This window comes from Bordetella tumulicola (assembly GCF_054779135.1).
On record NZ_BAAGYU010000008.1, the window covers coordinates 1 to 113,369 of the forward strand.

Annotated in this window: 109 protein-coding genes and 1 tRNA gene (1 of these 110 running past the window's edge); 59 read left to right on the forward strand and 51 right to left on the reverse strand. The window is 59.0% G+C overall.

Annotated features, from left to right (window positions below):
* Positions 1-175 precede the first annotated feature (175 nt).
* On the forward strand, positions 176-2,446 hold the full coding sequence (locus ACYVDM_RS15225) for an ankyrin repeat domain-containing protein (RefSeq protein ID WP_415792496.1): 2,271 nt from the start codon (positions 176-178) through the stop codon (positions 2,444-2,446).
* Positions 2,447-2,646: 200 nt separating this feature from the next.
* Here the strand turns inward: ACYVDM_RS15225 and ACYVDM_RS15230 are convergent, their stop codons facing one another.
* The 4 genes from ACYVDM_RS15230 to ACYVDM_RS15245 are packed head-to-tail and all read right to left on the reverse strand — an operon-like array spanning position 2,647 to position 7,658.
* Positions 2,647-3,606, reverse strand: a complete 960-nt coding sequence (locus tag ACYVDM_RS15230) for a Bug family tripartite tricarboxylate transporter substrate binding protein (protein ID WP_415792495.1) — start codon at positions 3,604-3,606, stop codon at positions 2,647-2,649.
* Positions 3,607-3,642: 36 nt separating this feature from the next.
* The gene (locus ACYVDM_RS15235; RefSeq protein ID WP_415792494.1) at positions 3,643-4,866 is read right to left on the reverse strand and encodes a CaiB/BaiF CoA transferase family protein; all 1,224 of its coding nucleotides are present in this window, start codon (positions 4,864-4,866) and stop codon (positions 3,643-3,645) included.
* 58 nt (positions 4,867-4,924) lie between these two features.
* Positions 4,925-6,070 (reverse strand): FAS1-like dehydratase domain-containing protein, encoded by a 1,146-nt coding sequence (locus ACYVDM_RS15240; protein WP_415792493.1) that lies wholly within the window; start codon positions 6,068-6,070, stop codon positions 4,925-4,927.
* Between the two features lie 19 nt (positions 6,071-6,089).
* Complete coding sequence (locus ACYVDM_RS15245; protein WP_415792492.1) at positions 6,090-7,658, reverse strand: acyl-CoA synthetase; 1,569 nt, start codon at positions 7,656-7,658, stop codon at positions 6,090-6,092.
* Positions 7,659-7,821: 163 nt separating this feature from the next.
* Here ACYVDM_RS15245 and ACYVDM_RS15250 point away from each other — a divergent pair, with 163 nt between their 5' ends.
* Complete coding sequence (locus ACYVDM_RS15250) at positions 7,822-8,619, forward strand: IclR family transcriptional regulator (protein ID WP_415792491.1); 798 nt, start codon at positions 7,822-7,824, stop codon at positions 8,617-8,619.
* A gap of 2 nt (positions 8,620-8,621) precedes the next feature.
* Positions 8,622-9,041 carry a PaaI family thioesterase gene (locus tag ACYVDM_RS15255; protein WP_415792490.1) on the forward strand — a complete coding sequence of 140 codons (420 nt, stop codon included), beginning with the start codon at positions 8,622-8,624 and terminating at the stop codon, positions 9,039-9,041.
* 2 nt (positions 9,042-9,043) lie between these two features.
* Here the strand turns inward: ACYVDM_RS15255 and ACYVDM_RS15260 are convergent, their stop codons facing one another.
* From ACYVDM_RS15260 to dctP, 5 genes are all read right to left on the reverse strand, one after another.
* Positions 9,044-10,876 (reverse strand): ABC transporter ATP-binding protein, encoded by a 1,833-nt coding sequence (locus ACYVDM_RS15260; RefSeq protein ID WP_415792489.1) that lies wholly within the window; start codon positions 10,874-10,876, stop codon positions 9,044-9,046.
* Between the two features lie 249 nt (positions 10,877-11,125).
* On the reverse strand, positions 11,126-12,016 hold the full coding sequence (locus ACYVDM_RS15265; RefSeq protein WP_415792488.1) for a phytanoyl-CoA dioxygenase family protein: 891 nt from the start codon (positions 12,014-12,016) through the stop codon (positions 11,126-11,128).
* A gap of 128 nt (positions 12,017-12,144) precedes the next feature.
* Entirely contained in the window at positions 12,145-13,446 is a 1,302-nt protein-coding gene (locus tag ACYVDM_RS15270) for a TRAP transporter large permease (RefSeq protein ID WP_415792487.1), read from the reverse strand.
* Entirely contained in the window at positions 13,439-13,969 is a 531-nt protein-coding gene (locus tag ACYVDM_RS15275; protein WP_415792486.1) for a TRAP transporter small permease, read from the reverse strand. Before ACYVDM_RS15275 ends, ACYVDM_RS15270 begins: the two co-directional genes overlap by 8 nt.
* A gap of 12 nt (positions 13,970-13,981) precedes the next feature.
* Positions 13,982-14,962 carry a TRAP transporter substrate-binding protein DctP gene (gene dctP, locus ACYVDM_RS15280; protein ID WP_415792485.1) on the reverse strand — a complete coding sequence of 327 codons (981 nt, stop codon included), beginning with the start codon at positions 14,960-14,962 and terminating at the stop codon, positions 13,982-13,984.
* 259 nt (positions 14,963-15,221) lie between these two features.
* Between dctP and ACYVDM_RS15285 the strand changes: the two genes are divergently transcribed.
* The gene (locus ACYVDM_RS15285) at positions 15,222-15,404 is read left to right on the forward strand and encodes a hypothetical protein (protein WP_415792483.1); all 183 of its coding nucleotides are present in this window, start codon (positions 15,222-15,224) and stop codon (positions 15,402-15,404) included.
* Positions 15,405-15,419: 15 nt separating this feature from the next.
* On the opposite strand, the gene ACYVDM_RS15290 is transcribed toward ACYVDM_RS15285, so the two are convergent.
* Genes ACYVDM_RS15290 through ACYVDM_RS15310 form a run of 5 tightly spaced genes read right to left on the reverse strand, consistent with a single transcriptional unit; the run spans position 15,420 to position 20,718 of the window.
* The gene (locus tag ACYVDM_RS15290; protein WP_415792482.1) at positions 15,420-16,223 is read right to left on the reverse strand and encodes a crotonase/enoyl-CoA hydratase family protein; all 804 of its coding nucleotides are present in this window, start codon (positions 16,221-16,223) and stop codon (positions 15,420-15,422) included.
* Between the two features lie 15 nt (positions 16,224-16,238).
* Positions 16,239-17,333: an acyl-CoA dehydrogenase family protein gene (locus ACYVDM_RS15295; RefSeq protein WP_415792481.1), complete on the reverse strand. Its 1,095-nt coding sequence runs from the start codon at positions 17,331-17,333 to the stop codon at positions 16,239-16,241.
* 2 nt (positions 17,334-17,335) lie between these two features.
* The gene (locus tag ACYVDM_RS15300) at positions 17,336-18,484 is read right to left on the reverse strand and encodes an acyl-CoA dehydrogenase family protein (protein WP_415792480.1); all 1,149 of its coding nucleotides are present in this window, start codon (positions 18,482-18,484) and stop codon (positions 17,336-17,338) included.
* 1 nt (position 18,485) lies between these two features.
* On the reverse strand, positions 18,486-19,709 hold the full coding sequence (locus ACYVDM_RS15305; RefSeq protein ID WP_415792478.1) for a CaiB/BaiF CoA transferase family protein: 1,224 nt from the start codon (positions 19,707-19,709) through the stop codon (positions 18,486-18,488).
* A 43-nt stretch (positions 19,710-19,752) separates the two neighbouring features.
* The gene (locus ACYVDM_RS15310) at positions 19,753-20,718 is read right to left on the reverse strand and encodes a tripartite tricarboxylate transporter substrate binding protein (protein ID WP_415792477.1); all 966 of its coding nucleotides are present in this window, start codon (positions 20,716-20,718) and stop codon (positions 19,753-19,755) included.
* Between the two features lie 275 nt (positions 20,719-20,993).
* On the opposite strand from ACYVDM_RS15310, the gene ACYVDM_RS15315 reads away from it, so the two are divergent.
* Complete coding sequence (locus ACYVDM_RS15315) at positions 20,994-21,902, forward strand: LysR family transcriptional regulator (protein WP_415792476.1); 909 nt, start codon at positions 20,994-20,996, stop codon at positions 21,900-21,902.
* A 96-nt stretch (positions 21,903-21,998) separates the two neighbouring features.
* Here the strand turns inward: ACYVDM_RS15315 and ACYVDM_RS15320 are convergent, their stop codons facing one another.
* Together ACYVDM_RS15320 and ACYVDM_RS15325 are read right to left on the reverse strand one after the other, a co-directional pair.
* Complete coding sequence (locus ACYVDM_RS15320; RefSeq protein WP_415792475.1) at positions 21,999-22,988, reverse strand: Bug family tripartite tricarboxylate transporter substrate binding protein; 990 nt, start codon at positions 22,986-22,988, stop codon at positions 21,999-22,001.
* A 59-nt stretch (positions 22,989-23,047) separates the two neighbouring features.
* Positions 23,048-23,854 (reverse strand): class II aldolase/adducin family protein, encoded by an 807-nt coding sequence (locus tag ACYVDM_RS15325; RefSeq protein WP_415792474.1) that lies wholly within the window; start codon positions 23,852-23,854, stop codon positions 23,048-23,050.
* A 167-nt stretch (positions 23,855-24,021) separates the two neighbouring features.
* Here ACYVDM_RS15325 and ACYVDM_RS15330 point away from each other — a divergent pair, with 167 nt between their 5' ends.
* Positions 24,022-24,912 (forward strand): LysR family transcriptional regulator, encoded by an 891-nt coding sequence (locus ACYVDM_RS15330; RefSeq protein WP_415792473.1) that lies wholly within the window; start codon positions 24,022-24,024, stop codon positions 24,910-24,912.
* Positions 24,913-25,020: 108 nt separating this feature from the next.
* On the opposite strand, the gene ACYVDM_RS15335 is transcribed toward ACYVDM_RS15330, so the two are convergent.
* Together ACYVDM_RS15335 and ACYVDM_RS15340 are read right to left on the reverse strand one after the other, a co-directional pair.
* Positions 25,021-26,001, reverse strand: coding sequence for a Bug family tripartite tricarboxylate transporter substrate binding protein (locus tag ACYVDM_RS15335; RefSeq protein ID WP_415792472.1), 981 nt, complete (start codon positions 25,999-26,001; stop codon positions 25,021-25,023).
* An 89-nt stretch (positions 26,002-26,090) separates the two neighbouring features.
* Complete coding sequence (locus ACYVDM_RS15340; RefSeq protein ID WP_415792471.1) at positions 26,091-26,879, reverse strand: enoyl-CoA hydratase/isomerase family protein; 789 nt, start codon at positions 26,877-26,879, stop codon at positions 26,091-26,093.
* A 97-nt stretch (positions 26,880-26,976) separates the two neighbouring features.
* On the opposite strand from ACYVDM_RS15340, the gene ACYVDM_RS15345 reads away from it, so the two are divergent.
* Positions 26,977-27,429 carry an acyl-CoA thioesterase gene (locus tag ACYVDM_RS15345; protein ID WP_415792470.1) on the forward strand — a complete coding sequence of 151 codons (453 nt, stop codon included), beginning with the start codon at positions 26,977-26,979 and terminating at the stop codon, positions 27,427-27,429.
* 27 nt (positions 27,430-27,456) lie between these two features.
* On the opposite strand, the gene ACYVDM_RS15350 is transcribed toward ACYVDM_RS15345, so the two are convergent.
* A complete protein-coding gene (locus ACYVDM_RS15350) occupies positions 27,457-27,774 on the reverse strand; it encodes a putative signal transducing protein (protein ID WP_415792469.1) in 318 nt (105 codons plus the stop codon).
* A gap of 183 nt (positions 27,775-27,957) precedes the next feature.
* Here ACYVDM_RS15350 and ACYVDM_RS15355 point away from each other — a divergent pair, with 183 nt between their 5' ends.
* Both ACYVDM_RS15355 and ACYVDM_RS15360 read left to right on the forward strand, forming a co-directional pair.
* Entirely contained in the window at positions 27,958-28,608 is a 651-nt protein-coding gene (locus ACYVDM_RS15355; RefSeq protein ID WP_415792468.1) for a DsbA family oxidoreductase, read from the forward strand.
* 30 nt (positions 28,609-28,638) lie between these two features.
* On the forward strand, positions 28,639-29,628 hold the full coding sequence (locus ACYVDM_RS15360; protein ID WP_415792467.1) for a Bug family tripartite tricarboxylate transporter substrate binding protein: 990 nt from the start codon (positions 28,639-28,641) through the stop codon (positions 29,626-29,628).
* Between the two features lie 49 nt (positions 29,629-29,677).
* Here the strand turns inward: ACYVDM_RS15360 and ACYVDM_RS15365 are convergent, their stop codons facing one another.
* From ACYVDM_RS15365 to ACYVDM_RS15395, 7 genes are all read right to left on the reverse strand, one after another.
* The gene (locus tag ACYVDM_RS15365) at positions 29,678-30,304 is read right to left on the reverse strand and encodes a Maf family protein (RefSeq protein WP_415792466.1); all 627 of its coding nucleotides are present in this window, start codon (positions 30,302-30,304) and stop codon (positions 29,678-29,680) included.
* A 14-nt stretch (positions 30,305-30,318) separates the two neighbouring features.
* Positions 30,319-30,789 (reverse strand): 23S rRNA (pseudouridine(1915)-N(3))-methyltransferase RlmH, encoded by a 471-nt coding sequence (rlmH, locus tag ACYVDM_RS15370; RefSeq protein WP_415792465.1) that lies wholly within the window; start codon positions 30,787-30,789, stop codon positions 30,319-30,321.
* A 13-nt stretch (positions 30,790-30,802) separates the two neighbouring features.
* Positions 30,803-31,201 (reverse strand): ribosome silencing factor, encoded by a 399-nt coding sequence (rsfS, locus tag ACYVDM_RS15375; protein WP_415792464.1) that lies wholly within the window; start codon positions 31,199-31,201, stop codon positions 30,803-30,805.
* A 66-nt stretch (positions 31,202-31,267) separates the two neighbouring features.
* Positions 31,268-31,906, reverse strand: coding sequence for a nicotinate (nicotinamide) nucleotide adenylyltransferase (nadD, locus tag ACYVDM_RS15380; RefSeq protein ID WP_415792463.1), 639 nt, complete (start codon positions 31,904-31,906; stop codon positions 31,268-31,270).
* Positions 31,903-32,814 (reverse strand): oxygen-dependent coproporphyrinogen oxidase, encoded by a 912-nt coding sequence (gene hemF, locus ACYVDM_RS15385; RefSeq protein WP_415792462.1) that lies wholly within the window; start codon positions 32,812-32,814, stop codon positions 31,903-31,905. The genes nadD and hemF overlap by 4 nt, the downstream gene beginning before the upstream one ends.
* A gap of 92 nt (positions 32,815-32,906) precedes the next feature.
* Entirely contained in the window at positions 32,907-34,208 is a 1,302-nt protein-coding gene (purD, locus tag ACYVDM_RS15390) for a phosphoribosylamine--glycine ligase (RefSeq protein WP_415792461.1), read from the reverse strand.
* 93 nt (positions 34,209-34,301) lie between these two features.
* The gene (locus tag ACYVDM_RS15395; RefSeq protein ID WP_415792460.1) at positions 34,302-35,033 is read right to left on the reverse strand and encodes a YebC/PmpR family DNA-binding transcriptional regulator; all 732 of its coding nucleotides are present in this window, start codon (positions 35,031-35,033) and stop codon (positions 34,302-34,304) included.
* Positions 35,034-35,233: 200 nt separating this feature from the next.
* Between ACYVDM_RS15395 and ACYVDM_RS15400 the strand changes: the two genes are divergently transcribed.
* Positions 35,234-36,787, forward strand: coding sequence for a helicase HerA-like C-terminal domain-containing protein (locus tag ACYVDM_RS15400; RefSeq protein ID WP_415792459.1), 1,554 nt, complete (start codon positions 35,234-35,236; stop codon positions 36,785-36,787).
* A gap of 103 nt (positions 36,788-36,890) precedes the next feature.
* Here ACYVDM_RS15400 and ACYVDM_RS15405 read toward each other — a convergent pair whose 3' ends face one another.
* The 6 genes from ACYVDM_RS15405 to ACYVDM_RS15430 all read right to left on the reverse strand — a co-directional run bounded on the left by ACYVDM_RS15405 (position 36,891) and on the right by ACYVDM_RS15430 (position 43,862).
* Positions 36,891-37,964 (reverse strand): tartrate dehydrogenase, encoded by a 1,074-nt coding sequence (locus tag ACYVDM_RS15405; protein ID WP_415792458.1) that lies wholly within the window; start codon positions 37,962-37,964, stop codon positions 36,891-36,893.
* A 118-nt stretch (positions 37,965-38,082) separates the two neighbouring features.
* Positions 38,083-39,669 (reverse strand): DHA2 family efflux MFS transporter permease subunit, encoded by a 1,587-nt coding sequence (locus ACYVDM_RS15410; RefSeq protein WP_415792457.1) that lies wholly within the window; start codon positions 39,667-39,669, stop codon positions 38,083-38,085.
* A complete protein-coding gene (locus ACYVDM_RS15415; protein ID WP_415792456.1) occupies positions 39,666-40,856 on the reverse strand; it encodes an EmrA/EmrK family multidrug efflux transporter periplasmic adaptor subunit in 1,191 nt (396 codons plus the stop codon). Before ACYVDM_RS15415 ends, ACYVDM_RS15410 begins: the two co-directional genes overlap by 4 nt.
* 21 nt (positions 40,857-40,877) lie before the next feature.
* Complete coding sequence (locus tag ACYVDM_RS15420) at positions 40,878-42,299, reverse strand: efflux transporter outer membrane subunit (protein WP_415792455.1); 1,422 nt, start codon at positions 42,297-42,299, stop codon at positions 40,878-40,880.
* A gap of 120 nt (positions 42,300-42,419) precedes the next feature.
* A complete protein-coding gene (locus ACYVDM_RS15425) occupies positions 42,420-42,923 on the reverse strand; it encodes a MarR family winged helix-turn-helix transcriptional regulator (protein WP_415792454.1) in 504 nt (167 codons plus the stop codon).
* 81 nt (positions 42,924-43,004) lie between these two features.
* The gene (locus ACYVDM_RS15430) at positions 43,005-43,862 is read right to left on the reverse strand and encodes a DMT family transporter (protein WP_415792453.1); all 858 of its coding nucleotides are present in this window, start codon (positions 43,860-43,862) and stop codon (positions 43,005-43,007) included.
* A 124-nt stretch (positions 43,863-43,986) separates the two neighbouring features.
* Here ACYVDM_RS15430 and ACYVDM_RS15435 point away from each other — a divergent pair, with 124 nt between their 5' ends.
* Both ACYVDM_RS15435 and ACYVDM_RS15440 read left to right on the forward strand, forming a co-directional pair.
* Entirely contained in the window at positions 43,987-44,943 is a 957-nt protein-coding gene (locus tag ACYVDM_RS15435) for a DMT family transporter (RefSeq protein WP_415792452.1), read from the forward strand.
* Between the two features lie 45 nt (positions 44,944-44,988).
* On the forward strand, positions 44,989-45,978 hold the full coding sequence (locus tag ACYVDM_RS15440; protein ID WP_415792451.1) for a quinone oxidoreductase family protein: 990 nt from the start codon (positions 44,989-44,991) through the stop codon (positions 45,976-45,978).
* Between the two features lie 75 nt (positions 45,979-46,053).
* On the opposite strand, the gene htpX is transcribed toward ACYVDM_RS15440, so the two are convergent.
* A complete protein-coding gene (htpX, locus tag ACYVDM_RS15445) occupies positions 46,054-46,935 on the reverse strand; it encodes a protease HtpX (RefSeq protein ID WP_415792450.1) in 882 nt (293 codons plus the stop codon).
* A 147-nt stretch (positions 46,936-47,082) separates the two neighbouring features.
* On the opposite strand from htpX, the gene ACYVDM_RS15450 reads away from it, so the two are divergent.
* Entirely contained in the window at positions 47,083-47,937 is an 855-nt protein-coding gene (locus ACYVDM_RS15450; protein ID WP_415792449.1) for a DMT family transporter, read from the forward strand.
* A gap of 27 nt (positions 47,938-47,964) precedes the next feature.
* Complete coding sequence (locus ACYVDM_RS15455) at positions 47,965-48,825, forward strand: sulfurtransferase (protein WP_415792448.1); 861 nt, start codon at positions 47,965-47,967, stop codon at positions 48,823-48,825.
* A gap of 56 nt (positions 48,826-48,881) precedes the next feature.
* Here the strand turns inward: ACYVDM_RS15455 and ACYVDM_RS15460 are convergent, their stop codons facing one another.
* Both ACYVDM_RS15460 and ACYVDM_RS15465 read right to left on the reverse strand, forming a co-directional pair.
* Positions 48,882-50,027, reverse strand: coding sequence for an aromatic ring-hydroxylating oxygenase subunit alpha (locus tag ACYVDM_RS15460; protein ID WP_415792447.1), 1,146 nt, complete (start codon positions 50,025-50,027; stop codon positions 48,882-48,884).
* Between the two features lie 291 nt (positions 50,028-50,318).
* Positions 50,319-51,380, reverse strand: coding sequence for an acyltransferase (locus tag ACYVDM_RS15465; protein WP_415792446.1), 1,062 nt, complete (start codon positions 51,378-51,380; stop codon positions 50,319-50,321).
* A 192-nt stretch (positions 51,381-51,572) separates the two neighbouring features.
* On the opposite strand from ACYVDM_RS15465, the gene ACYVDM_RS15470 reads away from it, so the two are divergent.
* The 9 genes from ACYVDM_RS15470 to ACYVDM_RS15510 all read left to right on the forward strand — a co-directional run bounded on the left by ACYVDM_RS15470 (position 51,573) and on the right by ACYVDM_RS15510 (position 58,893).
* Positions 51,573-51,839: an exodeoxyribonuclease VII small subunit gene (locus ACYVDM_RS15470; protein WP_415792445.1), complete on the forward strand. Its 267-nt coding sequence runs from the start codon at positions 51,573-51,575 to the stop codon at positions 51,837-51,839.
* A 4-nt stretch (positions 51,840-51,843) separates the two neighbouring features.
* Positions 51,844-52,755 (forward strand): polyprenyl synthetase family protein, encoded by a 912-nt coding sequence (locus tag ACYVDM_RS15475; protein ID WP_415792444.1) that lies wholly within the window; start codon positions 51,844-51,846, stop codon positions 52,753-52,755.
* A gap of 8 nt (positions 52,756-52,763) precedes the next feature.
* Positions 52,764-54,644 carry a 1-deoxy-D-xylulose-5-phosphate synthase gene (gene dxs, locus ACYVDM_RS15480; RefSeq protein ID WP_415792443.1) on the forward strand — a complete coding sequence of 627 codons (1,881 nt, stop codon included), beginning with the start codon at positions 52,764-52,766 and terminating at the stop codon, positions 54,642-54,644.
* Positions 54,645-54,826: 182 nt separating this feature from the next.
* Positions 54,827-55,624: a GTP cyclohydrolase FolE2 gene (gene folE2, locus ACYVDM_RS15485; protein ID WP_415792442.1), complete on the forward strand. Its 798-nt coding sequence runs from the start codon at positions 54,827-54,829 to the stop codon at positions 55,622-55,624.
* Between the two features lie 233 nt (positions 55,625-55,857).
* Positions 55,858-56,241 (forward strand): 30S ribosomal protein S6, encoded by a 384-nt coding sequence (rpsF, locus tag ACYVDM_RS15490; protein WP_415792441.1) that lies wholly within the window; start codon positions 55,858-55,860, stop codon positions 56,239-56,241.
* Between the two features lie 36 nt (positions 56,242-56,277).
* Positions 56,278-56,601 (forward strand): primosomal replication protein N, encoded by a 324-nt coding sequence (gene priB, locus ACYVDM_RS15495; protein ID WP_415792440.1) that lies wholly within the window; start codon positions 56,278-56,280, stop codon positions 56,599-56,601.
* Between the two features lie 74 nt (positions 56,602-56,675).
* A complete protein-coding gene (gene rpsR / locus ACYVDM_RS15500) occupies positions 56,676-56,948 on the forward strand; it encodes a 30S ribosomal protein S18 (RefSeq protein ID WP_094822013.1) in 273 nt (90 codons plus the stop codon).
* Positions 56,949-56,962: 14 nt separating this feature from the next.
* On the forward strand, positions 56,963-57,418 hold the full coding sequence (rplI, locus tag ACYVDM_RS15505) for a 50S ribosomal protein L9 (protein ID WP_415792439.1): 456 nt from the start codon (positions 56,963-56,965) through the stop codon (positions 57,416-57,418).
* 101 nt (positions 57,419-57,519) lie between these two features.
* Positions 57,520-58,893 (forward strand): replicative DNA helicase, encoded by a 1,374-nt coding sequence (locus tag ACYVDM_RS15510; RefSeq protein ID WP_415792438.1) that lies wholly within the window; start codon positions 57,520-57,522, stop codon positions 58,891-58,893.
* Here ACYVDM_RS15510 and ACYVDM_RS15515 read toward each other — a convergent pair.
* Together ACYVDM_RS15515 and ACYVDM_RS15520 are read right to left on the reverse strand one after the other, a co-directional pair.
* Positions 58,883-59,683 (reverse strand): BPSS1780 family membrane protein, encoded by an 801-nt coding sequence (locus ACYVDM_RS15515; RefSeq protein WP_415792437.1) that lies wholly within the window; start codon positions 59,681-59,683, stop codon positions 58,883-58,885. The genes ACYVDM_RS15510 and ACYVDM_RS15515 overlap by 11 nt on opposite strands.
* Positions 59,684-59,739: 56 nt before the next feature.
* A complete protein-coding gene (locus ACYVDM_RS15520) occupies positions 59,740-60,708 on the reverse strand; it encodes a homoserine kinase (RefSeq protein WP_415792436.1) in 969 nt (322 codons plus the stop codon).
* A 161-nt stretch (positions 60,709-60,869) separates the two neighbouring features.
* Between ACYVDM_RS15520 and dusA the strand changes: the two genes are divergently transcribed.
* Complete coding sequence (gene dusA / locus ACYVDM_RS15525) at positions 60,870-61,871, forward strand: tRNA dihydrouridine(20/20a) synthase DusA (RefSeq protein ID WP_415792511.1); 1,002 nt, start codon at positions 60,870-60,872, stop codon at positions 61,869-61,871.
* A gap of 15 nt (positions 61,872-61,886) precedes the next feature.
* Here dusA and ACYVDM_RS15530 read toward each other — a convergent pair whose 3' ends face one another.
* Both ACYVDM_RS15530 and ACYVDM_RS15535 read right to left on the reverse strand, forming a co-directional pair.
* Positions 61,887-62,384: a CBS domain-containing protein gene (locus ACYVDM_RS15530; RefSeq protein WP_415792435.1), complete on the reverse strand. Its 498-nt coding sequence runs from the start codon at positions 62,382-62,384 to the stop codon at positions 61,887-61,889.
* Positions 62,385-62,401: 17 nt separating this feature from the next.
* Entirely contained in the window at positions 62,402-63,730 is a 1,329-nt protein-coding gene (locus ACYVDM_RS15535) for a YihY family inner membrane protein (RefSeq protein WP_415792434.1), read from the reverse strand.
* Between the two features lie 17 nt (positions 63,731-63,747).
* Between ACYVDM_RS15535 and ACYVDM_RS15540 the strand changes: the two genes are divergently transcribed.
* The 17 genes from ACYVDM_RS15540 (at position 63,748) to ACYVDM_RS15620 (ending at position 82,238) form a co-directional block, all read left to right on the forward strand.
* Positions 63,748-64,161 carry a DUF2069 domain-containing protein gene (locus ACYVDM_RS15540; RefSeq protein ID WP_415792433.1) on the forward strand — a complete coding sequence of 138 codons (414 nt, stop codon included), beginning with the start codon at positions 63,748-63,750 and terminating at the stop codon, positions 64,159-64,161.
* Positions 64,158-65,645: a protein adenylyltransferase SelO gene (locus tag ACYVDM_RS15545; protein ID WP_415792432.1), complete on the forward strand. Its 1,488-nt coding sequence runs from the start codon at positions 64,158-64,160 to the stop codon at positions 65,643-65,645. The genes ACYVDM_RS15540 and ACYVDM_RS15545 overlap by 4 nt, the downstream gene beginning before the upstream one ends.
* A gap of 75 nt (positions 65,646-65,720) precedes the next feature.
* On the forward strand, positions 65,721-66,779 hold the full coding sequence (gene aroC, locus ACYVDM_RS15550) for a chorismate synthase (protein ID WP_415792431.1): 1,059 nt from the start codon (positions 65,721-65,723) through the stop codon (positions 66,777-66,779).
* Positions 66,780-66,837: 58 nt separating this feature from the next.
* Positions 66,838-67,680, forward strand: coding sequence for a M48 family metallopeptidase (locus ACYVDM_RS15555; RefSeq protein ID WP_415792430.1), 843 nt, complete (start codon positions 66,838-66,840; stop codon positions 67,678-67,680).
* Between the two features lie 135 nt (positions 67,681-67,815).
* Entirely contained in the window at positions 67,816-69,219 is a 1,404-nt protein-coding gene (gene leuC, locus ACYVDM_RS15560; RefSeq protein ID WP_415792429.1) for a 3-isopropylmalate dehydratase large subunit, read from the forward strand.
* Positions 69,220-69,229: 10 nt separating this feature from the next.
* Positions 69,230-69,880 carry a 3-isopropylmalate dehydratase small subunit gene (gene leuD / locus ACYVDM_RS15565; protein WP_415792428.1) on the forward strand — a complete coding sequence of 217 codons (651 nt, stop codon included), beginning with the start codon at positions 69,230-69,232 and terminating at the stop codon, positions 69,878-69,880.
* A gap of 24 nt (positions 69,881-69,904) precedes the next feature.
* Positions 69,905-70,981: a 3-isopropylmalate dehydrogenase gene (leuB, locus tag ACYVDM_RS15570; RefSeq protein ID WP_415792427.1), complete on the forward strand. Its 1,077-nt coding sequence runs from the start codon at positions 69,905-69,907 to the stop codon at positions 70,979-70,981.
* A gap of 222 nt (positions 70,982-71,203) precedes the next feature.
* Positions 71,204-72,334: an aspartate-semialdehyde dehydrogenase gene (gene asd / locus ACYVDM_RS15575; protein ID WP_415792426.1), complete on the forward strand. Its 1,131-nt coding sequence runs from the start codon at positions 71,204-71,206 to the stop codon at positions 72,332-72,334.
* 207 nt (positions 72,335-72,541) lie between these two features.
* Positions 72,542-74,275 (forward strand): type IV pilus assembly protein FimV, encoded by a 1,734-nt coding sequence (locus ACYVDM_RS15580; protein ID WP_460475420.1) that lies wholly within the window; start codon positions 72,542-72,544, stop codon positions 74,273-74,275.
* A gap of 5 nt (positions 74,276-74,280) precedes the next feature.
* Positions 74,281-75,087 carry a tRNA pseudouridine(38-40) synthase TruA gene (truA, locus tag ACYVDM_RS15585; protein ID WP_415792423.1) on the forward strand — a complete coding sequence of 269 codons (807 nt, stop codon included), beginning with the start codon at positions 74,281-74,283 and terminating at the stop codon, positions 75,085-75,087.
* A gap of 145 nt (positions 75,088-75,232) precedes the next feature.
* Positions 75,233-76,327 (forward strand): TRAP transporter substrate-binding protein, encoded by a 1,095-nt coding sequence (locus tag ACYVDM_RS15590; RefSeq protein ID WP_415792422.1) that lies wholly within the window; start codon positions 75,233-75,235, stop codon positions 76,325-76,327.
* Positions 76,328-76,540: 213 nt separating this feature from the next.
* Positions 76,541-77,161 carry a TRAP transporter small permease subunit gene (locus ACYVDM_RS15595; protein ID WP_415792421.1) on the forward strand — a complete coding sequence of 207 codons (621 nt, stop codon included), beginning with the start codon at positions 76,541-76,543 and terminating at the stop codon, positions 77,159-77,161.
* Positions 77,162-77,163: 2 nt separating this feature from the next.
* Positions 77,164-78,831 (forward strand): TRAP transporter large permease, encoded by a 1,668-nt coding sequence (locus tag ACYVDM_RS15600; RefSeq protein WP_415792420.1) that lies wholly within the window; start codon positions 77,164-77,166, stop codon positions 78,829-78,831.
* Positions 78,832-78,864: 33 nt separating this feature from the next.
* The gene (locus ACYVDM_RS15605; RefSeq protein ID WP_415792419.1) at positions 78,865-79,545 is read left to right on the forward strand and encodes a phosphoribosylanthranilate isomerase; all 681 of its coding nucleotides are present in this window, start codon (positions 78,865-78,867) and stop codon (positions 79,543-79,545) included.
* 234 nt (positions 79,546-79,779) lie between these two features.
* A complete protein-coding gene (locus tag ACYVDM_RS15610) occupies positions 79,780-80,739 on the forward strand; it encodes a glycosyltransferase family 9 protein (RefSeq protein WP_415792418.1) in 960 nt (319 codons plus the stop codon).
* A 132-nt stretch (positions 80,740-80,871) separates the two neighbouring features.
* Positions 80,872-82,116 carry an O-antigen ligase family protein gene (locus ACYVDM_RS15615; RefSeq protein ID WP_415792417.1) on the forward strand — a complete coding sequence of 415 codons (1,245 nt, stop codon included), beginning with the start codon at positions 80,872-80,874 and terminating at the stop codon, positions 82,114-82,116.
* Positions 82,117-82,161: 45 nt separating this feature from the next.
* Positions 82,162-82,238 (forward strand) — tRNA-Val (locus tag ACYVDM_RS15620).
* Between the two features lie 113 nt (positions 82,239-82,351).
* On the opposite strand, the gene ACYVDM_RS15625 is transcribed toward ACYVDM_RS15620, so the two are convergent.
* Entirely contained in the window at positions 82,352-83,344 is a 993-nt protein-coding gene (locus tag ACYVDM_RS15625; RefSeq protein WP_415792416.1) for an acyl-CoA dehydrogenase family protein, read from the reverse strand.
* A gap of 20 nt (positions 83,345-83,364) precedes the next feature.
* Positions 83,365-84,522, reverse strand: coding sequence for an acyl-CoA dehydrogenase family protein (locus ACYVDM_RS15630; RefSeq protein WP_415792415.1), 1,158 nt, complete (start codon positions 84,520-84,522; stop codon positions 83,365-83,367).
* Positions 84,523-84,891: 369 nt separating this feature from the next.
* Between ACYVDM_RS15630 and ACYVDM_RS15635 the strand changes: the two genes are divergently transcribed.
* Positions 84,892-85,806, forward strand: a complete 915-nt coding sequence (locus tag ACYVDM_RS15635) for a LysR family transcriptional regulator (protein WP_415792510.1) — start codon at positions 84,892-84,894, stop codon at positions 85,804-85,806.
* A gap of 298 nt (positions 85,807-86,104) precedes the next feature.
* Here the strand turns inward: ACYVDM_RS15635 and ACYVDM_RS15640 are convergent, their stop codons facing one another.
* The 4 genes from ACYVDM_RS15640 to ACYVDM_RS15655 form a co-directional block, all read right to left on the reverse strand.
* Complete coding sequence (locus tag ACYVDM_RS15640) at positions 86,105-86,335, reverse strand: hypothetical protein (protein WP_415792414.1); 231 nt, start codon at positions 86,333-86,335, stop codon at positions 86,105-86,107.
* Positions 86,336-86,455: 120 nt separating this feature from the next.
* Positions 86,456-86,824, reverse strand: coding sequence for a hypothetical protein (locus ACYVDM_RS15645; protein ID WP_415792413.1), 369 nt, complete (start codon positions 86,822-86,824; stop codon positions 86,456-86,458).
* A gap of 241 nt (positions 86,825-87,065) precedes the next feature.
* On the reverse strand, positions 87,066-87,476 hold the full coding sequence (locus ACYVDM_RS15650; protein WP_415792412.1) for a hypothetical protein: 411 nt from the start codon (positions 87,474-87,476) through the stop codon (positions 87,066-87,068).
* 14 nt (positions 87,477-87,490) lie between these two features.
* Positions 87,491-88,222, reverse strand: coding sequence for a response regulator transcription factor (locus ACYVDM_RS15655; RefSeq protein ID WP_415792411.1), 732 nt, complete (start codon positions 88,220-88,222; stop codon positions 87,491-87,493).
* A gap of 385 nt (positions 88,223-88,607) precedes the next feature.
* On the opposite strand from ACYVDM_RS15655, the gene thrS reads away from it, so the two are divergent.
* From thrS to ehuA, 12 genes are all read left to right on the forward strand, one after another.
* Positions 88,608-90,560 carry a threonine--tRNA ligase gene (gene thrS, locus ACYVDM_RS15660; RefSeq protein WP_415792410.1) on the forward strand — a complete coding sequence of 651 codons (1,953 nt, stop codon included), beginning with the start codon at positions 88,608-88,610 and terminating at the stop codon, positions 90,558-90,560.
* 21 nt (positions 90,561-90,581) lie between these two features.
* On the forward strand, positions 90,582-91,127 hold the full coding sequence (gene infC, locus ACYVDM_RS15665) for a translation initiation factor IF-3 (RefSeq protein WP_415792509.1): 546 nt from the start codon (positions 90,582-90,584) through the stop codon (positions 91,125-91,127).
* A gap of 150 nt (positions 91,128-91,277) precedes the next feature.
* Positions 91,278-92,234 (forward strand): glutathione synthase, encoded by a 957-nt coding sequence (gshB, locus tag ACYVDM_RS15670; protein WP_415792409.1) that lies wholly within the window; start codon positions 91,278-91,280, stop codon positions 92,232-92,234.
* A 10-nt stretch (positions 92,235-92,244) separates the two neighbouring features.
* Positions 92,245-92,643, forward strand: a complete 399-nt coding sequence (locus tag ACYVDM_RS15675) for a PTS sugar transporter subunit IIA (protein WP_415792408.1) — start codon at positions 92,245-92,247, stop codon at positions 92,641-92,643.
* 14 nt (positions 92,644-92,657) lie between these two features.
* On the forward strand, positions 92,658-92,927 hold the full coding sequence (locus ACYVDM_RS15680; protein WP_415792407.1) for an HPr family phosphocarrier protein: 270 nt from the start codon (positions 92,658-92,660) through the stop codon (positions 92,925-92,927).
* Positions 92,863-94,698, forward strand: a complete 1,836-nt coding sequence (gene ptsP / locus ACYVDM_RS15685; protein WP_415792406.1) for a phosphoenolpyruvate--protein phosphotransferase — start codon at positions 92,863-92,865, stop codon at positions 94,696-94,698. The genes ACYVDM_RS15680 and ptsP overlap by 65 nt, the downstream gene beginning before the upstream one ends.
* A gap of 149 nt (positions 94,699-94,847) precedes the next feature.
* The gene (locus ACYVDM_RS15690; RefSeq protein WP_415792405.1) at positions 94,848-95,033 is read left to right on the forward strand and encodes a hypothetical protein; all 186 of its coding nucleotides are present in this window, start codon (positions 94,848-94,850) and stop codon (positions 95,031-95,033) included.
* 163 nt (positions 95,034-95,196) lie between these two features.
* The gene (locus ACYVDM_RS15695) at positions 95,197-96,357 is read left to right on the forward strand and encodes an ABC transporter substrate-binding protein (protein WP_415792404.1); all 1,161 of its coding nucleotides are present in this window, start codon (positions 95,197-95,199) and stop codon (positions 96,355-96,357) included.
* Positions 96,358-96,587: 230 nt separating this feature from the next.
* Positions 96,588-97,529 carry an ectoine/hydroxyectoine ABC transporter substrate-binding protein EhuB gene (ehuB, locus tag ACYVDM_RS15700; RefSeq protein WP_415792403.1) on the forward strand — a complete coding sequence of 314 codons (942 nt, stop codon included), beginning with the start codon at positions 96,588-96,590 and terminating at the stop codon, positions 97,527-97,529.
* 15 nt (positions 97,530-97,544) lie between these two features.
* Entirely contained in the window at positions 97,545-98,186 is a 642-nt protein-coding gene (ehuC, locus tag ACYVDM_RS15705; RefSeq protein ID WP_415792402.1) for an ectoine/hydroxyectoine ABC transporter permease subunit EhuC, read from the forward strand.
* A complete protein-coding gene (ehuD, locus tag ACYVDM_RS15710; RefSeq protein ID WP_415792401.1) occupies positions 98,183-98,854 on the forward strand; it encodes an ectoine/hydroxyectoine ABC transporter permease subunit EhuD in 672 nt (223 codons plus the stop codon). The genes ehuC and ehuD overlap by 4 nt, the downstream gene beginning before the upstream one ends.
* Positions 98,851-99,621 carry an ectoine/hydroxyectoine ABC transporter ATP-binding protein EhuA gene (ehuA, locus tag ACYVDM_RS15715; RefSeq protein WP_415792400.1) on the forward strand — a complete coding sequence of 257 codons (771 nt, stop codon included), beginning with the start codon at positions 98,851-98,853 and terminating at the stop codon, positions 99,619-99,621. Before ehuD ends, ehuA begins: the two co-directional genes overlap by 4 nt.
* A gap of 68 nt (positions 99,622-99,689) precedes the next feature.
* Here the strand turns inward: ehuA and ACYVDM_RS15720 are convergent, their stop codons facing one another.
* Positions 99,690-100,367 carry a dUTP diphosphatase gene (locus ACYVDM_RS15720; RefSeq protein WP_415792399.1) on the reverse strand — a complete coding sequence of 226 codons (678 nt, stop codon included), beginning with the start codon at positions 100,365-100,367 and terminating at the stop codon, positions 99,690-99,692.
* A gap of 63 nt (positions 100,368-100,430) precedes the next feature.
* Positions 100,431-100,964: a hypothetical protein gene (locus ACYVDM_RS15725; RefSeq protein ID WP_415792398.1), complete on the reverse strand. Its 534-nt coding sequence runs from the start codon at positions 100,962-100,964 to the stop codon at positions 100,431-100,433.
* 129 nt (positions 100,965-101,093) lie between these two features.
* Between ACYVDM_RS15725 and ACYVDM_RS15730 the strand changes: the two genes are divergently transcribed.
* Entirely contained in the window at positions 101,094-102,152 is a 1,059-nt protein-coding gene (locus ACYVDM_RS15730) for a metal-dependent hydrolase (protein WP_415792397.1), read from the forward strand.
* Positions 102,153-102,241: 89 nt separating this feature from the next.
* Here the strand turns inward: ACYVDM_RS15730 and coaBC are convergent, their stop codons facing one another.
* The 4 genes from coaBC to ACYVDM_RS15750 all read right to left on the reverse strand — a co-directional run bounded on the left by coaBC (position 102,242) and on the right by ACYVDM_RS15750 (position 107,944).
* The gene (gene coaBC / locus ACYVDM_RS15735; protein WP_415792396.1) at positions 102,242-103,441 is read right to left on the reverse strand and encodes a bifunctional phosphopantothenoylcysteine decarboxylase/phosphopantothenate--cysteine ligase CoaBC; all 1,200 of its coding nucleotides are present in this window, start codon (positions 103,439-103,441) and stop codon (positions 102,242-102,244) included.
* A gap of 117 nt (positions 103,442-103,558) precedes the next feature.
* Positions 103,559-104,128, reverse strand: coding sequence for a signal peptidase II (lspA, locus tag ACYVDM_RS15740; protein WP_415792395.1), 570 nt, complete (start codon positions 104,126-104,128; stop codon positions 103,559-103,561).
* 5 nt (positions 104,129-104,133) lie between these two features.
* Entirely contained in the window at positions 104,134-106,989 is a 2,856-nt protein-coding gene (gene ileS, locus ACYVDM_RS15745; protein WP_415792508.1) for an isoleucine--tRNA ligase, read from the reverse strand.
* The gene (locus ACYVDM_RS15750) at positions 106,979-107,944 is read right to left on the reverse strand and encodes a bifunctional riboflavin kinase/FAD synthetase (protein WP_415792394.1); all 966 of its coding nucleotides are present in this window, start codon (positions 107,942-107,944) and stop codon (positions 106,979-106,981) included. Before ACYVDM_RS15750 ends, ileS begins: the two co-directional genes overlap by 11 nt.
* A gap of 48 nt (positions 107,945-107,992) precedes the next feature.
* On the opposite strand from ACYVDM_RS15750, the gene purN reads away from it, so the two are divergent.
* From purN to ACYVDM_RS15770, 4 genes are all read left to right on the forward strand, one after another.
* Positions 107,993-108,658 carry a phosphoribosylglycinamide formyltransferase gene (purN, locus tag ACYVDM_RS15755; RefSeq protein WP_415792393.1) on the forward strand — a complete coding sequence of 222 codons (666 nt, stop codon included), beginning with the start codon at positions 107,993-107,995 and terminating at the stop codon, positions 108,656-108,658.
* Positions 108,659-108,934: 276 nt separating this feature from the next.
* The gene (locus ACYVDM_RS15760) at positions 108,935-110,224 is read left to right on the forward strand and encodes an RsmB/NOP family class I SAM-dependent RNA methyltransferase (protein ID WP_415792506.1); all 1,290 of its coding nucleotides are present in this window, start codon (positions 108,935-108,937) and stop codon (positions 110,222-110,224) included.
* Positions 110,225-110,436: 212 nt separating this feature from the next.
* Positions 110,437-111,627, forward strand: coding sequence for a DesA family fatty acid desaturase (locus ACYVDM_RS15765; protein WP_415792392.1), 1,191 nt, complete (start codon positions 110,437-110,439; stop codon positions 111,625-111,627).
* Positions 111,624-113,369 carry the 5' portion of a UvrD-helicase domain-containing protein gene (locus ACYVDM_RS15770; RefSeq protein WP_460475421.1) on the forward strand. 594 nt of this gene lie beyond the right edge of the window, so the window shows 1,746 of its 2,340 coding nt (coding positions 1-1,746); the start codon lies at positions 111,624-111,626; the stop codon falls past the right edge of the window. Before ACYVDM_RS15765 ends, ACYVDM_RS15770 begins: the two co-directional genes overlap by 4 nt.

Below are 113,369 nucleotides of genomic sequence, written 5' to 3' on the forward strand. Positions count from 1 at the left end.
ACGCCCGCCGCCTCCGGCCAGAGGCTTACAACCCACCCTGTGGCGCTCAATCCTCACTGCTATCTCCATCCACCCCGGGCCTCACCAGCCGGTCGGCATTACCATAAAATTCTGCATATTGGAACTCTGGGTATCAACATGGTCACTCATCGTGGTATCCATTGAGGAGGTCCACATGTTCGGTGCCAATCGTTCCACCCCTATTTCCCACCCTGCCATGATCGAGTTCACGACTGCGGAAGCTGACGGCACGACGGTAGGGAACGCATTATTTAACGCCATCGCCAGCGGCAACACCGCTGCGGTCAAGCAAATTCTCGAACGTCCGGGTATCGACCTGAGCCAGGTCAATGATGATGGCCAAACGCCCCTGCACGTCGCGGCAAGGCTCGGCGACGCCGAATCAATAGATGCCTTGATCCGCTATGACAATGAAGGCAAGGCTGTTCTGCGCTGCGATAGTGATGAGTGGCAAGTCAGAATCGCCAGCGCTGAATATTGCCAGGATCCTCTAGCAAGCAGCGATACCGACTTCCTGGACGCCCTCGATAGAGAGGGTTTTACAGCACTGGCGCTCACGGCCCAGGGCGGGCACCTCACGGCAATGCAGGCGTTGCTGGATGCCGGTGCGGACGTCAACAGCATCGTGGTTCCGATCGGAGCAGCCCGTTATGCGACGAAAGCCTTAAGTTTGCCAGTTAGACTCACTGATATATCCCGCCGCCGCGCTCAACGCTCAAATGAATTGGAGAGCGGCCCCGTCAATTCGACGTATCGCTACACCGCGTTGTTGCTTGCCATCAAGAATGGCCATGTTATGGCGATCGATAGACTACTGGCCGCCGGAGCTGCATTGCGCTCCCCCAAACACTGCCCTTATCAGCCTCTGCAAATCGCTGTAATGACTGGCCAGGTGTCCGCAGCGAAACTTTTGATTGCGCACGGCACACCTGTCGACGAGTGGTTAAATACGGTCAAAGAGACGGCCTTGACCCTTGCCGCCACCTACAACCAAGTCGCGATGGTTCGTGCCCTAATCGACGCCAATGCCGACGTACATCACAAAACGTCCATTTCAGATACTGCGCTAACGACGGCGGCGGGTAAGGGTCACGTCGAAGTCATCAAAGAGCTAGTCATCAACGGGAAGGCAAGCATCGAAGGACGAGCCGGGATCCCCCTGAGAACGCCCCTGGGTCTTGCTGCGAGGTGGGGTCACGCCGAGGCGATAACCGTCTTGCTTGATCTGGGCGCACGCATCGACACTACGGATGGAAGACGGAATTCCCCCTTGGTGCTAGCCGTGAAATACGGCCACACCGCTGCGGTTACCACCCTCCTCGAAAGAGGCGCGCTTGACGGCTTGACCCCGGAGGAAGGCCAAAGGTTATTGGTCTACGCTGTCAAATACGACTCGGCAGAGTTGTTCAAGGCGCTACGAGAAGCGAATGTGGATATCGATGTACCCGATACTGCTGGGGTCACCCCCATCATGATTGTCACAAAGAAGAATCGTGCAAATGGGGTAAAGATGCTGCTGAACGAAGGGGCAAACATCGAAGGCAAGGATCAGCGCCACTACACGCCGATGATGATCGCTGCAGCGAACGATCGGGTTGAGATTATCCACATGCTCCATGCAAAGCATGCTCAACTCGAGGTCCGTGCCGTGCACCGACTGTCAAATACTCTGCCGGACGCCAACTCACCGCTCTTGTTGGGGAAAACCGCGTTGCTGATCGCGACAGCTTCCGGCCACGCCGCCGCCGTCGCCGCCCTGCTAAAGATCGGCGCCGATATCGATGCCCGAGACAATTACGGTTCTACCGCCTTGACGCTCGCGACGGAACAAGGTCGCGCTGATATCATTTCAATATTGATCGAGCACGTCGCAAATCTCGAACTCCGAAGTGCCGACAAACTGACCCCCTTTATGATCGCCACCGGTCGCAAAGACATTGCCATTATGCAGCAGTTGCACGCGGCAGGCGCGAATGTCAACGCCACGCATCCTGGCAGGACCACGCTCGTGTTGAAGGCAGTTCAAGAAAACGACATGCCACTCGTCAAGACGTTGATCGATATGCAGGCTGACGTTAACCTGCCCAACGCCTCTGGTTTTTCCCCCTTGAGAGTCTCCATTGAGAATAACGAGCTCCACATGGTTGAACTATTGATCGAGTCGGGCGCGGATGTCAACGCGGGCGATGACAACCAGATCACCCCCTTCATGGTTGCTAACCGCCTGAACCGAGTCGATATGATGCTGACGCTGATAGATGCCGGGGCTGACATACACGCCAAGAGCATTAACGGACACGACGCGAGGACATTTGCGATGGGTGCAAAGGCGCGTGAGGCGCAGGATTTACTGTTCGGGGCACTGGGGCTGCCCGTGGGAATGCCAGTCGTTCCCAATGAGCGTTCAACAATGTCGGGACAGTGATTCGCCACACCTCAGGCTTTGATCAGCGTCCTAGCTGTTGAGCAAAATCGGCCCCCGTCTCCAACCTGGAGCGGGGGCTTGTGCGTTTTGCCGGCCTTCAATGTGCGCGTCACAGGGGATTCTGGCAGCTACGCAAATCATCGCGTAATGCCGGAGGAATCCCCTTCTTTCAGAAAAGGGGGGATGTCAATGTCGTTAAATCAATCCACCTGCAACCCGGCCTCTTTGATCACCGGTGCCCATTTCTTGCGTTCGCTTTGCGCAAACTTGGCCAGATCCCCCGGCGTGCCGCCGGCGGGCTCGTGGCCGAGTTCTAGCAAGCGCTTTTGAACGTCGGGCTGCTTGATGATTTTGGCGATCGCGCCATTCAGTGTCTGGATGGCTTCTTCGGGAGTGCCGTGGGGCGCATAGACACCGTTCCACGCGATCACCTGAAAGCCCTCGACGCCTTCCTCCGCGACTGACGGTATGCCCGGTAAGAGTGCTGACGGCTTGAGAGAGGTGACGGCTAGCGCTGTGATCTTGCCCGCGTCGATCATGGCACGAGATGCGCTGACCGTATCAATGGCTAGTTTGACGCGGCCACCAATCAGATCCGTCAGCAGGGTGCTTGAGCCCTTGTACGGGATGCCGGTAAAGCGGGTAGAGGTTTGCTTTTTCAGCAGTTCCAGCACCAACCGGGCAGTGGTACTGGGCAGGCCGATGTCCACGCTGTCGGGTTTGGCTTTTGCGGCCGCGAGGATGGATTTCACATCGGTGTAGGGTGAGTCCGGCGGCGTCACCAGTACCATGGGAAAGGTGCTGACCAGAATGACGGGATCGAAGTCTTTTTCCGGGTTGAAAGAGACGTTTTTATAGAGGTACTGATTCAGGACATGTGTCCCGTTCGTGCCCATCATGATGGTATAGCCGTCCGGGGCGGCACGTGCGGTCTCGGCTGTACCGATGTTGCCACCGGCACCCGGACGATTTTCGACGACAAATGTTTGGCCTAGAGTTTTGGTTAGGCGTTCCGCCAGAAACCGCGTGGCGACATCCGTACCCTGGCCAGCCTGGTAGGGGACGATCACCCGCACGGGTTTATCCGGATAGGATGCGGCGATGGCGGGCTGACTGACGGACAACGTGGCAAACATCACTGCAATGAACAATCTTTTCATGAGTGTCTCCTGGTGGATGATGAACGACTGTTTTGGTTATGCCTGACTGCCTGGGGAACTGACGCCCGATGGGGCGGATAAAACACCGCGCTGTCGCAACTGCGCGATGTACTGGGGTTCCAGCCCGATTTCGAGCAGAATTTCTTCCGTATGTTGTGCATACCGGGGAGGTAATCCTCCCGGCGTACCCGGCGTACGGCACAGATGGTTCGGCAGTGCGACGCCGTGATAGCCGTCGACGTCAACGCGGGCGGCAGCGGCTTGAGGCTGGGCGAATGCTTGTGGCACAGTGTTGATGGGGCCCGCGGGTACGCCCAATTGCATGAGCTCCTGACAAAGCGTTTGACGTTCTCTTGTCGCGAGACGGTTTTCAATGGCTGCATTCAAATCGCTACGGTGCGTGACCCGGGCGGCATTATTGTCAAAACGGGTGTCCGTGATCAGCTCGGCCAGGCCGATGTAATCGCAGAACCGCCTGAATTGCCTGTCATTCAGAATGCCCAGGAAAACCGGCCCGTCTTTGCAGTTGAACTTGTCGTACGGCGCAATATTGGGATGGGCGCTACCGAGTAATTGAGGCGTCTTGCCGGAATACATCCAGTTGGCGGCGTGTGGGACCAGCAGGCTCAGCGCGGCGTTAAATAGTGTGGCTTCGACACGCTGGCCGCGCTGGCTGAGACTGCGTTCGACGACGGCCATCAAGATGGCCGACATAGCCGTGTAGGCCGTGAGATGATCCACAATCGGAACGCCGATGCGGGTCGGACCGCAGGTCGAGTCGCCGTTGATGCTCATCAATCCGCACATGGCTTGCAGAATGGCGTCGTACCCCGGCATGCCACCCAGTGGTCCCTGATCTCCAAATCCGGAGATCGAGCAATAAATCAAACGCGGGAATTTCTCCGCGAGCACCGTGTCGTAGTCCAGCCGCCAACGAGCCATCGTCCCAGGCAGGAAGTTCTCGACCAGTACGTCTGCATTTTCCAGTAGCCGCAACAAAACGTCGCGGCCTTCGGACTGCGCCAAGTCCAGCGTCATGGCGCGCTTGCCTCGATTGACAGCATGAAAGTACGCCGCCGTCCCCTGGTCGTCGAAAGGGGGACCCAGCGTGCGCGTTTCATCGCCGCTGGGCGGCTCTACCTTGATGACGTCTGCGCCGTTATCTGCAAGCATCTGCGTGCACAGCGGTCCGGCCAAGACTCTGGACAGATCTATCACCCTGAGGCTGTTTAGCGCGCCTTTGTGATGAAGGTCTAGCATGATCGTTACCTCACATGCAGCGAACCCCGGCCGCAACCGGGGCTCTGTGGAGCGGCGTTCAGCCGCGCGAGGGGAGCTCTACGACGCCCGTGCCCAGGACCGATAGTTCGTCATTTTGATTGCGGGCTTCCTGTTCGATCTCGACCAGATGCCGCCCATCCTCGACGTACTTGCGTTTGACGGTGCCCTTGAAGAACAGCATGTCGCCTTCGGGATTGTGACGGCGGATCTTGCAGTGCGACTTGCGCAAAAAGCCGTCATCGCCCATCCAGTTCGTCAGATGGTGGGTTAGCCAAGAGTTACGCTCGGGACCGTAGTCATAAGCGCCCGGGGCGCCTACCTCGAGGGCAAAGTCTTCTTCCCAATGCACACGCTCCGGTACGTCAGGCACGCCGAAGCGATTAGTGATCCCGACGCCGGGATGCGCGTCAATGAGTTGCCACGCCAGCTTATTGGCCCGAATGTACAGCCCGCCCCAACCCTGCGCATACGCGATGAAGCCAGTTACGGTCATTGGGCCTTTGAATAGCACGGGTAACGCTTCGCCTTCGGTGACGTCTTCCCAGTAGCGGGCGCGTGCGCCCCGGACTTCTTCTTGGGCATAGAGTTTGTATGCCTCACGGATCTCTTCTTCGCTATAGCGGTGGGGCTCGCGAGCGCGGACCTCCTTGTATTTGCTGCCTTGTTCGCGCGCATGGTCGCGTTCTGTGCGGAAGCACCAGCTATCGGCCTCCGCCACCTTGTCGCCCTCTTGATTGAAGAAATCAACGTGATAGATTTGCTGGATGGCGCGGCCCGCAAAACGGGTCTCGTGCTCGATCAGGTCTTTCAGATGCGCTTCGGTAGAGATGACGTCATTGCGCTGTACCGGCTTGTGCCACGTCCAGTCCGCACCCGACCACATTGCATGAACGCCGGGCAGGCCACCGACATAGCCCGACACAATGCGGCTGGTCGCGAATAGAAAACTGGGCAGGGCGATGATGCCGCCATATTTTGTCTTGGCAGCATAGTCCGGGTTGCACCACAACGGGTTGTCGTCGCCAATGCCATGTGCGTAGTGGCGGATGTTGTCGCGCGTCGCCTCGTAGCACCATGGTTCGGCGGTAAAACCGATTTTCACGCCGATACGCTCACGTAGATCGGCCAGACCGCGTTCCGTGATCTTGGGAAAGCTTCGTTGAGTTTGAGTTTGGGTCAACATGACGTCTCCGTTTTTATGGTCATTGCACGGCGGCAGCCGTGGCGAGAGGGGCGACTTCTTGATCGCGAAGTTTTTTGCGGTGAATTTTTCCTGCAGGGGTCTTGGGGAGTTCAGCAACGAAAACGACTTGTCGTGGATATTCGTGCTGACTCAATTGGGTTCGTACGGTGTCTTGAATTTCTTGGGTGAACGCGTCATCGCCCAAGCGCGGGCTGACGACAAAGGCCTTGACGATTTGTCCACGCAAGGCATCGGGCACGCCAATGGCTGCGGCCTCGGTCACATCAGGATGCTTGAGAATCGCGTCTTCGATTTCAACGGCACTCATCGTCCAGCCGGCGGAGATGATGACATCGTCGGCGCGCCCCCCGTGCCAGAAATAACCGTCCGCATCGACGCGTCCCAAGTCTTTGGTGGCGACCCATTCGTCGCGTCGCCAGAGCTTGATCTCACCGGTGATGCCGGGCGGGCAGGGCGCGCCGCCAAGGTCTTGGACCTCCACGCGCAGACCGGGTACGGGTTTGCCCAGTGATCCCGGCTTGATCGGAAAATCTGGCGCGCCGGGGTAGTTCACCAGGCAGACACCGATTTCTGTTGTGCCATACATGCTGCCTGCCGGCACACCGAATGTGTCGACCACGAACTCTGCGGTTTCGCTATCGATCGGCTCGCCCGTAAAGGAGAGTTTTTCCAGAAAGTATTGGTAGTTCGTCGCGACGCCAGCGTTGCGCATCATGCGGTAATGGGTCGCAGCGGCAGACATGTTGTTAAAACGATGATCCTGCAGCGCCTTGAGCAAGCGCTCGGCGTGATATTTCCCGCTATAGGCGCCAATGGTCACGCCTAGTGCCAACGGCGCTAGCGTGCCATGCCACAAGCCATGTCCCCAGGCCGGTGACGACGGGCACATGAACCGGTCTCCCGGGCGGATGCCACTGCCGTAGAGTGCGGCGAGCATCAGCGTCACGATAGCGCGATGGCTGTGTTTCACGGCATCGGGCAGCTCGCGCGTGGTGCCGGAGGTGTACTGAAAAATCGCAAAATCATCTGCGCGGCTGTTGCACTCGAAGTGCCCGGCATAGTCGGCTAGACCGGATACAAAATCTGCGCCTGCCACCACGATGTCCAGACCTGGCATGGCGGGCACCTGCGAGGCCTTTTCGGCATTGGTGATCAGTAAGCGAGGGCGGCAGTCGTCGATGCGCAGGCGGATGCCATCGGGACCAAACAAGGTGAACAAGGGCACTGCGATGGCCCCCATCTTGATCGCTCCGAATAGCGCGACGTAGAACTCGCGCGAGGGCTCGAGCATGACGGCTACCCGGTCGCCGGGCTCGATGCCGCGGGCGACCAGCGCGTGAGCAAAGCGCGATGCGTCACGTGATAGCTCGTCGAAGCCCAGCACTTCGTCTTCGCCCGTTGCCTTGATGAGAATGACGGCGGGCCTGCGGCTGTCCGCGTGCCGATCGATGCATTCGTGCGCGATGTTCATGTGCACGCGATCGCCATCGAACAGCTCCCAGAGTTTCTCGGGTGAGCAGTGCTGTTGCGCATCGGCGTAAGTGAGGTATTCCGTCAATGTTGGCATGACGTTCCTGTCTCCTCGTTGGTTTGAGTTCACTTTACGCAGCCCAAATAAAATTGTCAATTACGTTTGTTAATTGTATTAGTACAATTAACAAAAACAGATCGACGATTCAAAAACAGAAAAGCGTCGTATCCTTACCGCAATAGAGGGAGGCAAGAGGTATATGAACGAAGTACAGAGCACGCCCGCCAGATCGGGACCCCGTATCCGCGAAGTGCCCGCCGTGACACGGGCCTTCGCCATCTTGCGATTGCTCGGGCGCGGTGGCGACCCGCTGCCGTTGAAGACCATTTCCGAAGAGCTCGGGATGGTCACGAGTACGTGCCTGCATATACTGCGCGCGCTGGTGAGCGAGGGGCTGGTCAAGGTCGATGTGGCCAGCAAGCGCTATAGCCTGGATGTAGGCATGCTGACATTGGCGCGCAGCGTGATTGAAAGCAGTCCTTTTCCGGCCTTGGCGCAGCCGGTATTGGATCGCCTATCCAAGGAGGCGAACGTCACCGCGATCGGCGTTGAAATCACCAGCCAGGATCATATGGTGGTGTTGGCGTTATCGCGTTCACATGCCCCCTTCCGGTTGCATGTCGATGTCGGTAGCCGTTTTCCGGCCTTGATCAGCGCAACCGGCAGGTTGGTTGGCGCCTATACCACCAGCATGGACGATGCCGAGATCGAACGACGTTTTAAGGCGTTGCGTTGGGATCAGCCGCCAGATATCGAGGCTTGGCGTAAAGACGTCGAGGCAGTGAGAAAAAAGGGCTACAGCATCGATCGGGGAAACTACATCGACGGCGTGACCGTGATTGCCGTGCCGGTCTTCAATGCGCATGACAGGCTTTCGCATTCCCTGGTCGCCGCTGCGCTATCCAATCAACTGCCTGCGTCCAAAACTCAGGCATTAATCAAAGAGCTGCTCATTGAGGCGCAGACCTTATCGACGTTGCTGGCGGCCAGGGCATAACGATGACGCAAAACGTAATTACCGAACAGGCATTACGTGACGATGGCTGGCGCGAACGCACCAGCCAGGGTTTTTCTGCATTGATCGGGCCGATCTGGTCTCGCCGCGAGGAGTCAGTCTGGGCCTATGGAGTATTGACCGGTGACCAGCACGCTAATCCCATGGGGCTCGTGCATGGCGGACTCATCGCGACGCTGATGGATCAAACGGTCAGTATTGCCGCGTGGGAGGCCTTGTCCCGCGAGCCTTGCGTGACGGTGCAGTTGGATATGCACTGCCTTGCCGCGGCGAGGCCAGGGCAGTTCCTGGAGGCACGCGCACGCGTACTGCGTGCCACGAAAAGCCTTGTTTTTGTGCAAGGGGAGATATCCTCGGGCGAGACGTTGATCTCCAGTGGGCAAGCTGTGATGAAACGCGTGTGAGGTTACACTTCCTGCCCGAGAAACCCGCCACTCTGGTGTTGCCACAAATGCGCATAAACCCCGCCGTGGCTCAGCAACTCTGCGTGGCTACCTTGCTCGATAATCTTGCCTTGATCCATCACAATCAATCGATCCATGGCTGCGATGGTCGAGAGGCGATGTGCGATGGCGATCACGGTCTTGCCTTGCATCATTTCGCTCAGGCTTTCCTGGATCGCGACTTCTACTTCGGAGTCCAGCGCGCTTGTCGCTTCATCTAATAGCAAAATGGGCGCGTTCTTGAGCATGACACGTGCGATCGCGATGCGTTGACGCTGCCCGCCGGATAGTTTCACACCACGTTCGCCGACTTGGGTGTCGTAGCCCGTATGTCCGTGTGGGTCGCTCAAACGCTGGATGAATTCATCGGCCTGGGCGTGTATGGCTGCCCTGCGTATGTCTGCGTCGCTCGCGTTGGGGTGTCCGTAGGCGATGTTGTCGCGGATGCTGCGATGGAGCAATGACGTGTCTTGTGTGACCATGCCGATCGCATTGCGCAGGCTGTCCTGCGTCACGTGTGCAATATTCTGACCATCGATGCAGATACGGCCGCTATCGACGTCGTAAAAGCGCAGCAGCAGATTCACCAGCGTCGATTTGCCTGCGCCCGAGCGGCCGACCAGGCCAATTTTTTCTCCTGGTTTGACGGCCAGCTTCAGACCATCCAGGACTTGGCGTTCCCCGTTGTAGTTAAAAGACACTTGATCGAATACGACCTCGCCCTGCGTGACCTGTAGCGTCGGGGCATCAGTCTGGTCCTGGACGGCGCTTTTGCGCGAAAAAGTGGCGATGCCGTCTTGTACTGTACCGATAGCCTCAAAGAGCGAGGTCATCTGCCACATGATCCAGTGGGACATGCCGTTGACTCGTAGAGCCATCGCCGTCACAGCCGCGACGGCCCCTGGACCAATCGCACCAGCGTGCCATAGGTGCAGGCCATAGCCACCCGCCGACAGAATCAGTCCGACGATCAACACCTGATTGGCGATTTCGAATTGACTGACGAGGCGCATCTGGCGGTAGCCCGTGTTTTTGAAATCCTCCATGGCGGCGCGGGCAAAGTGGGCTTCGCGGTGTGTATGCGAGAATAATTTGACCGTGGTGATGTTGGCGTAGGCATCGGTGACCCGCCCCGTCATGGATGATCTCGCATGAGCCTGCTCTTGCGAGACTTTACCCAGCCGAGGGATGAAGTACCGTACCGTGATCGCGTACAGGACAATCCAGACGATGAAGGGAAGCATCAGTCGAATGTCGAAGCTACCCGCCAGGGCAATGATGGTGACGAAGTAAATGCCGATACCGAGCAGTATCTCCGAGACGGTAAACAACACCTCGCGGACCGCCAGCGCGGTCTGCATGACCTTGGTGGTGACGCGGCCGGCAAACTCGTCGGCAAAGAATGATAGGCTTTGCCGCAACATCAGACGGTGAAAATTCCAGCGCAACCGCAGCGGTAAATTGATCGCCAGCACCTGATGCTGAATGACGGTCCGTACCGCGACGAGGCCAATGCTGGCGACCAGCACGATACCAATACTCCAGAGGACGCGGGTCTCTTGCGCAGCAAGGGGCCCCTCGGGATGCCAATCTGACAGAAAATCCACGATCTGCCCCAGGAACGCGAACAGCCACGCTTCGTAGATGGATACGGCCGCACTGAATAACGCCAGCATGGCCAGATAGCGGCGCGCGCCGTGCGAGCAGGCCCACAGGAACCGCAATAGCCCCTTGGGGGCAACAGTGGGGGACTCGGCAGGGAAGGGGTCAAGCAGGTGTTCAATCGGGCGGGGCAAAACAGCCTCCGGAAATGCGAAAAAAGAAGCGGCACTGCTGTTCCCAGCAGGGACGCTTCATTTTTTCAATGAGGTCGGGACAAGATGCCCCCGATTTTACCGGTTAATGTTCTTTTGCCGCCGGGCCGCCCCAAGGCAAAAACGGCCCCCTTTGGGGGGCAGCAAGCCGAAGGCGCAGCGTGGGGGTACTCCCTGCCGCCGGGCCGCCCCAAGGCAAAAACGGCTCCGGGGTGTAAAACCTGCGGAAACTCAGGTGGATTCAGTGTCTTTCTTGAACTGCCATACCGTTCGATAGCCATTTCGCCAATCAGGCGGCATTTCACAAGGACGCGGATCCATACTGGCATAACGTGCCGGCTGGCCTCGAACGATGTCTCCCTGGTGGCGGCTGGGGATAGGGCTAGGCGTATACGCAAAGGAATCCGCAGACGAGTACACCGGCAATAAAAGCAGACGCGGGTCAGGCGATCGATTCGGTGTCGAGCCGTGCACCGTCCGGCAATTGAGCAATATCGTGGTTCCGGGGCCCCCGACCGGCTTGACCGCCATATCGTCAGCCATCCAGCCTAGATCTTCATCACGAATACGAACGACAAAATTTCCGTCATGGTCGTACATGCTATACAGGGGCCCCATGTGGCTGCCCGGAATAAAAGACAGCGGCCCCTGTTCAGGTGTACATCCATTGATGTAGACGCCAACTGTCACCGGGCTATAGTCAGTATGGGGCCAGGCCGGGATATCTTGATGCCAGTCAAAGCCTCGACTACCTTTCCCCGATTTGATGTTGAGCTTGGCATGATGGAACTTGACGTCGGGACCAACGACATCGGCGACCAGGTCAGTCAGCACCGGATCGCTCATGAACTCCCACAGGATCGGATGCTGATCCTGCGGGCTGGATACCCGGTGCAAACGAGGGTTTTCCGGGCTGTGCCCTTCTTCTAAAACGAAGGTGCTATTTGATTCGGTCACTGAGCGACTGTGTTCGATGAGTTCCTCTGTCGCGTGCCGCAGGCGTTTTAGCCATGCCTCTGGCACATATTTTTCAAGGACGAGAAAGCCGTCCGCGAAAAACCGTCTACGCTGCTGCTCGGTCAAGACAATACCTGGGTGTTCGAGTACACGTTCTGGAATCATGTCATCTCCTCCTCGTTCTGCGCCCCATAAGCGCGGTTCAACATGGACAGCCGCCGCTTGATCAGGAGATCAAGCGCAGATACCTCGGTCTTTATGGCTTGTGCAAACATGGATATGGGTAACCTCGATCAATGCATGCCGCTGGGCATCCACAACGCCAGATTCGGAAACCAGTACAACAGGGCGATCAGCACGTACAAGAGCGCGCAGAACGGTAGTGCCCCCTTAATGATGTCGCTTAGGCCTATGCGGGAAATACTCTTGACGACAAAGAGATTCAAACCCGCCGGTGGTGTAATTTGCCCGAGTTCGATCAGCACCACTAACAACACCCCGAACCAAATGGGATCGATGCCATAATCGAGCAAGATCGGATAGAGCAACGGTACGGTAATCACGACCATACCAATACTATCCATCAACATGCCGAGCAATGTGTAGAACACGATGATGACGAGGATCAGTTCGCCACGGGTCAGATCCCAGGCTTCAAGCACATCGGCCAGCTCGTCCGTAATGCCCACCATCCCGATTGCATACGAAAACAAATACGCGGCATAGACGATAAATAGAATCGTGCCACTGACTTGGACTGTCTTGCCCAGCGCCCGACGAAATGCTGCCCAATCCAGGGTGCCCCAGATTTTGCCAATTACGAATGCCAGTAGCGCGCCTACCCCCGCCGATTCGGTCGGGGTCGTGTAGCCAAAGTACAGGCTTCCCATCACCAGTAAAATCAACAACGTGAACGGTAATAGATCACCAGCTAATTGCCTGGACGAGCCAACCGCCTCGATGGAGTCGTGCTCACGCGGAGATAACGTTGGATTCAACAAACACCGGATAGCAACATAGATGGCAAAAAGGCCGCAAAGAACGAGCCCTGGAATAAGACCAGCCATGAACAGCTTGCTAATGGAGGTATCGGTGAAAGTGCCGTAGATGATCAAGGCGATGCTGGGCGGAATCAGGATCCCTAACGTTCCCCCGGCCACGATAGTACCCGCCGCAATGCGTGGACAGTAGCCGCGTTGCTCCAACTGGGGCAACGCGATAGATCCAATGGCAGCCGCAGTCGCTACCGACGAACCACTAATGGCCGAGAACGCCGCACAGCCGGCAACGTTCGTCTGGAGCAACCCGCCCGGCAAAAAGCGCACGAGTTGACTCATCCCTCGATAGACGCGCTGGCTTAGGCCGCTTTCCAGCATGAACTCAGCCATCAGAATGAACAACGGAATGGCAGTCAGCGAAAAGTTATATGTACTGCCCCAGGACACCAACCCCAGTCCGCCAAATCCGTCCCAGCCGCTGGCCATGAAAATATATAGCGCCGCGGTCACCGCGATGGCAAAGGGAATCCACATTCCGCCCACTAGCAGCAGCAGGAATATTCCACCAACGATCAACATCTGTGCGGTTTCACTCATGGCTTGTACCTTTGCGAATGCTGTCCGCACTTCGAATCAGTTGAAGTACCAGAATCATGACTAGCGTGAGTAGTCCCAGCACCATAAAGATTTGCGGAATATAAAGCGGGGTCGCCAGCACGGTGGGCGCCTCTATCTTGCGTTGCCATGAATCATGAACCAAGCGTGCCATCTGCCACAAAAGTATCAGCGATACGCCTAAAGACAGCACATCGAACAACATTTGGACCCAACGCGCAATCCGCGGTGGTAATTTGTTCAAGACGAGTTCGACCCGAAATAATGCCCCTTTGGATAACGCGACTGGCATACCCAAGAAGACAATTGCCACGAGCATATAGCCTGCGACCTCATCCGTGAACATCAACGAGAAATGTAGAAATGATCGGCAGAAAACTTCTGCGCAGATCAGCAACCCCAATGCGACTACGATGAACTCGATGAGTATCTTTTCAAAGTCAATGACGGACTCCAGCGCTCGGAGTACGAACGAACGCTGATATGAAGGCTCATTATGTTGCATGGCGTACCTCGCTCAGCGGTTCAGGACGGCACGGACTTTTGCTAGCGCTTCGACGGTTTCGGGGCCTTGCTGCTTGGCCCACTGATCCCAATAGGGTTCTATCATGGCAGTCGCTTTATCGATATCCGCCTGCTGAGGATCGACGATCTTCATGCCGGCCTCACTGAATGACTTTCCGAGCGCATCTTCTTCGCTGAGAAGGCGTTCGGTCGTGAGGGGCGACATCTTTGCCACTTTTTCCCGGATCGCGGCTTGCGTCTCTGCGCTCAATCGTTCAAAGGCCTTCTTGTTGACGATATATAAACCGTCGAAGTAATTCACCGGAAAACGATAGTTGTATTTCAGCGAATCGCGCCATAACCGGCCGCCACCGGAGTTTGCTGTCAGCGCACCATCGACCGTACCTGATTGCAGTGCGGAGGCAACCTCGGGGGTGCCCATGGAAATCGGGATACCGCCAAAGCGCGAGATAAATTCAGATTGCTCGGGCGAGGTCACGCGAATTTTTTGATTGCGAAAATCCTCTGTGCCGGCCAAGGGCTTGGCTGAGTATGCCGTCTGATGAGGGTAAATATACCGTCCCAATACGATCACCCCCTGCCGTTCGAACTCCTTCTCAATATAGGGTTTAAGTACTTCGACCGCCTGGTCGTATTCCTGAGGGGTATGAAGCAGCATGGGCAAACGCAGAATACCCGCGACCTTTACGTTTCCTAAAAAGAATCCGTCTTCGGCGATTTGAATGGATCCATTGCCGACGGCTTGTGTAATATTGGCCGCCTGGATAGGCAAGGAACCGCCTAGTCGCAAGCGAATCTTGAGATCGTCGCCCACTTCATTCTGTATGGCATTCAGGATCTCGCGAAAACTCTTGACCGTCGCCATTGTGTCTGACGGGCCATAGGTGTAGGCGGTCCAGGTGGCAGCATAGCTGACCGAAGAGGTCACAAAAGCGCCGGCGATGATGGCGAGTGCGATGCCGAATTTACGCATAACTGTCTCCGAATAGTTGTAATTGATGTCACTATCATGTGTACAAGAACTGCCTGGAACAATATGCAGCCCGTATGCCCTGGGCTAGTGCTTCGATGAACGGTATGACCAACTCACGCTTCTCATTAGTGATTTTTTTCGTTACGGCACTTCGATTTATCGAATCTATTGGGTGCCTGACGTCGGGCAACCATCGACCAAATAACTGCTGTCATATTTGCATTGCACAATAGAGGCCTCTGGCAACTAGGAGACTGTCGTGCAACCGTACTCTTACCGTCAAATTGCTTCTGACCTCGTGCTCTGGGACGAGTATGTCAACAACTTTGGCGATCTGACCGATGATCAATTTCGTGCGATGACGATCGAGCAGCGAATCGCGATGATTACGCGGGCCTATGGCCCGGAACGTCAGGCGATGTGTGCCGTCGCCATGGCTTGACACACAACGCTGGCGTCAGTGCGCCTGGTAGTGGGGCGAACGCTTTTCAAGAAATGCCGCGACGGCCTCGTCGTGATCTTTGGTGTGATGAGCGAGCGCCTGATAGGCAGCGGCGAGCTCTAGCGATGACTGTAGTGACGCGAACTGACTCTCGCGCAGTAGCCGTTTGGTCAATCGCAGTGTTAGCGGAGGTTGCTCCGCAATCCGTCGTGCCATAGCCTGCGCCTCGGCAAGCAGCGTATCGCCCGGGACGATTCGTGTGATCAGCCCGATTTCACGAGCTTCATCGGCCTTGATGCGATCACCCGTCAGCATCAGTTCTAATGCTTTGGGCGCACCGAGTACGCGTGACAGCAGCCAGGCCCCACCGTCGGCAGGAACGATACCCAGCTTGATAAAGCTCGCGGCAAACAGGGCGCTGTCCGATGCGATGCGTATGTCGCACATGCACGCCAAATCCAGGCCGGCTCCAATAGCCGGACCATTGATGGCGGCGATGGTCGGTACATTCAGGTGATACAGCGCCAGCGGGATCTGTTGTATTCCCCGACGATAGGCCTCGCATACTTGTACGGGCGAGCCCGCCGAAAAACTCTTTTTATCGCGCATGTGTTTCACATTGCCGCCGGCCGAGAAGGAGGATCCGGCACCGGTGAGCACGACTGCCCGTACGGTGTCATCGCGTTCGAGGCGATGGCAGGCTTGGACAAACTCCAGCATTTCATGCTCTTCGGATAGGGCGTTGCGCTGTTCCGGACGGTTCATCGTTAGCGTGACGACGCCATGCTCATCACGTTCCTCGATTAGAAAGTCGGTCATTTTTTTCAGATCCAGTTAGAGATTGAGATTGAGTTCGCCCGAGGTGGCGATGGGCCACCATGCTTGAGGGCCTGCGGCGCATACCGCTTGGCCTAAGCGGAGTGCCCACCAGCCTTGCGAGCCGTATTCACTGCGCCATGACCACAACCTGCGTGTTGCGTATTGCAGGCTATGCTCGTAGGTGAAACCGATTGCCCCATGGACGGCGTGGGCCAGGGATGCTGCTTTGCCAGCCGCCCGGCCTGAGCGGATCTTGGCCGCGGCGATCGCCAGGCCGGCCTCGCCCTGGTCTGCTTGCTCAAAAGCGTAAGCCGCTGCGGTGGCGACGGCTCCCGCTTCGCAGCCCAGCTCCGCGATATGGTGTTGGATTACCTGAAATTGTGCCAGCGGGCGACCAAACTGTATGCGCTCGGTGGAATACGCTAATGTTTGTTCCAGGATGCGTTCGATGGCTCCGGCCATTTGAGCAGTTCGCAGCATGGCGCCATAGCGCATGACGGCGGCTCGGCCGAGATTGGGTGCCGAACGCCATTCTTGTATTGGAGCTTCTTTCAGTGTCAGTGTGTCGCGTGGTTCTCGTGCGATATTCAGCGCCGCCTGCGCCGAGAACGCCGATTGGCCCAAAGCACGCATCTGCGTGAGGTCGATCCAGCCCATGTGCGGGACGCTGTCGATTTCGGTGATTAGTACGAGGCGTTGTGCTTGGCTTGAAAACGGGATGTTCTTTAGCGATGCCGTAATGGCAGCGCCGTTGTCGTTGAGTGTGATCGCGCTGGCGTTGGTCGATCCGATCGTCATGACGACGTTCCCATCTGTCTGCGCGCAGCCTGCGGTTTCTAAGACATAATTTGCCAACAATGTCTCGGCCAACGGTACGGGTACGGTATACCGGCCTGTGGCGTGCAGTAGGGGATACACCTGCCCCCACGACAGATTGCTGCCGCCGACATCGTCGGCACGCATCGCCAGCGTGAAGCCCTGGTCTGCCACTGCGTCCCACAACGCTTGTGGAAATTCACCGGCCTCTGCACGCTGGAGAACGTCGCTGGTGACGAGATCACTGAACAGCGCGTTGGCGCTGTCTTGCAGCATGGATTGAATATCGTCCATGATTATCTTGCTCCCAGTCCGCGCGCGATGATGCCTCGCAGGATTTCTCGAGTACCGCCACGTAGCGAAAAAGACGGCGTGACTTGTGTCAGATAAGCCAGCACTTGCGCGCCATCGGGGCCGCTGTTGACGCGTGGTTCGATGTCGAACACCGCGTGCGCCACTTCCGGCAGCGCCTGTTCGAATAGGGTTCCCAGATCCTTGACGCAGGATGCTTCCACTTGAGGGTCCTCTCCACGTTCCAGACGTCCCGCTATGGTCAAGGACATCTGGCGAAGCGTCACGACATCGGCCATGAGTCGGCCTATCGCTTCGATCGCGCGATGGTCGCCGTGTTGATTCGCCCATTCGACCATCACGGTTAATAGCGCGGCTCCGCTCAGGTAACGTTCGGGCCCACTACGTTCAAAAGCCAGCTCGGCCATGACTTGCGCCCAACCTTCTCCGGCGGTGCCGATTAACTGATCGTCCGGAACGAACACGTCTTCGAAGACAACTTCGTTGAAATGTGCGTCGCCTGCGAGGTCACGGATAGGGCGTACGGTGACGCCGGGTGCCTGTAGATCGATGATGATCTGCGAAAGGCCTCCATGTCTTTGGCTGCCCGGTGTCGTGCGCACCAGCGCGATCATCCATTGGCAACGGTGAGCGTTGGTGGTCCAGAGCTTGGTTCCATTGACACACCATCCCCCTTCCACTGCTTCGGCGCGCGTGCGTGTCGCGGCGAGGTCGGATCCCGAGTCGGGTTCGGACATGCCGATGCAGAAATAGGATTCGCCTCGCGTGATGGGCGGCAGGAAGCGTTGCTTTTGTGCCTCGGTGCCATAGCGCAGAATCAGAGGCCCGCTTTGGCGGTCGGCCGTCCAGTGAGCGAGCACGGGTGCTCCTGCAGCCATGAGTTCTTCGGCCAAGACATAGCGCTCGAGTGCGCTGCGTGCTTGTCCGCCGTACTCGCGTGGCCAGGTCATGCCGATCCAACCCTTGCGGCCAAGCGCGCGGGTGAATTCGGCATCGAATCCCATCCAGGACATCATGCGGCTGGTAGGGGAGAAATCAGGACCTAATGTTTCATGCAGAAATTCGCGAATTTCACGACGCAGATCGTCGGTCGCCGGTGGTAGGCCGATGGGCATGAACCTGTTGGACCACATGCTATAGCACCCCCTGAGTACGAAGCTGATCGATCTCGGCGTTCGACATGCCAAGCACGTCACTCAATACGAGATCTGTATGTTGACCCAGCAATGGTGGTGGATCACCATATTCAATCGGATGCGTGGTAAAGCGTATGGGGTTGGCCACGAGTGGAACGGTCGCACCCACGGGATGGCGCAAATCCATGCGCATGCCGCGATGCAGGACTTGTTCGTCTTCGAATGTTTGATCGAGTCGATTGATCGGCCCACAGGGCACGGCATTGCGTCCCAGCTCTTCGCACCACGATGCGGTGGTGCGAGTTTGCATCGCCGCGGCAATGAGGGGCGCCAATTCGTCGCGATGGGTCACTCGGTCCGCATTCGTGCGAAAGCGCGCGTCCGTGCTCAGGTGATCTAATCCTGCCAGACGGCAGAAGCGCTGGAACTGCCCGTCGTTGCCGATTGCCAGAATGACGTGGCCGTCCTCGGTCGGAAATGATTGGTATGGAACCACGTTGGGATGGGCGTTGCCGTAGCGTTTGGGGATGGCACCGGAAATCAGGTAGTTTTGGGCCTGGTTCGACAGCATGGCGACCTGGCAGTCGAGCAGCGCCATGTCAATGTGCTCGCCAACACCGTGTCGATCGCGTCGCGCCAGCGAGGCAAGAATGGCGACGCAGGCGTACATGCCGGTCATGAGATCTGCTACGGGGACGCCCACTTTTTTGGGGCCGCCGCCAGGCACATTGTCTGCCTCTCCTGTCAGGCTCATTAGTCCACCCATACCCTGGATCATGAAATCGTATCCAGCGTGGCCGCGCATCGCGCCTGTCTGGCCAAACCCCGTAATCGAGCAGTACACAAGGTCCGGCTTGATAGCGCAGAGCGATGCGTAGTCCAATCCGTAACGTGTCAGGTCGCCGACCTTGAAGTTTTCAATCACGACGTCCGCGGTGGCGACCAGGCGGCGAACCAGTTCCTGACCGTCAGGCGTCGCGATATCGATTGTGACTGATCGCTTACCGCGATTGGCACACAGAAAGTAGGCAGTCTCGGAGGTATCGTGGCCGTTGTCGTCTTTCAGAAAGGGAGGGCCCCAGCCTCGGGTGTCGTCGCCATGCTGAGGGCGCTCCACTTTGATGACTTCGGCCCCCAGATCGGCCAGCGTTTGCGCGGCCCACGGGCCTGCCAGAATTCGCGAAAGATCGATGACTCGCAAATGAGAAAGCGCTCCGGACATCAAGCGACTCCTGCCAGGTAGAAGAGAAAGGGAATGAGTACGGTCATTGCTGTACCTCGCTGGCTTGTTTGCGATAGCGCTTTTGCTCTTCGGCAATGCGTTTTTCCCATTCATCGCCTGCCAAGAATGCAAGGAAGGGGGCATCTACTTTGGCGGCTTTCAAGTACTCGGGATCCGCCATGGCGTCCTTGATGCTCTTTTGCAGGCGCGCGACAATTTCCGCAGGTACGCCCTCAGGCATGGCGAATCCGCGTTCGGCCGTCATTTCCACGCTCAACCCATTTTCGAATGTGGTCGGTACCTGCGGCAGCGACGGTAGACGTTGAGGGACAAACTGGGCCAGCAATTGCAGTGGAACTGCTTCGGAATCGGCGTTTTGTACTTCCGAGGCAGAGACAAATGCCAGATCGATATGGCCACCGCCGAGATTCACTTTCTGTTCTGCGGTGCCCTTGAAGGGAATCGCGTTGAATTGCACATTGGCGGCGTCTTGCATACTGAGCATGGCAAGGTGGCCATTGGTTCCGATACCGTTATGGCCTGCCGACAACGTCCCGGGTTGAGCGGACAGTTGCTGGATCATCTGCTTGAAGTCGTGGGGTCCCTTGTCTTTGCGAGCGACCAATACCGTAGGGTCGGACATGACGCGGGCGACTAATTGAATCTTGGCAGGATCGTAGGCCGCTTTCCTGTACATGGGCAGGAAGAAGTAGCCCGGTAGATTGACGATGGCCGTCGTATAGCCGTTTGGATCGGACCGCTGCATATGGGATACGGCCAATTCGCCCGAGGCGCCTGGACGATTCACGATCACGAGCTGTGATTTGCCGCCGAGATGTTTTTGAATATAGGGCGCCAGCGTGCGCGTCATGACGTCGGTGGTGCCACCCGCGGCGAATCCCACCACGATCTCGATAGGACGGTCGTCCGGCCAGGCAGCGTGAGCAGATTCCTGAGCAACGGTCAGGCACAAGACTGCCGCCAGGCAGAGCCACGGGTGCTTTCTCATTTCGTCTCTCCATTTGTTGTTGTATTTGCCGTATTCCGGCCTGGAAAGAGTAGGCACTTGCGCGCCGTACGAAAAGCGATTTTTTTTAAAACTGATATATTCAAAAAACGACTGTATTGATGTGCATCAGAAAATCTGATGTCATTTGCCCACTATGTCGTTTGCTTCCGATTTCAGTGTTCCGTTATCGAGTGTTATCGCACACGTGTTGGTTGCATTGTTGATGACCTACATCATGGTAGGTACGTCATATTCCTTTTGTGCTGAGGGCACGCATGACTCTGAAGCAGATTGAAGCCTTCTATTGGGCTGCCACGCTGGGCAGTTTTGGCATTGCCGCAGCCCGCCTGCACATTACTCAGTCCTCGTTGTCCAAACGTATTGCCGAACTGGAAAGCGAGTTGGGTCGGGCGTTATTTGATCGCAGTGCGAAAAAGTCCGTACTCACCGAGGTGGGAGAGCGGCTTTTGCCGCGTTGCCGAGCTGCGTTGGATTTGATTGAGGCGATCAGCCATCACGACGATGCGTCGGATGAACGTGCGTTGACCGGTACTTGCAAGTTCGGCATCAGTGAGCTCTCGGCATCGACGTGGTTGCCTCGTTTTGTCGATCGGGTGCGCGCGTCATATCCCAAGCTGATGCTTGAGCCTCAGGTTGTGTTGACACGTCAGTTGGAGCGCCTCGTCCAAAGAGGTGAACTGGATTTCGCCGTGATTGCGGGTACGCCGGCCAGCTCATCCATCGACAGTCAGACCGTCGCGCGAGTTTCGTTTTCATGGGTTGCGTCTCCCCGTTTTGCGCGTGCGGGACAGACTCTGGTGGCGAAAGATTTTGGCAGTCTGGACATCCTGACGCATCCTCCCGAGTCGGGATTAGCGACCGTGTTCAACAGTTGGCTGACGGTGCATAATTTAAAAGTCCGGCGAGCGATTGTTTGCAACAGCCTGACGACAATTACCGGTCTGACGGTATCGAATATGGGGTTGAGCTTTCTGCCCAGCGACTATGTGCAGCCGCTTGTCGAGCGCGCCAAGCTGGTGACCCTGCATAGTGAGCCAGCGCTTCCCATGCTGGATTACAACTTCATCTGGCTCCGTGATGATATTCGCCCCATGACGCATGTGATGAAGAAGCTGATTTTGTCGTCAATCGATTTTTCGATTCCGAACGAATTATGGCTTTAGCCAAAATTAAAACCCTCGTCCCGAATAGTCGAGCGAGGGCTTTTTTCCCGATATAGGATCCAGATCAGATCCTATTCGATTGCGACGTGGCGATTGTCACTGCGCGGGAGCGCGGCCATTTTGCTTGAGCTCGGCCGCCAGTTTGGTCAAGGGCGCTTTGGCGTCATCGATATCCTTTTGCCACGCTGGTCCAGGCTTGTAGGCGAGGATGGCGGAGAAGGACTTCGCCGCTTCGAGGAAGCCGGGGTCTTTCAAGGCTGCTTCCAGCGCAGCTTGCAGTTTGTCGCGAACATCGGTGGGCACCCCTTTGTCCACGGCCAGTCCGCGATCGGAAGGCACGACCACGTCGAATCCCTCTTCTTTCGCTGTCGGCACGTTCGGCAGCATGGGCGCACGTTCCTCGACAAACTGGCCCAAGATGCGCAGCTTCTTCTGCTCGCCGGCGGGATTTGGCACAGCGGTGTGGCTGGCAAAAATCATATCGACGTGGCCACCCATCAGGGCGACCTTCGACTGTCCTGTTCCCGCAAAGGGCACCTCAGTAAAGGATGCGCCGCTTTCTAGCATCAGAATATTCAGTGCGACGCCGCCGTTGCTGCCCAAACCGTTCTGGCCAATGGAGACGCTCTCGGGCTTGGCTTTTACCGCAGCGACCAGTTCTTTTAGGGTCTTATAGGGACTGTCATCGCGCACTACCAGCAGGGTCGGATCGCTAACGACGCGACCGATCAGGGCAAACTGGTCTGGGTCGTAAGGGGTCGACTGCACCAATGGCATGAAGTTCATGGGTGGCGTGTTGACCATTGCGACGGTGTAGCCATCCTTGGATGCTCGTTGCACGTAAGCGTTGGCAATCGCTCCTGATGCGCCCGGCTTGTTGACGACGACGATGTTGGCCGTGTCGGACAGGTGTTTTTGCATGAACGGCGCCAGCGTGCGTGCCAGTACGTCCGTTTCGCCGCCGGCGGAGAAACCGACAACCAGTTCGATGGGTTTGTCATTGGGCCAGGCAGCCCAGACGGAGGTACAGGCGGTCGTGCCGAGCAGGGCGGTTGAGTATATCGCTGCGCGTATGGGGAATTTCATCGTTATTCTCCTTCCTGATTTTCATTTATTGTTTTTCGGGCTCGAATGAGCCCGGTGGGTTACAGCAAGCAATCGGGCTGTTCGCGGACGATGGCGTCAAAGATCGGTTGAAAATGCAGCCATGCCATGAACGGCGTCGCCAGATGCTTTTTGGAATGCAGTGCTGCTTCCCGATTGATCATTTTCAGGGGCTTGCCAGTGGCTTCGGCCTTGAGCTGGATTTCACAAGCACGCTCAGCTGCGATGAACCACCAGGCGGCTTCTTCGATGGTCTCTCGACCCGCCGAGAACAGACCGTGGTTTTGGTGAATGGCGATCTTTGCATTACCGAACGCCTGTGCAACGGCATGGCCTTTGTCGTTTTCCACGACGACCGCGCCCGCCTCTTCGGTGATTAACGCTTGGTCTTCATAGAAACCGCACGCCGTTTGTGTGATCGGGTCGAGCGGGCGTCCCAGCGCGGCCCATGCCATGCCGTTCGTGGTATGTGCGTGGCACGATGCCATGACATCGGGGTTGGCCTCATGAATGGCGGAGTGCAATACGAAACCCGCCCGGTTCACCGCCCATGTTCCCTCCAGTACGGTGCCGTCGCGTTCAACCAGCAACATATCGCTGGCACGCACACGTCCGAAATCCATGGCAAAAGGATTCGTCCAATACAGGTTGGGATGTTCGGGATCTCTCACCGTGACGTGGCCCGCAAATCCGTATTCGTAGCGGAATTTGGCAAATACCCGACAAACTGCGGCCAGCCGTTGGCGCCGATGCCAGCGCTCTGCGTCGATAGAGTCAAAGATGGGGTATTTGGGGAAATACAGGTTTTCCTGTTTGGGACGGTAGACGGTTTCCGGCGTTGACGACATGACGACTCCTGGCAAATTCATGGCAGACCCGCTGCAATGTGCGACACGCATCATTGTTCGGGCTACGGACTGACAATGCCGGGATTCTAGGCAGTGGTCTAACATGGGGGCCAATCATATAAACAGTGCCAGTCATAAATCTGGCTTATGGAGACGTAGCGTTCGTTATGCTTGCCCGCATCCAACTGCGCCATTTGGAGGCATTCCATGCTGTCATGATGTCTGGTTCGATCACGGGGGCGGCTGCGCTGCTGCACGTGACGCAGCCAGCCGTCAGCGCGACCATCAAGCACTTTGAGCAACGTCTGGGATTTACGCTATTTCGGCGTCAGGGTGGGCGTCTTGTTCCCACACCTGAGGCCCGTACGTTGCTGCCTGAAGTACAGGATATTTTTGGTCGGGTGGCGGGCCTGGAACGATTTAGCCAGGACCTTGCAGAAGGGCTCCAGGGATCGCTTGCCATCGCAGCCAGTTCCCCCATCGCCAATGCCTGGCTGGCGCAGGCTGTAGCCGAGTTTGTCAAAACTCGCCCGAAGATTCGTATATCGCTGCAGTCGATGGATTCAAACCTGATAACGGAGCGGCTTATCAACGAACAAGTGGATCTTGGCGTGGCGTTCTCGCCGGGCGATCACGACGCTATTCATTCTTTGCCAATGGGACATGCCGAACTCAGTTGTATTTTTCCCGAGCCCCATCCATTGGCGGCGTTCCCGTCAATCGCTGCTGAAGATCTATTGCCGTATCCGGTGATTACTTACGTCCCGCAAGCTTTGTTGCGACGCTGTCTGACTGGATTTCTGGATTGCCCTTTGAATATACAGGTCGAGGTGGCAACATCGATGACGGGCATCGTCCTGGCGTTTCATGGCGCGGGCGTCGCGTTGGTCGAGTCCAGCTTGCTGAATGCCCTGCCTGTACACGGGCTGACAAGCCGGCCACTGACGCCTGAGATTCAGGTGCACAGTCACGTGCTGTGGAGCACGCTTCGACCCCAGACTGAGTTGTCCCGTACGTTCGTGCGGCATCTGACCAGCTCGTCATTTCCGTCGGGCTAAGGACTACGCGGCGGTCGACGATATGGGCTGGCTCACGACACGTTGCTGCCACCGGCCGGTGATTTCATCATCCCGGCGCGCAATCTCCCTGTGCCTTCTCGGGGCCCTTCAGTCTGTCGTGATGTTTGCGGTTTGCACCACAGTTTTCCATTTGCTCAGGTCCGCTCGGACTTGCTGCATGAGCGCTTCTGGCGTGCCTCCGATGGCGTCGAGTCCTTGCTCTTGCAAGGCGTGCTGAACGTCTTTATTCGCCAGGGTTTCTTTCAATGCGGCATTGACCTTTTGCACCACGTCGTCAGGCAGGCCTTTGGGGCCGACGAATGCAAACCAATTGAGCGCTTCGAAGTTGTCGACGCCTTGTTCCGCGATGGTAGGGGTATCGGGTATTGCCGCAGATCGCTTGGAGGACGTCACGCCCAACGCGCGAATGGTTCCTGCACGGATCTGGGGAATGGCAGGCGCCAGCGTAGACATCGCGAGTGGAATTTGGCCCCCTATCAGGTCTGCCATGGCGGGCCCGCCTCCACGATAGGCGACGTGCTGCATCGAGGTGCCTGTGGCGATTTTCAATTGTTCAGCGGCAACGTGGCCTCCGCCACCCACGCCGGATGTAGCGTAGCTATATTGGCCCGGATTGTCTTTTAGCAGCTTGACAAGTTCAGGGAAGGTTTTGACGGGCAGGGAGGGGTGCGTCACGAGTACCAGGCCGCTGTCGGCTGCCATGCCGATGGGCGTGAACGACGAGAGCGGATCGAAGTTTACTTTCCGGATATTCGGCAGAATGGTCATCGCACCGGAGTCGATCAGGTGCAGCGTGTATCCATCGGGTGTCGCACGTGCCGCTGCTTCGGCCGCGATGCCGCCGCCAGCACCCGGCTTGTATTCAATGACGACGGGTTGCCCCAGTACTTCACTGAGTTTTGGCGTGATAGACCGGGCCGTTGCGTCTGCGGCGCCACCGGGTGTATAGCCAAGCAGGAGTCTAATGGGTTGTTTAGGGTAGTCGGAGGCGAGGGTGGGCGCCACGCAAGCGAACATAATCGTCAGGACACTAGCAAAACGCGGAAAGCATCGGCGAGCGAACTTCATCTACGTCTCCTCATCAGATGGTGATGGCTGATCTCGTCCGCTTGTCTGCTTTGTTCGTTGCGGCGACAGCCTGACAAATGCTGATCGGGTCAGCGACCCTCAAAGCGTGGGGGACGCTTTTCCTTCCAAGCCGCGACGCCCTCGCGGATATCGCTTGAGCGCAAGCATTGTGTTTCGCGCAGCGCGAAGGCGTCTGGATCCAAACGTTCCTGGGCCAGATCGTTCAGCGCGGCCTTCATGCCTTGTACAGCCAGCGGGGCCATGCCCGCTACGGTGAATGCTGCTTCCCGAGCGGCATCCTGAAGCTGATCCGCGGGCACAATTCGGTCGATGAAGCCTGTGGCCAACATCTGTTCCGCGTCCAGCGTCTCGGCGAACAGGAACAGGCGCTTGGCCGTGTTAAAGCCAAGGCGTGACACATAGCGGCGCATGCCGCCTATGTAGTAATGCAGACCCAATCTGGCCGCCGGCATAAACATTTTTACGGCGGGTGTCCCCAACCGCAGGTCGCAAGCCAACGCTAGATCAGTAGCGCCACCGTAGATCCCTCCGTTGAGCGCGCAAATCACGGGTTGGGGCAGGTGCTCCACGGCATCGACCATCACTGCAAAGGGGTTGATGGTCACGGTCGCATCGGGGGTGGCGTCACCGGACTCCAATAGGGTGGTGAGATCCGCGCCGGCACTGAAATGCTTGCCTGTGCCGGTCAGGATCACTGCACGAATATGCGGGTCTGTTGCGATGCGTTGGCAATGCTGGATGAGCGCGTCCTGGTCATCAGGTTCAATGCGGTTGGCCTGCGCGGGTCGATTAAGCCGAATCGTCGCGACCGCCCCCTCGATGCTCAGAACGGGGGTGCTGGCTTGTTGCTCCTCCATGCTCACCTCTTGACTTGTGGTATTTTGAATTTTAGTCAATGTATACCACTAATAAGGCACGATGTGGCCTATCCTTCGTCACGACGGACCCATTGATATGAGTCGACCCCAACCCATTAGTCATAGCGACTACAAAGTCTTTATTCCCATCCAGACCCGCTGGATGGATAACGACGTGTATGGTCACGTCAACAATGTGACCTACTATTCGTACTTTGATACGGCGGTCAATCACTACCTGATCCAGCAGGGTGTTCTGGATTTCGAGTCGGGTAGCACGATCGGTTTGGTGGTTGAGACGAGCTGCCAATATTTTGCGCCGATCGCGTTTCCAGATTCGGTCGAGGCAGGTCTGAGAGTGACGCATATCGGACGTTCCAGCGTCCGATACGAAGTCGGTATTTTCAAAGTAGGAGACACCGAGACGCGTGCGGCAGGGCATTTTGTACACGTCTACGTGGACAGGGAAAATCGTCGTCCCGCGGCGATCCCGGCCGAGTTTCTGACAGCGCTCAAGCCGCTGGCCGTGGCATCTGATGCGTGTCTTTAGCTCGGCACACAATGAGCCTCGGTGGCTTTAGGGGTGCGGTTGAGCTGCGCCACATTGCCAACACGACGTGAACTGCGGTTCTAACCATTCTCCGCATTGGTCGCAGTGCCACTTGAATCCAGTGCCGGCGGTGGTATCGGCGGGCCCTTCGATCAGTCGCATGGCAGCGATCTTGTCGTGCGCATTTTCCAACCAAAGGTCCGGGCCGCATTGATCTACAGGGATTTCTCCCGCACCGCCTTGCATGTACCGATTTGTCAGGTGGCAAGGGATTCCCGCCTGCGTTAACAGGTTGGCCCAATGCTGGCCTAACATGACATCAGGGGCGCGCATCAGTCGAAACATGGCCTCTTTCCAGCAATGATAGACCGTTTAATCATAAGACAGTTGTCCGGTATAGGGGTGATACGCCGTCATGGTAGATTGAAGCCCGTTAGCCGAGCCGGCCTCGTCAGTGAGCGGGGCGACTTGTGTTTCACTGATAATGGCATCACGATGAATGCCATTGTGTGTTTGAGGGGAGCATTTATGAAAAAGGTCAAAATCGATTTCGTCTCCGATGTCGCTTGCCCGTGGTGTGCGGTGGGTTTGGGCGGGCTGTTGGCGGCCGTTGACAGGATCGGGCCCGAGCTCGACGTTCAAATCCACATGCAGCCGTTCGAGTTAAACCCCGATATGCCCCAAGGGGGTCAGAATACGGGCGAACGGTTGATGAAAAAGTACGGCTACGACGAAGCCCGCCTGCTGGAAAATCGCAAGGTTATTGCCGAGCGCGCGTCCGCCGTCGACATGCCTATGAATCAAACCAAAGATAGCCGCTCGTACAACACGTTTGGCGCGCACCGGTTGTTGCACTGGGCTGGCACGATAGGCCAGAAAGAGCAGGTGGCTCTGAAGCGCAGCTTGCTGAAGACCTATCATTTCGACAACCTGGACACCAGTGAAACGGATGTGCTGGTGCAGGCGGCTCGCGAGGCTGGACTGGACGAGGCGTTGGCACGGGAGGTCGTGGACTCAGACCGCTACGCTGAAGAGGTGCGGGCTGATCAGTCCAAATGGCGACAGCTGGGTATTTCGTCGGTGCCGTCGGTCATCATTAACGATAAATATTTGCTATCCGGCGGGCAACCCCCGGAAGCGTTCGAGCAGGCGCTACGCCAGGCTGCCGAAGAAAATTGAGTTTTTTTCTTAACGAGTCATACAAGCATCATGATCACAATATTGCATCGCTATAAACGTCTCGGGATAGCACTTGCCTTGGGTGTGTCGACCTTGTCCGCGCAGGCTGAATCGGTTGATAGCTACCCCTCCGAGTCCGTCACTATGATTGTGGGATGGACGGCCGGAGGTCCCGCGGATGGCGTGGGGCGTATGGTCGCCGCAGAAATGGGTAAGCATCTGGGGCAAGCCGTTGTTGTTGACAACAAGGCAGGTGCCGGTGGAAATATCGGCTCGGTGGCGGCCGCGCGTGCGAAACCGAATGGCTACACCATTATGCTGGCGACGGTAGCGTCGCACGGTTTGAATGCCGCGCTGTATGACGATATTGGCTACGATCCCATCAAAGATTTTGCCCCTATCGGCTTGGTCAGTGCGTCACCCTCGACGATGCTCGTGCCACTGAATTCACCGTTTAAAACGGTACAGGATTATGTCGATCAGGCGAAAGCAAATCCGGGCAAGCTGACCTATGGCTCGGGCGGCGTCGGATCATCACAGCATTTAGCGGGCGCGAGTTTCAAGACGCGCACGGGGATTGATATTCTGCATGTCCCGTACAAGAGCACGGCACCTGCGCTGACGGATGTGATGGCGGGCCGTATTGACATGATCATTACGACGGGGGCCATGGCGCCTATTGCATCGGGCAAGGTGCGTCCGTTGGCGATTACGTCGGAATCCCGGATTGCGGCGCTGCCCGATGTGCCGACTTTTGACGAGGCCGGCGTCAAGGGGTTTTACATGAAATCCTGGTATGGCCTGGTGGCGCCTGCGGGTACGCCGGAACCCATTTTGCTGAAGCTGAACGAGGCGTTGACGAAAGCACTGCAAAATCCGGAGTTACGCCAGAAGTTCGTGGATCTGGGATCGGTGCCGGCTGAGCCCATGTCGATTGATGCCTATTGGGATATGGTACAGAACGGCATGGTCGAGGCGGCCGAGTTGGTGCGAATTTCCGGCGCCAAGGCAGAGAAGTAATGCAATGGCGCGATATCGTCGGTATAGCGATATCGCGCCGCGCCATCGCTCAGGGCAGCAAGATCCCCACGCGACGCAGTAATTGCGCGGTTTCAAATACGGGCAAGCCCATGACGCCGGTATAGCTGCCCGACAGATGGGCAATGAAAGTGCCTGCCAGGCCCTGAATGCCGTATGCCCCCGCTTTGCCAAAGGGCTCGCCGCTGTCGCAGTAGCGGGTGATGTCGTCGGCGTCCAGATGGCGCATGCGGACCTGGGAGACGGAGACGTCCTGATGCAGCTGACCGTCGTGCCAGAGGGCGACGGCGGTGTGTACTTGGTGGGTGGTGCCGGACAAGCGGCTCAGCATGTCGATGGCGTGCTCACGATCAATGGGTTTGCCCAGCACGTCGCCTTGCAATATGACGGTCGTGTCGGCGGCCAGGAGCGGCAACGGTGCGAGTGCTTGTGACGTCATCCATTGCTGGCCGCGTTCCGCTTTTTCACGCGCGGTGCGCTGTACGTAGTCAGCGGCGGTTTCGTCGGCATGCTGGGGCTCGTCTTCTCCGGGCGGCGCAGGAACCTGCAATACCGTGTGGGCGAGTCCGATCTGCATGAGGAGTTCGCGGCGGCGCGGGCTGGCCGAGGCCAGATAGAGACGCGGTGTATCGCCGCCAGCGCAAGAGGATGTTGCCATGATCGAAGGCCGCGTCAGGCGCGGTGATAGGGATGGTTGGTCATGATGGCCCAGGCACGGTAAAGCTGTTCGGCCAGGACCACGCGCACCATGGGGTGCGGCAGGGTCAGCGATGAAAGACGGATCTGACCGTCGCTCGCTGCCTTGAGCGAGCTATCCAATCCATCTGGGCCACCCACCAGAAACACGACATCGCGACCCTCTCCGCGCCATTGTTCGAGCCGCTGTGACAAGGCCATGGTGGTCAGGTCGCGTCCGCGTTCGTCCAAGGTGAGTCGCAGCGCGCCGGCAGGAATGGCAGCCTCGATGCGACGCGCCTCGGCAGCCATCATTTGAGCAGGTGTTTTGCCGGTCGTGCGCGGCTCGGGTTTGACTTCCCGCAGCTCGAGTGCGCAATCGGGAGGTAGGCGTTTGGCGTAATCGTCCCAGGCGGTTTCCACCCAGGCGGGCATTCGGTTACCGACGGCGATGACGATCAGTTTCACACGAACGCTTTTTTTAGGTTTCCGGGTCGTCGTCGCTGTCGTCACCACGGGCCGCTGCGCCAGAGCCCGACAGCAGTTTGACGCGAACGGGCTTGTCGCCCCAGATTTCTTCGAGGTTGTAATACTGGCGGATGGCGGGCTGCATGACGTGGATGACAATATCGCCCAAGTCGACAACGACCCATTCGCCCGTGTTTTCGCCTTCGACGGTGATGCCGCTCAGCTTGAGGGCACGACCGCAATCCGCGACGCTCGAGGCGAGCGCGCGTGTCTGCCGGTTGGACGTCCCGCTGGCGATGACGACGCGGTCGAACAGGCTGGTGAGGTGCGTCGTGTTAAAGACTTTGATGTCTTGTGCTTTGACGTCTTCGAGGGCGTCAATGACGGCACGTTGTAATTTTTTAATATCCATGTTTGTAAATATAACCCGCGAGGGCGAAAGTAGTGATGCCCGGGCTGCCGAGTCGGTGGGCTGAAACTAGCGATAGAGGCCATGCGTGGCAATGTAGCGGGCTACCTGGGGGGGCAGCAGGCCCTCGGTGGTGTCGCCCTGCTTGAGCCGGTCGCGTATATCGGAGGCCGAAACCGCCATGGGGGTAAAGGGTAGGGTAATGAGTGCCCGCTCGGGGGTTTGGGCCGCCAGCCAGCCGGTTAATTCGGCGGGCGGCGCCAGCGGGGTGCCCGGACGCGTGGCGACGGCCAGCTCGACCAGGGTCGAGATGTCTTGCCATTTGTGCCAGGTGCAGAAATTGACCAATTGGTCGGCGCCCAGAATCCACACGTAGCGAGCGCCTGCCGGCAAGGCGCGCAGGGTGTCGATGGTGTAGGTGGCGCCGCCGCGTTCGAGCTCGATAGGGTTGACCTCCAGATTGGGCTGGCCGTCGATGGCCAGCTTGATCATGTTCAGCCGGTGCGCTGGCGCGGCATTCAGGGGAGCCCGCTGCCAGGGATTGGCGGCAGGGAGAAATTGCACCTGAGACAATGGCAGCGCGGTCAGGGCCGCCTGGGCGAGCGCCAGGTGGGCGAGATGGATGGGGTCGAAACTGCCGCCCAGCAAACCAATGCGGGGTTCGTTTTCCCCGCGCGCAGGCTGTGTAGGCAAGATGTCTTGGCTCAAACCCAATCCCGTGGTTTTAGAAAGGCCGCGAGCTCGGCCTCGGGGGTGCCGGGCTCAGGTTGCCAATCGTAGCGCCATTGCGCTATGGGCGGCATGGACAGCAAAATGGATTCCGTGCGACCGCCGGATTGCAGGCCAAACAGCGTGCCGCGGTCAAAGACCAGGTTGAACTCGACGTAGCGTCCGCGGCGATAGGCCTGGAAATCACGTTGAGCTTGCTCGTAGGGGGTGTCGCGGCGCCGTTCGACGATGGGCATATAGGCCGGCAGAAAGGCGTCTCCCACGGAGCGCAGCAAGGCAAACGAGGCGTCAAAGCCGGGTTCGCTGAGATCGTCGAAGAACACGCCACCTATGCCACGGGTCTCCTGGCGGTGTTTCAGGAAAAAGTATTCGTCGCACCAACGTTTGTAGGCAGGATAATACGTCTGGCCATGGGGATCCAGGGCGTCGCGACAGGCCTGATGAAAATGCCGGGCATCGTCTTCAAAGGCATAGTAAGGCGTGAGGTCGAGCCCGCCGCCAAACCAGAACACGTCGTTCTCATCGTGACCCGGGCGCGCGGCCGCCATGAACATGCGTACGTTCATGTGCGTCGTGGGTATGTAGGGGTTGCGCGGGTGCAGCACCATCGATACCCCCATGGCCTGCCAGGGCCGGCCGGCGAGCTCGGGTCGATGCGCGCTGGCCGACGGGGGCAATTGCGCACCTTCGACATGACTGAACAGCACGCCACCGCGTTCGAGCAACTGACCCCCTTCGATGAATCGGGAGACCCCGCCGCCGCCTTCGGCACGCTGCCACGAGTCGGTGCGGAAGTCTTCGCCACCGGCTTGTTCCAGCGCCTGCACGATACGTGTTTGCAGGCCGGTCAGATAATCTCGTACATCGGAAACGGGGATATTGCTCATGACGGTATTCTGAATGGGTTCAAGCTCGCTGCCCGTGGTGATGTCGATAGCGCTGCTTCAGTCGAGCGACCCAAAGCAGCGCGTATCGGGGTTCAGGCCTTGGCTTTCTGTTGGGACGGTTTGAGGGCGCGCCAACCGATATCCGTACGGTATTGGCGACCATCAAACTGGACGCCGTCGACCGCGGCGTAGGCACGCTCGCGAGCCATACGCACGGAGTCACCCAGGGCGGTGACGCACAGTACACGGCCGCCAGAGGTTTTGAGTTGCCCGTCTTCGAGGCGCGTACCAGCGTGGAATATCGCACAGTCTTCGGTGTTGGCGGGCAACGGCGCGATCGTGTCGCCATTGCGCGGCGTGCCGGGGTAGTTGTGCGCGGCCAGCACGACGCCCAGCGCGGTGCGTCGATCCCAGGTGATATCGGCTTGGTCCAGCGTGCCTTCGACGGCATGTTCGAATGCCTCGAGCAGGTCGCTCTTGACGCGCATCATGATGGGCTGGGTTTCGGGATCGCCCATGCGGCAATTGAATTCCAGTGTCTTGATGGCGCGATCGGGGTCGTCGCCGGGGGCGATCATCAGGCCCGCATACAGGAAGCCCGTGTAGGGAATGCCGTCGCGCGCCATGCCTTGTACGGTGGGCAAAATGATCTCGCGCATGATGCGATGGTGCAACTCCGGCGTGACAATCGGGGCAGGGGAGTAGGCGCCCATGCCACCCGTATTGGGGCCGGCGTCGCCGTCTTTCAGGCGCTTGTGATCCTGGCTGGTGGCCAGCGCCAGGACGTTGCGGCCATCACACATGACGATGAAGCTGGCTTCTTCGCCGACGAGGCATTCTTCGATGACGACGCGGGCGCCAGCCTGCCCCAGGCTGCCGTCGCCGAGCATGGCGTCAACCGCGGCATGAGCCTCGGCCAGGTCGGCCGCGACGACCACACCTTTGCCCGCGGCCAGGCCGTCAGCCTTGATGACAATGGGGGCGCCGTATTGGTCGATATAGGCGTGCGCCGCGACCGGGTCGGTAAACGTCTCGTAGCGGGCCGTGGGAATCCCGTGGCGCACCATGAAGGCCTTGGCGTAGTCCTTGGAGCTCTCTAATTGCGCCGCGGCCTTGGTGGGACCGAAGATTTTCAGCTTGCGTGCGCGAAAAACGTCGACCACGCCAGCGGCCAAGGGGGCTTCGGGGCCGACCACGGTGAGGGTGACGCCCTCGCGTTCGACGAAGTCGGCGAGTTCTTCGGGGCTGGTGAGCGGCACGTTTTGCAGCAGGTCGCCATGTTCGGTGCCGCCGTTGCCGGGCGCCACGTAGACCTTGTGGACTCGGGGCGAATGAGCCAGGCGCCAAGCCAAGGCATGTTCGCGGCCGCCGGAGCCGATTACCAGGAGTTTCATGTTTCGATGACTTCTTAAAGTAGCTGCGGCGTCGCCGCAAGGCTGGCACAAAAGGCGAGGGGAGCGTTCCGCCCGCCGATCGGTAGTTTCGGGTTACTGCGCTTCGTCAAAGACGACGGTGGTATAGACGTCTTGTACGTCATCCAGGCCCTCCAGGACATCGAGCAGTTTTTGCATCTTGGCCGCATCGTCGCCGGTGAGTTCGGTCTCGTTTTGCGGTTTCATGATGATGCCGTCGACCTCGGCCTTCAGGCCGGCGGATTCGAAGGCCTGGCGCACGGCGGCGTAGTCTGTTGGAGCGCAGATGACCTCAATGACGCCCTCGTCATCGGTGGTGATGTCTTCGGCGCCGGCCTCGAGCGCGATTTCCATGACGGTGTCTTCGGGCGTGCCTGGCGCGAAAACGAATTGGCCGCAATGCTTGAACATAAAGGCCACGGAGCCCTCTTGGCCGAGGTTGCCGCCATTTTTGGCGAAGGCGTGACGGACTTCGGCGACGGTGCGGGTACGGTTGTCGGTCATGCAGTCGACGACGACCGCTGCGCCGCCGACGCCGTAGCCCTCGTAGCGGACTTCTTCGTAATTGGCGCCATCGGTCCCACCTGCGCCGCGCTGGATGGCGCGCTGGATGTTGTCTTTGGGCATATTGGCGTCGGTGGCCTTGTCCCAGGCCATCCGCAAGCGCGGGTTGGTGTCAGGGTCGGCTCCGCCAGCGCGTGCGGCGACGGTGATTTCACGAATGATTTTGGTCCAGAGCTTCCCCCGCTTGGCGTCTTGGCGGCCTTTGCGGTGCTGAATATTGGCCCATTTACTATGTCCGGCCATGGTGTTCCAGATGAAAATGTCGACAAAGGGGGCATTTTACCGTGGTTGGGAGCCTGAGCGTGTACCGGATGTGCACGTTTCGGCGCGTATTCGGCGGTTTATTGACATTTCCTGCCGTTTTTGCGCGTACGGAAGTCCGCACAAGGCGCGAGGTACGTTCTACACTTGGGTCACTTTTTCGAGCCGCCCGGAGAGCATCCATGCCAGATCCCATTGTCATTGCTAAAAACGACCAGGTCGAACTCGCCTTGTTGCCCGCGTTGGCGAATCGCCACGGTTGTATTACCGGGGCGACGGGCACTGGCAAGACCGTGACCCTGCAAGTGTTGGCCGAGTCGTTTTCCCGCATTGGCACCCCCGTGTTCTTGGCGGACGTCAAGGGCGATCTGACGGGAATTTCGCAGGCGGGCATGTCGTCGCCCAAGCTCCAGGAGCGCCTCAAGACCTACGGGCTACCCGAGCCGGTATGGGGTGCGAGCCCAGCCGTGGCCTGGGACGTCTTTGGCGAGCAGGGCCTGCCTGTGCGTGCGACGGTCTCTGACATGGGTCCGTTGCTGCTGTCACGTATGCTCGAACTGAATGACACCCAAGAGGGGGTGCTGACGCTGGTGTTTCGTGTCGCAGACGACGAAGGGCAGTTGCTGCTGGACTTGAAGGACCTGCGCGCCATGCTGCAACATGTGGCCGATCGTGCCTCGGAGCTAAAGACGCGCTATGGCAATGTATCGTCGGCATCGGTGGGGGCGATTCAACGCAGCTTGCTGACCCTGGAGTCTCAAGGCGCCGAACATTTCTTTGGCGAGCCGATGCTGGATGTGGCCGATCTGATGCGTACCGATGCGCAGGGCCGCGGGATCGTCAATATTCTGGCGGCAGACAAACTGATGCAGTCCCCCCGTTTGTATGGGGTTTTTCTGTTATGGATGTTGGCCGATATCTACGAAAAACTACCCGAGATCGGTGATCCCGAGCAACCCAAGCTGGTGTTTTTCTTTGACGAGGCGCATCTGCTGTTTGACGACGCGCCCAAGGCCTTGCTGGACAAGATCGAGCAGGTCGTGCGCCTGGTGCGTTCCAAGGGGGTCGGCGTGTACTTCGTCACGCAAAACCCCCTGGATATTCCCGATTCGGTGTTGGGCCAATTGGGCAATCGCGTGCAGCACGCGCTGCGGGCGTTTACGCCGCGCGACCAGAAGGCCGTGAAAACGGCCGCCGAGACGATGCGTCCCAATCCCGGCCTGGATGTCGAGGCGGCGATTACGGAGCTTGGCGTGGGCGAGGCGCTGGTCTCGTTGCTGGATGTCAAGGGCCGACCCGCGCCAACACAGCGCGTGTGGATTATGCCTCCGGGCAGCCGCATCGGCCCGGCGACGGATGCCGAGCGCCAGGTGCTGCGCCAAGATACGACCATGGCGGGCAAGTATGGGACGGCGATCGACCGCGAGTCCGCATACGAGAAATTGACGGCACGGGCTAGTGCCGACATTGCCGAGGGGGCTGACGCATCCACCCCGGCAGGCGATACGGCTGGCGCACACAAAGGGACGGCCTCGGAGACGAGTAAACAGGGCAAGCAGGATGAGTCGGGCGGCGTGATGGATGGCCTGAACGATTTGCTGTTTGGCTCGACGGGGCCGCGCGGCGGCAAACGTGACGGCGTGGTGCAGTCTGTCGTCAAGAGTACGGCGCGCTCGATGGCACGACAGTTGGTGCGTGGTGTGCTGGGGTCGCTGTTGGGCTCAAGACGACGCTAGAGCGGCGCCAGGCAGCAATAAACTCAAGGAACCATGAATATGGGGCACCTGTTTCGGTGCCCCATGTTTGTGTAGAGCCAGACGACCGCTGGCTTGATGCATTTTACTTGCCGGCAGCGACAATCTCGGCAATGGCCTTGCCGACGTCCGCCGTCGACGCCGTGCCCTTCATGTCGCGCGTACGCGGACCTTCGGCGAGTACGGTTTCAATGGCACTGACGACGGCTTGGGATGCATCGGGATAACCCAGGAAATCCAGCATCAGCGCACCGCTCCAGATTTGGCCGATCGGGTTGGCGATGCCTTTGCCGTAGATGTCGGGCGCCGAGCCGTGCACAGGTTCGAACAGTGACGGGAATTTGCGTTCCGGGTTCAGGTTGGCCGAGGGAGCAATGCCAATGGTGCCCGTGCAGGCGGGGCCGAGATCCGACAGGATATCGCCAAAGAGGTTGGAGGCAACCACGACGTCGAACCAATCCGGGTGCTGTACGAAATGCGCGCACAGGATATCGATGTGATATTTGTCCCACTTGACGTCGGGATATTGGGTCGCGATGTCGGCGACACGCTCGTCCCACCAGGGCATGGAAATCGAGATGCCGTTGGACTTGGTAGCGGCGGTCAGATGCTTGCCGCGCTTTTGCGCCAGGTCAAAGGCAAACTTCAACACACGGTCCGCACCCACGCGGGTGAAGACGCTTTCCTGGATAACGACTTCGCGTTCGGTGCCTGCAAACAGTCGACCACCACTATTGGAATATTCGCCTTCGGTGTTTTCGCGGACGATGAAAAAATCGATATCGCCGGGTTTGCGGTCGACCAACGGCGAGGGAACACCAGGCATCAGGCGCACGGGACGCAGGTTGATGTACTGGTCGAAGTCACGGCGAAAACGGAACAGCGAGCCCCACAGTGCCTCGTGATCGGGGACGGTGGCGGGCCAGCCGATGGAGCCAAAAAAGATGGCTTCGTGGCTGCCGATCTGGGTGGCCCAGTCGTCGGGCATCATTTTTCCGTGCTTGGCGTAATAGTCGCAACTCCAGTCGAAGTTGTCCCACTGAAAATCTATGCCAAAGCGCGCCGCCGCGGCATCCAGTACACGCAAGCCTTCGGGGACGACTTCTTTACCAATGCCGTCGCCGGGAATGACCGCGATTTTGTGCTTGATTCCTGCCACCAGTGTTCTCCAAATGTTGTTCGACTGATCCGGGGCCCGGGTGAGCCCGGTCGGGCGATCAGATGCTTTGAATCGTGTTTTCTATACACATAGGGTGCAGTTTATCGCTGTCTGGCGTTTAGTGTGCGCCGGCGGCGGCTTCGCTGGCGCCCGGGCCACTGGTTGCGATTTTGTCGCGTCCATGCGCAAACCACACTAATCCGATCAACAGGATAAAAATCAATCCCGAGGCGTAAAAAACGTCCACGGCTGACATCGTAAAGGCCTGGGCATTGATTATCCCGTCAAGACGGGTAAGCGCCGATTGGTGCGAGATGCCCAGGGTATTTTGCAAGGTATCGACTGCCTGGTCGAAAGGCGGGTAACCAGGGCGGGCGATTTCGGTCAGGCGTGCGTGGTGCTGCGTGGCGCGATCATCCCAGACGGTGGTCGTAATCGATGTCCCGAACGCACCCGCAGTCAGCCGTGCAAAGTTGGACAGACCTGATGCCGCGGGAATCCGCGAGGGCTCCAGGCCCATCAGCGTGATGGAGATGAGCGGCACAAAGAACGCGGCCATGGCAGCACCCTGGATGATGGTGGGAAGTATCAGGGTGCCGATATCGACTTGCGTATTGAAGCCCGATCGCATGAAGCACACCAATGCGAATACGACAAACGCGACCGTGACGATTTGTCGCGAGTCGCGCGTGGCGAGCAGTTTGCCTACCAGCGGCGTCAATACAATCGCTAGAATACCGACGGGCGCGGTCACCAGGCCGGCATACGTGGCGGTATACCCCATATTGCTTTGTAGCCAGAGCGGCAATAGCACGACGTTGCCAAAGAACACCCCGTAGGCGACGGCCAGGGTTACTGTGCCGACCGTAAAATTGCGCTCCTTGAATAGGCGCAAGTCCACGACGGGATGGGCGTCGGTCAGTTCCCAAATCAAAAAGAAGACAAACGCAACGAACGCTACCAGGGCCAGCAACTGGATGGTCTGGCTGGCAAACCAATCGAGTTCCTTGCCTTTATCCAGCATGACTTGTAATGCCCCCACCCAGACCACCAGCAATACCAGACCAAGTTTGTCGATGGGGAGTTTGCGTGTGGCGGATTCACGATCCCGGTAGACTCGCCAACTGATCCAGGCCGCGAGCAAGCCCACCGGGACGTTGATGTAAAAAATCCAGGGCCATGTGTAGTTGTCCGAAATCCAGCCGCCCAGCAGCGGCCCCGCGACAGGCGCGACCAGCGTGGTCATGGACCAGATCGCCAACGCCATACCGGCCTTGGATTTTGGAAAGCTGGACAGCATGAGCGCTTGCGATAGCGGGATCATGGGCCCGGCTACGGCGCCTTGCAGCACGCGAAAAACAATCAATGCCTCGAGCGACGGTGAAAACCCGCACAACCACGACGTCAGTACGAACAGCAAAGTAGAGATCAGAAACAACCGCACCTGACCGAAACGCTGCGTGAGCCACCCGGTGAGGGGCACCGTGATGGCGTTGGCGACCGCGAACGAGGTGATGACCCAGGTACCTTGGCTGGTGCTGACACCCAGGTCCCCGGATATTGTGGGAATCGAGACGTTGGCGATCGAGGTATCCAGTACGTTCATGAATACCGCGGTCGACAACGCGATCGAGCCGATGATGCGAGTCGCACCCTCCAGAGGCGGCGGCGCGCTGTCTTTTCCAGGGGAGCGAGGGGCGTTCATGACTGGAGATTGGCCTTGATGATTTTGGCGATCAGTGCATCGGCGTCGGCTTGCGTGCCGGAAAACGCCTGGGTGGACCAAGCCGGTTCTTGACGTGCCGGCACCTCAGCCAGTGGTGCGCCCGACTGGCTGACATCGACCTCGACTTCCATCGATAATCCGACGCGTAACGGATGAGCCTGGAGTTCTTTGGGGTCCAGTTCAACGCGTACCGGTACACGCTGGACAATCTTGATCCAGTTGCCCGTGGCGTTCTGTGCGGGCAACAACGAGAACGCGCTACCGGTGCCCGCATCCAGGCCCACGATTTTGCCGTGATAGGTGACGTCGCTGCCATAAAGATCGGAGATCAGGGTGACGGCTTGACCGGGATGCATGCGGCGCAATTGGCCTTCTTTGAAGTTGGCCTCGACCCAGACCTGATCCAGTGGGACCACATTCATCAACGTAGAACCGGGGGCGACACGCTGTCCGACTTGCACGCTGCGGCGAGCGATCAATCCATCGACCGGGGCGGGCAGGACCGTGCGTGAATGCGCCAGCCAGGCATCACGTAGCTTTGCCGCGGCTTGTTGCACATCAGGATGATTTGCGACGGTCGTGCCGCGGGTCAGGGCCTGATTTGTGGCCAACCGGGCTTGTGCGGCGGCGAGCGTGGCCCGGGCTTGGGCGAGGCCGGCTTGCGCAGACTTCAGTTCCGTTTGGGCGTGTAGTAACTCTTCTCCACTGACGCCGCCGGATTTGGCCAATACTTGGCGACGTTGCAGATCACTCTGCGCGCGTTTCAGGTCAGCCTGGGCACGCTCGATATTGGCATGTTGTACGTTGACGTCGGCAGCCAGCGAGTCGTTTTGTACATAGAGGGTGCGCACTTGGCGTACGGTCTGTGCCAATTGGGCCTCGGCTTGCTGCAGGGCCACGTTGGCATCGGACGGGTCCAGGCGAATCAACGCTTGGCCTGCCTTGACGTGCTCGGTATCGCCGGCCTCGATAGCGATCACGGTGCCCGGGACTTGAGGGGTGATTTGCACCAGATTGCCGTGCACATAGGCATCGTCGGTGCTTTCCACGTGAGAGCCAAACAGGGCCCACCAAATAGCATAGAGGATAGCCAGTACGATAAAAACACCCGTGGCGATAAGCAGCAGGCGTTTGCGGGCAGGGTGAGTAACGGGTGTTGCAGTCATGACGTCAGAGTCCCGGGGAGGTCAATGAGAAGAAGCGGTGGATGGCGTGTCGGCGGGAGGCGCATAACCGCCGCCGAGGGCGTAGGCCAGGTCGGCATCGAGCTGGTAGGCGCGAAAGTGCAGGTCGGTGTCCAGCCGGCTTTGCAAGAGCACGCCATTCTGTGCGATGAGTACCGTCAGGTAGTTCCCCATGCCCGCTCGATAGCGTTGCACGGCCAAGTGATAGGCCGCATCGATGGCATCGCGCGCCTGGCGTTGCTGGGTGGTTTCGCGGTTGAGTAGTCTCAAGGCGTCAATGGCGTCGGCGGTCTGGTGTACCGCGTCCAGCACGACTTGGTTGTAGTCAGATACCGCGAGGTCTGCCTCGGCATGGCGATTGGCCAGATTGGCGTTGAGCTCGCCGCCATGAAAAATGGGCAAGGTAATGGCGGGGCCGATGCCTGCGATGCGGCTGCCTGCTTCCAGCAGATTGCCCGTGCCGATCGCCTGAAAACCGGCGAAGCCCACCAGATTGATATTCGGATAGAACTCGGCGCGGGCGGCCTCGATATAGCGCTGTGCCGCCTCGGCACGCCATCGAGCCGCCGTGATATCGGCGCGATGGCCGAGCAGATCCAGCGGTACGCTGTCAGGCACAACGCCAGCGGGCGCCTTCAGCGTGATGGCTCGTAATGATTGGCCGCGGACCGGGCCTGTTCCGGCAAGCGCGGCGACTTGATTACGCAGTTGCGCCAGTCGGGTCTCGGTTTGGGTCAGCTCAACTTGGGCAGAGGCGAGCGACGACTCGGCTTGTTTGACTTCGACTTGTGTGTCGAGGCCGGCACGCTGGCGATCGCGGGTAAGTTGCCAGACGTCGGTACGCTGCTTGACGATGTTTTGCAGCACCTGGCGTTGCGCAAAGGCATTTTGCAGGTTGAGATAGCTGCGCACCATCGCACGGGCCAAGAGATTACGAGCCGCCTGGGTATCGGCCTCGGCCGCCGCCTGCTGAGAAATAGCGGCATTGAGCCGGGCCCGATTTTTGCCCCAGAAATCCAGTTCATAACTGAAATCCAGCGCAAGGCGATTGTCCGAGGTGACGGAGCCGGCCAGGGGCGGCTGATAAATATAGTTTTCAGACAGATGCTCGCGGTCGAGGGAGTAATTGGCATCCACGCGAGGCATCAACGGTGCGCGCGCGCCGCGGATGGCGGCATTGGCCTGAGCCAGTCGGGCCTGGGCCGAGGTCATCGACGGGTTGTTGGCCAGGGCTTCGTCGACCAAGGTGTTGAGTTGCGCGTCGCCGTACCGCTGCCACCACTGAGTATCAGGCCAGGAAACGGAGGGGCTCTGCAATCCCAGTTGTGACCCAGCCAGCGGCGTCACCGGCTCGGTGGTTGGATCCATGGATGCGCAGCCCGCCAGGGCCATTAGCAGAACTAGGGGGAGCGATAAAAGTTTCATCCTGACGTTTTGCTGAATATGTTTGTTTAAGCTGTATCTGACTAGGCAAGCATTATGCGGTAAAAAAACGAGGCCTATTGGAATAGCCTCGTTGCGATATAGGGTTTTCCCGAGATCGAATTAAAGACCGAGTGGCTTGCCGTCCGACCCGTTGGCCAGCATACGGAGCAGCATGTGTTGCAGTTGGGTCGCTTCGTCTTTAGAAAAGCCGCGCAGATGGTGATTCAATGATCGCGCAATGCACGGCGGAATACCCGCGGCTTTTTCGTGTCCCAATTCGGTCAGTTCGATGTTGACGACGCGGCGGTCTTCCTGGCTGCGCGTACGGCGTATCAGGCCTTTGGCTTCGAGTCGATCAAGCGTGCGGGTCATTGCGCCGGTATCGATGTCGTTCAGGCGCGCCAACTCGGCCGGGGTGTTGGCCTTGCCGCTGGCGAGCATGATGATGGGGCGCCACTGTCTCGCGGTCAGCCCGAGCGGTGCCGTTTCGCGATCGAGAACGCGAGTCAACGAGTGGTAGACCTGCTTGATCAGGAAACCGAGATTATCGTCCGACACGCAGCGCGACGTCGGGAAGGAATACGTCGGACTATCAGTCATGTCCGGGGAGCGAGGCGGGTTCATGTGCTTATTTTATTGCCTAGGCAGATATTGTCAATACAAAGACGTCGATGCGTATTCGCGCGTTGTGCTGTTGGTATACGCCTAGTGCGCCGTTTTGCGTAGCCCGGACCAGACAATGGCCGCCACGATCAAGATGGCGCCGAACATCATGCGCAGGGTGGGTTGTTGCGCGAACAAGATCCAGGCGAAGCCGATCGCATAGACCGGTTCCAGCGCAATGACCAGGCCGGCGCTGCGTGCGTTGAGTTTGGTCAGGCTGGACACAAACAAATAGTGCGACAGGCCCGTACAAAAAATACCGAGCAGCGCTATCCAGAACCAGTCGATAGCGGCCATCCCCGGCAACTGGCCGACGGCGAATGGCAGCAGCGCGAGGACGACAACGATATTCTGGCCGCAGGCGATCTGCATGGCGTCCAGGCCAACGGCCGAACGTCGGTTGCTAAGGGCCAGCAGGGCGAATGACAGACCGGAAAATATCCCCCAGGCCAGACCGATAGTCCCTTGGTCGGCCAGGCTGAACGAGGGGGTGACCAGCACGAGACCCGCCGTGACCAAGGCCAGCACCAGCCATTCCGCCAGACGTACCTTTTCACGAAACACCAGGCCTTCGAATAAGGTGATAAAGGCCGGGAAACTGGCAAAACCCAGCGTGGCAATGGCAATTCCCCCTGTCTTGACCGAGATGAAGAACGTGACCCAGTGGGCCGCCAGCAGGCCGCCCGACACGACCAGCGTGAACAGTTGGGCGGGCGTCAGGGCTTGGAACAACGGCTTGCGCTGCAGACGTGAAAAACCGAACAGCGCGAAAACGGCAAACAAAGCCCGTCCCAAGGTAATGACGGCGGCACTGGCCTGGATCAGCTCGCCAAAAACGCCGGTCAGGCCGAACAGTACGGCAGCAAGGTGGATAGAAACGAGAGCGCGTTGGCGGGTCATGCGTCAGTGATAAAAGGGGACGAGCGATGGATGGATGATGCAAATCAACAAACCGGTGGAAAATCGCCAACAAAAAAAGGTGGGCAACCCGGCAGTTCGTGCGCCGCAAAGATAAAATCATCGCATGAATTCTCCCGTCCAGTCTTGGCTCCCCAGCTTCATCTCTGCCCGTGTATTCGGTTTCTTCCTGGCGACGGTGGGTGCGGTGCTCTTTGCCGGCAAGGCCATTTTGGTGAAACTCACCTATCGCTATGGCATTGATGCGATCACGTTGATTGCTTTTCGCATGTTGTTTTCCATGCCGTTTTTTGCCGTAGTGGCGTGGCGCGAGGCCCGTCGCGCGGCACGAGGCGAATTGCCCGTTTTGACGGCGAGTGAGCGGATTCAGTTATGTGTACTGGGATTGATGGGCTATTACTTGTCCAGCTTTCTGGATTTTCAAGGTCTGCGCTATGTGACGGCCAGCCTTGAGCGCCTGATTCTGTTTTTGTCGCCCACGCTGGTGGTGTTGCTGTCGGCTTGGTGGCTCAAGCGTCCCGTGTCGCCGCGTCAGTGGGTCGCTATGGCGGTCTCGTATTTGGGCGTGATCCTGGTGTTTGCCCAAGACCTGAAACAGGGGGTGGGTTCCGACGTGGCATTAGGGGCTTTGTATATTTTCGGGTCGGCGCTCAGCTATGCTGTCTACTTGATTCGCTCGGGCGAGCTGATCAAGCGCGTTGGCGCAACCCGGTTGGTTGCGTATGCCATGCTGGTTTCTTGTGTGGCGTGCCTGGTGCAGTTTTTTGTGGTGCATCCGCCGTCCATGTTGATCCAGCCGGCGGGTGTCTATGGTTATTCGTTTGTGCATGCCACGTTCAGTACGGTGTTGCCGGTGTTTATGCTGATGTGGGCGGTGGCCCTGATCGGCGCGCCGACGGCGTCGTTGCTGGGCATGATAGGGCCGGTATCGGTTTTGTTCATGGCGGCGTGGCTGTTGGACGAGCCCATTACCGCATGGCAGTTGGGCGGGACGGCCCTGGTGTTATGTGGTGTGGTGGTGTTGATGGGAGGTGGCGGCAATCGGCCACAGCCGAAGCAGTGACGCCACATGCCAGTTAAGATGTTCATCACAACAAAGGAGGCTGGTATGACCAGCAATGTCGTCAAAGCAATCCGTATCGAACAGCATGGCGGACCCGAAGTCCTGCAATTAGTCGAGGTTGAAGTGCCGCCGCCCGCGGCCAACGAGATCACGATTCGCCAGCATGCGGTGGGTCTGAACTTCATCGATATTTATTTCCGCACGGGGTTGTATCCCCACCCGCTGCCCCATGGTCTGGGCTTTGAGGCCGCAGGCGTGGTCGAGGCGGTTGGCGCGGACGTCAAGCATCTGAAAAAGGGCGATCATGTCGCCTATGGACAAAGCCCGATCGGGGCTTATGCGCAGGCGCGCAATGTGCCCGCTGCGCAGGTTGTCAAGGTGCCCAAGGGCATTGATCTTGAGGATGCGGCGGCCCTGATGCTCAAAGGGTTGACGGTGCAGTACCTGTTCCGTCAGACCTATCGCTTGCAAGGCAATGAAACCATTTTGTTCCACGCGGCGGCGGGCGGGGTGGGATTGATTGCTTGCCAGTGGGCCAAGGCGTTGGGCGTCAAGCTGATCGGCACGGTCTCCAGCCCCGAAAAAGCCGAGCTGGCACGCGCGAATGGCGCCTGGGCCACCATCGATTACTCGCGTGAAAATGTCGCGGAGCGGGTGTTGGAATTGACGGGTGGCAAGAAGGTCCCAGTGGTGTACGACGGCGTGGGCAAGGACACCTGGGAAACGTCACTGGACTGCATTGAGCCGCGCGGCCTGATGGTCAGCTTCGGAAATGCGTCAGGACCGGTCGCCGGGGTGAATCTGGCGACGCTGAATCAAAAGGGCAGCCTGTATGTCACGCGCCCGTCGCTGGGCCTGCACGTGAATACGCTCGAAAAATTGAGCGCCGCGGCCAAGGAAATGTTCGATCTGGTTCTGAAGAAAAAGATCAAGGTTCGTATTGACCAACGTTATCGCCTGGAGGATGCAGGTCAGGCGCAGACGGCTTTGGCGGCGCGCAAGACGACCGGCGCGACCATCTTGACGCTGGACTGATCCGCCGCAAACCGGCATGCCCAATAAAAACAGGCATAACGACACATGTCGTTATGCCTGTTTTTTTGCGGTGCCTCAGGCGACGCGCATCTGTTGCAAGGCCGCGAGGCGGGCTTGGATCGGTGGGTGCGTCGCGAAAATGGCCGCCAGGCCGCCCTTGCCTGTGATGCCGGAGGCTTCGAAGCTCTTGGGTAGTTCACCCGGCTCCAGCCCGCCCAGGCGCGCCAGGGCGCGCATCATCGGTTCGCGAGATCCCATCAGTTGGGCCGAACCCGCGTCGGCGCGGTATTCGCGTTGGCGCGAGAACCAGGCCACGATGACCGAGGCCAAAATGCCAAAGACGATTTCACAGACGATGACGACGGCGTAATAGCCAATGCCCACGCCGCGTTCGTTCTTGAAAATGACGCGGTCGATGAAGTAGCCGACCAGACGTGCAAAGAAAACAACGAAAGTGTTGACCACGCCCTGGATCAGCGTCAGCGTGATCATGTCGCCATTGGCGATGTGAGCGACTTCGTGGCCAAGGACGGCGGCGACTTCTTCTTCGGTCATGCTCTCGAGCAGGCCGGTGGAGACGGCGACCAGCGACTTGTTTTTGAATGCGCCGGTGGCAAAGGCGTTAGGAGGGCCTTCGTAGATGGCGACTTCGGGGTGGCCTATGCCGGCGCGGTCCGCGAGCTGGTGGACGGTTTCAATCAGCCAGGTTTCGCGGTGGCCGTTCGGGGCGTTGGGGTCGATGATCTGGGCGCCCGTGCTCCATTTGGCCATGGTTTTGCTCATCAGCAGCGAGATGATCGAGCCGGTAAAACCCACCACAACGGAAAAAATCAACAGCGCCTGGACGTTCAGGCCTTGGGCGGTGATCATGCGATCCACGCCCAAAATACGTAGTGTGGCCGACAGCACGACCATGACGGCCAGGTTTGTGATGACGAACAGGAAAATGCGTTTCATGCTTGTTGTATTCCTCTGCGAGCGATGAGGGCCTTTTTGGACTGGGGAAAAGCGCGACAGTTCCGCAGTCGGGCCGACATATGTCTTCCGGACCCGGAGTATAGTAGCGCTTTCCCTAATTTCTTTTCATTTCAGCGTGTAGCCCCCATGCAGGCACTTTGGATGTTGGTCGCGTCGGCCATGTTTGCTCTGATGGGGTCGTTTGTGAAAATGGCCACGGAGTACAGCGCTTCGCTGTCCCAAATTGTCCTTTTCCGTGGTTTCCCCTCTGTCGTTCTGTTGCTGCTGTGGGCCCGTACGGGCCGGCAATCCATCGTGCCCAAGAGTTGGCGGCCGCATATATGGCGCAACGTCGCGGGGGTCTCGTCCATGTGGCTGGGGTTTTACGCCATTGCGCATTTGCCGCTGGCCACGGCCACCAGCCTGAACTACACCGCGCCGTTATTCATCGCCTGCTGGATGTTGGGATGGGGTGGCGCCCAGCGCGACCCCGTACGTATCCTGGCGGTTGTCCTGGGGTTTGTGGGCGTGATCTCGATATTGCGCCCCAGTATTAATCCTGATCAATGGATGGCTGCGGCGTTCGGGCTGATCGCGGGCGCGTCGTCCGCCGTGGCAATGCTGCAAATCCGCCAACTGGGACGCATCGGCGAAGCCGAATGGCGTACGGTACTGTTTTTCTCGGTCGGGGTGTGCCTGTCCAGCACCGTCGGCCTGATTCTCGAGGGATGGGCGCAGGTGGGCTGGCAGGCCTATGCGTCGCTGGTGGGCGTGGGCGTGGCGGGCCTGTTTGGCCAGTTGGCCATGACGCGCGCCTTTGGGGTCGGCTCGGCCCTGCTGACAGCAGCCTTGCAGTACACCACGATCATTTTCGCGGCGTTGCTGGGCATGGGAATCTGGGGCGACCGTCCCGATACGCTGGCCTGGGCAGGCATGGGACTGATCATCGCTGCCGGGTTATTGTCTGTATGGCGCACCATGCGCTTGCCCTCGGGCACTTAACATGATTTATCCGGAGCAGAACGACCCATGACTATGACGTTGATTTCCGCGACTGAGCTGGCCGAGCAGCTCTCTTCACCCGACCTGCGTATTTTTGATGTGCGGCATGACTTGATGGATCACGCCGCAGGACGGCACGCCTACCAGCAGGGACATATCCCGGGCGCCCGCTATCTGGATCACGAAACCGAGCTGGCGGCGCCGCGCACCGGGTCCAATGGCCGTCACCCCCTGCCTACGCGCGAGGCGCTGGCGGCACTGATGCGTTCACACGGCGTGGGACCCGATACCCTGGTCGTGGCCTACGATGCCAGCGGCGGGATGTATGCGGCGCATCTGTGGTGGATGCTGCGCTGGTTGGGCCACGAGCGTGTGGTGGTCCTGGATGGTGGTTGGCAGGGCTGGAACGAGGCAAACTTGCCGGTAAGCACTGCCGTCCCGGCTCAAGATGCGGGCAATGCCGGGGATCCGGCGGTATTTATCGGCCAGCCGCTGGTGGGCGCCGTCGATGCCGAGGCGGTGTTGGCCAATCTGGCCACCCCTGGCTTTACCGTGCTGGACGCCCGCGCAGCGAATCGCTACCGCGGCGAGGTCGAGCCGATGGATCCGGTGGCGGGTCATGTCCCGGGTGCGTTGAATCGCCCCAATGGTGAAAACCTGCAGGGCAATGGGCGCTTCAAGGATCCCGCGCAACTGCGCGTGGAGTTTTCTGCATTACTCGGTGAGCGTGACCCCGAGACGATCGTGCATCAATGTGGCTCCGGCATCAGCGCGTGCCACAACCTGCTGGCCATGGAGATCGCCGGGTTGCACGGATCGCGCTTGTATCCCGGCTCATGGAGCGAGTGGTGCAGCGATCCAACCCGGCCCGTGGCGCGGGACGTCTGAGACAACAAGGGGCCCCTCGAGGGCCCCTTGTTGGTCGAGCAGACAGCCTACGAGGATCAGGTTTCCTGCATGACGCGCCGATACCACTCATGAAAGTGCTGCATGCCGTCTTCCATGGGAGACTGGTATGGCCCCGATTCGTTGACCCCGCGTAGCGTCAATGCCTTGCGACCGGCATCCATGCGCTCGGCGATTTCGTCGTCCTCGATGGCTGTTTCCATGTACGCTGCGCGCTGCGCTTCGACAAATTCGCGTTCAAAAGCCGCGATTTCCTCGGGGTAGTAGAACTCGACCACGTTCACGGTTTCCTGCGGGCTCTTGGGGTACAGCGTCGAGAGCACGAGGACGTGTGGATACAGCTCGATCATGTGCGTCGGGAAATAGGTTACCCATACCGCACCGAAATCGGGAGCATCGCCGTCGCGGAACGTCAGCAAGCGATCATGCCATTGCTTGTATACGTCCGAACCAGGCTGGGCCAGCGCGTTGTGCACGCCGACTTTTTGCAGGCTATACCAGTCGTTGAACTCCCAGGTCAGGTCGTCGCAGGTGACGAAACGACCCAGCCCGGGGTGGAACGGACCCACGTGGTAATCCTCTAGATAGACCTCGATAAAGGTCTTCCAGTTGTAGTTGCACTGGTGAATTTCGACGTGATCCAGGACGTAATCGCCAAAGTCGAATTCCGGGCGCGAAAACAGCGGCGCCATGTCCGATGCAGGATCGCGCGGGCCTTCGAAGAGCAACCCATGACAATCGCGCAAACGGTACTTCTGCAAATTCATGCAAGGCGTTTGCTCGAACTGAGGCGCGCCCAACAACTCGCCTTGGTTGTTGTACGTCCAGCGGTGCAACGGGCAGACAATATTGCCGCCCGTGGCTTTCAGGTTGCCTTGCGTGTTGCCGTGGCCTGTCACATTCCCCGTTTCGCCGCCGAGCATCAATGCCTGACGGTGCCGGCAGACATTTGAGATGAGTTCAACGCCGTGCGGGTTGCGAACCAGCACGCGGCCTCCGTTTTCTTGAGGCAACGTACGCCAATCGCCGATCTCCGGCACCAGTTTTTGGTGTCCGACGTATAGCGAAGATTGGTTGAAAATGAGTTCTTGCTCGCGCTTAAAGCGGGCTTCGTCAAAGTATGCATTGACGGGAAGCTGGGTACGAGCTGGCACAACGTGCGCCATCCGACCAATGTCGGTCATGATTCCCTCCGCCAGGATAAAAAAGCCAGTACGGGCAGGGTTTCCGTGCTGGCGCGAAGAAAAATCGGTCCGGCCGATCAAACGTTGCAGTCTACTCCATTCATGCGATAAGAGGGGCCTAAATCAGGTGAAAACAAGAGGCGAGCTGCAAAAACAATGACAAATTACTGACAGTTTATGTAAGAAACACGCCATAAATGCCAAACAGGTATCCGGGCCGCGTGCACCCCGGATTTATACGCAGGGTTCCTACTCAGACCTCGTCCTGGTCACGGTCAGTCACCAATCAGGCTAGACCAGTTTTCGCGTGGTCGGGTGCTGCCTCAGCAACCAGCAGCAAGCCGCCGACAGCCCGAATACGGCAAGTGTTTGCAGGGGGACACCCCAAACGGCGCCCGCGCCGTTGGCCATCGTGCCTGAGCGATCGGCCAGATCCAGAAACAGCGGGTGAATCAAGTAAACACCAAACGTCAGCGGCGCCAGGGTGGACAAAGACGGGACGCGCGGCGTGTTCATAATCCATTGAAGCGCCGCTAGGGACATAAACGGCACGGTAATGCTGAAGTAGTCGTAGAAGTACAAATTCAGGCGGCCGGCCTCAGAGAACGTAAAGACGCCCCATGCGGTTGCCAGCACACTGAGCGCCAGGATCAGACCGGGACGTGGGATGCGTAGTTCCCCGTCGAAAATCATGCGGCCCGCGACGAAATAGCCCAGATAGGGCAGGAACCAGGTCAGAAAAAATCCTTGACCCGTACCCAGCGCCTGGCGATACAGCGCATCCAGGATCGCGACGCCCAAGATCCCAACGACCCATAGTCGGCGCGCGGCGGGTTGGCTGCGGTGATACAGCGCGCGCACGAGCGGGGTGAACAAATACAGCCCCACAATCATGTACAGGTACCACAGGTGGTAGTACGGGGCGCCTTCGGCGACCTTGCGGGGCCAAAACGATAAGTCCATCTGTCCATTGTCCCACCAGTCCAGCAGGCTGCGCCATGCCAAATAAAACAAGGTCCAGAAAATCAATGGCGCGCAGATGCGCGCGGCGCGCCGCTGATAGAAATGTCGAGCATCCTGGGGTTGCTTACGGTCCAGGAGCAGGGCGCCGCTGACCATGACAAAGACCGGCACGCACCAGCGGACGGCCGAGTCATAGAGGTTGGCGGCGAGCCAGTCGCGGCTGCCATAGGCGTTTGCATCGGAGACGGCTTGTGCGGCGCAGTGCAGCAGTACCACCGCCAATGCGGCTAGCCATCGGGCGGCGTCAAGTCGGGCCAGGCGATCGCCAAGGGAGGGACCGGCAAGACCAGACCCGGCGGGAAGTGTTACGGGATTCAAACGTTCAGACATGCATTTACCTTAGCAGCGGTGCCCGAAGTGAATGTTTCCAGCCGTTAATCCTGGCGTGCAAACGCAAACAGACCAGTCGATAGGGCGGACGGCGCGGCTTTTTGTTGCAACCGCTACAACTCGGCAGGTAGCGTTCGTGATCTCGTACAATTCACTGATTAATGATTTGCTTTCCTGCGCTCGGAGCCCCGCTTGGCCACTTCTTCGAATACTGATCCCCAACAAGACGATCGTCCTTTGCCCCAGGACTTCGAAACGGCGTTGGCTGAGCTCGAAACACTGGTTGCCGCCATGGAGGGAGGGTCGTTGCCGCTTGAGCAGTCGCTGGCCGCCTATCGCCGCGGAGTCGACCTCACCCGGATTTGCCAGGAGCGTCTGGCGCAGGCCGAGCAGCAGGTCAAAGTCCTCGAAGACGGTTTGCTGCGACCGCTGGATCCTCATGCGCTCGACGACGAGTAACGGAATGACTCGACAACATATTGCCTTTGCGGAATGGCTGCAGGGGCGTGCTCAACATATCGAAACCGTACTGGATGATTGCTTGCCGGCGGTCGATACCCAGCCTGTACGTTTGCACGAAGCCATGCGCTATGCGGTGTTGGGCGGCGGCAAGCGCGTGCGGGCCGCACTCGTCTATGCAGCGGGCCAGGCGTGTCCGGTCAACGGCAGCACGGTGGCCTTGCAGGCCTCGATGGATCGTGCGGCCGCGGCCGTCGAGCTTATTCACGCGTATTCGCTGGTGCACGACGATCTGCCGTGCATGGACGACGACACCTTGCGGCGCGGTCGTCCCACGACACATATCCAGTTTGACGAAGCCACGGCCATGTTGGCCGGCGATGCGCTGCAGCCTCTGGCCTTTGAACTGCTGGCGGAAATGCCGATCGCACCTGCGCTCGTCGTACAGGCGACGCGCGCCCTGGCGCAAGCAGCCGGCAGCCTGGGAATGGCGGGTGGGCAGGCGATTGACTTGCATAGTGTCGGTCGTTCGCTGTCTCGCGATGAATTGCAGACTATGCACACTATGAAAACCGGCGCTATGCTGGCATGTAGCGTGGCGTTGGGCGGCATTGTGTCGGGGGCCAGTTCGAGCGCCCGCGGCGCACTGGACGACTATGCCCAGGCGATCGGCCTGGCTTTTCAGGTAGTCGATGATATTCTCGACGTCACCGCCGATACCGTCAGTCTGGGCAAGACTGCAGGTAAAGACGCTGCCGACAACAAGCCAACGTACGTCTCGTTGCTGGGCCTGGACGAGGCGCGCGAACTGGCCGAAGCCCTGCGCACTGCCGCTCACGCGGCATTGATTCCGCTGGGTGATTCCGCCTCGATGCTGGCTCGCTTGGCCGACTACATCGTACTCAGAGATCGCTGATACCGAGCATGACGACAGAAATACTGGACCGTATCCAAACACCGGCGGATTTACGCCAATTAGACCGCCGCGAGCTCAAAGGCCTGGCGCAAGAGTTGCGCGGCTTTGTGCTGGAATCGGTATCCAAGACGGGCGGCCATTTGTCGTCGAATCTGGGTACCATCGAGCTGACCGTGGCGCTGCACCATGTCTATGACACGCCGCACGATCGCATCGTGTGGGACGTGGGGCACCAGTCCTATCCGCACAAGATCCTGACGGGCCGCCGCGCGGGCATGGCGCAGTTGCGCCAGGCCGGCGGCATCTCGGGTTTTCCCAAGCGCAGCGAGTCGGAATACGACGCTTTCGGTACCGCTCATTCGTCCACCTCGATTTCCGCCGCGCTCGGCATGGCGGTCGCATCGCGCAATGCCGGCGTGCATCGTCAACATATCGCGGTGATCGGCGACGGGGCGATGTCGGCAGGCATGGCCTTTGAGGCGATGAACAATGCCGGCGTTACGCCGGACATTAATCTGCTGGTGGTGCTCAACGACAACGACATGTCGATTTCGCCGCCGGTGGGGGCGATGAATCGCTATCTGGCCCGCCTGATGTCGGGGCAGTTCTATGCGACGGCCAAAAACATGGGGCGTGCGGTGCTGCAGCATGTCCCGCCCGTCCTGGAGTTCGCTCGCCGCATCGAGGGGCATGCCAAGGGAATCGTCACGCCCGCGACGCTGTTCGAAGAGTTGGGTTTCAATTACGTGGGGCCCATCGATGGCCACGATCTGGACGCGTTGGTTCCCACTTTGCAAAATCTGAAGGCCTTGCCGGGCTTGCAGTTCCTGCATGTCGTGACGCGCAAGGGGCAGGGCTACAAGCTCGCCGAAGCCGACCCGGTGCTGTATCACGGGCCGGGCAAGTTCGATCCCGCCGTAGGCATTCAGCAGGGCAAGCCCTCGTCGCGCAAGACCTTTACGCAGATTTTTGGCCAATGGCTGTGCGATACCGCCGCGCAGGACGAGCGTTTGGTGGGGATTACACCCGCAATGCGCGAGGGCAGCGGGCTGGTCGAGTTCGAACAGCGTTTTCCGAGTCGCTATTTCGATGTGGGCATCGCCGAGCAACATGCCGTGACCTTTGCGGCGGGGCTGGCCTGTGAAGGACAGAAACCGGTGGTCGCCATTTATTCGACCTTTTTGCAGCGAGCCTACGATCAACTGATTCATGATGTGGCGCTGCAAAATCTGGACGTGACCTTTGCGCTGGATCGCGCCGGCCTGGTTGGGGCCGATGGCGCGACGCACGCCGGCAATTACGACATTGCCTATCTGCGTTGCATCCCGAATATGGTGGTGGCGACGCCCTCGGACGAAAACGAGGCTCGGCTACTGCTGTCGACCTGTTACGCGCACGTGGGCCCCGCTTCGGTGCGCTATCCGCGCGGCGCGGGCTGCGGGGCCGAGATTGCCTCGGGGCTGGAGACGGTGCCAGTCGGCAAGGGGATCGTACGCCGCGAAGGCCAAGGCATTGCCATTCTGGCTTTCGGCACCTTGCTGCAGGCAGCCCTGGGCGCCGGGGAGGCCCTGGGCGCCAGCATCGCCGATATGCGTTTCGTCAAGCCGATTGACCGTGAGTTGATCCTGGACTTGGCCGCTCGCCACGACGCCATTGTGACGATCGAAGAAGCCTCCATCATGGGTGGAGCAGGCAGCGCGGTCACCGAGTTGCTGCACCAGGAGGGCATCAGCGTGCCGGTGTTGCAACTCGGCTTGCCGGACCAGTTCATCGATCATGGTGACCAGGCGACGCTGTTGGCCGGGCTTGGCCTGGATGCGACGGGGATTGAGCGCTCCATCCGGGCGCGTTTTCCTATGCGGCATGATGTGTCTGCGGCCGCTTCCTGAGCCGCGGTAATGAGGCTTTTTTGGGGGCTTTGGCCCGGTCGGCCTGAAGCGGTGTAATCCGGTCCAGCCTACTGCCAGGAGGGTTTTCCCTGCCCTCCAGCCGTCTTTTCGGTAATAATGGCTGCCTTGACATATTTCAGGGCGTAGATGTTTTCTACTTTTTTGCCCTGACAGGTAACTCTATGAATTCTCCGATCGATTCCGCCCTCGTGATGCCCGATGTCCAGAGCTCGGCTGATACGCGGCACATCCAGATTCAGCGTGTAGGCATCCGTGGTGTGCGGCATCCCATGTTGGTGCAAGCCGCCGACGGCACGCCTCAGGCGACCGTGGCAAACTGGACATTGACGGTTGCGCTGCCCGCCGAAGAAAAAGGCACGCACATGTCGCGTTTTGTGGCGCTGCTGGAAAAATACCGCAGCGTGCCAATGACGCCGGCGTTATTCTCGACCATGGCGCGCGAAATGCTGCCGTTGTTGCATGCCGAGCGTGGCGATATCACCGCGGCGTTTCCGTACTTCATCAACAAATCGGCTCCGGTGTCGGGTGTGCAAAGCCTGCTCGACTACGAGGTGCAGTGGATCGCGCGTGCCGCAGGCGACCAGGTCGAGTTTGAGTTGGTAGTGCAAGTGCCGGTGACGAGCCTGTGCCCGTGTTCCAAGGCGATTTCGGAATACGGCGCGCACAACCAGCGCTCGCACGTGACGGTGTCGGCCGTGTTCCACGAAGACGTGTCCATGGATCGCATCATTCGCCTGGTTGAAGACGAGGGTTCCTGCGAATTGTGGGGTCTGCTCAAGCGTCCGGACGAAAAATTCGTCACCGAACGCGCCTATGACAATCCCAAGTTCGTCGAAGACCTGGTGCGCGATGTGGCGGCTCGCTTGACGGCCCATCCCGGTGTATCGCGCTACCGCGTCGAGGCCGAAAACTTCGAATCGATTCACAACCACTCTGCTTACGCCGTCGTAGAGGGCTAAGCCGTCGCGTGGCAGGGGTTGGGTTTTACCGTACCGTTGACCTCCTATGGTGGTCGCGGTGCCGGTCAGTGTGCCTGCGTTCTTGCGCAGAACGGAAAAATCGGCAATAATCAAAGGCTTTCTTGCTCGATTACTCATGGTTTTTGTGGGTAGCGGGCTGCCCCTTGCGGGGCGGTGTGTGGGGTTTTTGCCCGCCACCGCGCCTGGCAAGACATCCTCAAGGAGTTTTACCTATGCGTCACTACGAAGTAGTGTTCATTGTCCATCCGGACCAAAGCGAGCAAGTGCCCGCCATGGTCGAGCGCTACCAGGCGCTTGTCAGCGGCCAAGGCGGTACCGTGCATCGCCTGGAAGACTGGGGTCGCCGCCAACTGGCTTACCCCATTCAAAAGCTCGTCAAGGCTCATTACGTCTGCCTGAACATCGAGTGCGGCCAAGCCACGCTGGATGAGCTCGAGCACTCGTTCCGCTACAACGACGCTGTTCTGCGCCACCTGGTCATCAAGACCAAAAAGGCCCAGACCACGCCCTCGATCATGATGAAGTCGGTCGAGCGCGAAGAGGCCCGCAAGGCCAGCGCCGAAACTGCGGCCCCTGCTCAGGCTCAGGCTCAATAACCCGGCAAGACTGTTGTTTTCACCACGTATCGGCGGATGAATAACCTGGAACTCAGCGCTCGCGTTCTCGAATGCGGACCTCTGCGCCATACCCCCGCCGGCGTGCCAGCACTGGAAATGCTGCTGGCTCACGAATCGGAAGTCGTCGAAGCAGGCCATCCGCGCCGCGTCGAACTCACGATAACCGCCGTGGCCATAGGCGATCTAGCGCAACTGTTGGCCGGCACCCCTCTGGGGACCGAGTTGCAGGTACAGGGCTTTTTGGCCGCTGCCCGCAAAGACTCGGTAAAGGTCAAGCTGCATTTGCAGCGGGCCCGTAAGGTTGCTGGTAGTGCAGGGCACGACCCGTTGGTGGCATAGCAGGCGACTCGGATTCAGACACAAGATTTTGGGCAAGGGTAACCCCCCGGCCCAGCTAGACTAAGAGGCACATCATGGCTTTCTTCGGAAAACGCAAAGAAAAACGTAAATTCACGCAGCAGAACCCGCTGTTCAAGCGTCGTAAGTTCTGCCGCTTTACCGCTGCTGGTGTTGAAGAGATCGATTACAAGGATCTGGATACGCTGCGCGACTTCGTGCAAGAAAACGGCAAGATCATCCCGGCTCGTTTGACCGGCACCAAGGCTCACTACCAGCGTCAGCTGGACAGCGCCATCAAGCGTGCGCGCTTCCTGGCCCTGTTGCCTTACACCGACAACCACAACTAATCCGGGGCACTGAAATGCAAGTTATCCTGCTCGAAAAAGTCGTCAACCTGGGCAACCTGGGCGAAGTCGTCCGGGTGCGTGATGGTTACGCCCGCAACTTTTTGATTCCTCAGAAAATTGCTCGCCGTGCGACCACCGCTGCGCTGAAGGAATTCGAAGTCCGTCGCGCCGAACTGGAAAAAATCCAGGCCGAAAAGCTGGCTATCGCCGAAGCCTTGAGTGGCCGTCTGGCCGATTACCAAGTCAAGATCCAGCAAAAGGCCGGTGTTGATGGCCGTTTGTTTGGTTCCGTGACCAACGCTGACATCGCTGACAGCCTGAAAAAGGCCGGTTTCGATGACATCGAAAAAGCACAAGTACGTCTGCCCAATGGCCCGCTGAAGGCCGTGGGTGAATATCCCATCCAGCTCGCGTTGCATGCTGACGTGGTAGTTGACGTGACCGTGCTGGTCGAAGGCGAAATGGTCTAAAGCGCCAGCGCGTTTTACACCTAGTAAAAAAGCCGGCGAGGGTGCCGGCTTTTTTGTTTTTTGCCGCTATGTGCGCCGCACAAGGTATATAGTTCTCAGTCATGAATACTCCTGCTGATTCCCAATTAGATTATCTACGCGTCCCCCCGCACTCTGTGGAGGCCGAGCAATCGGTCCTGGGAGGTTTGATGCTGGATAATGCCACCTGGGATCGCATCGCCGATGTTCTGTCCGAAGAAGACTTCTATCGTCACGACCATCGGCTGATTTGGCACCATATTGCGCGCTTGATCAGTTTGGCGCGGCCGGCCGACGTCATTACCGTCAACGAGTCTCTCGTCAGTGCGGGCAAAGCCGAAGATACCGGTGGTTTGGCTTATCTGAACGCGCTGGCGCACAACACTCCGTCGGCCGCCAATATTCGCCGCTATGCCGAGATCGTGCGCGAGCGCGCGATGCTGCGCAAGCTCGTCTCCATTGCCGACGAGATCTCCGCGGCGGCACTGAATCCCCAGGGCAAAGAGGCTCGCCAGTTGCTGGACGAGGCCGAGTCCAAAGTCTTTAAAATCGCCCAAGAGGGCGAGAAGGGGACTGACGGCTTTCAGGAAATCCAGCCGTTGTTGACGCAAGTGGTCGAGCGCATTGACGAGCTCTACCATCGTGACTCGGACTCCGATGTGACCGGGGTGCCGACCGGATTTACCGATCTCGACAAGATGACGTCGGGTTTGCAGCCTGGCGATCTGGTGATTGTGGCCGGACGTCCCTCGATGGGTAAAACGTCGTTCTCGATGAACATCGGCGAGCACGTGGCGATCGAGCAGGGGTTGCCGGTCGCGGTATTCTCGATGGAAATGGGTGCGGTGCAGTTGGCGATGCGTATGCTGGGTTCGGTCGGGATGCTGGATCAGCACCGTATGCGTACCGGCAAGCTCGTAGCCGATGATTGGCCGCGTGTGACGCACGCCGTGCAGTTGATGCAGGATGCACAAGTTTATATCGACGAGACCCCTGCGCTCAATGCCATGGAAGTCCGCGCGCGTTCGCGTCGCCTGGCGCGCCAGTGTGGGCAGTTGGGCCTGATCATCATCGACTATATGCAGTTGATGGCAGGCAATGGCGGCGGGGAAAACCGCGCCACCGAAATTTCGGAAATCAGCCGTTCTCTCAAGGGCTTGGCGAAAGAGTTGAATTGCCCGTTGATCGCGCTGTCGCAGTTGAACCGCAGTCTGGAACAACGGCCCAACAAGCGTCCCGTGATGAGCGACCTGCGCGAATCAGGCGCCATCGAACAAGATGCCGACTTGATTCTGTTTATTTATCGTGACGAGGTTTACAACCCCGATTCGCCCGATAAGGGCACGGCCGAAATCATCATCGGTAAACAGCGTAACGGGCCCATTGGCAGTGTACGCTTGACCTTCCAGGGCTCGAGCACGCGCTTTCTGAACTTTACGGGTGCGCCTATGTATTGATCTCGTTGATGTCCGGGTGGGCGTGTGTATCCTCGATGCCGAATACCGAGGTATAGGCAGGATAGAAACTACAGTACAGCACGCCGCTTGCCGCGATATTGAACGGGATCTGGATGGTGCCGGCGAGTTCTGGTGACAGGCCGATGCTGACCAGTATGCCGGCGCACAGATCAATAAACAGAAATATCAGCACCCAGCTCACGCCATAGACCAGAAAGGGCCATTTATTGCGCCAGCAGGCAATACCTGAAAAAAACAGGGCCTGGGTAATGCGCAGGCCATGCCATGCGACCAATGGGGGCGCGTGCCAGAACAGCGAGGCGATCACCATATATATCACGCCGAACAGTATCAGCGGGACCTGCATGGCACTCAGAAAGGGGGTCAGGTCTTTTTCGATCGAGGCGATGCGCATGCCTTCGGTCAGCGCGCTTGAAAACGGTAAAAACGTCAAGAGACCCGCGGTGATGCTCAGCCCGGCATACAGAGCCCCGATGATCATCATTTTCTTGAAGACGCCAGGTCGGGTCAGGGGCTGCGGCCACATAGAGGGCAGCATGATGCGCCCCGCCTCGATATGCTTGCAGGCCGAGAGCGTCATCAGCGTGACCACTGGCATCAGTGCCACGAAAAGCAAGGGGCCTACGGGCGGCGTGAAGCTGGCAAACATCACCAGCAGGCTGATGGCCAGGGCCCAGGTAAAGACGGCGAGGGGTTGCTTGATGAACAACTTCAGGCCGTCTCGTACCCATTGCCAGCCATAGGTTGCGGGTAAGAATGCTGCTTGCATAAGTCTCGGTCAGGGGCAAAAGAGAAGGTTACAGTCCATTATGCGTGTCATTGCTTTCAGGGCAAGGCAGGCAAGTCTTCACGGTGGCGCGCCAGCAACACTCGTTCGAAATGGCGTGGGTCATGCGGCTTGAGCGTCTGGGCCGGCCGGGGCAGGAAATAGTCATAGAGGCGCGACACCCAGAAGCGCAGCGCCGCAGCGCGCAGCATGGTCGGCCAGACCTGCCGCTCCGCGTCGGTAAAGGGGCGCTCGGCGGCGTACGCCTGCAGCCAGGCCTGCACCTTTTCAGGGATGAACACGCCGGTCTCCCGTTCAACGCACCAATCGTTGACACTCACTGCAACATCGAACAGCCAGGTGTCGCACCCGGCAAAATAGAAATCGATAAAACCGCCCATGAGCGGGTTTTCAAATGTACCGGCAAACAGGACGTTGTCGCGGAACAGGTCGCAGTGAGCCGGCCCGACCGGCAGGCTTTGCCATTCAGGGCTTTGGGCCGCCTGTTGTTGCGCATCCAGTTCCTGGGTCAATAATCGCGTCTGGGCGGGATCGAGAAACGGCAGGACTTTGGGGGCTGTTTCGATCCACCACGCCAGGCCCCGCAAGTTGGGTTGCCGCAGGGGGAAGTCGCGGGCGGCCAGATGGGCGCGCGCCAGCGTGGCGCCGGTCAGCGCGCAATGGGCCACGCCAGGCGCAGGCTCATAGCCCCCCGGCAGGCGCGTCACAATGGCGCAGGGTTTGCCATGTAGCGTGGTCAGCCGACTGCCATCGCGCAGCGTCTGAGGCTGGGGCACCGGTACGCCGCGCGATGCCAGATGATGCATTAGCTCGATGTAAAACGGCAATTGAGCCTGGGTGAGTACTTCGAACAGGGTCAGCACGTACTCGCCACGTGTCGTTACCAGGAAGTAATTGGTATTCTCGATACCGGCAGTGATGCCGCGTAGCGACACCAAGTCACCGAGGTCAAAATTGGCCAGCAAGGCCCGAGCGTCGTTGTCGGAAACAGAGGTGAAAACAGCCATGGATCAGCGAGTAGGGTTGGGCGTTGGGTGGGCGCCATGGAGATGCGCCGCCTTGAGATGCGCGACAATTTTAGTCTACGTACCGCTCGAGCCTGCGTCGAACGCTTCCGATATCGGCTAACGCCGTAAAATACGACATCTTTTTCGTGTATTGACTAATGTTGAACCCCTCCGATTGGCGGCTGTGTGTCGCTCCCATGATCGACGTGACGGACCGGCACTGCCGCTATTTTCATCGGCTGCTGGCACCGCGCGCTCGCCTGTACACCGAGATGATCACCACCGGTGCACTGTTGCATGGCGATGTCGGGCGTCATCTGGATTTCGACGAGACGGAGCATCCCGTGGCGTTGCAATTAGGGGGAAGCGAGCCCGAGGCCTTGGTGCAGGCCGCGCGGCTGGGCCGGCAATGGGGCTATGACGAGATCAATCTGAACTGCGGATGTCCGTCAGAACGGGTGCAGCGTGGCGCTTTTGGTGCCTGCTTGATGGCCGAGCCAGCGCTGGTGGCGGATTGCATCAAGGCGATGCAGGACGCCGTTGATATCCCGGTGACAGTCAAGCACCGTCTGGGTCTGGACTATGACGAGTCTTATGGTTTTGTCCGCGATTTTGTGGGCGCCATTCACGACACCGGTTGCCGGGTATTCATCGTCCATGCCCGCAACGCCGTGCTAAAGGGACTGTCGCCCAAAGACAATCGCGAGATTCCTCCGCTGCGTTACGACCTGGCCGGGCAACTCAAGGTGGATTTTCCCGACAGTATTTTCGTCCTTAATGGCGGCCTGGCTGATGCGGCGGCGTCCGTCGCCGCGGCGGAGGAGTTTGATGGCGTGATGCTTGGGCGGGCGGCGTGGCATACGCCGCGTGTGCTTTCAGAGGTGTCGATGCAGCTCTGGCCGTCGGTCCGTTTACCGACGGACGCGCAAGTCGTGGATGCCATGGTGACGTACGCGGCCGCCCAGGTAGCGCGAGGTGTGCCGCTGAGGGTAATGACGCGCCCTTTGCTGGGTCTGGTCAACGGTCAATCGGGCGCGCGTCGCTGGCGGCGGATGCTGTCGGATCCCGCACGCCTGGCGACCAACGAGGCGGGACTGATTTACGACGCGTGGCGCAGCTTGCTGGGCCAGATGCGCGAACAGCCGGTTGAATTATCTCAGTAGCTCGTTCGCGCGCAATTACTCACGTTTTTCAGCCGGCGCAGGTGAATCAGGCGCCTCGGCCGAGGCGGTGCCATCCATCGGCCAGTCACGGATATAGGCCTTGAGCATGTTGTTTTCAAACTGCTGTGCCGCCACGATGGCTTGGGCCATGTCATAGAACGAAATCACGCCCAACAGCGTCGGGCCATCCATGACCGGGATGTAGCGTGCGTGTTTTTCCAGCATCAGACGCTGGACTTCGTCTGCGCTGGTATTGGGCGACACACTTACCGGAGCGTCATCCATGATGGAGCGAATGGTGGTCTTGCCCCATTCGCCGTCGGTATGGTCGTGCAGGTGACGGATGATTTCGCGAAAGGTCAGCATCCCTGTCAGCATGCCCGATTCCATGATGACCAATGAGCCAATATCTTGTTCGCTCATGGTTTGCACGGCGAGAGCGACTGGCATATCGGGTGAGGCCGTATAAAGCGTATTGCCCTTTACACGAAGAATTTCGCTAACTTTTAACATGATGCTTCTCCTGGGAGCTAAGCCCCCGACTTTATATTTTTGCCCGCGTGCAGCGGTGTAGGCGCTGCCGCCTTGATAGACGTATTGTGCTCCAGCTGCTCCAGTTCTTCCAGTGTGGGCGCACCGCTGGCCGCGAATGCGGCGCTCACGACTTGTACGATTTGCGGGTCGTCGTGCAGTCTGGGTTGTTGTCGATCCAGCAGGAAATGATCGATGATCGGTTCTAGCGAGATTTTGCGCGGGTCGCAGGCCAGGATCCAGCGTTGGTCGGCCGTGCGGGCAATCAGGCCCAGTCGTTCGAGCTGCTCCAGGACAGTATTGAGCTCGTCATGATGCAGGCGCAGGCGTTTGGCCAGCGCACTCATGCTGCGACCGGCGGGTTGGTGCCCTTGTGCGGCATGTAGTGAACGCAACACCGCCAGGGCATCAATGAACGGCGCGCCGGGGCTGCGATTAATTTGCCAGCGCCCCAGGCGGATCAACGGCACACTGGCTGCTACGGTGGCGCCGAACAGCACCGCCAGCCAGGAGAGATAAATCCACAGCAAAAAAATCGGTAGGGTGGCAAAGGCGCCGTAGATGACCGTATATGTCGGAAATGTCGTCAAATAATAGGCAAAAGCGGCCTTCATGAGTTCCAGCACAATCGCCGTGCCAAAACCGCCCACCATGGCGTCGCGCCAGTACACGTGGCGATTGGGAACCACCACAAACAAGGCGGCAAACCCCAGGCCAGTGAGGACCAGGGGTAAAAACGAGATGGCCAGACTCATGATTTCCGGCACATCGCGTACCAGCCCCATGGATTCCCGAGCCAGAAACGAGGTGGCCCACAGGCTCGCACCCGCGACAACAGGTCCCAGTGTGACTACGGCCCAGTACACCAGCGCGCGCTGTGGCAGGGGGCGCTGGCGCGTCACATGCCAGATGTCGTTGAACGTCTTGTCGATGGTCATTAGCAGCAAGATCGAGGTGACCACCAGAAATCCCCCACCGATGGCGGTCAGGCGTGTGGCTTGCCGCGCGAACTGGTTCAGGTAATTCATGATGTTGTCGGACACGGCCGGCGGCATCAGGCTGGTCGTGAGGAAATTCTCGAGCGCGAGGCGAAAATCCTGAAAGACGGGAAAGGCCGTGAACAACGACAACACGACGGCCAGCATGGGCACCAGGCCCAGCACGGTCGTAAATGTCAGGCTGGAGGCCACCTGTAGTAACCGTTCTTCGGCCGCACGCTGGGCGGCAAAACGGAACACCTGCCCCAGGCGCGTGATCCAGGGTACGCGCGGGCGGGCCGCGGGTGGCGGCCTCGACTGTGTGTCGGTCGGCTCGGCAGAGTGGCTCATCAGGCGATAATAGCAGTATGAACCCTGAGCTCAACCCCCATTTTCGGCGCCTGGCGTCAGTTGCGTTGTTGGCCCTGATCCTGTTGTGCGTGGTATGGGAAACCGTCCTGGCGCCCATCCGGCCGGGCGGCTCGTGGCTATTTCTCAAGGCGTTGCCATTAGCGTTTGCGCTGCGCGGTGTGTTGCGCGGAAATTTGTACACCTATCAGTGGGCGTCGATGCTGGTGTTGCTGTACCTGATGGAGGGCGTCGTACGCGCCATGTCTGATCCGGCACCTTTGTCGGCCGGGTTGGCAGGCATCGAGATCGTGTTGTCGCTCGTGTTTTTCCTGGCCGCGATTTTGTATGTGCGGCCCGCCAAGCGGGCCGCACGCGCACGGATCCGGGCTCAATCTGATGGCGCGCGCCGCGCGCCGAGGTCCTCATCATGACGGTCGACTCCGTAACTCAACTCCAGTTGGATAATTCCTTTGCCGCGCTGCCCGCCGATTTTTATACGCGTCTCGAGCCCCGGCCGCTGAACGCGCCGCGTTTGCTCCATGCCAATGAGCAGGCCGCAGAGTTGATCGGTCTGTCGCCGCAGGCCCTGCAGTCCGAGGATTTTTTGCAGGTGTGTGCGGGCCAGCAACCTCTGCCGGGCGGGCAGACCCTGGCTGCGGTCTATAGCGGGCATCAGTTTGGCGTCTGGGCGGGCCAGTTGGGCGATGGTCGCGCGCACTTGCTGGGCGAGGTTGTCGGTCCGCAAGGCAATTGGGAATTGCAACTCAAGGGCTCCGGCATGACGCCGTATTCCCGTATGGGCGATGGGCGGGCCGTTCTGCGCTCATCGGTGCGCGAGTACCTGGCCAGCGAGGCCATGCAGGGGCTGGGCATTCCTACGACGCGCGCCCTGGCCGTGGTGGTATCGGATGACCCCGTCGTTCGCGAAACGGTCGAAACCGCCGCCATCGTTATGCGCATGTCACCGAGCTTTGTGCGGTTTGGCTCGTTTGAGCATTGGTCATCACGCCGTCAGCCTGAACAACTGCAGCAATTGACCGACTACGTCATCGACAAATTTTATCCACAATGCCGGGACGCGGGTGCCAACGGCGTGCCCGGACCCGACGGGGACGTGCTGCGCCTGTTGACCGAGGTCACGCGCCGTACGGCGTTGCTCATGGCCGACTGGCAAGCCGTGGGTTTTTGTCATGGCGTCATGAATACCGACAATATGTCCATCCTGGGATTGACGCTGGACTATGGGCCGTATGGGTTCATGGACACGTTCCAGTTGGGTCATGTGTGCAATCACTCCGATACCGAGGGGCGCTACGCGTGGAACAGGCAACCCTCGGTGGCCCTCTGGAATCTCTATCGCCTGGCGGGCAGCCTGCATACCCTGGTGTCCGATGTCGATGCGCTACGCGGCGTCCTGGACGGTTACGAAGCGATATTCGTGCAGGCCTTTCATCAGCGCATGGCGGCCAAACTCGGCCTGAGCCAGTGGCGCGCCGAGGACGAGCCGCTGTTGGACGCGTTGCTCAAGCTGATGCACGAGCAGCGCGCGGATTTCACCTTGACGTTTCGTCGTCTGGCCGATGCCGTTCGCGGGCAAACGCAGGGGTTTGCGGATCTGTTCATCGATCGCGAGGCGGCGCGCGCCTGGTACGAACGCCTGGCGGCCCGCCACGCGGAGGACGACATGGGTGCGGCTGCCCGCGCCGACGCGATGGATGCCGTGAACCCGCTGTACGTGTTGCGCAACCACTTGGCCGAGCAGGCCATTCGTGCTGCCAAGGCGGGCGACGCCAGCGAGATTGATACCCTGTTGCGCCTGTTGCGAGATCCTTATACGGAAAAAGCCGGTTACGACAGCTACGCCGCACTGCCTCCCGATTGGGCGGGCGGCCTCGAGGTCAGTTGCTCATCGTGAGTTTGAGCCTGTACGCGCCCGGGCAATGTCATAATCAAGCCTGCCTTTTAATGCTTTCCTGACCTGTTAACGTCTATGTCTGGCAATACGCTCGGTACTCTTTTCTGCGTCACCAATTTTGGTGAATCGCATGGCCCGGCCATCGGTTGTGTGGTGGATGGCTGCCCACCCGGATTGGCGCTGGACGCCGCCGATATCCAGGCGGAGCTCGACCGCCGCCGTCCGGGAACCTCGCGCCACGTGACACAGCGCCAGGAGGCTGATCAGGTCGAGATCCTGTCGGGCGTATATCAGGGGGTGACCACCGGTACGCCGATTGCGCTGCTGATTCGCAACACCGATGCGCGCAGCAAAGACTATTCCAATATCGCCGATACCTTTCGTCCCGGTCACGCGGATTTCACCTATACCCGCAAATACGGCCTGCGTGATCCACGCGGGGGCGGTCGTTCCTCGGCGCGGCTGACGGCGCCCACCGTGGCGGCAGGCGCCATCGCCAAGAAATGGCTGGCCGAGCAGCACGGCATACGCGTGCGGGGCTATATGAGCCAGCTGGGGCCCATCCCGATTCCATTCGTGTCGTGGGACGACGTTCCGGCTAATGCCTTTTATGCTCCCAACGCGGCCATCGTGCCCGAACTCGAAGCCTATATGGACCAACTCCGTCGCGATGGGGACTCGATAGGCGCGCGTATCGAAGTGGTGGCCGAGAATGTCCCGGTGGGATGGGGTGAGCCCGTGTACGATCGTCTGGATGCCGATATCGCCCACGTGATGTTGGGGCTGAACGCGGTCAAAGGGGTGTCGATTGGCGCCGGCTTCGATTGCGTGACGCAGCGCGGTTCCGAGCATGGCGATGAAATCACGCCTGACGGTTTTGTTGGTAACAATGCGGGCGGGGTACTGGGTGGTATTTCCACCGGACAGCCCGTCACGGTATCGCTCGCCATCAAGCCAACATCCAGTATTCGCGTGGAGCGCCGTTCGATCAACGCTGAGGGGGAGCCCGTCACGGTGCAAACTCTGGGGCGTCATGACCCGTGCGTGGGCATCCGTGCGACGCCCATCGTCGAGTCCATGCTGGCGTTGGTGCTGATCGATCATGCGCTGCGCCATCGAGGGCAGTGCGGCTGACAGGATCCGATGGGCGGCATGCCGCGTCGGCTCGATAACGTGTACAAGAGGAAACATCATGAACGCGAGAACTCGAACGATATGGCACAAACTGCTGGGCGTCGCAGCAGTGGCCGGCGTTTTGGCCCTGACAGGTTGCGCCGGCGTACAAACGACCCAATCGGGCGCCATAGGCGTCGAGCGTACGCAATACATGTCCAGTATGGTGCCCGCCCAAGAGATCGAGCAAGAGGCCGGCCAACAATATGCCGACCTCATCCAGCAGGCAAAGGCGCAGGGCGCGCTGGATCGCAACGCCTCACAAGTCTCGCGCGTGCAGGCTATCTCTAAACGCCTGATCGCGCAGGTGGGGACGTTCCGTCCTGATGCCACGAATTGGCAATGGGAAGTCCATGTGTTGTCGTCCGACGATGTCAATGCGTGGTGCATGCCCGGCGGAAAAATGGCCGTCTATACCGGGTTGTTGACCCAGATCAAACCGACAGATGCCGAGTTGGCCGCGGTCATGGGGCACGAAATTGCGCACGCGCTACGCGAACATGCCCGTGAACGTGTGTCGCAGCAAATGGTCACCAATCTCGGGCTGTCCGTACTGTCCATTGCGACCGGCGTGTCGGCCGACTTGAGCGGCAAACTGACCGACGTGATGTTCACGCTGCCCAATAGCCGTACCCACGAGAGCGAGGCGGACCTGATGGGCGTGGAACTGGCGGCACGGGCGGGCTATGACCCACGGGCCGCCGTGACGCTGTGGGAAAAAATGGGGGCGGCCAGCAGTGGCAGCTCGCCACCGGAGTTTCTGTCTACTCACCCCTCGGCGGCGACCCGTATTACCGACTTACAGGTGGCTTCGGAACGGGTGTTGCCGCTGTACCAGCAAGCCATAGGCAAGTCGAAATAGAGGCTGACCAGTCTCAAGGTAGTGCTTTTAATACTAGGATAACTGCTGCCGTTGTACTAGGTTGAGAGCATGGGCATAATGAGACATCAATTCTGATTTCCCTCCGGTCTGCCCGGATATTCCGCGAGTCTACTCATGGCCCAAACCCTCTACGACAAACTCTGGAACGCGCACGTCGTGAACCAGGAATCCGATGGCACCTGTTTGCTCTACATCGACCGTCACCTGTTGCACGAGGTGACCAGTCCGCAGGCATTCGAAGGTCTGGCGATAGCCGACCGCAAGCCGTGGCGCATCAACGCCAACCTGGCGGTAGCCGATCACAACGTGCCGACGCTGAATCGCGATCAGGGTATTGACGACCCGATCTCCAAACTGCAGATCGACACGCTGGATGCCAACTGCGACAAGTTCGGCATTACTGAATTTCGCATGTCTGATCTGCGCCAGGGCATCGTGCACGTCATCGGACCGGAGCAGGGGGCAACCCTGCCGGGCATGACGGTCGTGTGCGGCGACTCACATACCAGCACGCACGGTGCCATGGGTGCGCTGGCGTTCGGTATTGGTACGTCCGAGGTCGAACACGTGCTGGCCACCCAGACGCTGCTCATGAAAAAGAGCAAGAGCATGCTGATCAAGGTCGAAGGCAAGCTGCCTTTTGGCTGTACGGCAAAAGATGTCGTGTTGCACATCATCGGCATCATCGGTACGGCGGGCGGCACGGGCCACGCGATCGAGTTTGGCGGCAGCACCATTCGCGACTTGTCGATGGAAGGCCGCATGACGGTGTGCAATATGGCGATCGAGGCCGGTGCGCGTTCGGGCATGGTGGCCGTCGATGACAAAACCGTCGAGTATTTCCGTGGTCGTCCGTTCTCGCCTAACGGCGTCCTGTGGGATCAAGCCGTGGCTTACTGGCGCACGCTGCACAGCGACGAGGGCGCGAAGTTCGATCGCGTGGTCGAGATCAATGCCCAAGAAATCAAGCCGCAGGTGACCTGGGGCACCTCGCCCGAAATGGTCTTGCCGGTGGACTCTCGCGTTCCTGATCCTGACCGTGAAAAAGACGATGTACGTCGCAGCGGCATGGAGCGGGCGTTGCAGTACATGGGCTTGAAGCCCAACACGCCGTTGACCGACATCCGTGTGGATCGCGTCTTTATCGGTTCGTGTACCAACTCGCGCATCGAAGACCTGCGTGCAGCCGCCGTCGTGGCACGTGGCAAGCACGTCGCGTCCAATGTGCGACAAGCCATGGTCGTGCCGGGCTCGGGCCTGGTCAAGCAGCAAGCCGAGCGCGAAGGCCTGGACAAGATCTTTATCGAAGCCGGTTTTGAATGGCGCGAACCAGGCTGCTCGATGTGTCTGGCAATGAACGCCGATCGCCTGGAGCCCGGCGAGCGCTGCGCATCAACCTCGAACCGCAACTTCGAAGGTCGACAAGGCCAGGGTGGCCGCACCCATCTGGTCAGCCCCGCCATGGCCGCTGCGGCTGCCGTAGCAGGCCATTTCGTCGACGTCCGCAACTTCCGCTAAGGTCCAGATCATGCAAGCATTTACGACTCACGAAGGCCTGGTGGCACCGCTCGATCGCGAGAACGTTGACACCGACCTCATCATTCCCAAGCAATTCCTCAAGTCCATCCAGCGCACAGGCTTTGGTCCGAACTTGTTCGATGAGCTGCGCTATCTGGATCACGGCGAGCCCGGCATGGACAACAGCAAGCGTCCGTTGAACCCGGACTTTGTGCTGAACCAGCCTCGCTATCAAGGCGCATCGGTGTTGTTGGCACGCAAAAACTTCGGTTGTGGTTCCAGCCGCGAGCACGCGCCCTGGGCGCTGACGCAGTATGGCTTTCGCGCGATCATCGCGCCGTCATACGCCGATATTTTCTTCAACAATAGCTTCAAGAACGGCCTGTTGCCCATCAGCCTGTCCGAGTTCGAAGTCGCGCGATTGTTTGACGAGGTCAAGGCTTTTCCGGGCTACAAACTGCGCATTGATCTCGAGCGTCAGGTCGTGATTGCCGCCGACGGTCGCGAACTGCAGTTCGATATCGAACCCTTTCGCAAGTATTGTTTGATCAACGGTTTTGATGACATCGGCTTGACGTTGCGTCAGTCCGACAAGATTCGCGCGTTTGAGGCGGAACGCCTGGCTCGCCATCCGTGGCTGGAAAGCCGTCCCGTCGCTTAAATATTCTATTGATAGGTTTTTTTCATGACGCATAAGATTGCAGTGTTGCCCGGCGACGGCATCGGTCCCGAGATTGTCGAGCAGGCCGTTCGTGTGTTGGGCGCACTCGATTTGCCGCTGGATATTCAGCAACAGCCTGTCGGTGGCGCCGCCTACGATCAATTCGAGCATCCGCTGCCGCCTGCGACGCTGGACTTGGCGCGACATTCGGACGCGGTATTGTTTGGCGCCGTAGGCGACTGGAAGTACGACAGCCTGCCGCGCGAGTTCCGTCCCGAGCAGGCGATTCTGGGCCTGCGCAAGGCCTTGGGCCTGTTTGCGAACCTGCGTCCTGCCATCCTGTATCCCGAGCTGGCCAGCGCTTCGTCGCTCAAGCCCGAGATCGTGTCGGGTTTGGACCTCCTGATTATTCGCGAACTGACCGGCGACATCTATTTTGGTACACCGCGTGGCGTGCGCAACGCCGAGGATGGCACTTTTGCCGGCGAACGCGAAGGGTTTGACACCATGCGCTACGCCGATTCCGAAGTGCGTCGTATCGCGCGCATAGGTTTCGAGTCCGCACGCAAGCGAGGCAAGAAACTCTGCAGTGTCGACAAAGCCAATGTGCTCGAGACCTCGCAGTTCTGGCGCGATATCGTGATCGAAATCGCACGCGACTATCCTGATGTCGAACTGTCGCACATGTACGTTGATAACGCGGCCATGCAGTTGGTGCGCAACCCGCGCCAGTTCGACGTGATCGTGACCGGTAACCTGTTTGGCGACATCCTCTCGGACGAAGCCGCCATGTTGACCGGCTCGATTGGCATGCTGCCGTCGGCCTCGTTGAATGCGTCGGGGCAGGGCCTGTACGAGCCCAGCCACGGGTCGGCGCCCGATATCGCGGGTCAAGGCATTGCCAACCCGTTGGCGACTATCTTGTCTGCTGCCATGTTGCTGCGTTATTCGCTGGGTCTGGCACAGCCGGCCGATCGCATCGAGACCGCCGTTCGCGCCGTGTTGGCTAACGGCCTGCGTACCGCCGATATATACGAAGAAGGCACGACCAAGGTGTCGACCTCGCAAATGGGTGACGCTGTCCTGAAAGCTCTGGCTTAATCTCGAGTCTATCGCTTGATCCGTGGCCCGGTGTTTATCGCCGGGCCACTTATGGTCTGACTTCCCCAGCCCCATCGCGAGCCTGTGTCGTTTCGCGCGGGCAAGCCCATTGGCGTCCAGTCTGTCCCTAATATCGCCGCAGTGCAACATCCTCCCGCTTATTCTGATAAATTGTCGGAATCAGCAGCTTTTTCTTTATTTTCCAACCCAAGAGCATAAAACATGACGCAAGCAGTAGGCCTGGTCGGCTGGCGCGGCATGGTCGGTTCCGTTCTCATGCAGCGCATGCGCGACGAAAACGACTTCGCCCTGATCGATCCCGTATTCTTTTCTACCAGCAATGCTGGCGGCGCCGCGCCCTTGTGGGCAGACGGTGCGGGCCCGTTGCAGAATGCCTACGACATCGATGCTCTGAAAAAACTGCCGATTATCGTGACCGCTCAGGGTGGCGATTACACCACCGAGGTCTTCCCCAAGCTGCGCGCGGCAGGTTGGGATGGCATCTGGATCGACGCCGCCAGCACCCTGCGTATGAAAGACGACGCCATCATCGTGCTGGATCCGGTCAATCGTCCGGTGATCGACGCTGCGCTCAAGCGTGGCGTGCGCAATTTCGTGGGGGGCAATTGCACCGTCAGCTGCATGCTGATGGGTCTGGCAGGTTTGTTTAACAACGACCTGGTGGAATGGATGACCTCCATGACCTACCAGGCCGCATCGGGTGGTGGGGCCCAGCACATGCGCGAGCTGCTGACGCAGTTCGGCCTGCTGAACCAGGCCGTCGGACCGTTGCTCGACGATCCCGCTTCGGCCATCCTGGACATCGATCGTGGCGTGTTGGCTGCTCAGCAAGATCCGGCCTTGCCCCAATCGCACTTTGGGGTGCCGCTGGGTGGCAACCTGATCCCCTGGATCGACAAGGACCTGGGTGATGGCATGTCGCGCGAGGAATGGAAAGCCGAGGCCGAAACCAACAAGATTCTCGGCCGCGGAGAGGCCTTCGGCACGCCCGCTACACCCATCGATGGCCTGTGTGTGCGCATTGGCGCCATGCGTTGCCATAGCCAGGCCCTGACCATCAAGCTCAAGCGCGATGTACCGCTCGACGAAATCGAAGCCCTCATTGCCCAAGGCACGCAATGGGCCAAGGTCGTACCCAACACCAAAGAAGACTCCGTACGCGCGCTCACGCCGGTGGCTGTGACAGGCACGCTGGATATTCCGGTGGGTCGTCTGCGTAAGCTGTCCATGGGTTCCCAGTATCTGGGTGCGTTCACCGTGGGTGATCAATTGTTGTGGGGCGCGGCCGAGCCGTTGCGCCGTATGTTGCGTATCGCACTGTCCGAGGCCTGAATCACGTTGTCGAACTGAGTCCATGGTTGGCCCGGTTCATTTTCAGGTTTGTCCGGCTCCTGTCGGGCATGACAAAGGCACCTGCGGGTGCCTTTGTCGCGTTTTGCTCTTGCTGAAGCCCTGATGCATTTATGAATCAGGGTCGATCTATTACACTTGCGCCCAGCAGTGGCCGGTAACCCGATTTGTCCAGCAGGATTTTCCACTATGAATTTGCGTTCACGCCGTTTCTCGCAACCTCGACACCTCAAAGCCTTGAATTGGGCCATAGCGTTAGCCCTGGGCGCTTCGATGGCGACCACCGCTCACGCGGCGATAGTGGGCCATTCACGTGTGGTGTCCGCACCCGGCGCGCCCCTGCAAGTCGTGGTGCCCCTGGATAACTTGAGCGCCGAAGAGCGCACCTCGCTACAAGTCTCGTTGGCCGATAGCGCCGCCTGGCAACGCGCGGGGTTGCAGCCACCGGTACCGCTCGACAGTGCACGCGTCAGCCTGCAAGACAGCGGGCAAGCCTCGCGCAAAGATATACGCATCGAGTCGTCGCAGCCTTTGGCGACTTCTGCGATTGATCTGCTGCTGAATTTGAAATCCAGCTCTGGTCAGCGCCAAGTTCAAGTTACCATTTTGGTGCCCCAGCGTGCGGAGGCCGGCACGGTCCAATCCGCGCGCGTGGGATCTGGCCGCGTCGACAACGCCGCATCGGCGAAATCGATTGACGTTCGCGCGGGAGATACGCTGTTGCGTATTGCCCGCGGCAATCGGGTCTCCGACGCTAGTGTTTATCAAATGTTGGTGGCGATATGGCGGGCAAATCCCCAAGCCTTTATCCAAAACAACATGAATCTGGTGCGTGCCGGTGAAACGCTGACAATCCCGGATACCGCCACCGTGCGTGCGATTGACCCCGCCGAGGCGCGTCGTATTTTCCTAGAGCACGACAAGGCATTCGCCAGCTATCGCGGTCGCGTCGGAGAAGGCGCTGCGGGTGCCGCGGCCGTCGGTGCCGAGGGCGGCGCGAACGCTGGGCAAGTCACGGCGGCCCCCTCTACGGGTGGAGCGAGCACCGCTTCCTCGCAAGATCGCTTGCGCCTCAGCGCATCGGATTCCGCCGATGCAAAGGCGGATGCGAGCACCTCTGACTCACGCGCCTTGCAAGACACCCAACAGCGCGTGCAGACCCTGGAAGGCAACGTCGATGCGCTCAAGCAGGCAGCAAACGCGACCGGTAAGCAGGGGGAAAATGGCGCGGCAGTAGGGAGCGGAGACGCGGCGGGTGGAGCCGCTACAGGCGCGGCCGGTGCAGCAGGCGCCACAGGTGCAGCATGCGCCACAGGTACAGCAGGCGCCACAGGTGCAACAGGTGCAACAGGTGCAGCAGGCGCTACAGGTGCTGCAGGCACGACCGGTGCAGCAGGTGCAGCAGGCGCGGCCGGTGCAGCAGGCGCGGCCGGTGCAGCAGGCGCGGCCGGTGCAGCAGGCACGGCCGGTGCAGCAGGCACGGCCGGTGCAGCAGGCACGACTGGCGCAGCAGGCGCGACGGGTGCCAACAGCAGCGGATCTGTCGGGGCGAGTTCCTCGGCTGCCACAGGCAGCCCTAATACCGCGTCCAATGCCTCCGGCCCCCTCAGTAACACTGCTGGCACAGAGGCCGCTCGCCAAGATAACGCTGCCGTTGCCGGCAATGACGCTTCCACGACAGGCAACTGGCTGACCGACAACTTGCTGGTCGTGGTGACGGCCGTGCTGGCGTTGATTGTCCTGATCATCGCATGGTTGTTGCGTCGTGTCGGCGCGCGTCGTGCCGACGACGACGAGGCCTCTTCATATGGGGAAACGGCTGCGCTGGATCCCGCATTGCTCACGCGAAAACTGGATGGCATCAATCTGGATCTGGATCAGCCGCCGACCGATGAGTCGTCTCCTCGCAGGCCGCGTGTTTGACAACGATGTCGCGTATGGCATTGGGGCTGGCGTACGACGGCTCCTCCTGGCAGGGATGGCAGACACAACCACATCGGCAAACGGTGCAAGACACGCTGGAGGCAGCCCTGGGCCGCTTTGCGGGTATTGACGGCCGTGTGCCGACGATATGCGCGGGCCGTACCGATACCGGCGTTCATGCCGCTATGCAGGTGGTGCATGTAGATACGCCGCTCGTGCGACGGACCGAATCCTGGGTACGTGGCGTCAACGCCTTTTTGCCCCCCAGCATTGCTATACAGTGGGCTCAACCGGTCTCCGACGACTTTCATGCGCGCTTTGCGGCGCGTTCGCGTACCTACATTTATTTGCTCTGGCGTGGGCGTGTAAGGCCGCCGCTCTGGGCGGGGCGGGCGGGATGGTGCTTTCAGCCCCTTGATGTCGATGCGATGCGTCAGGCGGCGGTGACGTTGCTGGGCGAACACGATTTTTCCAGTTTTCGTTCCTCGCAATGCCAGGCCCGACATCCGGTGCGCACTATGCATCGGCTGGACATCCAAGAGCGCGGCCCCTTTCTTGTGTTTACCCTTCGCGCCAATGCTTTTTTGCATCACATGGTGCGCAACATCATGGGCGCATTATTGCAAATCGGCCAAGGGCGCGAATCCGTAGCCTGGATGCAGAACGTGCTCGCCGCGCGAGACCGTCGCGTGGCTGCGCCGACGTTTCCTCCGGATGGCTTGTACCTGTCTGCCATCGAGTATCCCGCTGAATTCCAACTGAAAGAAACCGACGGCGGCCCGCAATTGTTGTCGCCGTTCATATTTGCTTAGGGTAATCAGCAGGAGGGCAATGATCGACTGACGCTATATGATTGCGAACGAAAAAAAGCAGCTCCAACAAGAGTTGCTGTATACGCAGTCGTTTCACACAAACGACCTGCGTTTGCAACGTTTTCCAAACAGGAGACTTCCCCTCATGCAACGTCGTTCGTTCCTCAAAAAAGCTACATTGGGTGCTGCCGCTGGCGGCGCCGCTCTTGCCGCTCCCGCTCTGGCACAAGAGTCCCCCAAGCTCAGTTGGCGCCTGGCGTCCAGTTTTCCGCGTAGCGCGGATGCGATTTACAGTGGCGGTGAAAATCTAGGCAAGTACGTTTCCGAAGCGACCGACGGTAAATTCACCATTCGTGCCTTTCCCGCGGGCGAGATCGTGCCGGCATTGCAGGTGCTCGACGCTGTTCAGAACAACACCATCGAGTGCGGTCACACGGCTTCGTATTATTACTTTGGCAAAGATCCCGCCTTGTGCTTTGACGGCGCCGTGCCGTTCGGCCTGAATACGCGCCAGATGAACGCCTGGATGCGTCATGGCAACGGCCTGAAACTCACGCGCGAGCTATTTGGAAAGTACAACATCGTGAACTTTCCCTGCGGTTACACCGGTACCCAAATGGGGGGCTGGTTCCGCAATGAAATCAAGACGGTAGACGATCTCAAGGGCTTGAAATTCCGCGCCAGCGCGTTTGCGGGCGCCGTGTTGTCGCGCCTGGGCGTCGTGCCGCAACAAATCGCGGGTGGTGACATCTATCCCTCGCTGGAAAAGGGCACCATCGACGCCGCCGAGTGGATTGGCCCGTACGACGACGAAAAATTGGGCTTTCACAAGGTCGCCAAAAACTATTACTTCCCCGGCTGGTGGGAAGGTACGCTGCAGGTGTCGTTGTACGTCAATCAAGAGCAGTACAACAAATTACCCAAACACTACCAAAACGTGCTGGCGCAGGCTTCTGCGGCCGCCACGGCCGACATGATTGCCACGTACGACGCGGAAAACCCGGCCGCCTTGCGTCGCCTGGTATCCCAGGGTGCACAACTCAAGGCTTTTCCCAAGCCCGTGATGGACGCCTGCTATGCCGAGGCCGTCAAAGTCTACGAAGAGTTCTCCGCCAAAGACCCCATGTTCAAAAAGATCTACGACGACATGGTGGCGTTCCGTGACAACGAAATCCCGTGGTTCCGTGTGGCTGAAGGCAGTTTCGACGGCTTCATGGGGACCATTGGCCGAGGCAAATAAGCAGGCCGCATGGGGTAGGGCACGGCCGATTGGGCACGACGATATAAAATTGTCCGTTTCCGCTCGTTACCGTACCCGCCAAAAGCAGGGGCGACTGGCGGCGGCGCCATGCCGAAGTCTGTCGTCCGGCCACCCCAGGCGGCGCTTGCATGCCCAGGCACGATGCCGTATTTGGTATCGTTGCGACCTTCTATCTAGCTCATTATTCCCATCATGAAAGCATTACTCGCTCTATCACGCGCAATCGATGCGCTGAACCTGCGGGTTGGCCGAGCCGTGACGTGGGTCACCCTGTTGGTGGTGCTGGTCAGCGCCGGCAACGCGGTGGTCCGCAAGGTGTTCGAAGTCAGTTCGAATGCCTGGCTGGAACTGCAGTGGTACATGTTTGGTGCCATGTTCCTGCTGACCGCGGGCTATACCCTGCTTAAAAATGAACACGTCCGGGTGGATATTCTGTCCTCCCGGCTTTCCAAACGTACGCAAATCTACATCGAAATCTTCGGGGTGTTGTTCTTCCTGTTGCCTATGGCGATTTTGATTACGTATCTGTCGTGGCCGATGTTCATGGATTCCTTTGTCTCCAACGAGCAATCCTCCAATTCGGGTGGCCTGGCTCGCTGGCCGGTCAAACTGATGATTCCAATCGGTTTCGGGTTGCTGGTGCTGGCGGGGGTTTCGCGTTTGATCAAATGCGTGGCCTATTTGCGTGGCCAGTCCCCTGATCCTCTGGCACGTGAGGTAGGCAAGTCCGCCGAGGAGGAGCTCGCCGAAGAGATCGCCCGTGAAGCGCAGGCGCGCGAGGCGGCCCTGCAACAACAAAACAAGGGCCAATGATCATGGAGTTCTTTGTCGCAAATTTGGCGCCGTTCATGTTCGGCACCTTGGTGTTATTTTTGCTATTGGGTTTTCCCGTGGCATTTGCGTTGGCCGCCAACGGGATCCTGTACGGTCTGGTCGGGATCGAGCTGGGGCTGTTTAACGCTACCCTGTTCCAGGCGCTGCCTCAGCGGGTGTTCGGCATTGTCGCCAACGATACCTTGCTGGCGGTCCCCTTCTTTACCTTGATGGGACTGGTACTTGAACGCTCAGGCATGGCAGAGGATCTGCTCGAGACCATCGGCCAGGTGTTTGGGCCGCTGCGCGGTGGCTTGGCCATCGCCGTGGTGTTGGTTGGCGCGATGTTGGCCGCGACCACCGGCGTGGTTTCCGCCTCGGTCATCTCGATGGGCTTGATTTCGTTGCCGATCATGCTGCGTTACGGGTATGACAGGCGCCTGGCCTCGGGGGTGATAGCCGCATCCGGCACGCTTTCGCAGATCATTCCACCCTCATTGGTGCTGATCATCCTGGCCGACCAGTTGGGTCGTTCGATCGGCGACATGTACCGTGCCGCAATGGTTCCCGGCTTCTTGCTGGCGGGCTCGTACATTCTGTACGTCGTTCTGGTCGCCGTCATCAAGCCTTCGGCAGCTCCGGCCTTGCCCGAAGAGGCTCGCGCCTTCCGTGAGCCTAACGGTTCGCGCGGCGGTCGTTCGTTGCTGGTGTTGATGCTGATTGCGGCCGCTTCTGCGTATTTCATGACGCAGTGGCTGGAAAAGGAAAATGCGCCTGTTGACGAAAAAGTCGTACTCAGCTTGCTGCTGTGGGGTCTGACGGCGTTTGTGATCGCCATCGTCAACAAAGTGTTTCGCCTGAAAGTGCTCTCGGCGTTGGCTGAACGCGTCACCTTTGTGATGATTCCGCCCTTGTTCCTGATCTTCCTCGTGCTGGGTACCATTTTCATCGGTGTCGCGACGCCGACCGAAGGCGGGGCGATGGGCGCCGTTGGTGCGATCATCATGGCGTTGATCCGTGGACGTCTGACCCTCGATCTGATGCGTCAGGCGATGGACACGACGACCAAGCTGTCGTGCTTCGTGGTGTTCATCCTGGTGGGGTCGACGGTATTCGGCTTGACCTTCCGTGGTGTCAGCGGCGACCTGTGGGTCGAGCATCTGTTGACCAGCGTGCCGGGTGGCCAATGGGGCTTTCTGATTGTGGTCAGCGTGCTGACCTTCGTGTTGGCGTTCTTCCTCGATTTCTTCGAACTGGCGTTCATCATCGTGCCTTTGCTCGCCCCTGTGGCCGACAAAATGGGCATCGATTTGATCTGGTTCGGGGTCATCCTGGCCGTGAACATGCAGACCTCGTTCATGCACCCGCCTTTTGGGTTTGCCCTGTTCTACCTTCGATCGGTGGCGCCCAAGGACGCCTATCGCGACAGGGTGACAGGTCAACGTATCGAGCCTGTGACGACCGGGCAGATCTATTGGGGATCGGTGCCCTTTATCGTGATCCAGTTGGTCATGGTGGCTGCGGTCATGATCTTCCCAGGCATCGTGATGCACTACAAGGCAGGGCTGTCCACCGTTGATCCCGATACCGTCAAGATCGAGATCGATACGACCTATGGCACCAGTACCTATGGCAGTGAAAACGCCGACCCGGCGGCGGCCTTCAAGTAAACTGGGTCGTTATTGCCCTTGAGCACTGGCGTTATGCGTACTCGCGTCAAAATCTGTGGTTTAACCCGCGAAGCAGACATCGCCTCGGCCGTACAGGCCGGGGCGGACGCGATCGGGTTTGTGTTTTATCCCGGTAGCAAGCGTTACGTCGCGCCGGCGCAGGCGGCCGCGCTGCGCCGTGCCGTGCCGGCTTTTGTCGACACGGTGGCCCTGTTCGTGAATCCGGATCCATCCGAGGTGCAGGTTGTCCTGGATCATGTCGGCCCGGACTTGCTGCAGTTCCATGGTGACGAGTCCGTTCAGGATTGCACCCGCTATGGCGTCCGTTTCTTGCGGGCGTTCCGTGCCGGCGCGCCGGGGCTGGACACGCCCGATGATTTAGCCACCGTCTGTCGTGCCTACGAGGCGGCGGCTGGGTGGCTGTTTGACAGTTACAGTGCGGGTTATGGTGGTAGTGGCCAGGCTTTTGATCACAGGCTGCTGGCTGCCGTGCGGGCCGATGTGTCCGCGCGTCCGATCATCTTGTCTGGTGGGCTGAACGCCGACAACATAGGCCCACTTATCCAGGCGCTGCGGCCTTGGGCCGTGGACGTGAGCAGCGGCGTAGAAACCGCTCCCGGGCTGAAATCGGCCGACAAGATCCGCGCCTTGATGGACGCCGTGCGTCATGCGGACGATGGTCGATCATCACTTGCGCCGTCGGCAGAGGAATAAACCGCATCGTTGAGCCAGTGAGACCTACGGGCTCATACCGTTAAATGGTTCGATAATTTTGTTAGCAGGTCCGTGCGATTCTCTCCGAATGACGGTACGGGGAGTGTGTTTTTCTAGGTATGTTGATCTGAATCGAAGTTATGCAACTTAATTAATCTAAATATATTAATTTATAGTTTTCGAATTCCGACAAAATACAGTCATATCACATCTGACATGAGCGTCCACCAAGATATGGCAACATCCGCTTCCGGCCTGCCTCCGTATGTGGCAGCCGAACACCAGCAACAGTTAAAGCACGCGAATCGGGTGGCCATGCTGATGGCGCCTCGCCTGGGCGACACCTTGCTCATGATGAACATGGTGCAAAACCTGCGTGCCAACGGGCGCAGCGTCACCGTCTTTGGCGATTATGCCTACGCGTTGCGCGCCTGGTTTCCTGGAATCGATATTCGTCCGTCTTTGCCAGAGTCCGAGGCTTCGCACGCATTGGCGGATTACGATTGTGCAGCGCAAATGCATGTCGGGTGGCCCTATGGATTGCATGACTACGCACGCAGCTATTTTTACTATGACGAGCACGTCGTCGTTACGGGCAAGGGCTTCATCAAGCTCAATCAAATCCGCGACTATTGTCACCAACAGTTGGGCCTTGAAAATTGTTCGTTGAATAACGGCCTGCGTCCGCTGCCTGAATTGCGTCATCGGCAACATTTACGGCGTGTGGCAGTCCATCCGTCCTCGGGGGGCGAGGAGCGACGCTGGGCCGCGTCGCATTTTGTCGAGCTTGGCAAGCGTTTGCAGCGCTCTGGCTATCAGCCGTTCTATATTCTTGCCCCGTACGAACGGGAGCAGTGGGCTTGTCTGGCAGAAAATGGCTTGTCCATATACCCGTCGACATTGCTTTCCGATGTCGCCACGTTTATTCACGAGTCTGGCTGGTTTGTCGGTAATGAGTCCGGTATCGGGCATTTGGCATCCAACGTCGGGATTCCTACCCTGACCGTTACCGGCAGGCCGACTCGCACGCTCTCCTGGCGCCCAGGATGGTCGACTTCTCGGATCGTGTACCCCGGCTATATTCCCGGGGGCAGATTGCGCGACCGTCTATGGCGCCATTGGCTTAAACCCCGTCAGGTGCTCCGGGCTTTTCGGCAATTGACCGACCAATACGAGAAACAAATTAGCGAATGACGTTGAGGGTTCATCGCTGACAGTTCAGCTTGCGCAAAAAAGGTGTTGTGCTCTTTTATGGTACATGCAGCGGGCCCGAATGCCGGGCGGAGAACAGGCATATCTCCCAAAGCCGTGGTGGTGATATCCATCTTGGCACTCTTGGTTCCCGCGCTCGCGTTGGTCAGTGCGGATGGTGGGCCGATCGCGCTATATCTTGGCGCCGTAGTGGGCCTGGGGGTGATTATTGCCAATGCGATCAAACCTTGGGAGGTCTACGCCTGGCGCGATCTGTGGCCGCTGATGGTTGCCTTGGCAGCACCGCTTGTGTGCATGCTGTTGGGCAATATCGTCCATGGCGACTGGGTGGCTTCCGAGTTCGAGAAATTGATTCGATTTGCATTGGCGATTCCAATTGCGTGGGTCTTGATGCGCTCGCCGGTGCAATGGCTACGGCACGTGCAGTGGAGCTTATTGTTCAGTGCTTACGTAGGTTCGCTGATGCTGTTGGTGATTTTGCTGTCGCCCGATTTGGGCAGAGGGGCCGTGTCAGCATTCGGTGGTAAATACAACGCCGTTGCGTTTGCGAATCTCACCTTGTTTTTTGGTTTCGCATCTTGCCTGACGTTGCCCTGGACATTGTCGCGCTGGCCCAGACTCGAGGCCGCCTTGAAACTGCTGGCGGTGCCCTTGAGTATCTATGCCGTATGGATCTCGGAGACACGCAGCAGTTGGGCACTGTTTGCTGTGCTGGGGCTGGTGATCTTGCTCAGCAAGCAGCAATGGACTGCGCGCACCAAGCTGATGTTCGTGGGTATGGCCCTGGTATTCATGGCCGTAGGACTATCATTTCTGTGGTACGCCGACGGCAGCCGTTTTCGCGCGATCTGGACAGATTTTCAGCGTTACGAGCAACATGATCGCGATACGTCTACCGGAATACGGATGCAGTTGGCAACGGCCTCATGGCTGATGTTCAAAGAGAGTCCATGGACAGGTGTAGGCGCCGGTAATTTCCGCGAAAAATTAGCCGAATTCAGAGACCAGGGGATCGTGACCCCTAAGGTTGCCTCGGATTATGGCGAGCCGCATAACGACTTTCTCGGGGCGTTAGCCGGGTACGGCATGTTTGGTTTACTGAGTATCCTGGCACTTTATTTTGTGCCGGCCGTGACCTTCCTGCGCCGCTTGCGCAACGCTGATGCCACCATCCACACAGCCGCGACCATCGGCCTGTTGTTTACGTTGGGCTACGCGCAATTCAGCCTGACTGAAATGATGTTCCGCAACATGCGCAGTGTGCCCATCTATGCTGTGACGCTCGCTGTGTTGTATGCACTGAGTACGCCGCGTCATCTGGCGATGGCTGATCGCCCATCAACAATAATCAGTCATTGATTTGCACGCCGAAAAAAATCCATATATAATCTTTTTCTCTTCTGCAGGCGGTTAGCTCAGATGGTTAGAGCGCTACGTTGACATCGTAGAGGTCGTTGGTTCGATTCCAATACCGCCTACCAAAATACTCGCAGACAGGGCGCACAAAAAAACCGCATCAATCTTTGATTGTGCGGTTTTTTGCTTTCCGGTCTTACCAGGGCACCCACCCATCAACGACTGTCTTTTCTCCGCGTTATAGCTCGCGCACGAATTCTGCCGCGCTGGTTGAGCTATTCATCAAGGCCTCGCCGACGATTCCGTGCCAGTATTGCTCGGATCCATGCGCCAGTCGCCAGCTGTGCAGCCGACGCGTGTAGAGCTGCAGGTCGTACTCCTCGGTGACACCGATGGCGCCGTGCAGGCCATGTGCAGTGGCGGCTACCAACGCTGCGGCTTCGCTGCTGCGGGCCTTCGCGATGGCGGCGGGCAGCAAGGCGGGTTGCGTTGTGCCCACGCGGAATGCAGCGGCCGTAGCGATGCGCGCGGCGGCGACGTGTTCGGCCATCACTGCCAACTGATGCTGGACTGCCTGAAATTTACCGATAGAGCGGCCGAATTGGATGCGGTCGTTGCCGTACTGGAGCGTTAATTCGAAACACCGGGTGATTGCGCCGGTCAGTAGCGCGGCGTGTAGCGCCGCTGCCCAGGCCGCCAGACGGCCTGGTGTGCCACCGGCATCGCCTAGACGCTTGCCGACTTGCTCAATGTCCGACTCCCATCGTAAATCGGCGGTCGGCTCGCCATGCAAGCGGCAATGACGACGTTGCGCGTCGTGGGCATCCAGTAACCACAGTGTGCCGCCCTGTTCAGCCAGCACGGGGCCTGCCAGCATGCCGTAGGGTACGCGTGGCGCAACCCATGTCGTATCGCGAGCCGACACCAGGCTGGGGGCAAAGGTCGGCAGGCCCTGAGGCACGGCCTCGCCGGCAGGCAGCAAGGTGCGTAGCGCGATGGCTTGCCCCACGGGTAGCGGTACGGCGTGTGCGCCTAGCGCCATGAATAATGGCAGCGCGTCGGCCAGGTCCGCACCTGCGCCGCCGGCATCTTCCGGCGCCATGAGCTCCAGAAAGCCGGATTCCAGAATGACGCTCCACAGCGCTTCGTGGTGACAGCCAGCGTCGATAGCGCGTACCGCGGCGGGGGGGCATTGGCCTTTCAGCAGGTCTTCGAAAGCTTCGCTGAACATCGTATTCGTCTCCACGCCTGTTAACGCAGGCCGAGGCCGCGAGCGATCATGCCGCGCAAGATTTCGCGCGTGCCGCCACGCAGCGAGTACGTGGGGCAGATCTGGTTGACATAGGCGCAAGTGCGCAACAGTTCCTCATCGACCTCTGCGCCGGGGTCTACCCCTAGGGCAGCTTCTATGACGGCAGGGATTTCTTGCTCGAAGCTCGTGCCCAGTTCCTTGACCAAGGCGGCTTCGACCACGGGACTCTCGCCCGCGGCCAGTCGGGCCGTCACCGACAGTGATAGGCTGCGCAGTGCCGCCAGATGAGTGACGAAGCGGCCGACGGCCGGCGCGTGCGTCGTATCGCCGTGGCTGCGCAGCCAATCTATCCAGCGGTCCAGCAACACGATGCTCGAATAAATCCGTTCGGGGCCGCTGCGCTCGAAAGCCAACTCGGCAGTGACTTGTTCCCAGCCGTCGCCTTCCTGCCCGACCAGCGCATCCTCGGATAGTCGAACATCGTCGAAGAACACTTCCGAAAAATGCGCATCGCCGGCTAGATCGGTGATGGGGCGTATCGTGACGCCTGGCAGCGACAGATCGATAATGAACTGCGACAGACCCTGATTGCGATCCTGCGGAGTCCCCGAGGTGCGCACCAGCGCGATCATGTAGTGACAGTGGTGAGCGTTGGTGGTCCATATTTTGCGACCAGAGAGTGTCCAGCCGCCATCGGGGTGGCGCTCGGCGCGAGAGCCCACACTGGCCAGATCCGAACCCGAGTTTGGTTCACTCATGCCGATGCAGAAAAAGGCTTCTCCGCGGCAGATGCGCGGCAGGTAGAAATTGCGTTGTGCCTCGTTGCCGAACTTGCGGATCAACGGCCCACTTTGGCGGTCGGCGATCCAGTGGGCCGATACTGGTGCACCCGCGCACAGCAACTCTTCGACCAGGATGAATCGGGAGAACGCGTCCATTTCCGCGCCACCATACGCACATGGCAAGGTGACCCCCACCCAGCCACGAGCGGCCAGCTTGCGGCTGAACTCGGCATCGAAGCCCAGCCACGAGCGCGCACGTTGGTCCGCCGGTAGCGGAGGCATTTCGGCCTGCAGGAACGACTGGACCTCTTGGCGAAAAATTTGCGCCGACTGAGGAAGCTCGGCGAGTGTGAATCGATTGATCAGGGTGGTCAAGATGGCAGTCCGATGGCGTAGCTATCGTTGACCGACCAAATAGGCCGGGCAGGGTTGTTGGAGGGACAAACTGCAGGAACAACGGCGATGCCGCGCACATGTTTATGCTCCCGGCTGCTCGCTATTGATCGGTGTCAGCTTAGAAAAGTGGTATCCACAAGTCCAATATTATTTGTGGTAGAAATGATATTTTTTATATATCGTTAGCTATTCATCAGGGCTATCATTCGCCAAGATTTTGCTGTGAATAGCAGGTGTACACCTACATAAGATGTATCAAACCCATAAAAATGATAGTCGTGAGATACGACCGACACGATGACTGAACGAATCCGATCGACCCGCCCGGGCCAGGCTTCGCCCGATCCCATGCTGGACTTGCGGCGAGTACGTCAATTCGTGGTGCTGGCCGAAACGTTGAACTTCCGGCGGGCTGCCGAGCGTTTGCACATGACGCAGCCACCGCTGACGGTTGCCATCCAGAAACTGGAGGCAGAGCTCGGCACTCGCCTGTTCGAGCGAGGTGGGTCCGGCGGTGTTTCGTTGACGTCCAGCGGACAGGCGGCGTTGGCGGAGGCGCGGCGCTTGCTGTTTCACAATGTGCAGTTGCTGGCGGCGGCGCGTGCTGCCTCGACGGGCACAGGGGGCGCCTTGCGGGTAGGCTTTGTCGGCTCCACCACGAACGGTGTGTTGCAGCGCGTCGTGCGGTTGTTCCGAGCGGAATATCCCGGCGTCGAACTGGTACTCAAAGAAGGCACCTCCGTACGTATCGCCGAGCGGGTCGATAGCGCCGATCTGGATGTCGGGTTGGTGCGTACTCCGCTGTTGACCCCATCGCGTGCACATCTGGAGCCGCTGTTGACCGAAGGCTTTGTGGTGGCGCTGCCGCAGGGCAGTTTGTTGGCGCAAAAGCCAGATATCACCATGCAAGCCCTGGCGACCGAATCATTTGTGTTCTATTCGCGTGACGACGCTGCCGGGCTGCACGCCATGACAATGCTCGCGTGCCAACGCGCGGGGTTCTTGCCGCGCATTACCCAAGAGGCGACGCAGGTACAGACTGTGCTGTCGTTGGTGGAAAGCGGCCTGGGTGTGGCGCTGGTACCCGCGGTTATGCAATACAACCCGAGTTCGCGTGTCGCCTACCGCGTCATCACTAACCTGTCGCCTGCGGCCGAGATCGGTCTGGGCCTGTTGATGCCCGAGCCATCCAGTCCGGCGGCGCAAAGGTTTCGCGATGTAGCATTGGATTGTTTTGGCGGAAATCAATCACTCGCCAAATAAAAAAAACACCTCATGTGGGCCGTATTCCAAAATAAAAAAAGCCCCCTTGGGGGGCAGCAAAGCCACGTAGTGGCTGCCGCGTGGGGGCCTTTTTTATTGCCGGGCCGCCCCAAAATAAAAAAAAGCCCCCTTGGGGGGCAGCAAAGCCACGTAGTGGCTGCCGCGTGGGGGCCTTTTTTATTGCCGGGCCGCCCCAAAATAAAAAAAGCCCCCTTGGGGGGCAGCAAAGCCACGTAGTGGCTGCCGCGTGGGGGCCTCTTTACTTTATTCGACTACCAATCCGGAAATTGTGCGCGTGCTACTTGCTGTATAGCTCGGAGAGTAATGAGCCGGCATGGCCGTAGCGGGTTCGGCTCATTTCCTGCATATATTCTCGCAATTGATGCTCTGCCGAAGCGGGCGCATTGGAAGTATCAGGGGCAGACGGGGCAAGTAGACGTTCGGCTGCTTGCAGAGTACGCTGCGCGCGTGCTTCAGCGGCAGAGGTGACGTTGTCCGACCATTCAGAATTGACGTTGCCAACATCCATCGGTGCTCCTTTACTACTAGAGTTGCTGGTCAATTAAGGGTGCCTATGATACCAAATTACTTCAATCTGTAATATTGAAAATGCGAACACTTATCAATTGTTTGCTATCACAGGCGACTATCAGGCGACTGCGCGCAGATGCTTGCGAGTTACCGAAGGCGTTGCAGGCGCGCGACGGATCAAAAATGCCGGAATGCTATCCAGTTCGGCCCGACCCGCGTAGCTATCGCTCAGGCTATCGCACACCAATTGCGTGACAAAGCCCATACGTCGCGAGGCCGCGCTGATCTTTTTCGCCAGGTCGAGCGCTTGTCGCTCGGCCATGTCTCGAGAAATCCCCGCGCTTTGGCAGTAATGAGATTTGCAGAGTGTCGAGACGCCGGATTGGCGTTCGTGAGTATCTACATATCCTCTGAAAAGGCCATTATCGATTTCGAGCACACGTGGGCGAAGAATCTGAATACGGTCAGTATCATTGATCAGTTTCATCAGACTTGCTTTTTGAAATAGCGACGGACTGAGTCTAATGAAAGAAAATTATGACGTGAGCATCGATTTGAAAACAGATAATGCACAAACGGGTTGAATGCCACAGAACGTATCAAAACAGCGGAATTTTAGAAATAATTGACGATTGTTTAGGTTTCGAAGAAACACTGTGATGTCGTCATATTTCATTTTTGTAGGGTATTTACGACGTTTTGAGGCACTGCGTTTACGATGCTTCGGCTTACTTTTTAATTTCCCGCTTATTAATGAGCATCATTAGCGTAGTTTCTAATTCGAGAAGAACAGATTCTACAGGGTTAAATGCGGCATATATCTCGCGATTAATATTCGAGTCATTTTCGACCCGAATACAGGTATGTCCGGAGCCTACCGTGTCATTAATATTTCCCGCTTGTTGCAGTATGCGGGTTAACGAGTCAAATCGTTGTAGTGTGCTCCTGCCTGTACCCAGAAAACTCACCGCGCCCTTGGCCCGGTGTAGTTGCTGAAGGGCATCGGTGATATTCCGGGTATCAATCGCGTGACGCAATGCGGCCCGGTCGGCGCGGATGTGCACCAGAGCCTGGGTGAGCAGCCGGTGGCGGCTGGCGTCGTCCGGGTATAGCGCGAGCAAGGCGTCGATGTGCAGCATGAGTTAGGCGATGATCAGGGGCCGGCCGGTTGATCGAACTTTTCTTTTAAATACAGGGCCAGGGCGAGATCGTCGGCGAGTCCGAGTTTGCCCATGGCGCGTCGCTTGTGCGTGCTGACGGTTTTTTTGCTGCGCAACAGCCGGGCCCCGACTTGTGTGACGGACAGGCCCTGGGCGATTTGGCGTAGCACTTCGATCTCGGAGGAGGTCAAGCGCGTATCGGGGTGGCTGGGCGGCGTGAATTTCAGGCCACCGTCCTGATAGGTGATAAATCCGTTGGTATCGGGGGCGAGAGTAGCGCGAATGACGTCGACCAGCGTGGGCAAGGCGGCGGACTTCGGCAGGTAACCGTGGGCACCTGCCCGGAACGCGGCGTATTCGGTCTCTGCCTGGGTGCCGGCGGAAAAGGTAATGATGCCCATGTCAGGGTGTCGACGGCGCAGGCGTCGAATGCAATCGACGCCGTCCCAGGCCTGTTTGGGCAGGTAAAAATCGACGAGCGCGACATCGCACGGCCGGGCTTCCAGGTGATGAAGCAAGGACTCGGAGGAAGTCTCGGTATGGACGATGTCGAAATCGGGATGCGAGCGCAAGTAGGCGGCTATGCCCAGCGTGATGACGGGATGATCATCCAGGATTGCAATGCGTACTCGGTGGTTGTCGCCGGAAAGCAGCAGGTAGTGTCGCCCTGCCGAGTGCGGCGGGGCGGCGGGAGCGGCAGGACTCGAGGTCGAAATTGCAGACATAGTTCATGTGTGTGACCGATGTCGGCGAAAGGTTCCAGGCGGCCTTGCGGCAAGTGTGGCGCAGCCCGGTACGATGTCCCGGCGTAGGTTGAAGCAAATAGGATTTATCTGAACCGACGCGCGTTCTGTTGTATCCCTATGAGAGTGATATACTTATGGATTAAGGCACGCGCCGAAATCTCGTCCCTTGTTTTGCGTGCCCGCCTCAGGTGGCCGCACATGCTTTTTGACCCGACACGAACTACGACCGGAAACTTTCCTCCCATGCTGCGTTAGTTTTACCAAGCGTCGGGTTCCATGTCAGGTAGACGACAGGCCCCAAACTAGCAATCAGACGAAACGCGGCGAATAGCCGCGTTTGTTGTTTTTCCCCCAGGAAATTTCGATGGTACAGATCACATTGCCCGATGGTTCACAGCGCCAGTTCCCGGCTCCCGTTACGGTGGCCGAGGTCGCGCAATCCATCGGCGCCGGGCTGGCCAAGGCCGCGCTGGGTGGTCGTATAACGCTGCCAGGCAGTGAGGCAAGGCTGGTCGATACCAGTTTTCGCATTGATCAGGACGCTCAGTTGGCCATCGTCACGTCAAAAGACGCTGACGGCCTGGAGCTAATTCGTCATTCCACCGCGCACCTGCTGGCGTATGCCGTCAAATCGCTGTTTCCGGATGCGCAGGTCACGATTGGTCCTGTCATCGATAACGGCTTTTACTACGACTTTTCGTACAAGCGGCCTTTCACGCCCGAGGATCTGATCGCCATCGAGAAGAAAATGGCCGAGTTGGTCCGCAGGGACGAAGTCGTAACGCGCGAAGAATGGACGCGTGACGACGCCGTGGCTTTTTTCAAAAGCATCGGCGAGGCCTACAAGGCCGAGATCATTGCGTCGATTCCGTCCAACGAAACCCTCAGCCTCTATCGCGAGGGCGACTTTATCGATCTGTGTCGCGGGCCGCACGTGCCCTCGACGGGCAAGCTCAAGGTCTTCAAGCTGATGAAGGTGGCGGGCGCGTATTGGCGCGGCGACAGCAATAACGAGATGCTTCAGCGCATCTACGGTACTGCCTGGGCCACCAAAGACGAGCAAGACGCCTATTTGCATATGCTCGAAGAAGCCGAGCGTCGCGATCACCGCAAGATCGGCCGCGATCTGGATTTGTTCCATTTCCAGGACGAGGCGCCAGGCCTGATTTTCTGGCACCCCAAGGGTTGGGCGCTGTGGCAACAAGTCGAGCAATACATGCGTGCCGTGTATCGCGACAATGGCTATCAGGAAGTCAAGGCGCCACAGATCCTGGACATTTCGCTCTGGAAGAAGACCGGTCACTGGGATAACTATCGTGAAAATATGTTCACGACTGAATCCGAAAACCGGGTCTACGGTCTCAAGCCGATGAATTGTCCGGGTCATGTGCAGATTTTCAACGCCGGCTTGCATTCGTATCGCGAGCTGCCGCTGCGCTACGGCGAGTTTGGTCAGTGCCACCGCAATGAGCCTTCCGGTTCGCTGCACGGCATGATGCGGGTGCGGGGTTTTACGCAAGACGACGGCCACATTTTCTGTACTGAAGATCAATTGCAGGATGAGTGCGCCGATTTCACGGCCTTGTTGCAAAGGGTCTACCGTGATTTTGGGTTCACCGAGGTCCTCTACAAGGTCGCGACGCGTCCCGAAAAACGTATCGGCACGGACGAAGTCTGGGACAAGGCCGAAACCGCCTTGATGGAAAGCCTGCGCCGTACGGGATGTGAGTTCGAAGTCTCGCCGGGCGAGGGGGCCTTTTATGGCCCCAAGATCGAGTACACACTGAAAGACGCGATCGGTCGCCATTGGCAGTGCGGCACCATCCAGGTCGATTTCTCCATGCCGGTTCGCCTGGGCGCGGAATACGTCGATGCCCAGGATCAACGCCGTCCGCCGGTCATGTTGCACCGGGCGATCCTGGGGTCGCTGGAGCGTTTTATCGGCATGCTGATCGAAAACCATGCGGGCGCCATGCCGCCCTGGCTGGCTCCGGTGCAGGCCGTCGTGTGTTGTATTTCTGAGCCTTCGGCTGATTATGCCGCGCAAATTTCGCAAAACCTTAAAAAACAAGGCTTTAGGGTTGAGTCTGATTTGCGTGGTGAAAAAATCACCCGTAAAATTCGCGAGCACAGCCTGCAAAAAGTGCCGTACATCCTTGTCGTGGGCGACAAGGAAAAACAAAATGGCACTGTTGCGGTGCGCGGTCTAGGGGGATTGGACCTTGGCGTGATTTCGCTCGAGGCATTTTCCAACCGCTTGGCCCAAGACGTCGAGGCTCGTCGAGACGTCGTTAAAACCGAAAGCAGTGCTGCTTAAAATCTTTTAGGAGTTGTCAACATCGCCACTGAAAAAGCCAATCGCATCAACGGTGAGATCCGTGTTCCCGAGGTGCGCCTGATAGGTCTGGACGGAGAACAGCTGGGCATCGTCAAGCTTGCCGACGCGTTCAACCTTTCCGAACAAGCCAACGTGGATTTGGTCGAAATCGCGCCCAACGCGGATCCTCCAGTCTGCCGTTTGATGGACTACGGCAAGTTCAAGTACCAGGAACAAAAGCGACAAGCCGAAGCCCGCTCCAAGCAAAAGGTCATCCAGGTCAAGGAAGTCAAATTCCGTCCGGCGACCGACGAGGGCGACTATCAGGTCAAACTGCGCAATCTGCGCCGTTTCCTCGAAGAGGGCGACAAGGCCAAAGTCACGCTGCGGTTCCGCGGCCGTGAAATGGCTCACCAAGAGCTGGGTATGCGCGTACTGGAACGTGTGCGCGACGATCTGACCGAATTGGCACAGGTCGAAGCCATGCCCAAGCTCGAAGGACGCCAGATGGTCATGGTGCTTGCCCCGCGCAAGAAGGTCGTTCCTGGCAAGGACGCCGCAGGTTGACTGTGGTGATTTGAACATGACTGGTCACGTGCTGAGTGGCCGGTCATGTCGCCCATAAACAATCATCATGCCGTCCGGCGTGGGCGGGTCATTTGCGCTACGATGGCGGTTTGGCACGCGACGTGATTCGCGTGCGACCGGGATATCACGATGCATGTCTTATTCGTTATTGACCCCCTGCCGCGCCTGAAGGCCTACAAGGACTCTTCGGTTGCCATGATGCGTGCGCTGGTTGCACGCGGTCATACGCTAAGCGTGGCTCTGCAGGGTGATTTATTTATTGATGCTGGCGTGGTGCTGGCGCGCAGTACCGCGATCGAGCTTGTCGACGGCGCCGATTTGCATGGACACGACTGGTGGCGCGATACCAGCGATGCCCAAGACATCCCGTTGCCTCGCTTTGATGCCGTCATCATGCGCAAGGACCCTCCGTTCGATATGGAGTACGTCTATTCGACGCATATGCTCGAGTACGCGCAGGCCCAAGGGGCCAAGGTATTCAACGATGCGGCGGCGATCCGTAACCACCCGGAAAAGCTGGCCATCACCGAATTCGCGGATCTGGCAGCCCCCACGCTGGTGACGCGTGATATGGCGCGCATCAAGGCCTTTCACGACAAGCATCAAGACGTCATCGTCAAGCCGCTCGATGGCATGGGCGGTACAGGCATCTTTCGATTGCGGGCCGCCGAGCCTAATTTGAATGCCATCCTCGAGACACTCACCGACAATGGCGAGCGCACCATCATGGCGCAGCGCTATATTCCCGAGATTGTCCAGGGCGATAAACGTATTTTGCTGATTGGTGGCGAGGCCGTGCCGTATGTGCTGGCCCGCATTCCGCTGGCAGGCGAAACGCGGGGCAATCTAGCGGCGGGCGGCCGTGGCGTGGCGCAGCCTCTCTCGGCACGTGACAGCGAGATCGCGGCCCAAGTCGCCCCCAAGCTGGCGGCACGCGGACTGCTCTTGGTGGGGCTGGACGTGATCGGTGACTATGTGACCGAGGTGAATGTCACCAGTCCGACCTGTTTTGTCGAAATCGCAGAGCAGACCGGTTTTGACGTGGCCGATATGTTTGCGGCCGCGCTCGAACGTGCGGTGGCATAGAGGCCAGACCATGACCGGTATTGTCATCGTGGTGCACGCGCCGTTGGGCGATGCCATGCGCGAGTTTGCGGCTCATGTGTTGGGCGAGGCGGGCCGCCAGATGGCTGTGCACGACATTCAGCCCGATGACATGCCCGACGAGCGAGTCCCTGATGTGTTGCGCGATATTCGCGAGGCGGACGAGGGGCAGGGGGTGTTGGTGCTGACCGATCTGATCGGTGCCACGCCTGCAAATATCGCCAAACGTGCCGTGTCCGAGGCGCAGTCATTGGGTACACAATGCTGTGTCGTAGCGGGCCTGAATACGTCGATGCTGTTGCGTGCCTTGACTTCACGTGATCAGGGCTTGGCCGATACTCGCGCCAAGGCCCTGGCGGGCGGCGTGCAAGGTTGTTTGCAGGTGGACTGAACTGACCAATTTCTATGCCTATTTCTGAGATCACCATTTCCAATAAGCTGGGCTTGCATGCTCGCGCCGCGGCAAAGCTCACACAATTGGCGAGTAAATTCGGCAGCGAGATTTTCATCTCGCGTGACGCAAAACGCGTCAATGCCAAGAGCATTATGGGCGTTATGATGTTGGCGGCAGGCCAGGGCGTGACGGTGCGCCTGGATGCTTCGGGCGACGATGCCGATCAGGCTCTCGCTGAAATTCAGAACTTGTTCGATAGCAAATTCGGTGAGCACGAATAACTCCAGTCTGGAATGCCCCCCGGCTGCGACGTCTGACGCAGCCAATGATGCGGTCGTCGCGTTACAGGGCAAGGGCGTCGCACGCGGATACGCGATCGGGCGCGCCGTGGTCATGGGGGCTGCCTCTCTCGAGGTGGCTCACTATCGTATTTCGCCGCAGGATGTCGATGCGGAGAGCGACCGCCTGACTCAGGCGTTGATCTCGGCCCAGACCGATTTGCAGCAAATGGCGGATTGCCTGCCGGCGGATGCGCCGCGCGAATTGGGCGCCATGCTGAATGTGCATTGTCTGCTGCTGGCCGATCCTTTGCTGGCCGAACAGACGCGCGCCCTGATCAAGGACCGCCATTACAACGCAGAGTGGGCCTTGGCCGCACAGGGGCAGATCCTCGGCGAACAATTTGACGCCATGGAGGACGAGTACCTGCGTGAGCGCGGATCGGACGTACGGCAAGTCATCGAGCGCGTGCTGCGGGTATTGTCAGGCAGCACGGCGATGTTGGCCGATGTCAGCGCCCTGGAGGGCAATGACCCGCTGATCGTGGTTGCGCATGACATTTCCCCAGCGGATATGGTGCGGTTGCGTGGGGGACGGTTTTCAGCCTTTGTCACCGACTTGGGTGGACCGACTTCGCATACGGCCATCGTGGCGCGCAGTATGGGTGTGCCCGCCGTGGTGGCCCTGGGTCAGGTACGCGAGTTGGTGCGTGACGGCGATACCGTGGTGGTCGATGGTGCGACCGGGGTTGTGTTGGTCAATCCGTCGCCGGGCATGCTGCAGGAATACCGTGACCGTCAGGTGACCTACGCCGCCGAGCGCGCCGAGTTGGCATTGTTGCGAGACGAGCCGGCCGTGACGCTCGATGGCATCGATATCATCCTGAATGCCAATATCGAACTGCCCGACGAGGCCGCCGGTGCCCTGGCGGCCGGAGCACAGGGTATTGGCCTGTTCCGCAGCGAGTTTTTATTTATGGGGCGCCGCAGGCTCCCCGACGAAGAAGAGCAATACCAGGCTTACGCCTCGGTGGTGCGGACCATGGCGGGACGTCCCGTCACGATCCGCACGCTGGATATCGGTGCCGACAAGACGCTCGATGATGAGGCCACGGTCGCAATGAATCCGGCCCTGGGTCTGCGCGCGATTCGCTATTGCCTGGCGCATCCCGACATGTTTGCTACGCAACTGCGCGCGATTTTGCGTGCATCTGCGCACGGCCATGTGCGTTTGCTGCTACCCATGGTGGCGCATATGCACGAGGTCAAGGCGGCATTTGCCGCGATTGATTCCGCACGTCGCGAGCTGGATGCCCGCGGGCAAGCGTACGCGCCTCGCATCGAGATCGGCGCCATGGTCGAGGTCCCGGCGATCGCGATCGCAATTGAGCCCTTTGCGGAGGCGCTGGATTTTCTGTCTATCGGCACGAACGATTTGATCCAGTACACCCTGGCGGTCGACCGGGGCGATCATGATGTCGCGTCGCTATACGACCCTATGCACCCTGCGGTGCTACGCCTGATCGCCAATACGATCAACGTGGGTGCGCGCATGGGCACGCCTGTGGCGGTATGTGGCGAAATGGCCGGCGATGCCCGCCTGACGCGCTTGCTGTTGGGCCTGGGGTTGACGGAGTTCTCCATGCACGCCCAGCAGGTACTGGACGTCAAACGCGAGATTCTCCGGGCCCATAGCAATGATCTGCGCATCAAGGTCGCGACGGCGCTTAATCGCGCTCTCAGGGTGGATCTGGACCTGCTGGATCAAGGCTAGCCGATCAATTATCGCGTTGCAAAAAAGCAAATGGCGGCCTTTTTTTGCGATGCAGCAATTGTTGATCGCACAATTGTATTGTGCTGCAACATTGCCGGGGGTAAGATCATTCTGCGTGGTTCCCTTTCATTCTTCTCAAGGAGTAGGTCATGGAAGTTTCCACCCGCAGGGCTGCAGGGCCGGGCAAACCGGCAAGCGAAACGGCAAGCCGCTGGCGTACTTTCAAAAATGGCGTGATGCATTTCCTGGAATCATTCGGAGAATTGCGGCATGACATGGACGAGGCCCGCCACACCCATTTCAACGTTTCCGCCTTTCACGACAAGCGCCGCTAGTCGTTCCGCAGCAAGCCAGCCAAAATGCCAGCGCACGCGCTGGCATTTTTGTTGTCCGCCGGTAATGACGCGACTCAGGCAAAATACGCTTTTGTCATGATATTTTGTGCAAACGCCGACACGCGTTTACCAGGATTTTCTTTCATACCTAGCGGATTTCCTTATGCCCAAATCTCTATTCCGTCTGGCCGTACTCGCCGCCACTATCGCGCCGTTGCTGTCTTGGTCAGCTCGTGCCGAAGTCGTGATCGGGGTGGATATCTCCTCGACTGGACCTGCTGCTGCGATTGGTATTCAAACCAATAATGCCATCCGGTTATGGCCGGCGACGCTAGGGGGCGAGCCCGCGCGCTATATCGTGCTCGATGATGGTACTGACGTGAGCCGCGCCGTCAAAAACTTCCGCAAGCTGACATCAGAAGACAAGGTGGATGCTATTGTCGGCCCGAATATCACCGCGTCGGCGCTAGCGGGCCTGGATGTATTGGCCGAAACGGGCACTCCCATGGTCGCTCTGGCCGCATCGGCCGTGATTGTCGAGCCTGCTGATGATCCGAAGCGCCGTTGGGCCTTCAAAATGCCCCAAAACGACTCGCTGATGGCCTCTGCGTTGGTGCAGGATATGCGCAGCAAGGGTATCAAGAATGTCGCGTTTATCGGGTTTGCCGACTCGTACGGCGATAGCTGGCTGGCCGAGTTCTCCAAAGCGGCGAACGGCGATCCCAAGATAGTGGCGCAAGAGCGCTTTCAGCGCACGGATGCGTCAGTCATGGGACAAGCGCTCAAGGCCATCGCCGCCAAGCCCGATGCGGTCTTGATCGCAGGCTCGGGCACGCCGGCGGCTTTACCCCAGAAAACGCTGCTTGAGCGTGGTTACAAAGGTCTCATTTATCAAACCCATGGCATCGGTACCCTCGAGTTTCTGCAGGTCGGTGGCAAGGACGTCAACGGCACACTGTTTCCCACGGGGCCGGGGGTGGTGGCCCGCGAGCTACCGGACAGCAATCCCGTTAAATCGGTTGCGGTGGCGTTTGCAGACAAGTACGAAGCCCAATACGGTCCGAACAGCCTGACGCAGTTTGCGGGCGATGCCTATGGGGCGTGGATGTTGCTGGACTCCGCCGTGGGCCGTGCCCTCAAAACCGGCGCCAAGCCCGGCACGCCGGCGTTCCGGACGGCGCTGCGGGACGCCCTCGAAAGCACCACCAATCTAATTGTGCCCAATGGTGTACTAAATATTACGAAATCCGATCACCAGGGGTTTGATGAGCGTGCACGGGTCATGGGCGTGATTCGCGACGGGCGTTTTTCCTACGCACAGTAATCCACGGTTTTCATAGGGGCTGGCTCGTTTTTAGCGCGGCAGTCCGGCCCTTTTTAAGCCAGGACGCGGAGCGATTTTTTCGCTACCGCGTTTTTTTTGTCTTTGTGCTCAGATGGCGTTGAGCCCGTGGCTATTCTTTTGCCACTATATGTTTTGTGGTGAAATGATCAACTAACGTACTATTTCTTGTGAAGTAGTTCAGTCCATAATCATTTGATAGGGAGTCTCGCATGGCACGCGTTCTAAACATGACAAAGTGGGCCGTTTTGGCACTGAGTCTTGGGTTGATGGCGGCATGCTCAGATTCAGAGTCCGACAGTTCCGCCACCAAACCTTCGGCAGCGAACAACCCGCCCGCGGAGCAAAGCACGCTAGAGGCCGCAAAAGCCGCCGGGAAAATTCGTATCGGCTACGCCAATGAGGCGCCTTACGCGTATCTGGATACCAGTACCAACCAGATTACCGGTGAAGCGGTGGAAATCGCGCGGGTCGTACTCAAGCGTATGGGTATCAACGAAGTCGAAGGTGTGTTGACCGAGTTTGGTTCGCTGATCCCGGGTTTGCAAGCCAAGCGCTTCGACATCATTGCCGCGGGTATGTATGTCACTCCCGAACGCTGCCAGCAGGCGGCTTTCTCGAATCCGACTTATGGCGTCGGTGAGTCGTTCCTGGTTCAACAGGGCAATCCCAAGCAACTGCATAGCTACGAAGACGTCGCTAAAAATGACGACATCAAATTGGGTGTCGTGGTGGGCGCCATCGAAAGCGAGTACGCCCGCAAGATGGATATCCCGCTTGATCGCGTTGTCGTCTTTCCGGATGTCGTGAGTGCGTTGTCCGGCGTGCAGGCGGGCCGTGCCGATGCGTATGCCGCCACGGCGATGACGGTGAATGATCTGATGAAAAAGTCGGCTACCGCGGATCTCGAAAAGGCTGAGCCTTTTACCGATCCTGTGATTGATGGCAAGAGCGTGCGCGGCTACGGGGCGTTTGCTTTTCGAAAGGACGATCAGGAATTTGTAGACGCCTTCAATGCCGAGTTGGCCAAGTTCATCGGCACCGAAGAGCATGCCAAGGTCGTTCAACCTTTCGGTTTTACCGAGAGTGAATTGCCAGGGGACGTGACGGCGGCCAAGCTGTGCGGCGCGGACGCGCAGGCCGGTAGCCAATAAGGCGTGGCCAACTCAATGGAAGCGTTTGCGGCGCTACTTCCCCCACTGCTTGACGGATTGTGGATGACGTTGCGTATTACGGCGGGGGCGGCGTTGCTGGCCGTTCCGTTAGCATTGGCCGCCGGATTAGCGCGTTTATCATCACATCGCGCCGTCAGCGGTCTGGCGTTGGTCTATGTCGAGGTGTTCCGGGGAACCTCTGCGCTTGTGCAGCTGTTCTGGTTCTATTACGTCCTGCCACTGTTCGGCCTGAGATTGCCGGCGATCACCGTGGGGATTGTGGTGCTGGCGGCAAATGCTGGAGCCTACGGCGCCGAGGTCGTGCGCGGCGCCATCCTGGCGGTGGCGCAGGGCCAGCGAGAGGCGGCCGTGGCGCTGAATATGACGTCCGCCCAATCCTTGCGGCGGATTGTGCTGCCACAGGCGTTCCCTGCGATGCTCCCGCCGGCGGGCAATCTGCTGATCGAACTATTAAAAAATACGGCGTTGGTGTCGTTGATTACGATTACCGATCTGACGTTTCGTGGTCAGATGCTGCGTGCCGAGACGCTGCGCACGACTGAGATATTCCTGATGCTGCTGCTGCTTTACTTTGCCGTGGCGCTGTTGATCACGGCGGGTATCCGCTTGTTAGAGCGGAGGTTCCGAGTCCGATGAGTCCGATTTTTGATTGGGCATTTGCCTGGGAAATTCTGCCCACATTGGGATCGGCGCTGATCATCACGGTACAGGCAACGATATTGGGCATGTCGCTGGCCATCGTGCTAGGGTTGGTCCTGGCTATGCTGCGGCGCATGCCGTCGCGCTGGATCTCGGCGCCGGTGTCCCTGGTGATTGAGTTCGTACGCAGCACGCCTTTGCTGGTGCAGATGTATTTTTTATTTTATGTGCTGCCACAAAGCGGGATGCGGCTTTCCCCGCTTACCACCGGTATCCTGGCGTTGGGTGTGCACTATGCCGCGTATTGTGCAGAGGTGTATCGCGCTGGCATCGAAGCCGTCCCGCGTGGGCAAGTCGAGGCGGCGACGGCGCTGAATCTTTCGGCCTGGCGCACAGCGGTCGGCGTCGTGTTGCCGCAGGCGATCCCGCCCGTCGTGCCTGCGTTGGGCAACTATCTGGTCGCCATGTTCAAAGACACGCCATTGTTGTCGGCCATCACGGTGGTTGAGTTGCTGCAACAAAGCAAGATCATCGGGTCCGCGACGTTTCGCTACACCGAGCCATTGACGTTGGTCGGCGTGTTGTTTTTGCTGCTGAGCCTGTTCGCTGCGTGGGGCGTTCGCCGCCTGGAAGCCTGGCTGAAAAAATTCGGAGGATCACGATGAGTGCGAGCATTCGCCTGAATCAACTGTGTAAGCGCTATGGCGAGCTGGAGGTGTTGCGCGGCATCGATCTGGAGATCCCCGCGGGGCAGACTGTGTCGATCATCGGCCCGTCGGGGTCGGGAAAATCGACGCTATTGCGCCTGTTGATGACACTGGATCGGCCCACCAGCGGCGAGATCCTGATCGATGATGAGTCCATGTGGGTCGACGCGCAAGGCCGTGTCCAAGGTCCGAATTCCGCGCACGTGCGACGCGTACGCGGCAAGATCGGCATGGTGTTTCAGCACTTCAATCTATTCCCGCACAAGACCGCGCTGGGCAACGTCATGGAGGCACCGATCCATGTCTCGGGTTTGTCGCGTGACGAGGCCACTCAGCGGGCTCGCGAATATCTGGATCTGGTCGGATTAGGCGACAAGTTCGACGCCTATCCGGCGCAACTCTCGGGCGGACAAAAGCAACGTGTGGGGATCGCTCGCGCGTTGGCGATGCATCCGGAAATCATGTTGTTCGACGAGGTCACGTCTGCTCTCGATCCGGAGCTGGTCGGCGGGATTTTGCAGATATTGCGCGACCTCGCGGCCAAGCGCACGATGACGATGATTATCGTCACCCATCAGATGGGTTTTGCGGAACAAAGCTCGGATCGAACCTTGTTTTTCGATCAGGGCAACATTGTCGAGGATGCGGAATCCGCTGTGTTGTTCTCCAAACCCAAGGAAGAACGCACACAGCAGTTTCTGCAGTCCGTGATCGAAGCGGTATGAGGGTGGTCTGACGCGGATCTGAGGACGTCTGAGGGGAGCGGACGTATGACCGTTATCTCCCCCGACCTCTAGGTAGTGATCTGCGCGTAGGCCTGTTGCAGACCGGTATGCAGCGCCTGAGCAAAATCCGCGCGGTTGGGATCGAGTTCGGACATCAATCGCGCAAGTACGACGTTGTCTTCTTCGCCGTGCCAGATCTTGACGTAGGTGCCGGTCTTATAGCCGTTCTCCTGGCGAAACAGATTCAGTACGTTTTTGGATACGTATTGCGTAAAGGTGTCCTGCCAGCTTAGCTCGCAGCGCGTCATCGTTTGCGCTAGCGTTTTATAGCTGGCGCGGCCACACACGGCCAGGCCACCGATCAATTCCAGCAATTGCGGTACATCTAGTTCGGCCAGTCGATACTTTTGGCCATCCAGCGCAATGGTATCGGACGATGTCAGATCGGCCATCAGCAGGCGTGTGGCTTCGGCGGCGGAACCTGCGGCCGAAACGAGCGTGTGCGACAAATAAAAATGCAGAATGTCGATCAGCTCCATCTGCACCTGGGGCAAGTCGATCGTTTGTTTCTTCCACCATTTCCAGCCGTGGTGCTCCAGCGCTTCGGCGGACTCGACAAAGGCCGCTCGCAGGAAACGCGCACCACCATTGACCCAGTCAGGGTTGATGATGCTGTTGAGGCGGTCTTGCAGGGTCAGCATCGTTGCTGCCTGAGCAGCGGTCAATCCGGCTGGGGTGTTGCTCACGTTCGCTCCGTCAAATCAATAGGCAAGGGTGCCATGGGTCCGAAATGTTAGCACCAAGTGGTATTAACGCCGGGGCTTCTTGCCGATGGGCGGGACCGCCAAGGGAGAAAACTTGGCCAGGGGTTTGTCTTGCTTTTTTCCCACGGCACGGCTGCCCTTGAACAACATGTACGCACACACAAACAAAAAGACAACGGGAATCAGGCTGTCCGTATCAAGGGCGTTGTTATTAGTCGCGGTGAGCAGCTTGCTGATCGCACTCCAGAGGGCAATGGCACCGGCGATTTTCAGGCCAAATGACAAGGTACGATTAGCGCTGCGCGAGGCCAGCGTGGCGGTTTCGGGATCCTGGTCGTCTGTCGTCGTCTCTTGCCGTGACGGTTTGCGAGATGAGGGCGGGGGGGCTGCGTCCGGGATCGGCATATACGAATACACCGACTCCGGCGAGTCGACGATCTCTGCCGTTTTTTGTTTGTTCAGCAGACCTCCGAAGCCTTTGCGCGGCGACACTTCGCCAGGCGTGTGGCCAGCCGGACTATTCAGCCTCTGGATATAGCGTACGAAATCGCCGTCTTTAGGTTCGCCATCAGTGGTCATGAAACACATCCTGTAAAAAAACCGACGGAAGGATCCGTGCGGTATCTTAACGCCTGTCGCTTGTGGCATGCTCCAGGCGAGGCGGCGCCGGGGCGCCACGATGATTCTTAGCGTAACCGTTCTGACAAGATGGATTCAATTACACAAGCCGTGCTGGGCGCGGGTATTCAAGGGGCACTGCTGGGGCGTAGCCAGGGTCGCAAGGCCTTGCTGTACGGCGGCCTGCTGGCCACCTTGCCGGATATGGACGTCCTGGTGCGCTATGCCGATCCGGTCTCCCAGATGACGTTTCATCGGGGATTTTCCCATTCAGTGTTCGTCTTGTCGGCGCTGGCCATCATATTGACGTGGTTGATACGCAAAAAGTGGCCAGAAGCCCCCTACAGTGGCAGGCGATTGTTTCTCACGCTCTGGCTAGTACTGGTGACGCATCCCGTGCTGGATGCGTTCACGGTGTATGGCACCCAGCTATTTTGGCCGTTGGCGCGTATCCCCGAGAGTTGGTCGGCGGTATTCATTATCGACCCGTTCTACACCGTGCCCCTGGCGCTGGCGGTGCTGGCCACTATGGTGGTGGGATGCACGCCGCGCGCCAGGGTGGCGCTGACGGCCGCGCTCGTATTCAGTACGGCGTATCTTGGAGTATCGCTGGTGGGCCGTTGGCATGCTGAAGACCGGGTAGAGCAGGAGCTACGTCAGCAGGGCGTACAGCCGACGGCGTTGTTGGCGACGCCCATGCCGTTCAATACCTTGCTGTGGCGGGTGTTGGCCAAAGATGACGCGGGAAACTACTACGAGGCTGTCAGCGGATGGCTCGACAATGGTCCCCCAGAAATGCTGCGCCTACCCCTGAATTTGCCGGTAGCAGAGGCATTAAATGGTGTGCCGTTGCACGATCGTCTACGCTGGTTCACCAATGATTGGCTGCGTTATGACGCGCTCGATAATAAATTGGTGGTGACGGATTTGCGTATGGGTGTCGCGGGGTACTACACCTTTCGTTTCGTCATGGCCGAGCGTGGCAACGATGCAATCTGGCACGCCGTGACACCGTATCGCTGGCCCAGTGAACGAGGGAGCTGGGGGCAAATGCAGATGATGCTGGCGCGGATTTTTGATAGCGGAGTACCGTTACCGTTGGCCGATTGGGCCGCGTACGCGACACAGCCCGTGCTGGCAGGAGAGTAACGTGGGATATGACGCGAGGCGCTGACCACATAGCGGTACCCGGCGGCCAGTGCGCCGGGCGGCTGCGTACGGTAGGAGGTCGCAGGAGGTTAGGCGGCCGGCAGGCGCACGGCGATTTCCGAGATCAGTCGGCGTGCCGCATCCAGCTTTGATCCTGCTGCCAAAGGGTGTGATCCCTTGGCATCAAAAAGCACCAGCTCCGTCGTGTCGGCATCCATGACCTTGTGGGCCAGATTTCCCACCAGCAGGGGAATGCCTTTACGAACGCGTTTGGCTTCGGCGTGTTCCGCCAGCTTTTCGGTTTCCGCGGCAAAGCCGACGCACCAGGGACCCTGTGGCAATTTGGCGACTTCGGCCAGAATATCGGGGTTGGGTTCGAATTCCATAAGCGGGGCGCCGGCGCCTTCGCTGGTCTTTTTTAGCTTTTGACTGCTGACATTTTTTACCCGCCAATCGGCCACGGCCGCCACGGCGATGAAAATATCCGCGTCATGCACATTGGCCATTACCGCATCATGCATTTGGCGCGCCGTTGTCACGGACAGTGCGGTAACGCCACGAGGCAAGGGCAGGGCGGTAGCTCCCGTGATCAGCGTCACGCGTGCGCCCGCCTCGCGCGCCGCGCGTGCCAGCGAATAGCCCGTCTTGCCGGACGACCGATTGGTCAACACCCGTACCGGATCCACGGGTTCCGAGGTCGGGCCCGCCGTCAACAGCACATGGCGGCCCGCCAGGACCTTGGGCTGAAAAAAAGCGATCAGATCGGTCAGTAATTCATGGGCCTCGAGCATGCGGCCGTCACCGGTTTCGCCGCAGGCCTGCTCGCCTGATGCCGGACCCAGCACAGTGATGCCATCGGCACGCAATTGGGCGACATTGCGCTGGGTGGCCGGGTTCGCCCACATCTCACGGTTCATCGCGGGCGCCACCAATAGCGGACAGGCGCGCGCCAGGCACAGCGTGGATAGCAGGTCGTCAGCAGATCCGTGGACCAGCTTGGCCATGAAATCGGCGCTGGCAGGGGCGATCAGCACCGCATCCGCGCCGCGCGTCAGTTCGATGTGGGCCATGTTGTTGCCGATACGCGCATCCCAGGCGTCAACAAACACGGGACGACCCGACAGCGCCTGCATGGTGACCGGCGTAATAAAGTGCGTCGCGGCTTCGGTCATGACGACATCCACCACGGCGCCCTGTTCGGTCAGGCGTCGTACCAATTCGGCGATTTTGTAGCAGGCGATACCGCCAGTCAGGCCGAGGACAATGCGTTTACGGGCGAGATCGAGCATGGGTGTGAATCTAGATTGCGAATTTCGCCATTATGCTGCAAAAAGGCTCGGGCTCGCCCGAAGGACTGCCGGAGGGCCAGACACACCAAGGAACAGTTGCTGACGATCGCCGGATGTCTAGCGACGTGATTTGCGCGCGCGCAGCACCTCATCGAGCACGAGCAGCACGGCGCCGCAGGTAATGCAGATGTCGGCGACGTTAAAGGCCGGGTAATACCAGTCTTTCCAGTAGAACAGCAGGAAATCGATAACGTGGCCATAGGCCACGCGATCGATCACATTACCCAGTGCGCCACTTAGTATCAACGTGAGAGCCAGACTAAAGCGCGGTTGTGCCGTATGGCGACGTAGCATCCATACAATGACGATGGCAGCGACAATGCCCAGCACGGTGAAGAACCAGCGCTGCCACCCGCCTTCGGACGCCAGAAAACTGAATGCCGCGCCACGGTTGTACATCAGGGTGAAGTCAAAGATCGGCAACACGTTGACACGCTGCCCGTACGTGTATGCCGAGTCAAAGTACAGTTTGGTGACTTGGTCCAGTACGATCAGGAGCAGGGCGAGGGTCAGCCAATGCCCCAGTCGGGGCGCGGGCTTGGGGTGGTGTTCCGATGGTTGACCCGGCTGATGGCCGGCATCATTGGTCGGACTCGCAGTCGGATGTCTAGGTACGTCACGCGACATGATTTTCAGGCCTTGTCGCGCGATTCGCCTGAACCGAACAGATTGGAGACGCAGCGGCCGCAAATCTCGGGATGATCGGCATCGCTGCCGACATCCAGGCGCCAGTGCCAGCAACGGTCGCATTTCTTGTGCGCCGACGGGGTGATGTCGATGCGCAATTCGCCTTGGCCTGAGTGGACGGTGGCGCGTGAGACGATCAGCACAAAGCGCAGATCGTCACCCAGGCTTTGCAGCAGGGCGAGATCGTCACCGTTGGCGTGCAGATCGACTTCGGCCTGCAGCGACGAGCCGATGCTGCCCGTGGTGCGGACTTCTTCGAGCTTGCGCTGAACGTCTGCACGGATCGCGCGCAGGCGCGCCCACTTGGCTGGCAGTGTTTCGGCGTAGGGAGGCAGGGTGTGGAACACCTCGGTGAAAATGGTCGTCCGCGCAACATCTGCCTGATGTTTTAAGGCGGAGTCGGCCAGGATCTTCCAGGCTTCTTCGGCCGTGAACGACAGAATCGGCGCCATCAGCTTGAGCAGCGTCTGCGTGATCTCCAGCAGGGCCGTCTGGGCCGAACGCCGGGCCACGCCGTCGGCGGCCGTCGTGTAAAGGCGATCTTTGAGGATATCCAGATAGAACGCGCCCAGGTCCTCTGAGCAGAACGTCTGCAGGCGCGAGACTGCCGGGTGAAAATCGTAGCGCTCGTATAGCGCCATGACTTCGGTTTGCATTTGAGCCGTCATGGCCAGTGCGTAACGATCGATCTCGAGCAACTGGTCGTACGGGACGGCCTGGCCGACAGCATCGAAGTCGGCTAGATTGGCCAACAAGAAGCGCAGCGTATTGCGAATACGGCGGTAGCCTTCGACGACGCGCTTGAGGATTTCGTCGGAAATCGACAGCTCGCCAGAGTAGTCGGTCGAGGCGACCCACAGGCGCAAGATCTCGGCGCCGAGCGAGTCGGACACCTTTTGCGGCGCGATCACATTGCCTACGGATTTGCTCATCTTGCGGCCCTGACCATCGACCACGAAACCGTGCGTCAGCAGGGCCTTGTATGGCGGTTGGCCAAAGAGCATGCAGCCGGTCAGCAGCGACGAGTGGAACCAGCCGCGGTGCTGGTCGGAGCCTTCCAGGTAGAGGTCGGCCGGCCACGCCAGTTCGGCGCCGTGCGAGCCGCCCAGGACCTGGTCCTTACCACCCAGTACCGTGGCATGGGTGGTGCCAGAGTCGAACCAGACATCAAGCGTGTCGCGGTTTTTCTCGTATTGATCCGCCTCGTCGGCCAGCAGCTCGCGCGGATCCAGCGATTGCCAGGCTTCGATGCCATGTTGCTCGACGCGCTGCGCGACTTGCTCCAGCAGATCGACCGTACGCGGATGCAGGGCGCCGGTTTCTTTGTGCACAAAAAATGCCATGGGAACGCCCCACTGACGCTGACGCGACAATGTCCAGTCCGGTCGGTTGGCGATCATGGCGTGCAGTCGGGCGCGACCCCAGGACGGATAGAACGCTGTTGCGTCGATACCGGCCAGGGCGCTTTCGCGCAGGGTGGGGCCGCCCTCGGCAGGCTTGACGTCCATGCCGGCAAACCATTGGCTGGTCGCGCGATAGATGACGGGTGTCTTGTGGCGCCAGCAGTGCATGTAGCTGTGCGACAGCTTTTGTACATGCATGAGCGAGCCCGCGGCCTTGAGGGCATCGATGATGCGCGAATTGGCATCCCAGATGGACAGACCGCCAAACAGCGGCAGGCTCTCAGCGTATTTGCCATCACCCATCACGGGATTCAGAATCTGGTCGTCGGCCAGGTTGTGTGCCTTGCACGACACAAAGTCTTCGATACCGTAGGCGGGGGCGGAGTGCACGACACCCGTACCGGTATCGGTGGTGACATAGTCGCCCAGGTAGACCGGCGCAGTGCGGGCATAGCCGGCATCGGCCGATGCCAACGGATGGTGGAAACGCATGCCCTCGAGCGCGGTACCCGACGCGGTGGCGATGATTTCGCCTTCGAGGTTCCAGGCCTTGAGGCAGGTCTCGACACGCTCGGTGGCCAGCAGCAGCAACGGGCCATGCGCCGGCGCGGGTGAAACACGCACCAGGGCGTATTCCAGTTCGGGGTGCATGTTGACGGCCTGGTTGGCGGGGATGGTCCAGGGCGTCGTGGTCCAGATCACGACGGCGCCATCGTCGATGGCCTCCAGGCCAAAGGCTTTTGCCAGGCCGGGCTTGTCGGCAAACGGAAAGGCCACATCAACAGCGGGATCGACGCGATCGGCGTATTCGACTTCGGCTTCGGCCAGGGCCGAACCACAGTCAAAGCACCAGTTCACCGGCTTGAGGCCACGGAATACGTAGCCCTTTTGCAAAATGCCGCCCAACGCCCGGATCTCGGTGGCTTCGTTGGCAAAGTTCATCGTCAGGTAGGGACGGTCCCATTCGCCCAGCACACCCAGACGCTTGAAATCCTGGCGCTGGCGGTCGATCTGTTCCAGGGCGTAAGCACGTGCCTTGGACTGGACTTCGGTCACGGGCAAGTGCTTGCCGAATTTCTTTTCGATCTGGATTTCGATCGGCATGCCATGACAGTCCCAGCCCGGCACATAGTGCGCGTCGTAGCCCGCCATATTGCGGCTCTTGACGATGATGTCCTTCAGGATCTTGTTGACGGCATGACCGATATGGATATCGCCGTTGGCGTAGGGAGGGCCATCGTGCAGCACAAAGCGCGGCCGGCCACGACTGGCTGCGCGTATGGCTTGATACACGTGGTTTTCTTCCCACTGGGTAACCCAGGCAGGTTCGCGTTTGGCAAGATCACCTCGCATCGGAAAGGAGGTGTCGGGCAGATTGAGGGTTTTTTTATAGTCCATGAACGGCAAAATAGGCACGCGCGTTTTGCGCGTCGTCGGCGATGGCGGCTGTCAGGGCAGGGAGATTGGGAAATTTTTCTTCGTCCCGCAATTTATGCAGGAACTCAACTCGTATGAGTTTACCGTATGCGTCAGCCGGCCCATCGAGCAGGTGTGACTCTAAGAGCACACGTCCGTGATCTTCGACGGTGGGACGTACGCCCAGGCTGGCGACAGCCGGTCGGGGATGCTCTCCGAGACCATGCACACGCACCACATAAATACCCGAGCGTGCGGCGCAGCGTGGCGCGACACGCAGGTTCAGTGTCGGAAATCCCAAGGTACGGCCGAGTTTCTGGCCGTGAACCACGTGTCCGCTGATCTGAAAGGGGCGTCCCAAGAGATATTGGGCGCGATCCAGGTCGCCGACAGCCAGGGCAGTCCGGACTTCTGAACTGGAGACCCGATGTCCGTGGCGGTCAGTAATGTCGGCCAGCGTTTGCACCTCGAATCCATGTACCATGCCGGCCTCGCGCAGCAGATCGAGGTCACCGCTGCGTTTGCGGCCGAAACGGAAGTCTTCGCCCACGAGCAGCCAGCGTGTTTGCAGGCGGTCGACCAACAGATCTTCGATAAAGGCATTGGCCGACATATCGGCCAGGCGCGCATCAAAGCGCTCGATGACAATTTGGGTCATGCCCTGGCCGGCCAGCGCTTCGAGTTTGTCTCGCAGACCCGAAATGCGGGTCGGGGCAAGCTCTGGCCGCTGGTTCAGCGTCGCGAAGTACTCGCGAGGGTGGGGTTCGAAGGTCAGCACCGAAGGCTGCAGCCCCCGTTCGTGTGCCGCCTGCCGCACGCGCGCCAAGATGGCCTGATGGCCGCGATGAACACCATCAAAATTGCCGATGGTCAGCGCGCAGGGGGATCGCCGCGCGAGTGGCGGCGCCGATCGATAGAGGTGCAGCAAGGTTTTCACGACCGAGAGTTTACAATTTTAGGTTGGCTTGCTTTGGAATATCTCATCTTGCTCGAATCTTCATCCTCAAAACGTCGCCTGGTCATTCTGATTTCGGGCCGGGGAACTAATATGCAAGCGCTGGTGCGTGCCTGTCAGGATCAGGCATGGCCGGCCACGGTCGGTGCCGTCATCGCCAGCCGGCCCGATGCGGGGGGCTTGCAGTGGGCCCGCGAGCAGAATATTCCGACCGGCGCCCTGTATCACAAGGATTTTCCCAGCCGCGAGGCGTTTGACGCGGCCTTGATGCGTGAAATTGACCAGTATCAGCCCGATTACGTGCTGCTGGCCGGGTTCATGCGGGTGTTGACACCGGGTTTCGTTAATCATTATGCGGGACGCCTGGTCAACATCCATCCCTCATTGTTGCCGATGTTTCCGGGGTTGCATACGCACGCCCAGGCCCTGGCGACAGGGGTGAGGCTGCATGGCTGCACGGTACATTTTGTGACGCCGGTCCTGGACCACGGCCCCATCATTGCCCAGGGCTGTGTTCCGGTGCTGGCCACGGATACGCCTGATATGCTCGCGAATCGTGTGTTGGCGCTCGAGCATCAGGCTTATCCCTCCGCCGCACGCTGGTTGGTCGAGGGGCGGGTTCACTTGACCCCTGATCAGCGTGTCGAGGTCGATGGCGAACCACAACGCCTATTTATTTGGAGCGACGGCGCGTAGAGTGCATCGTTGGCTCCCTGGTAGTTTTTCGCTGACGCGATATCGCGTCAGCCCTGAGTTCATATTGGCCACGGCGCTGCCCTGGCCCTGCATGGAAATATCATGAGCAAGAATCCCGCCTCCCGCCCGCGTTCCGCAGGCGCTTATTCCGCAAACCGCTCCGAATCAGCGGCGCGTGGTGGCGCACGGCGCGCATCGGGTCCCCAGTCCCGGCAACCGGAGGCGGACCAGCCGCGCGTCCCTCGCGCGGCCATCCGTATTGACCAGGTCCAGCGTGTGCTCGGCGAAGTCCTACAGTGGACCTATCCCGCGGATGCTACCTTGTCCCATTGGTTTCGCGCCCATCCCACGCTGGGTGGGCGAGACCGTGGCGAAGTCGCCGAAGCCGTCTACGACGTGCTGCGTCACTTGCGGCGTTATCGCCAGCTTGCCGAAAGCGGCAGCGGCCCGGCTTCGCGCCGTCTGGCGATTCTGGGGCTGGCCGCGACATTGGGCGTGCAAACGCTCGAAGAGGGGCTGGACGCTGCCGAAAACGAGTGGCTGCAGCGCGTGGATCGCATCGACCCCGCGACTCTGCCGCGCGCCGTGCGCGCGAGCATGCCGGATTGGCTGGATGAGCGTCTGGGCAAATGGGAGGATGCCGAGTCGCTGATGGCGTCACTCAACCGACCGGCTTCACTCGATTTACGGGTGAATCCGCTCAAAGTCGAGCGTGATGTCGCCCTGGCGGATCTGCGCGACGGCCCGGCCGCGCGCTATGAACCTCAGCCGATGCCATATTCCCCCTGGGGCATTCGTTTGACCGGCCGGCCCGCGGTCAACCGCTGGCCCCAATTCGAGAACGGCAGTCTCGAGGTCCAGGACGAGGGCAGCCAACTGCTGGCGTTGCTGGTGGGCCCGCGTCGCGGCGAGATGATCATCGATTTTTGCGCAGGCGCGGGCGGCAAGACGCTCCTGCTGGGCGCGCTCATGCGTTCTACCGGGCGCTTGTATGCGTTTGACGTGTCGGCCGCCCGGTTAGCGCGAGCCAAACCGCGTTTCGCGCGCAGCGGATTGTCCAACGTGGTACCGGTCGTGATCGACAGCGAGAACGACACTCGCGTCAAGCGCCTGGCCGGCAAAGCCCAGCGCGTGCTCGTTGACGCTCCGTGTAGCGGGATCGGTACGCTGCGCCGCAACCCCGACCTGAAATGGCGCCAGCATCCCGAGGCGCTGGCGGAATTGGGTGCGTTGCAGACGCGCATATTGAATGGTGCGGCACGTTGTGTGGCCCCGGGCGGCCGTCTTGTTTATGCCACGTGCAGCCTGTTGGCCGAGGAAAATGAGGTTCAGGTACAACAGTTCCTGGATTCGCACCCCGATTTCGAATTGCAGGATGCCGCCGAATTGCTGGCCAGTCGTTGCCCGGATTTGAACCTGACGGGCCCCTACGTACAACTGCGTCCGGACGTGCACGGCACCGACGGCTTTTTTGCTGCAGTACTCCAGCGTAAAAAGGCGGCCGCTACGGCACCTGCTCCCAGGGAACCCGAGGACGAGACAGAAAAGCCACACCCCGCAGAGTGACCTGTTTCGAAATGTACATTCGACAGAAAGGCGGGGTGGCGGGCCCCGCCCCGGTAGCGGTCCTCCGAAGGGGAAAAAAGCCGTCATTTGCCGCCCCGGAACCGCTTAGTCCTTGATTTATCACAAAAACTATTTTGTATTCTTGCTGTCATAAGAAAGTCAGGTAAGCTAAACTGCCTCTATTCCTTTATGCGAGGGTCGCTAAAAGCTTTATGGATCAAATCTTTTCCTTCCTCTCCGGCGGGCTCACCCAAGCCAGCTGGTGGCAGATCGTCCTATTCACGCTGGTGGTGACACACATCACCATCGCGGGTGTCACGATCTTCCTGCACCGCAGCCAGACGCACCGCGGTCTCGACTTGCACCCCGCAGTCATGCATTTCTTCCGGTTCTGGCTCTGGATGACGACGGGTATGGTCACGAAGGAATGGGTCGCCATTCACCGCAAGCACCATGCCAAATGCGAAAAAGAGGGCGATCCGCATTCGCCCATGCTGTTTGGCATCTGGAAAGTCATGTTCCGCGGTGCCGATCTATATCGCGTTGAGTCGGCCAACAAAGAAACCATGGCCAAATTCGGCCACGGCACGCCGGACGACTGGCTCGAGCAAAACATCTATTCCAAGCACAGCCTGTGGGGCGTGCTGGCGATGCTGGCGATCGATCTGGCCCTGTTTGGCGCGATCGGCCTGACCGTCTGGGCAGTGCAAATGGCCTGGATCCCGTTCTGGGCGGCTGGTGTGGTCAACGGTATTGGCCACTACTGGGGCTATCGCAACTACAACAGCCCGGATACCAGTACCAACGTATTCCCATGGGGCATCGTGATCGGTGGCGAAGAGCTGCACAATAACCATCATGCTCATGGCACGTCGGCCAAGTTCTCGGCCAAGTGGTACGAGTTGGATATTGGTTGGGGTTATATCCAGATCCTGCGCTTCTTTGGCTTGGCCAAGGTCCGCAAGGTCGCGCCCAAGCTCAAGCTCGAATCCAGCGGCAAAGCCATCGATTTGCGCACGTTGCAGGGCGTGATCACGCACCGCTACGAGGTAATGGCCCGCTATGGCGAGATCATCAAGACTGCCGTCAGCGAAGAGCTCACCAAGCTCAAGCCTTCCCACGAAGACGGCACCCGCCTGCAACGTGTTCGCCGCTGGCTCAGCCGCAACGAAGACGTGCTCCATCCCGAGCAGCGTGCCGAGGTGGATAAGGCCATCGCTAACAATCAGTCCTTGTCGACGCTGGTGCAAATGCGCCGCGAGCTGGGTCGCTTGTGGGAAAGTTCCAGCGCCAGCAGCGAACAGTTGCTCCATGATCTGCAGGCCTGGTGCCAGCGCGCCCAGCAAAGCGGCATCGCCGGGCTCGAGCAGTTTGCTCATCGTCTCAGCCGCTACGCGGCATGATGTTAGAGCAGCTCAATTCCGAACAACGCGCAGCAGTAACCCTTGATCCGCAGCATGCCCTGGTACTCGCCGGGGCGGGCAGCGGCAAGACCCGGGTCTTGACGACACGCATGGCCTGGCTGATTCAAACCAGCCAGGCCAGTCCATTTGGGCTGCTGGCCGTTACGTTCACCAACAAGGCCGCACGCGAAATGCTTTCGCGTATGTCGGCCATTTTGCCCATTGATACGCGCGGCCTCTGGATCGGCACCTTTCATGGTTTGTGCAATCGCATGTTGCGCGCACATCATCGTGACGCCGGTTTGCCCCAGGCCTTTCAGATTCTCGATACGACGGATCAGCTCGCCGCGATCAAGCGCCTGCTGAAAGCGAACGGGGTCGACGACGAAAAATATCCTCCGCGTGACGTACAGCGTTTTATCAACGGTGCGAAAGAGGGTGGCGAACGTCCGGGCGATGTCGAGGCCTACGATAGTCACCGACGTCGTCTGATCGAGATCTATCAGCTTTACGAGGCGCAGTGCCAACGTGAGGGCGTCGTCGATTTCGCCGAGCTGCTGCTGCGCGCCTACGAGTTGCTGACGCGTAATGCTCCTGTGCGCGAACACTACCAACGGCGCTTTCGTCATATCCTGGTCGACGAGTTTCAAGATACCAACACGCTGCAGTACAAGTGGCTCAGGCTGCTGGCTAGCGGCGGGGCGGCGATATTTGCGGTGGGCGACGATGATCAGTCCATCTATGCATTTCGTGGCGCCAACGTGGGCAACATGGCGGATTTCGAGCGCGACTATGCGCACGGCACCGTCATTCGACTAGAGCAAAATTACCGTTCATACGGGCACATCCTGGATTCGGCCAATGCGCTTATTGGCCACAACAGCGGTCGACTAGGCAAAAATCTCTGGACCGAACAAGGCGAAGGCGAGCCTGTCCGTGTCATCGAGCAGCCGTCCGATGGCATGGAAGCCCAATGGCTGGTCGACGAGATTCGCTCGCTGATCAACGAGGGTAGCCTGCGTCGCGAGATCGCCGTGCTCTATCGCAGCAACGCGCAATCCCGTGTCATCGAACACGCGCTGTTTTCTTCCGGTATTCCCTACAAGGTCTACGGCGGCTTGCGCTTTTTCGAGCGCCAGGAAATCAAGCACGCGCTTGCCTACCTGCGTCTGATGTCCAATCCACACGACGATACCTCCTGGATGCGAGTCGTCAATTTCCCGACGCGGGGCATTGGCGCACGCACGCTAGAACAACTCACCGATGCCGCACGCTCGCAGGACACCAGTCTGTACGATGCCGTGGCTCGCGTGGGGGGCAAGGGGGGTGCCAATCTGGCGCAGTTTGCGCAGTTGATCGGCCGTCTGGCGCACGAAACGCGCGATCTGCCGCTTCCCGAGTTGGTTGAGCACATGCTCGAAACCAGCGGCCTCGTGGCGCACTACAAGGGCGAACGCGAGGGCGCTGAGCGCCTCGAAAACTTGAACGAGCTCATCACCGCCGCGGCAGTGTTTGCCGCTGAGGAAAACTTCGAGGGCTTGCCTGCCGGCGTGGTACCCGACGGCTCAGGCGACAGCGCATTGACATCCGACGTGGTGCCCGAAGACTCAGGTGACAGCGCATTGACACCCGGCATGGCGGACGCGCCGCTCGTGACTGATTCGGGCATGACGCCGCTGGCGGCATTCCTGTCGCATGCCTCGCTCGAGGCCGGGGACAATCAGGCTCAGGCCGGTCAGGAT

Excerpts from the sequence above, each read along its gene's own strand:
- ACYVDM_RS15625 (WP_415792416.1), bottom strand. The coding sequence starts at position 83,344 with ATGTTCAGCGAAGCTTTCGAAGACCTGCTGAAAGGCCAATGCCCCCCC.
- ACYVDM_RS15730 (WP_415792397.1), top strand. The coding sequence starts at position 101,094 with ATGGATTCAATTACACAAGCCGTGCTGGGCGCGGGTATTCAAGGGGCA.
- folE2 (WP_415792442.1), top strand. The coding sequence starts at position 54,827 with ATGAATTCTCCGATCGATTCCGCCCTCGTGATGCCCGATGTCCAGAGC.
- rsfS (WP_415792464.1), bottom strand. The coding sequence starts at position 31,201 with ATGGATATTAAAAAATTACAACGTGCCGTCATTGACGCCCTCGAAGAC.
- ileS (WP_415792508.1), bottom strand. The coding sequence starts at position 106,989 with ATGGACTATAAAAAAACCCTCAATCTGCCCGACACCTCCTTTCCGATG.
- ACYVDM_RS15240 (WP_415792493.1), bottom strand. The coding sequence starts at position 6,070 with ATGTTGACCCAAACTCAAACTCAACGAAGCTTTCCCAAGATCACGGAA.
- ACYVDM_RS15540 (WP_415792433.1), top strand. The coding sequence starts at position 63,748 with ATGAACCCTGAGCTCAACCCCCATTTTCGGCGCCTGGCGTCAGTTGCG.
- ACYVDM_RS15695 (WP_415792404.1), top strand. The coding sequence starts at position 95,197 with ATGCCCAAATCTCTATTCCGTCTGGCCGTACTCGCCGCCACTATCGCG.
- asd (WP_415792426.1), top strand. The coding sequence starts at position 71,204 with ATGACGCAAGCAGTAGGCCTGGTCGGCTGGCGCGGCATGGTCGGTTCC.
- ACYVDM_RS15425 (WP_415792454.1), bottom strand. The coding sequence starts at position 42,923 with ATGAACCCGCCTCGCTCCCCGGACATGACTGATAGTCCGACGTATTCC.
- ACYVDM_RS15535 (WP_415792434.1), bottom strand. The coding sequence starts at position 63,730 with ATGAGCCACTCTGCCGAGCCGACCGACACACAGTCGAGGCCGCCACCC.
- ACYVDM_RS15350 (WP_415792469.1), bottom strand. The coding sequence starts at position 27,774 with ATGTTTCGACTGATGCGCGCCCCTGATGTCATGTTAGGCCAGCATTGG.
- leuC (WP_415792429.1), top strand. The coding sequence starts at position 67,816 with ATGGCCCAAACCCTCTACGACAAACTCTGGAACGCGCACGTCGTGAAC.
- ACYVDM_RS15295 (WP_415792481.1), bottom strand. The coding sequence starts at position 17,333 with ATGGACGATATTCAATCCATGCTGCAAGACAGCGCCAACGCGCTGTTC.
- thrS (WP_415792410.1), top strand. The coding sequence starts at position 88,608 with ATGGTACAGATCACATTGCCCGATGGTTCACAGCGCCAGTTCCCGGCT.
- ACYVDM_RS15305 (WP_415792478.1), bottom strand. The coding sequence starts at position 19,709 with ATGTCCGGAGCGCTTTCTCATTTGCGAGTCATCGATCTTTCGCGAATT.
- ACYVDM_RS15230 (WP_415792495.1), bottom strand. The coding sequence starts at position 3,606 with ATGAAAAGATTGTTCATTGCAGTGATGTTTGCCACGTTGTCCGTCAGT.
- ACYVDM_RS15610 (WP_415792418.1), top strand. The coding sequence starts at position 79,780 with ATGGCAACATCCGCTTCCGGCCTGCCTCCGTATGTGGCAGCCGAACAC.
- ACYVDM_RS15360 (WP_415792467.1), top strand. The coding sequence starts at position 28,639 with ATGATCACAATATTGCATCGCTATAAACGTCTCGGGATAGCACTTGCC.
- ACYVDM_RS15590 (WP_415792422.1), top strand. The coding sequence starts at position 75,233 with ATGCAACGTCGTTCGTTCCTCAAAAAAGCTACATTGGGTGCTGCCGCT.
- ehuA (WP_415792400.1), top strand. The coding sequence starts at position 98,851 with ATGAGTGCGAGCATTCGCCTGAATCAACTGTGTAAGCGCTATGGCGAG.
- coaBC (WP_415792396.1), bottom strand. The coding sequence starts at position 103,441 with ATGCTCGATCTCGCCCGTAAACGCATTGTCCTCGGCCTGACTGGCGGT.
- purD (WP_415792461.1), bottom strand. The coding sequence starts at position 34,208 with ATGAAACTCCTGGTAATCGGCTCCGGCGGCCGCGAACATGCCTTGGCT.
- ACYVDM_RS15400 (WP_415792459.1), top strand. The coding sequence starts at position 35,234 with ATGCCAGATCCCATTGTCATTGCTAAAAACGACCAGGTCGAACTCGCC.
- dctP (WP_415792485.1), bottom strand. The coding sequence starts at position 14,962 with ATGCGTAAATTCGGCATCGCACTCGCCATCATCGCCGGCGCTTTTGTG.
- ehuC (WP_415792402.1), top strand. The coding sequence starts at position 97,545 with ATGGAAGCGTTTGCGGCGCTACTTCCCCCACTGCTTGACGGATTGTGG.
- ACYVDM_RS15605 (WP_415792419.1), top strand. The coding sequence starts at position 78,865 with ATGCGTACTCGCGTCAAAATCTGTGGTTTAACCCGCGAAGCAGACATC.
- ACYVDM_RS15340 (WP_415792471.1), bottom strand. The coding sequence starts at position 26,879 with ATGGAGGAGCAACAAGCCAGCACCCCCGTTCTGAGCATCGAGGGGGCG.
- lspA (WP_415792395.1), bottom strand. The coding sequence starts at position 104,128 with ATGTCGCGTGACGTACCTAGACATCCGACTGCGAGTCCGACCAATGAT.
- rplI (WP_415792439.1), top strand. The coding sequence starts at position 56,963 with ATGCAAGTTATCCTGCTCGAAAAAGTCGTCAACCTGGGCAACCTGGGC.
- ACYVDM_RS15265 (WP_415792488.1), bottom strand. The coding sequence starts at position 12,016 with ATGATTCCAGAACGTGTACTCGAACACCCAGGTATTGTCTTGACCGAG.
- ACYVDM_RS15330 (WP_415792473.1), top strand. The coding sequence starts at position 24,022 with ATGCTTGCCCGCATCCAACTGCGCCATTTGGAGGCATTCCATGCTGTC.
- ACYVDM_RS15235 (WP_415792494.1), bottom strand. The coding sequence starts at position 4,866 with ATGCTAGACCTTCATCACAAAGGCGCGCTAAACAGCCTCAGGGTGATA.
- ACYVDM_RS15650 (WP_415792412.1), bottom strand. The coding sequence starts at position 87,476 with ATGCTGCACATCGACGCCTTGCTCGCGCTATACCCGGACGACGCCAGC.
- ACYVDM_RS15315 (WP_415792476.1), top strand. The coding sequence starts at position 20,994 with ATGACTCTGAAGCAGATTGAAGCCTTCTATTGGGCTGCCACGCTGGGC.
- leuD (WP_415792428.1), top strand. The coding sequence starts at position 69,230 with ATGCAAGCATTTACGACTCACGAAGGCCTGGTGGCACCGCTCGATCGC.
- ACYVDM_RS15300 (WP_415792480.1), bottom strand. The coding sequence starts at position 18,484 with ATGTGGTCCAACAGGTTCATGCCCATCGGCCTACCACCGGCGACCGAC.
- ACYVDM_RS15420 (WP_415792455.1), bottom strand. The coding sequence starts at position 42,299 with ATGAAACTTTTATCGCTCCCCCTAGTTCTGCTAATGGCCCTGGCGGGC.
- ACYVDM_RS15225 (WP_415792496.1), top strand. The coding sequence starts at position 176 with ATGTTCGGTGCCAATCGTTCCACCCCTATTTCCCACCCTGCCATGATC.
- leuB (WP_415792427.1), top strand. The coding sequence starts at position 69,905 with ATGACGCATAAGATTGCAGTGTTGCCCGGCGACGGCATCGGTCCCGAG.
- ACYVDM_RS15580 (WP_460475420.1), top strand. The coding sequence starts at position 72,542 with ATGAATTTGCGTTCACGCCGTTTCTCGCAACCTCGACACCTCAAAGCC.
- ACYVDM_RS15600 (WP_415792420.1), top strand. The coding sequence starts at position 77,164 with ATGGAGTTCTTTGTCGCAAATTTGGCGCCGTTCATGTTCGGCACCTTG.
- ACYVDM_RS15520 (WP_415792436.1), bottom strand. The coding sequence starts at position 60,708 with ATGGCTGTTTTCACCTCTGTTTCCGACAACGACGCTCGGGCCTTGCTG.
- ACYVDM_RS15290 (WP_415792482.1), bottom strand. The coding sequence starts at position 16,223 with ATGACCGACTTTCTAATCGAGGAACGTGATGAGCATGGCGTCGTCACG.
- ACYVDM_RS15320 (WP_415792475.1), bottom strand. The coding sequence starts at position 22,988 with ATGAAATTCCCCATACGCGCAGCGATATACTCAACCGCCCTGCTCGGC.
- gshB (WP_415792409.1), top strand. The coding sequence starts at position 91,278 with ATGCATGTCTTATTCGTTATTGACCCCCTGCCGCGCCTGAAGGCCTAC.
- ACYVDM_RS15415 (WP_415792456.1), bottom strand. The coding sequence starts at position 40,856 with ATGACTGCAACACCCGTTACTCACCCTGCCCGCAAACGCCTGCTGCTT.
- ACYVDM_RS15680 (WP_415792407.1), top strand. The coding sequence starts at position 92,658 with ATGCCTATTTCTGAGATCACCATTTCCAATAAGCTGGGCTTGCATGCT.
- ACYVDM_RS15545 (WP_415792432.1), top strand. The coding sequence starts at position 64,158 with ATGACGGTCGACTCCGTAACTCAACTCCAGTTGGATAATTCCTTTGCC.
- ptsP (WP_415792406.1), top strand. The coding sequence starts at position 92,863 with ATGCCGATCAGGCTCTCGCTGAAATTCAGAACTTGTTCGATAGCAAAT.
- ACYVDM_RS15435 (WP_415792452.1), top strand. The coding sequence starts at position 43,987 with ATGAATTCTCCCGTCCAGTCTTGGCTCCCCAGCTTCATCTCTGCCCGT.
- ehuB (WP_415792403.1), top strand. The coding sequence starts at position 96,588 with ATGGCACGCGTTCTAAACATGACAAAGTGGGCCGTTTTGGCACTGAGT.
- ACYVDM_RS15645 (WP_415792413.1), bottom strand. The coding sequence starts at position 86,824 with ATGAAACTGATCAATGATACTGACCGTATTCAGATTCTTCGCCCACGT.
- ACYVDM_RS15325 (WP_415792474.1), bottom strand. The coding sequence starts at position 23,854 with ATGTCGTCAACGCCGGAAACCGTCTACCGTCCCAAACAGGAAAACCTG.
- ACYVDM_RS15635 (WP_415792510.1), top strand. The coding sequence starts at position 84,892 with ATGCTGGACTTGCGGCGAGTACGTCAATTCGTGGTGCTGGCCGAAACG.
- htpX (WP_415792450.1), bottom strand. The coding sequence starts at position 46,935 with ATGAAACGCATTTTCCTGTTCGTCATCACAAACCTGGCCGTCATGGTC.
- ACYVDM_RS15355 (WP_415792468.1), top strand. The coding sequence starts at position 27,958 with ATGAAAAAGGTCAAAATCGATTTCGTCTCCGATGTCGCTTGCCCGTGG.
- ACYVDM_RS15410 (WP_415792457.1), bottom strand. The coding sequence starts at position 39,669 with ATGAACGCCCCTCGCTCCCCTGGAAAAGACAGCGCGCCGCCGCCTCTG.
- ACYVDM_RS15530 (WP_415792435.1), bottom strand. The coding sequence starts at position 62,384 with ATGTTAAAAGTTAGCGAAATTCTTCGTGTAAAGGGCAATACGCTTTAT.
- ACYVDM_RS15430 (WP_415792453.1), bottom strand. The coding sequence starts at position 43,862 with ATGACCCGCCAACGCGCTCTCGTTTCTATCCACCTTGCTGCCGTACTG.
- ACYVDM_RS15345 (WP_415792470.1), top strand. The coding sequence starts at position 26,977 with ATGAGTCGACCCCAACCCATTAGTCATAGCGACTACAAAGTCTTTATT.
- ACYVDM_RS15725 (WP_415792398.1), bottom strand. The coding sequence starts at position 100,964 with ATGACCACTGATGGCGAACCTAAAGACGGCGATTTCGTACGCTATATC.
- ACYVDM_RS15515 (WP_415792437.1), bottom strand. The coding sequence starts at position 59,683 with ATGCAAGCAGCATTCTTACCCGCAACCTATGGCTGGCAATGGGTACGA.
- ACYVDM_RS15310 (WP_415792477.1), bottom strand. The coding sequence starts at position 20,718 with ATGAGAAAGCACCCGTGGCTCTGCCTGGCGGCAGTCTTGTGCCTGACC.
- ACYVDM_RS15450 (WP_415792449.1), top strand. The coding sequence starts at position 47,083 with ATGCAGGCACTTTGGATGTTGGTCGCGTCGGCCATGTTTGCTCTGATG.
- ACYVDM_RS15465 (WP_415792446.1), bottom strand. The coding sequence starts at position 51,380 with ATGTCTGAACGTTTGAATCCCGTAACACTTCCCGCCGGGTCTGGTCTT.
- ACYVDM_RS15460 (WP_415792447.1), bottom strand. The coding sequence starts at position 50,027 with ATGACCGACATTGGTCGGATGGCGCACGTTGTGCCAGCTCGTACCCAG.
- ACYVDM_RS15455 (WP_415792448.1), top strand. The coding sequence starts at position 47,965 with ATGACTATGACGTTGATTTCCGCGACTGAGCTGGCCGAGCAGCTCTCT.
- ACYVDM_RS15675 (WP_415792408.1), top strand. The coding sequence starts at position 92,245 with ATGACCGGTATTGTCATCGTGGTGCACGCGCCGTTGGGCGATGCCATG.
- aroC (WP_415792431.1), top strand. The coding sequence starts at position 65,721 with ATGTCTGGCAATACGCTCGGTACTCTTTTCTGCGTCACCAATTTTGGT.
- ACYVDM_RS15365 (WP_415792466.1), bottom strand. The coding sequence starts at position 30,304 with ATGGCAACATCCTCTTGCGCTGGCGGCGATACACCGCGTCTCTATCTG.
- ACYVDM_RS15335 (WP_415792472.1), bottom strand. The coding sequence starts at position 26,001 with ATGAAGTTCGCTCGCCGATGCTTTCCGCGTTTTGCTAGTGTCCTGACG.
- ehuD (WP_415792401.1), top strand. The coding sequence starts at position 98,183 with ATGAGTCCGATTTTTGATTGGGCATTTGCCTGGGAAATTCTGCCCACA.
- priB (WP_415792440.1), top strand. The coding sequence starts at position 56,278 with ATGAATAACCTGGAACTCAGCGCTCGCGTTCTCGAATGCGGACCTCTG.
- ACYVDM_RS15395 (WP_415792460.1), bottom strand. The coding sequence starts at position 35,033 with ATGGCCGGACATAGTAAATGGGCCAATATTCAGCACCGCAAAGGCCGC.
- rpsR (WP_094822013.1), top strand. The coding sequence starts at position 56,676 with ATGGCTTTCTTCGGAAAACGCAAAGAAAAACGTAAATTCACGCAGCAG.
- dxs (WP_415792443.1), top strand. The coding sequence starts at position 52,764 with ATGACGACAGAAATACTGGACCGTATCCAAACACCGGCGGATTTACGC.
- ACYVDM_RS15250 (WP_415792491.1), top strand. The coding sequence starts at position 7,822 with ATGAACGAAGTACAGAGCACGCCCGCCAGATCGGGACCCCGTATCCGC.
- truA (WP_415792423.1), top strand. The coding sequence starts at position 74,281 with ATGTCGCGTATGGCATTGGGGCTGGCGTACGACGGCTCCTCCTGGCAG.
- ACYVDM_RS15475 (WP_415792444.1), top strand. The coding sequence starts at position 51,844 with ATGACTCGACAACATATTGCCTTTGCGGAATGGCTGCAGGGGCGTGCT.
- ACYVDM_RS15765 (WP_415792392.1), top strand. The coding sequence starts at position 110,437 with ATGGATCAAATCTTTTCCTTCCTCTCCGGCGGGCTCACCCAAGCCAGC.
- ACYVDM_RS15270 (WP_415792487.1), bottom strand. The coding sequence starts at position 13,446 with ATGAGTGAAACCGCACAGATGTTGATCGTTGGTGGAATATTCCTGCTG.
- ACYVDM_RS15690 (WP_415792405.1), top strand. The coding sequence starts at position 94,848 with ATGGAAGTTTCCACCCGCAGGGCTGCAGGGCCGGGCAAACCGGCAAGC.
- ACYVDM_RS15245 (WP_415792492.1), bottom strand. The coding sequence starts at position 7,658 with ATGCCAACATTGACGGAATACCTCACTTACGCCGATGCGCAACAGCAC.
- ACYVDM_RS15595 (WP_415792421.1), top strand. The coding sequence starts at position 76,541 with ATGAAAGCATTACTCGCTCTATCACGCGCAATCGATGCGCTGAACCTG.
- hemF (WP_415792462.1), bottom strand. The coding sequence starts at position 32,814 with ATGAGCAATATCCCCGTTTCCGATGTACGAGATTATCTGACCGGCCTG.
- rpsF (WP_415792441.1), top strand. The coding sequence starts at position 55,858 with ATGCGTCACTACGAAGTAGTGTTCATTGTCCATCCGGACCAAAGCGAG.
- ACYVDM_RS15655 (WP_415792411.1), bottom strand. The coding sequence starts at position 88,222 with ATGTCTGCAATTTCGACCTCGAGTCCTGCCGCTCCCGCCGCCCCGCCG.
- ACYVDM_RS15555 (WP_415792430.1), top strand. The coding sequence starts at position 66,838 with ATGAACGCGAGAACTCGAACGATATGGCACAAACTGCTGGGCGTCGCA.
- ACYVDM_RS15440 (WP_415792451.1), top strand. The coding sequence starts at position 44,989 with ATGACCAGCAATGTCGTCAAAGCAATCCGTATCGAACAGCATGGCGGA.
- ACYVDM_RS15275 (WP_415792486.1), bottom strand. The coding sequence starts at position 13,969 with ATGCAACATAATGAGCCTTCATATCAGCGTTCGTTCGTACTCCGAGCG.
- ACYVDM_RS15510 (WP_415792438.1), top strand. The coding sequence starts at position 57,520 with ATGAATACTCCTGCTGATTCCCAATTAGATTATCTACGCGTCCCCCCG.
- ACYVDM_RS15255 (WP_415792490.1), top strand. The coding sequence starts at position 8,622 with ATGACGCAAAACGTAATTACCGAACAGGCATTACGTGACGATGGCTGG.
- ACYVDM_RS15640 (WP_415792414.1), bottom strand. The coding sequence starts at position 86,335 with ATGGATGTTGGCAACGTCAATTCTGAATGGTCGGACAACGTCACCTCT.